Genomic DNA, 112,995 nt, shown 5'->3' with positions numbered 1-112,995 from the left:
CGCGGCCGCCAGGTCTTCGCCGAGCGCGCTGAGGGCCTCGGGCGTCATGTCGGTCTCGGCGTGGCCGAGATGGACCTTGGCGGTGATCCTGGAGAGCAGGCCGTGCAGGCCGTCGGGCCCGTCGGCGACGACGGGTGAGTGGAACCCGGCGGCGGCCGCCACCTTCCCCGGGTGAGCCGCGGCGGTGCGCACCGCCAGCAGGCCGCCGATGCAGTAGCCGGTCACGGCGACCGGTCCGCCGTCGACCTCGGGCCGGCCCGTGAGGAAATCGAGATAGGCGTCGGCGTCCCGCAGGACCCGTTCGGTGGTGTGCGCCTCGATCATGGGCATCAGCTGGGCGAAGACCGCGGGCCGCACATCTTCCCCGATGTGCGCGGGAAGTTGGATCACCGGTGCCGTGCCGTGCCGGTAGAGCAGGTTGGGGACGAGCACGTAGTACCCGTGTCCGGCCAGTTCGCGGGCCATCTCGCACAGTGTGGGCCGGATGCCGAAGCCATCCGCGTACATCAGCACCCCCGGGTGCCGCTTGCCGTGGTCGGGGTATGCGGCGAAGGCGTCGGCCCGGCCGTCCGCGGTGGGAATGTGCAGTGTCTTGGTGGGCATGAACTCTCCTGTCGTGGTGGATGTGTCGAGCCTTGGGTCAACACGACGGAGGTGGAGCCCGCGCGGCGACGCGGCATTCTCGGGGAGACGACGGGCACACACCGGCCCGTGCCGCGCTCAGAGGAGCGCCGGGTTGCCGATCCGTGTGTGGCGCAGTGCCGTCCCGGTCATCCCCGCAACGTAGTTCACCGACCGCACAGGACGCCAGCGACTTCTCCCCGGCCGGCGCGCGCCCCGCGCCGCGGGACGGCTCCGTGTCCGCAGGGACCCGGCCTGGCTCTCTTGTGGTTACTCAAGAACTGCAGGAGAGTGAAACCAGACCCGCAAGAACGCACTTCTCGTCGACTGAGGAACGTCATGGTGACCAAACAGCAGCTCAAGGGCCTGCCCGAGGACGCGGACCTGAGGCGCGCGGACTCCCTGGCGCGAGAGATCTTCTCGGACGTCGCCAACAAGTGGGCGCTCCTGATCATCGAGGCTCTCGGTGAGCGCACCCTGAGGTTCAGCGAGCTGCGCGACGAAGTGGAGGGTGTCAGCCACAAGATGCTCACCCAGAACCTGCGCATGCTGGAACGCAACGGCCTCCTGGAGCGGAAGGTGTACCCCACGGTGCCGCCGCGCGTCGAGTACACGCTCACCGAACCGGGCCGCGCCCTGCGCACCGCGGTCGACGCCATGTGCGGCTGGACCCACCGGTACCTCGGCCACATCGAGGACGCGCGCCGTCGCTTCGGCGAGTGAAGAGCGCATTCCCACGCCCCCCTCGTGGGCGCGCACAGCGACGGGGCCGCCGCCTCCGAAGAAGTGACGGCCCCCTCCCCTGCCTCCTGCCCCTTCGCTCATCGTCCGCGCGAGGTCCGTTGGAACAGGCGCGAACGCGAACTGCGGGCAACCACGGAACGGCTCACCAGGTCTTGCCGGTCTGCTCCCGGGTCGCGCGGCCGAGGTCGAGGACGACTTCTCGGCCACCTCACGGGCATCGGTACCGGCGTCGCGGTCCGTGCCGGTCGGGGACTGACCGGGCGAACGGTCTTCTTCCCCGGGACGGTTGCCGGAACCACTCGACGCGGGCCGTTCGCTCCGTGGCTCATGGCGCGGAGGAGACGAGGACACGAAAGGACGACCCGAGGGAGCCGCGATGACGTACGGCGGCTCCTCCGGGTTGTCGAACCGGTCGAGCGGGAGTGCCGCGCCCAGCGCTCGACCCGCGGTCGCTGCCACCGCCGGCGGAACTCGGTCGGTTGCCGCGGGTCGACGCCGGGGCTCCGCATGGTCCGAGCCTAGGATCGGCGGCGTGGACATCCCCCAGGATCTGGTCAGCCTCGAGCGGGCGGCGGACGAACAGCGTGCCCGGCTCGCCGGACTCGAGGGCGAGGAGTTCGAAGTGCAGCAACGGGCCTGGGAGGAGGCCACCCGAGCCGTCCGGGCGGCGATCGCCGATCACGCCGCGGTCAGTGGCCGGTCGGCGGATGCCGTCGAGAGGGCGGTCAAGCGCGCGGTCCGGCAGGCGGAAGAGGACCCCGCCGCATAGTCCGCCTCCGCAACGCGCGGGCGGGCTCTCGGCCTCGGTCGGAGCAGGGACCCGCCCGAGCGGGATCAGGCGGGAGCGACGCCGTCACACGGGCCGGAGGACGGGCGGGACGGGACCGCCGACGGCCGCGCCCGCGGAGTCGACGTCCCGGTCCGGATCGTAGGCGCAGGGTACGCCGCTGCCGCCGGTGAAGTACTCGCTGTCCGGATCCCAGGTGAAGGACATCCGCTCGTCCCCGTGGTCCCGCTCCGCGGACAAGCGCCATTCCTCGGCCTTCCCGCCCTCGCGATGGGTGTTGATCTTCCAGCCCTCGTCCTCCAGGTGCTGCCGCAGCCGGCGAAGGCCGGGGACGGCCCGGCTCGAAGGCACATGATCCACCGCCCAGCTGTGGTGCATCCGGTAGGCGCCGTCGACCACCTTGTCCTGCAGGCCCAGCAAGCCGACGTCGTAGCAGGCACCGGAGCCGAAGGTGTTCTCCGTGCCGACGCCGCGATCCTCGACCCCCGGTTCCACGGCACGCTCGAACCCCAGAACCCCGTACGCCTGCCGGGAGTTCTGCAAGGCACGGCTCGCCATGTCCTCGCGCCCGACGCGGGGGAAGTCGCTGGCGTCACGGTTCTGCCACATGAGCGGGACCACGACGGCGAGTACGGCTGCGGCGACGAGCGCGACGCAGCCACATCCGAGGGCCCCGGCCAGGGAAGGGGTCCGGGACGGAGCCGGGGTCGCGTGGATCGGTGCGGGTTCTTCGGGCGTGGGAGGACGGTTGGTCCGCTGGGTGGCGCGCCGGATGTGCGCGGCTACCCAGTCGGGCCAGGTTCGCGTACTCAATCCGTTGATCCTGTGCAGCTTTCCGGGCGGCGTCATGGAACACGGACGAGGCCGCACATCTTGCCGGGCCCGGCCCTCCAACCCCGTGGTAACAACCAAGTGTTCCAACTCGAAAGGCACGTCTCATGGGTATCTTCAGCCGCCGCCAGACCGCCGTCGTCGAGCCGTCACCGACCGTGGGCTCAGGTCGGTCCGGCGGGCAGGGCGCGGCGGCCGACGCCACGCTCGACCCGGCGCTTCGCGCACTGACGGGGCACTGGACCATCGACCGCCCGCACAGCCGGATCGGCTTCTCCGTGCGGCACGCCATGGTCACGACCGTCCGCGGGGCGTTCGCCGACTACGACAGCGTGCTCTACTTCGACGGCGCCCGGCCCGCCGAGTCCCGGGCCGAGATCGTCATCCGGGTCGCCAGCGTCGACACGGGCGTGGAGCAGCGGGACGCCCATCTCGTCGGCAAGGACTTCTTCGACGTACGCCGGTATCCGCAGATGACGTTCCGCAGCACCTCGACCGTCCACGAGGCCGGGGAAAGCTTCCGCATGACGGGTGACCTCACGATTCGCGACACGACCCGGCCCGTCGACCTCCAGCTGGACTACCTCGGCTCGGTCAGGGACCCGTTCGGCTACGAGCGGGCGGGGTTCGACGGCACGACGACCATCGACCGCCGCGACTGGGGGCTGGTCTACAACCAGCGACTCGAGGCGGGTGGCAGCATGGTCAGCGAGAAGGTGCGGCTCCAGTTCGACATCTCAGCGATCCGGGCCCCCTCTCAGCCCCTTTGAGCGACATCCACGCCGACGTGCACGGCATCCCGGCACGCCGAGCCGAAGCCTCCGGTGCCGCGGGTCCGGGGGCGGCGATGTGTCGGCGGCCGGTCTCGGCGTGTACGCGGATACGTCCCCTACCGGCGCCTGGAGGCGGTGTACCGGGACGTACGCGCCCATACCGACGCCCTCGACCGCCGCACACACGACGTCTTCATGGCTGAGATGCCTCGGGCGAGGAGGCGGTCGGGCCGCGGCCGGTCGAACGGGCGGAGCACTCACGGCCGGTATCCGGCATAGAGTTCCCTCGGCACTGACACGGCGTGTGGGGGAGCACATGATGGCTGCGGCGGTCCCGAGGTGGGCGTCGACACTGGACTCGGTGGTGGTGTACGCGCAGGGCGCCCTCTGCCGCCGGCTCGCCCGCGGCAGCGTGCCCCGGGACGGGCGGGTGCGGGTGACCGGACTGCCCCGTTCGATGGACCCGGGTTCCCTGCGGGTGCGGGTCGTCGGCGCCGGCGGCGTGCGAGTCACCGAGGCGAGGGTGGCCGTCGAGGCGGAACCGCTCGACAGCCGCCCGATCGGTGAGCTCCGGCGTGAGGTGGAACGGCTCGGCGATGCCCGAGAGGCTCTCCAGGCCCGCCGGACTCGGCAACTGGGGCTGGTCGACGAGGTGGCGGCCCTGCGCCCGGTGCCGCCGCCCCGCGGGGACGAGGCTCCGCACCGTCGCACGCCCGTCGACGCCTGGTTGGCCCTCGCCGGGTTCGTGGACGAGCGACTGACCGTGCTGCACTCTCGCCTGCGCGAGGCGGAGGAGGAACTGAGGCAGGTCGAGCACGAGTTGGGCATCGCCTCCGACAGGCTCGCCCGTGCCTCCACCGATGCCCCCGCCTCGCGGACCGGTACCACGCTGTGCGCGGTCGTCGCCCTCACGGGCAGCAGTGACACACACGTCGAAGTCGAGGTCGAGGTGGAATACGGGGTGCCCGGCGCCGTCTGGGTGCCGGCCTACCGCCTCACCCACCGCCGGGGCGGGAACGACGGGCGGCTGTTGATGCGGGCGGCGGTAGCCCAGCGCACGGGTGAGGACTGGACCGGCGTCCGCGTCTCGCTGGCCACGGCCGATCTGCGAAGGCGCACCGACGTGCCACGGCTCCGATCGATCCGGATCGGACGCGAGCAGCCCGCTCCCCCGTCGTCGGGATGGCGCGAACCCCCGCGCGGGCTGCTCGATCTCTTCGGCGGCTACGACGCGGCGGGACCGCGCCCGCGCATCGGCGGCTCCGCCGTGGCCGTCCCCGCCGCGGCGGCGCCCGAGGCTCCTGCATCCGAGTCCGTTCCGCTCCCTCCCCCGTCCGTGGCGGGGTACGGCTACGGTCCGCCTCCCGGCGCCCTGCCGCCACCCGGCGGCGTGTCGGCAGACCCCGAGGGGGCCATGCCCGGTTACTCGGCCTCCGGCCACCCTCATTCCCCTGCCCACGGGAGGAGCCGTGCCCGACGCACCGGCGCCCCGCCCGCCGCACCCCGCCCCATGGCTCCCGCGGCCCCCGGCCGGGCCGCACCACCCCCAGCAGCCGCTCCTCAGGCCGTACCCGCCCCGTCACCAACCCCGGTGACCGGACCACCTCGGCCGAGCGGTGCCGAACTCGACTACGCGGCACTGGTCCTCGAAGGCCCCGACGGGGAACCGGAGCGCCGCGGACGGCTGTTCCCCGACTCGGCCCTCGACCCGGTGGCGGCCGAACAGCGACGGCGCGCCGAGACGGTCACCGCGCTGCCCCTGCCGGGGAACGCCGTGCGACCGCGCGAGTCGGCCGGTTCCTTCGACCACCGCTACGAGGCCGCCGCACGCGCCGACATCCCCTCGGACGGTACGTGGCACACGATCACCGTCGGCGAGGTGTCGGTAGGCCTGCGGACGGAGTACCTGTGTGTCCCGTCGGTCGAACAGGCGGTCTACACGACGCTGGTGCTCTCCAACACCACTGGCCAGGCGCTGTTGGCCGGTCCGTTGGAGGTCACGGCGGACGGTCACTTCCTGCTGACCACCTCGCTGCCCACGCTCGCGCCCGGCGGCGTGCGCCGCGTGGGGCTGGGCACCGACGAGGCCATCGGGGTCACGCGCCGTACGAGCCTGCGCGAGTCGACCGCGGGGCTGCGCAACAACGTGACCGTCCTCGCCCACGGGGTCCACGTGGAACTGGCCAACCGGCTCCCGGTTCCCGTCACCGTCGAGGTGCGCGAGCGGGTGCCGGTCACCTCCGACGCCGACGTCAGGATCGAGGAGAAGGCCGGCTGGGAGGCACCCGCCGCAGGCACCGCTCACGATCAGCACGCTCCCGGCACCCGTCTGTGGCGAGTCGAGATCCCGGCCCACGCCACCTCCGCCCTCGACGGCGGCTACGTCATCCGCATCCCGGCCGGCAAGGCCCTGACCGGCGGCAACCGCAGGAGCTGACCCCCTCGTGCCCACGAGCCCCGATCCGATCGCCCTCCCCGTCACCGCCGTCACCTGCCTGGAGGACCGGGCACACGTCGAACGAACCGCCGTGGTCGACCTGGCGGCCGGCACCCGGGTCCTGCGTCTCGGACCGGTCAGCGCCCTCGCCGTCGACCACAGCCTGCACGCCGAGCTGTCCGCCGAACACCCCGTGACCGTGCTCGACGCCCGGGTCGTACGCGAGTGGACACCGAGAGCGCCCGGACCCGCCGACGACGACTCCGCCCTGCGCCACCGCGTGAGAGGACTCGAGGAGGAACAGGAGGCGCTGGGCCGGCAGCGCGAGCGTCTGCACACCCGCCTCGACCTCTACGGCCGTCTCGCCGGCGACCTGCTGCGGGAGATCAGCGAAGGCGCGGGCCTCGGCGAGTCCGACCGGGCCCGGTGGACCCGCGAACTGGACCGGGTCGACGGGGAACGCGACACCTGCGGCGAGCGACTGCGCGCGGTCGACGCCCGGCTGACCGCGCTCGCCGCCGAACTCTCCGACGCTCGTCACGCCCTGGCGAGCGCGGAGACCGAACCCGCCGAACTGGTCGGCCACATGGAACTGACCGTCCGGGCGGCCGAGGGCGGTCCGGCCGGGCTGCGCGTGGCCCACCTCGTCCCGTGCGCCCTGTGGCGGCCCGCCTACCGCGCCGTACTCGACGGGGACTCCCTCACCCTGGACACGGACGCGATGGTCTGGCAGCGCACCGGCGAGGACTGGTCGAACGTGCGGCTGACCCTGTCGACGGCCCGCAGCGCGCTCGCCACCGAGCCTCCTCGCCTCGCGGAGGACAGGCTGACGCTCCGGGACCGCTCAGCGGCGGAGCGCCGCACCGTCCAGGTCGAGTTGCGCGAGGAGGAGATCACGGATCTCGGCCCCGCGCCCGTGCAGGGCCTGCCGGGGGTGGACGACGGCGGCGAGGCCCGGGTCCTGCACTGCGACACCCCGGTCTCGGTACCGTCCGACGGGCGGGCACACCGGGTGCCGCTCTCCTCCTTCGAGACTCCGACGAGCACGGAGTACGCCTGCTCGCCCGAGCTGTCCCCGCTCGTCGGTCGCCTGGTCCGGTTCGGCAACCGCTCCGGACACGCGCTGCTCGCCGGGCCCGTGGATCTCGTCAGCGGCAGCGGCTTCCTCGGCCGCGGCACCCTGGACTTCACCGCCCCCGGCGCCCCGGCCGTCCTCGCCTTCGGCAGCCGCGACGACCACCGGGTCGTACGGCGGACCGAGGAGACCCGTGACACCGCCGGTCTCGCCCAGCGGACCGTTCTCACCCGTACCGTCCGGCTGCACCTCTCACGTTTCTCGGAGCCGGCCGAGTGCCATGAGCACCTGGTCGTCGTCCGGGAACGCGTGCCGGTCTCCGAGACCTCGGCGGTGGAGGTGAACCTGCGCCGGGAGGCCTGCTCTCCCCCGCCCGACGACGTAGACGCGGACGGCATCGTCCGTTGGAACGTCCTCCTCCCTCCCGGAGGCCGGCGCACACTCCAACTGGTCTACGAGGTCTCGACGAGCGCCAAGGTGCACGGACTGTAGCCATCCCGATCACGACACGTCGGTGGGCGGGGAGCTCGGCGGTGGCTATCGCGGGGACGTACGCAGATCGTTCGGTCCCGCAGCGAAGGTCGTGCTCGGCCGGGAGCCGAGGTCAGGCTGAACCGCAGTCACCGGTTCCGTGAGCTCTGGGCGCTTCGGTCAGTGGGTGGCCACCAGGGCGCACACAAGACCGGGGCGCATCCGGTTGAGGTCGACATCGCCGGCGAATCCCGTGCTCAGCGCCCAGGGCACGGGCCTCCGCCTCGTGGTGGGCACCCCGCGCGACACGGAGGCCAGGGACACGTTCACGTTGCCGGCACTGCGGCGTCGAGGCGGCGACGACGCGTACTCCTCAGCGGTCCGCGTGGTTCCCGGCCCACACCGCGGGCGTCCGGTCCGACCAGGGGCTTGCCTGTTCGAGTTGGCCGGCGAGACGGAAGAGGCGGTCCTCGAGTCCGTGACCGGCGGCGAACTGCATGCCGATCGGAAGCCCCGATTCGGCGTCGGCGGCCACCGGTACGGACATCGCGGGCGTACCCGCCACGTTGAATACCGCGGTGAACGGCGAGATGTCGAAGAGGCGCCGCAACCAGCCCAGGCCGTCCAGCGTCTCCACGCCCTCGGCATGGGTGCCGAGGGGGACGGGGAGCTCCGGCAGCGTCGGGGTGAGCAGCATGTCGTGGCCGGCGAAGAAGCGTGCCAGGGATCGGGCGACCCGGTTGCGGACCGCGAGAGCGGTGACGAACTCGGCGCCGCCGACCCGCTGTCCGTAGCGGTAGCCGGCGAGTATGGGCGGCTCCAGGGTGGAGGAGTCGACGGGCCGGCCCGAGGCGGCGGCCAGCTCGTCGACGGACGCCGTGAGATTCGCCGTCCACTGGCGGGCGTTGGCCAGGAGGAAGTCCTCCCAGTCGACCCCCAGGTCGACCGTGACCTCCTCCACCCGATGGCCGAGGGACTCCAGCAGACGCGCGGTGCGGGAGACCGCGTCGGCTACCGGCGCGGTGGTGCGGTGTCCACCCCATGCCTGGGTGAGGACGCCGATCCGCAGCGTCCCCGGGTCCCGGGTGACCTCCTCCGCGTACGGCCTGGAGGGCTCCTGGGCGAAGTAGGGATCGCCCGCTTCCGGCCCGCGGACCTGGTCGAGGAGGACCGCGCTGTCGCGCACCGTGCGGCTGACGCTGCCGTGCACGGCCAGGCCGTTGAAAACCTCGTCGAAGTGCGGCCCCATGGAGACGCGGCCGCGGGTCGGCTTCAGCCCGAAGAGGCCGTTGCAGGCGGCGGGGATGCGGATGGAACCGGCGGCGTCGGTGGCGTGCGCCATCGGGACCACCCCGGCGGCGACGGCCGCGCCCGCGCCCCCGCTGGATCCACCCGCGCTCCGCTTCGGGTCCCACGGGTTGCGGGTCGCGCCGTACAGCACCGGTTCCGTCGTGTTGCTGTAGGCCATCTCCGGTGTCGCCGTGCGCCCGAACGTCACGAGGCCGGTGCGGCGAAAACGCCGCATGAGGAAGGAGTCGGAGCGGGCCACGTTGCCGGCCGCGAGACGGCTGCCCAGCTCCATTCGCCTCCCGGCCATGGCGACTCCGATGTCCTTGATCAGGAAAGGGACACCGGCCAGCGGCGTACTGCCCGGTTCCGGCACGTCGTCCGCCGGCCAGGTTTCGACCACGGCGTTGATCCGCGGATTGACCGCCCGCACGGCCTCGCGTGCGGCTGCTTCCACCTCGGCGGGGGTCACCTCACCTTTCGCCACCAGCTCCGCGAGCCCTACTCCGTCGAAGTTCACGTACTCGGCGATTCTCACTGTCACTCCAAAGCAAAAGAGGGATACCACTGGGTACCGAATGATACCTATCGGTATCGAACGGAACGGACTGGTACCGTAGCAGGTGATCAGGGGCCCCACGGCCACCCCGCGACTCGACGGAGCAGTCACATGGCATCGACCGCCGCAAGGCCGGGCAGGGTGGCGAAGCTGCCGCCCCGCGAGCGCATCCTCGACGCGGCGGAAGAGCTGTTCCAGAGCGAGGGGATCCGGCGGGTGGGCGTCCAGGCGATCGCCGAGAAGGCGGAAACCACCAAGATGGCGATCTACCGGCACTTCGAGACCAAGGACGCGCTCGTCGCGGAGTGGCTGCGCATCGTCGCCGCCGACTACCAGGCGGCCTTCGACCGGGTGGAGGCCGAGCATCCCGGCCGCCCCAGGGAACAGATCCTGGGCGTGGCCCGCTTCATCGCCGACGGGCTGCCCGGGATCTCGCACCGGGGCTGTCCGTTCATCAACTCCATCGCCGAACTGCCCGACCGCTCCCATCCCGCACGGCAGATCATCGAGGGACACAAGGCGGAACAGACCCGCAGAATGGTCGGCTTGTGCGCTGACGCCGGCCTGCCCGATCCCGAGCAGGCCGCGGCCGAGATCACCTTCGTACTCGAAGGCGCACAGGTCAGCACGCAGAACGGCAGCATCGACCGGGCGGGCGACCGACTGATGCGGATCATCGAGGGGATCGTGGACCGGCACCGCTTCCCCGCCACCTGAAAGGGCCCCCTGGGCCGCCGGGCAACTCCGCGCGGAGCACCTCGAGCACCTCGTCGGTCTGCCGCGATCGCTGCGCCTGCCGCTGCACGGATTGAGGAAGGTCTACTTCTGCCCACGCCCCGCAGGCGACGGGGAAGTCGTGCTGGTCGACCCGGTCTCGACCGCTGGCTAGAGGTTTTCCGGCGAACTCCCCGGCGACGTGCGCACAGTGATGCTCGCCCACACCCACATGCCGTTCGTACGACTCACCCACGGCAGGCTCGTCATCAACCAAGCCAGCGTCAGCATGCCCTACGGCCTAACGGGAGCCCACTGGGCGCTTTTGGACCCCGGCGCCGAACTGCGCACCACGCACTTCGACATCGACGCCGCGGTCGCCCAGGTGACCCGGGACTCGCTCTGCCCCGATATCGGGCAGTGGGCCGACCACTTCCTTCGAGCGCGGGTGACCGATGCGGACGCGCCGGCCGCTTTCGGCCCACGGAACGGACACACCGAAACACCGCATGACGGGCACCCGACGAGCAATGCAGGGGGCCGGCCCACGGGCTTTCCGCCCGGCCCGCTGCTCGGGTACGGGCCGTCGGGCCGGTCGACGTACGTGACGGAGGCAGGAAGCGGCGACCACCATGAAGCGACCGTCAGGCAGCTCGGCAGAGCCCCACGGGAACGGCCGGCGCCGAGGCGCACGGGACAGGACGGGTGGCTCGACCGGCGCCGGCGACCTGCGAACGGCCTCGCGTGAAGACGAGCAGGCGAAGCACGGCGAACCGTGCGACACCGGCGAGCGCGGAGGCGGACAGGTAGACAACCTGCTCGAGCACCGCGCCGGGGGCCGCCACGAGCTGATGCAGTGCGAGCATCGCCATGCAGGTCACCGCGTACGCGGCCGCCGCGGATCCGGCCGACTGCACGTGCTGGAGACATGTCGCCCGCCCGCCCGCGCCGAAGGTGAAGCGAGCGTGCAGCTCGGTGGCGAGCAGCGTGGAGACCACCGTGATCAGGGCGTTGGCCAGGACCCAGGGAATCCACGAGGCCAGACCCACCACGGCGACGCTCGAGGCGATCCCAACCCCGCCGCCACAGAGCACGAAGCGGACGAGGGCACCGGGCGCGACTTGCTTCCGACGCAGCACTGCGCCCACGACCCACCCCCTCGCCAACGTTTCCAACGAGGGAAACGCTACGTTGCATTTCATGGTGTGGGCAACTCATTTATTGCGGGGATCGGCCAAAGCAGCAGGCAGCAACCGCTGAACTGTTGCAATGATTACTGCTTAACGCAACAAATCTTGCCTTACGCCGTTGCAACGCAGCGCAGGAAAGCCACTCACAGGGCTCGCAAACCCCGGTCGGCGAAGGCGATCAGCCACTCGAAGCTTTCGTCGATGTCCGCGCTCCATTGGAAGCCGTTGGCCACCTGCAGCGTGGCGAAGCCGTGGCACAGACTGCGGAGCATGCGCAGCGCGTGATCCACGTCGGCCGGGTCGATCTCGTAGCCCCACAGGACCGCCATGAACGCGTCGAGGAGTCGTCGGCCGGCGACGGCCAACGGGTCCTCGGGGTCGGACGGCTCCTGTCCGATCGTGGCGGCGTACCGGCCGGGGTGCTCCAGCACGAAGGCGCGGAACGCTCGGGCCGCGGCCGCCAGGGCGTCTCGACCCGCGCATCCCTGGACGGCTCCGCCGACGGCGTCGGCGACCTCGTTCAGCGCGAGGACGGCGATGCGCCGATTGAGGTCTTCCTGGCCGCCCACGTGCTTGTACAGCGACGGGGCACGGACGCCGACCCGCTCCGCCAGCGAACCCATCGTCAGGTTGGCCAGACCCACCTCGTCGGCGAGAGCGGCACCGGCCGCGACCACGGCCGCCGGATCCAGGCCGGCCCTAGGCACGGGCGGCGTCCGCACGGAGGAAGGCGAGCACGAGGGAGACCACCCGGTCGGGGTACTGGTCGTGCGGGTAGTGCCCGGCACCCTCGATCATTTCGAGACGACCGAGGCCGGACGGCAGGGCGTCGACGATCGCCGAGCCCTCGGCGTGCGGGTCGGCCCAGTCGGGGTCGAGCGTGCCCATGACGACCAGGACCGGGCAGCGGACCTTACCGAGCTGGGCGCCGGCGTCTGTCGGGGCGCTGCGCCCCATGCTCTGCATGGCCTTCATCCGGCCCGGCTCGCGCAGCACGGACTCGATGCGGGCGAGCCGCTCGGTCCAGCCGTCCGGCTTCACACCCGGGTAGGCCACATCGAGGTACGAGCGCCAGAGCGGCAGGCTGCCGAGGACGCCCACGCCGAGCAGCCGCAGCATGCCCTGCCGGAAGCGCTTGACCTTCAAGTCACCGAGGCCGACCGACTGCTTGCGGGTGAACGGGGCCAGTTCGACGACCGCGGTGACGAGCGAGGGCTCCTGCGCCGCGGCGACGGTGGCGGCGCCGCCGGAGACCGAGTGGCCGACGAGCACGGCCGGGCCGCCCAGATGACGGATCACGGCCAGCAGGTCACCGGCGATGTCGGTGCGGCTCCAGGCCGGCCAGTCGACGCTGGACTCGCCACAGCCGCGCAGGTCGACCGAGGCCACCCGGTATCCCGCCGCCACCAGGCCCGGGACGACGGCACGGTACGCGGCACGGCTGTCGCCCATCCCGTGGGCGAGAACGATCAGGGGGCCGGAGCCCGCCACCTCGTACGCGATTTTCCCGCCGCCGACAGGAAGGTACTCGGTCATGGACGCCTCCGGAAACAGTTGGCTAACTGGATTAGCCGAAAGCTAATCTCATTAGCCTGGATTGTCAACACCCCCTCGCACCACCACCGGCGGAGACCGTCCGCTACGCCTCAGTCGCGATCTGGATCAGGTTGCCGCAGGTGTCGTCGAAGACTGCCGTGACGACCGGGCCCATCTCCAAGGGCTCCTGGGTGAAGCGGACGCCGTGACCGCGCAGACGCTCGTACTCCGCCTTGACGTCGCCGACGGCGAACCGGGCGAGGGGGATGCCGTCCGCGACGAGTGCGTCGCGGTAGGTCCGGGCGGCGGGGTGGCCGACGGGCTCCAGAAGGAGTTCCGTACCGCCCGGCTCCTCGGGCGAGACGACGGTCAGCCACCGGTCCGCCTCCCCCACGGGGACATCGTGCTTCTTCACGAAGCCGAGGATTTCGGTGTAGAAGCGCAGGGCCGCGGCCTGGTCGTCGACGAAGACGCTGGTCATGTGGATCTTCACAGGGTGCCTTCTTCCGGTTCGGACGCGCCGGCCGCGAGCCACCGCTCGCTGATCCGCCGGAGCGGGGCCGTGTTCAGGTCGTGGAACTTGTAGCGACCCTCCCGCCTGGTCTCGACGAGCCCGGCGCCTTCCAGCACCGCGAGGTGCTGGGAGACCGCCTGACGAGAGATGCCGAGACGATGCTTCACGCTCAGCCGTGAGCAGATCTCGAACAGGGTCTGCCCGGACTTCTCCGTGAGCTCGTCGAGGATGGTGCGGCGCGTGGGATCGGCCAGCGCTTTGAAAACGTCGTCGGCCACGCCTTCAGAACAGGCAAGTGTTTGCTTGCCTATCAAGTCGAACCTCCGCACCCGCTCGACCGCGGCCATTCCCGGCCGACCCGGGGGTGGGGCGTCACCTTGGCCACCTCAGGCTTCAGCGCGCGGTGCTCGGCGCACCCTTGACACGCTCATGCCGATCGCTTGTATGGTCCACTCCAAGGAACTCGCCGCTCCGCTTGCGGAGTTGAGCCCTGTCAGGACCGGCTCCGCGGTGTACGGACGGCGTGTGCGCGTCACCTTCGCGTCTCTCGCCCCCCACTCACGAGAGGCCGTCCCTGACGTGCGGTCACCCCCCACACTCGACCGCGCGCCCGGGCCGGCCCGAGGTGAAGGAGTCTCACTTCGGAACTCGTCGCCTCGGACCGCCGCTGGCGGCAGGCCGTGCGCCTGCTCCAGGCCTCCGCGTACCTCGACGGCCGTACCGCCGTCGCCGACACCGACCTGTCGGTGCTGACGCACGTGCTGTGGGAACTGGACGAACTGCACGGCCACGCCACCGACCTCCTGGCTGACGCCTTCTGGGCCGCCTACAAGGCACGCCCCCGCTTGCGGCCACGGGCGGAGATGGACCCCTCCCGGCTGGTCAACCACCAGATCATCACCTCCCTGACGGACTCACCCGAGTTCGCGGGGCTGCACCGGGAGACGGCCGGCGACCCGTACGCCGCCGCCATGGAGGACTCCACCGGCGCCCAGGAGCAGGCCGAGCCGGCGCGACGGAGTCTGCGGGGCGCGGAGGACGCCGCCGCCACCGTGGCCGACGCTCTCCGGCAGGCCGCCCACGAAACCCACGAGGACGACACCGGACCGGCACCGACCTCGGATGCCGTACGCCGGGCGGCAGAAGCCGCCGAGCACGCCGAGGACGTGGCGCACGAGGACGCCCGCAGCGCCGCCCAGGCGCTCGGGGTGGCGCAGGCCGCCCGGGGCGCGCGGAACGAGACGGCCCTGATGCGGGCGTGAGGTGTCGGACCGGAGAGCTGGAACGGATGCCCTTCGAGCAACGTGCCCGGCTCGCCGAGCGGTTGCGCACCGGACGGCTCGCGCAGAGGGCCGAGCTGATCGGCCGCTTCCGGCAGATGGCCGACGGTGAGCGCGCCCGCAGGGTGGAGAACGCCACCGGGGAACTGATCGGCGTCACGCTCGGCGACGACCTCTCCCTCGTCATCCCCTCCGAGCTGGCGGCCCTCGGGGTGCCCGAACTGCGTGCGGTGTTCGCCGCGCGTTATGCCGCCGGTGAGCTGATGCTCTACGACAGCCAGGGCGAGCAGGCCACCGGCCGGGGTGCCGTCATCGCCTGCGTGGACACTCGCACTCCATGTACGAGGCGGGGCCCGGCGGCATCACCCGGGACGCGTGGGCCAAATCCTGCGCCCTGGCGCTGCTGGACCAGGCCCGCCACGCGGGGCGCGACTTCGTGGGCATCCTGTTCGCGGCGGCCGACAAGCTCCGGGGCTTCCGCTTCCCGGCGGACCGGCCCGCCGGCGTCACCGGGGTGCTCGACTTCGCGGAGTCCTTCCTGGGGCGGCGGCACCAGCTACCAGAGGCCGCTCACGGCGGCCGCCGAACTCCTGGAAGAGGAGTTCAACGACTTAGCCCGCGCTCGCGGCGACATCGTGATGCTGACCGGCGACGACTGCGGTGTCACCGAGGAGTGGATGCGCAGCTGGAACGGCGCCAAGCACCGCCTCGGTTTCCGCGTCTTCGGCATCGCGGTAGGCGCCCCACGCGTCACCGGTGAGGATTCGGTCCTGGACGCCCTGTGCGACAACCTCCGCGCCGTCGAGGACCTCACCGACGTGCACGCCTCCGTCGACCTCTTCCGCGCCATCTGGCCGTGACGGCTTGCCCGCCCAGTCGTGGGACCTGCCGGTGGACCCCGTCGTCGCCACTCTCGCAGCCGTGCCCAGGGGGTTGCCCGCGCCGCACCGGGGTACCCCGTCGATCTTGGCAGGAGAAAGGAGAACTGTGTCTGACGACAATGTCAAGAACGTCTTCGTGGTCGGTCTCGACGAGGCCAACCTTCCGGCGCTCGAGGCCGTGCCTGGGGCCGAGTCGCTGCGCTTCCACGGCCTGTTGACGGTCGAGGAACTGCAGGGCGGGGAGGTGCGCCTGCCGGCGGTGATCAAGAAGGCGGAGGAGGTGCTGGACGCTTTCGACGGAAGCATCGACGCGATCGTCGGTTACTGGGACTTCCCGGTCAGCACCCTCGTCCCGATCCTGGGCGAGCGGTACGGCACCCGGACCACGAGCCTCGAGTCGATCGTCAAGTGCGAGCACAAGTACTGGAGCCGGCTGGAGCAGCGGGAGGTGACGGACCGGCACCCGCGCTTCGGGCGCGTGGACCTGAAGGCGGACCCGCCCCGGCCCCCGGACGGCGTGCGGTTTCCGATGTGGCTCAAGCCCGCGTTGTCCTACTCGTCCGAGCTCGCCTTCGGGGTCGGGGACGAGGAGGAGTTCCGCAAGGCCGTCGCGGAGATACGCGAGGGCATCTCCCGTATCGGCCGCCCCTTCGAGCACATCCTCGACCGCGTCGACCTTCCGCCGGAGATGGACGGCGTCGGCGGCCGGGTGTGTCTCGCCGAGGAGTCGTTGTCGGGTGTGCAGGTCGCGGTGGAGGGTTACGTGCACGACGGCGAGGTGACCGTCTACGGCACGCTCGACTCCATCGACTACCCGGACTCACCGTGCTTCCTGCGCCACCAGTACCCCTCCATGCTGCCCCCGCAGGTCGTCGCGCGACTGCACGACGTCACCGAGCGGGTGATGCGCCGGATCGGCTTCGACAACGCCACGTTCAGCGTGGAGTACTTCTACGACCCGGGCAGCCAGGACATCAGCCTGCTGGAGATCAACCCGCGCCACTCGCAGTCCCACGCCGAGCTGTTCCGGTACGTGGACGGCGTCCCCAACCACCACGCCATGCTCGCCCTCGCCCTCGGGGAGGACCCGCGCATGCCGCACCGGAAGGGCCCGTACGCGATGGCGGCTAAGTGGTACTACCGGTGGTTCACGGACGGTGTGGTGCGGCACGTGCCCTCCGCCGAGGACGTCGCCCGCATCGAACGCGAGATACCGGGCGTGCGGATCGAGGTCCTGCCCGAGCCGGGCCGGCGCCTCTCCGACCTTTCCCAGCAGGACAGTTACAGCTACGAACTCGCGCACATCTACACCGGTGGCGACGACGAGGAGGACCTGCGCAGGAAGTACGACCAGTGCGTCGCTGCCCTGGGCCTCACCTTCGACGAGCCGCCGGAAGAAGCGCGGGGTTGAGGAGCGCCGACCATGCGACACGTGACGCACCTGCCGTACACGACGAAGGAAGAGGAACACGTCGTCATCCCCATGTCGGACGGCGTCCGTCTGTCGGCGCGCGTCTGGCGGCCCACGTCGTCGGACCACGAGCCCGTCCCCGCGGTCCTGGAGTACATCCCGTACCGCAAGCGGGACCTCACCGCCGAACGCGACTCCGTCCACCACCCCTACATCGCCGGGCACGGTTACGCCTGTGTCCGCGTCGACCTGCGGGGCACCGGCGAGTCGGAGGGGGTGCTGCGCGACGAGTACCTGGAGATCGAGCAGCGGGACGCCGAGGAGGTGCTGGCCTGGCTCGCCGACCAGCCCTGGTGCGACGGCTCGACGGGGATGATGGGTCTGTCGTGGGGGGCGTTCGCGGCCCTCCAGGTCGCGGCGCGGCGGCCGCCGAGTCTGAAGGCCGTCGTCATCGCCTCCTTCACCGACGACCGGCACGCCGACGACATGCACTACATGGGCGGCGCCATGCTGTCGGACAACCTGGCCGAGGCGGGCACGATGTTCGCCTACGCCACCTGCCCCCCGGATCCGGCGGTGGTCGGCGACAGCTGGCGCGACATGTGGCACGAACGGCTCGAACACGCACGCCCATGGGTCGTGGAGTGGCTGCGCCACCAGCGCCTCGACGACTACTGGCGGCACGCCTCGGTCGCCGAGAACTACGCGGACGTACGCTGCCCGGTACTCGCCTCCAGCGGCTGGGCGGACGGCTACTCCAACGCCGTGACCAGGCTGCTCGCCCACCTGGACGTGCCCCGCAAGGGGCTCATCGGCCCCTGGTCGCACAAGTTCCCCCACCTCGGCGAACCGGGTCCCGCCATCGGCTACCTCCAGGAGGTCGTGCGCTGGTGGGACCACTGGCTCAAGGGCATCGACAACGGCGTGATGGACGGCCCGATGCTGCGGACGTGGATGCAGGACAGCGTCCCGCCGTCCACCTCCTACGAGGAGCGGCCGGGGCGCTGGGTGGCGGAACCCGAGTGGCCGTCCCCGCACGTCCGCCAGGTCACGCACCCGCTCACCGAGCGGCGGATCGGATCCTCCCGCGAGATCGAGGCGGTCGCGCCGGGCGAGGGGGACACGGGTGGCACGGAAGCCGATGAGGCGGACGTCCTGACCGTGCGGTCCCCGTTGTCCGTCGGACAGTTCGCGGGCAAGTGGGCCTCCTACAACGCACCGCCGGACCTGCCCTACGACCAGCGTGAGGAGGACGGGGGCTCACTCGTCTTCGAGACCGAACCGCTGACCGAGCGCGTGGAGATCCTCGGTTCACCGACCGTCGACCTCGATCTGACGGTCGACCAGCCGGTCGCCATGGTGGCCGCGCGCCTGTCGGACGTTCGCCCGGACGGGGCCGCCACCCGGGTCACCTACGGCCTGCTCAACCTCACCCGGCTGGAGAGCGCCGAACGGCCCGAGCCACTCGTGCCCGGCCATCGCTACCGGGCCACGGTCCACCTCAACGGGGTGGCGCAGAGCTTCCCGCCCGGCCACCGCATCCGGCTCTCCCTGTCCACCTCGTACTGGCCGCTGGCCTGGCCGCCGCCCGAGCCGGCGATGCTCGGCATCCACCAGCACTCCAGCTCGCTGACCCTCCCGGTCCGTCCCCCGGAGAAGGCCGACGCCACGCCGACGGTGCCGTTCGGCGAGCCGGAGGGCACCCCGCCCATCGCCACCACGACCATCACGCCGCCGGAGGAACGGTGGGACGTGAAGCGGGATCTGGTCGGTTACCACTCCGAGCTGGAAACGGTGAAGGACCGGGGCACGGTCCGCTTCGAGGAGATCGGCCTGGACGTCGGCCGTCGCGCGCACGAACGCTACGCCTCGGTCGCCGAGGACTTCACGTCCGTGAGCGGCGAGTCCACGTGGACCATGGACTTCCGCCGCGCCGACTGGGACGTGCGCGTGGTCACCCACACCCGTCTCACCTGCGACGAGGGCCGGTTCTTCGTCGACGCCACACTGGACGGCTACGAAGGCGGCCGACGGGTGTTCTCACGCACCTGGAACGAGACGGTGCCACGCGACCTGCTCTGAGGGCTGTCGTTCGGACCATGCCGCAGACGCGGGGTCCGGCACGCACGTCTGCCGCGTTGGCTCCGGACGGCCGCGACGGTGTGGAATGGCCGGGTGAACTCTCGCAGCCCCGGCGCCGAGCGCCCCGAACGTGCCCGCCCCGCCTCCCACAGCCTCACCGGTGTCGGCCTCGCCGTCCTCGATCCCGCGGGCCGGGTCCTGCTCGGCCTCGGCCATGACGGCCGCTGGGAACTCCCGGGTGGCAAGGTCGACGCCGGTGAGGATTTCGAGACGGCCGCCGCCCGGGAACTGTCGGAGGAGACCGGGCTCGTGGCGGCCGCTGCCGACGTACGGGTACTGGCGGTCCTCGTCGACGGCCTGGGCGGGCTGACCCGCGTGACGGCGGCGGCCGTCACCGAAGAGGCGACGGGCACGCCCCGGGTCACCGAGCCGGACAAGATCGTGCGCTGGGAGTGGTTCGCCCGCCCGGCGTTGCCCTCCGCGCTCTTCCCGCCGTCCGCCTCCGTCCTCGACTGCCTGTGGCCCGAGGTGACGCCACGAGGGTCCGCCGCGGTACGGCACTACAGACTGCTCGGCGACGCGGACACGCGGACCGGCTGACGGCCCGTCCGGCACACCGAGTCCGGCGGAGCGATCAGCCGAGCACCTCCCTCATCCGGTCGCACACGCGCCCCACCTCCCCCACGTCCGGGAAGCACCCTGCCTCCCCCATGGCCACCTGCAGCGCGGGGCCGAAGGCGTCAAACCGGGCCATGTCCGCTCTCCCGACGGGCTGCACGACGAAGTGGATGTGGCCCGGCGTTCCGCCGGCGTGCGACCACAGGCACACGTACACTGCTCCGGGCTCATCACCTCCGTGACGGCGGCGCTGACCTTCTGGAGCAGAGGTCCCAGCTCGCTGGACTCCTCCGTCGTCAGGTCCGCGACATGCACCACGTGCCGAACGGGCTTGACCACGAGGGTGCCCGGACCGAGCGGCCCGACGCAGTGTTCCACCGTCCATGCCCCGGTGCGCAGTACGGCGCCGCCCGGCAACGACGCCCTCCCCGACGTCGGATCGCACGCCTGACACCCGCCGACCGCCCCGGAATCCTCGGCCACGGCACTCCCCTCCTCGCACCGCCGGGCAGCCCGGCAACCGTTCTCCCTCCTCACGCATTGACATGAACGCGCCTTGACGAGACTCTGAGAGCGCTCTCACAGTTCGGTACGGACCAATCTCCCCCCACACCCGCACGGAGGTCGAGAGTGCTCTCCAGCCTCAAACACCGTCTGCTCGCCGTGGTCTCGGCAGCGGGCCTGGCCGGTGCCCTGCTCACGTTCGGCGCCTCGCCGCCCGCGGACGCCGCGGTTCCCGCCACCATCCCCCTGAAGATCACCAACAGCTCCAACCGCGGCGAGCCGGTCCACATCTACAACCTGGGCACCTCGCTGACGACTGGTCAGCAGGGCTGGGCCGACGCGAGCGGCACCTTCCACGCCTGGCCCGCCGGCGGCAATCCCCCCACCCCCGCACCGGACGCGTCCATCCCCGGACCGGCCGCCGGACAGACCAAGACGATCCGCATCCCGAAGCTGTCCGGGCGCATCTACTTCTCGTACGGCCAGAAGCTTGACTTCCGGCTCACCACGGGCGGCCTGGTGCAACCGGCGGTCCAGAATCCGAACGACCCCAACCGCGACATCCTGTTCAACTGGTCCGAGTACACGCTCAACGACGCCGGGCTGTGGCTGAACAGCACCCAGGTCGACATGCTCTCCGCGCCCTACACCGTCGGCGTGCAGCGCGCCGGCGGCGGTGTGAGCAGCGCCGGGCGGCTCGAGGCGGGCGGCTACAACGGCGTGTTCGCCGCGCTGCGGGCGCAGCCGGGCTGGGGCGGGCTGATCCAGACCCGGTCCGACGGCACGGTGCTGCGGGCGCTGGCGCCGCTGTACGGTGTCGAGACCGGTACTCTGCCCGCGTCGGTCATGGACGACTACATCAATCGCGTCTGGCGAAAGTACGCGACGAGCACGCTCACCGTCACCCCGTTCGCGGACCGGCCCGGCACCAAGTACTTCGGGCGCGTCTCGGAAGGCGTCATGAACTTCACCGACGGCTCGGGCGCGGTCGTCACAAGCTTCCAGAAGCCCGATGCCTCCAGCGTCTTCGGCTGCCACAAGCTCCTGGACGCCCCCAACGACCAGGTGCGCGGGCCGATCTCCCGCACTCTGTGCGCCGGGTTCAACCGCTCGACGCTGCTGAGCAACCCCGACCAGCCCGACCCCTCGGCGGCGAACTTCTACCAGGACTCCGTCACCAACCACTACGCCCGGATCATCCACGACCACATGGCCGACGGGAAGGCGTACGCCTTCGCCTTCGACGACGTCGGCCACCACGAGTCGCTGGTGCACGACGGCAACCCGGTAGAGGCGCGGCTCACGCTCGACCCGCTCGACTGACCCGTCACAGAGGGGGCCCGCCCCCGGCCCGCGTCTCGGCGCGGGCCGGGGGCGGGTCCCGGTGCGGCAGCGCGCGGGGCGGTTGCCGTCTGCCGCACCGGTCCGGTCAGGCGCTGGGCAGGACGCCGGTGCGGGCGACCTCCGAGTACCAGCGGGCGCTCGCCTTGGGGATGCGGGTGCCGGTCGGGTAGTCCACGTAGACGGCACCGAAGCGCTTGCCGTAGCCGTGGGCCCACTCGAAGTTGTCCAGCAGCGACCACAGGAAGTAGCCGCGCACGTCCGCGCCGTCCACGATGGCCCGGTGGACGGCGGCCAGGTGGTCGCGCACGTAGGCGATCCGGGCGGGATCGTTGACCTGGCCCTCGGGGTCGGCGTAGTCGTCGAAGGCCGCGCCGTTCTCGGTGATGACCAGCGGCATCCCCGGGAAGTCCGCCGCCAGCCGGCGCAGCAGGTCGTACAGGCCGGTGGGGTCGACGGCCCAGCCCATGGCGGTGGTGTCGCCGGGCGGCTGGTGGAAGGCGACCCTGTCGGCGCCGGGCCAGGGGCTGTGGGAGCTGTTGCCGTGCCCGTCGGAGGCGTGCGCGCCGCTGCCGTCCGCATCGGAGACGACGGTGGGTGTGTAGTAGTTGACGCCGAGGAAGTCCAGCGGCTGCTGGATGTGCCGCGGGTCGCCGTCGCGCACGAAGGACCAGTCGGTCAGCGGGGCGGTGTCCTTGAGCAGGTCCTCGGGATAAGCGCCCTGGAGCATCGGGCCGGTGAAGACCCGGTTGGCGAGCGCGTCGATCCGGCGGACGGCGTCGGCGTCGGCGTCGCTGCCGGTGAGCGGCCGGACGTGGTGGATGTTGAGCGTGACCGAGACCTGGGCGTCGGCGCTGAGGCGGTCGCGCAGCGTCTGGACCGCCAGTCCGTGGGCGAGGTTGAGGTGGTGGGCGGCGCGCAGGGCCGCGACCGGGTCGGTGCGTCCGGGGGCGTGCACGCCGGAGCCGTAGCCGAGGAAGGCGCTGCACCAGGGCTCGTTGAGGGTGGTCCAGGTCTTCACCCGGTCACCGAGGGCGTCCGCGGCGAGGGCCGCGTACTCGGCGAACCGCTCGGCGGTGGCACGCTCGGGCCAGCCGCCGGCGTCCTCCAGCTCCTGCGGCAGATCCCAGTGGTAGAGGGTGGCGACGGGCTGGATGCCCTTGTCGAGCAGTTCGTCGACGAGACGGCGGTAGAAGTCCAGGCCCTTCTGCACGGCGGGGCCGCGGCCGGTGGGCTGGATGCGGGGCCAGGCGAGGGAGAAGCGGTAGGCGCCGAGGCCGAGTTCGGCCATGAGGGCGACGTCCTCGCGCCAGCGGTGGTAGTGGTCGGTCGCGGTGTCCCCGGTGTCGCCGTTGCGGACCCGGCCGGGGGTGCGGGCGTAGGTGTCCCAGATGGACGGGGTGCGGCCGTCCTCGGTGGCGGCCCCCTCGATCTGGTAGGAGGCGGTCGCCGAGCCCCAGAGGAAGCCCTCGGGGAAGGTCCTGGCGGCGGCGTCCGGGGCGGACGCGGTCTGCTGTGCTGCGGTGACCACGTAAGTCCTTTCGGGTGCGGGAGGCGCAGGCTCGTGCCTGGCGGGGAGTTGGTGGGAACGGAGGGACGGCCGGTCAGCCCTTGACGGCGCCCGCCATGATGCCGCTGACGATCTGCCGACCGAAGACGACGAACATCACCAGCAGGGGCAGCGTGCCGAGCAGCGCGCCCGCCATGATCAGCGACTGGTCGCGGACATAGCCCGCGCTGAGCTGGGTGAGGGCGACGGGGACCGTCGGGTTGGTCATGTCGAGGACCACGAACGGCCAGAAGAAGTCGTTCCAGGCGTGCACGAACGTGATCATGAACAGAACCGCCATCGCCGGCCGCGCGACGGGCAGCACGATGCTCCAGAAGATGCGCAGTGAGTGCGCGCCGTCCACGCGACCGGCCTCGACGAGTTCGTCCGGCAGTGCCTCCGACAGGTACTGGCGCATGAAGAAGACGCCGACCGCGCTGACGAGGGTGGGGAAGATGACGGCGGGCAGCTGCTGCGACCACCCCAGCTCGGACATCATCATGAACAGCGGTACGACGCCGAGCTGCGGCGGCACCATCATGGTGCCGATCACCAGCATCAGCAGGGCGTTGCGGCCCTTGAACCGCAGCTTGGCGAAGGCGAACCCGGCCAGCGTCGCGAACATGACCGTGGACAGGGCGATCACGCCGGCCACGATCAGACTGTTGACCATGGCCTTGCCCATCGCGGCCTCGTCCCAGGCCCGGGCGAGGTTGCTGAACAGGTTCGGTCCGGGCAGGAACGGCGGCGGGGTCTGGCTGACCCTGGTGTTGTCGGTGGAGGCGGCCACCATCGTCCAGTAGAGCGGGAAGATGGACAGCACCGCCATGATGACGAGCAGCACGTAGGCGAGCGGGCCCGCGTGGTGCTGGCGTCCGGCGCGCTGTCGCAGCAGCCGGCGGCCGCCACGGCCGGGCGACTTCTCGGTGGGGGTGCGGGCCGGCGCGTCTGTCCGGGCCGGGAGGCTTTGAGTGGTCACGGCGACTCCAGGTCAGGACGTGCGCGAGCGCAGGCGCTTGATCAGACGCTGCGCGACGAAGGCGAGGACGAGCAGCATGAACATCGCCCAGGCGACGGTCGCCGAGCGGCCCATCTGGTAGTTCTTCCAGCCCTCCTCGTACAGGAGCAGGCCCAGCGTCTGGTACTGGTTGTCCGCGCCGCCGGTGATGCCGTTGGGGCCCTGGCCGAAGATCAGCGGCTCGCCGAACAGCTGGGTGGCGCCGATGGTGGAGAGCACGATGGTGAACACGATGGTGGAGCGGATCCCGGGGACGGTGACGTGGGTGAACTGCTGCCACCGGGAGGCGCCGTCGAGGGAGGCGGCCTCGTAGCGGTCTGCGGGGATGGCCTGCATGGCGGCCAGGTAGAGCAGTGCGTTGTAGCCGGTCCATCGCCAGATGACGATGGTGGAGATCGCGACCTGGGCGGGCCACTTGTCGGCCTCCCAGTTCACCGCGTCGATCCCGACGGTTCCGAGCGCCCAGTTGATCATGCCGAAGTCGCGCTCGAAGATCATGGTGAACACGAGGGCGGCTGCTGCGACCGAGGTGGCGTAGGGGACGAGCGAGGCGACGCGGAAGAACAGCGAGGCGCGCATCCGGTAGTTGAGCAGGTGCGCCAGACCCAGGGCCATCATCAGCTGAGGCACCGTGGAGATGACTCCGATGGTGATGGTGTTCCGCAGCGCGTTCCAGAACCGCGAGTCGCCCCAGAGCTCGACGTAGTTGTCGAACGCCACCCACTCCATGACGTCGAGGGTGGCCAGTTCCACGTCGTGCAGGGAGATCCACGAGGTGTAGACGAGCGGGTAGAAGCTGAACGCGGCGAAGACGACGAAGAACGGAGCGACGAAGACGTACGGGGCGCCCTTGATGTCGAGCCGGTGCAGCAGGGCGCCGCGCCGCCGGGGGGTGCCCTCGGCGCCCGTCCTGCCGGGCGGCTCCTCGCCGGCCAGGGCCTTGGTGGTGGAGGTGGCCACCGGACTTCCTTCCTGAGAGCGAAAAGCGGATGTTCGGGCCGGGCCCCGGGCCCCCGGCGAACCACGGGGGCCCGGACGGCCTCGGTCAGCGAGCGGTCTACGGGTCAGCCGACCGCCTTCTCGATGCGTTCCGTGGTGGTCTTCCACGCCTCTTCGCGCGGCGTGCCCTGCTGCTCGATGAGGGACAGGCCCTGGGAGAAGGTGTCCTTGATCGTGCCGTCCTTGCGGCCGAGGACCTGCTTGTCCGGTATCTCCTGGGCGGCGGCGCCGAAGATCTGGCCGACCGGGGCGTTGCTGAAGTACTCCGAGGTGGCGTTCTCGACGTCGGCGGACTGCAGCGCCTGCTCCGAGGAGGGGATGTTGCCGATCTCCTTGAAGATGTGGGCCTGCTGCTCGGGCGCGGTCAGCCAGGCGACCAGCTTCTTGGCCTCCTCCTTGACCGGGCTCTGCTCCACCACACCGAGGAAGGAACCGCCCCAGTTGGCGCCCTTCGGGGCCCGGGCGACGTCCCACTTGCCCTTGTTCGCCTCACCGGCCTTCTCGCTGATGTGGCTGAGCATCCACGCCGGGCACACCGCCGTGGCGAACGTGCCGTTGGCCAGCCCCGGGTCCCAACCCGGCTGGAACTGGCGGAGCTTGGCGGTGAGTCCGTCCTCGCCGGCGTCGGCGGCGAGGTTCCAAGCCTCCTTGACGGCCGGGTTCGACTCGTGGATCAGGTCGCCCTGCTCGTTGTAGTACTGCTCGGGGTAGCCGTAGACCATGGCGTTGAACAGGCCGCTGGCCGCGTCCATGTAGGCCACGTCGTCACCCTTGAAGTCCTTCTTGAAGGTACGGCCGGTCTCGACGTACTTCTTCCAGTCGCCCGCCCACAGCTCGGCGACCTTCTCGCGGTCGGTGGGCAGGCCCGCCTGCCCGAAGTAGTCCTTGCGGTAGCAGACGGCCATCGGGCCGATGTCGGTGCCGAGACCCAGGACTTTGCCGTCCTGGGTGCTGATCTGCGACTCCTTCCAGGGCAGGAAGTGGTCGGTGCCCGACATCTCGGAGAAGTCGGCGAACTTGTCCGCCTGCGTCTCGGTGATCTCCTTGGCCCGGCCGATCTCGATGCCCTGGATGTCCTTCAGGCCCTTGCCGGCGGCGAGCCTGGTCTGCAGCGCGGTGTAGTACGTCTGCTCGTCACCGGCGATCTCGGCCTGGATGTCGACGTCCGGGTTCTCCTTCTCGTACTTCTCGAGAAGACCCGTCTCCTTGATGCCCATCACCCCGTACAGACCCATGGTGATGACGGTCTTGCCGTCCTTCTTGCCGCCGCCGGTGACCGAGTCGTCACTGCTGCTGCAGCCGACGACGAGTGACAGCGCGCCGACGGCCGCGACCGCCGCCACCGCCCTCGCGCGCAACGAACCGAGACTGCCCATGGATCTCCTCCTAGCGACGGCGCTCACACACCGGAGTGACTGGTTTGAGGGATGACTGCAAACGCTCTGAAGCATGGGGTGGAAACGTGCCCAACTCAGTGGGCACGTTCCCACCAGTGCATGGAAGACTCGTGGGAGCGCGCCCATCTGTCAATGACTTGAACGCAAGTCGGCGGTGAGCCCGAGGTCCCGCGTTCCTTTCCCGGGCCGTGGGGGATGCACCGCCGACGGCAACGTCTGCAAGAATTGCCGCAGGTCACCTCCGCGGTAGGCAGCGCCACCGCGGCCGCCGAGGGGGAAGTTCATGACCGGAAACCGTCGTCCCACGATCAAAACGGTCGCCGCCCGTGCCGGCGTGGGCCGCACCACGGTCTCCCGGGTCGTCAACGGCTCGGATCTCGTCAGTGCCGACGCCCGGGCCCGGGTCCTTGCGGCGATCAAGGAACTCAACTACGTTCCCAACTCGGTCGCGCGCGGCCTGGTGACCAACCGCACCAACGCCGTGGCCCTGGTGATCCCGGAATCGGAGAGCAGGCTCGGTTCGGAACCGTTCTTCGCCGCGCTGATCCGGGGCGTGAGCGGTGCCCTCGCCGAGAGCCGGACCCAGTTGCAGCTGATGCTCGTCCGGGACCAGGCGGAGCGGGACCAGTTGACCGAGTCGGTGGCGACCCGCCGGGTGGACGGGGTCCTCCTGGTTTCCGTGCGCTCCGAGGACCGGCTGCCGGGCATGCTGCAGGAGATGGGCCTGCCCACCGTGCTGGCCGGCCGCCGGGACGCGGGCGAGCGGCTGAGCTACGTCAACTCCGACAACGCCGGCGGTGCCACCGCGGCGGTCCGGCACCTGCTCGGCGGCGGGCGCAGGAGGATCGCCACGGTCAGCGGACCGCTGGACATGGACGTCGGCCGCAGCCGGCTCGCGGGCTGGCGGACCGCACACGAGGAGGCGGGGGTACCCGCTGAGGAACTCCTGCTGGAGGCGGGCGACTTCACCGAGGAGGGCGGTCGGCGTGCCATGCGTTTGCTTCTTGAACGCGCGCCCGATCTGGACGCGGTCTTCGCCGCCTCCGACCTCATGGCGGTCGGCGCACTGGCCGAACTCCGTCGGCAGGGAAGGCAGGTGCCCGGGGACGTCGCCGTCGTCGGATTCGAGGACTCCGTCCTCGCCCGCCACACCGACCCGCCGCTGACGACGGTGCGTCAGCCGGTGGAGGAACTGGGCCGGACCATGGCCCGCATCCTGACCGACATCACGCAGCACGGCGCACCCCGGCAGCAGTTGACGCTTCCGACGGAGCTGGTGGTCCGCGAATCGACCTGACGCGGGCTCGCACACGGACCGGCACACCGATCGGCCGACCGCGCGGACCGTCCCGTCCCGGCGCACGCTCGGGCCGACGGTTGTCGCTACGTCTCACCACTTCAGCGTCGCGGCCACTGCCCTGCCGTTCCTGCGAACCCGTTCCTGCCAACCCGTCCCCCCGGCCCGATCGAGCCGGTCGGCCAGGTCCGCCAAGCCGTCGGCGTGCAGGTCGAACCGGTCCGAGGAGGTGGGCGGGTCGCCGACGGGTCGGGCGACATAGGCGGTGCGCAGGCCGAGAGCCTGCGCACCGCGCAGGTCCCAGGCGTGGGCGGCGACCATGAGGAGCCGGTCCGGCGGCCGACCGGACACGGTCACGGCCAACTGGTACACCGCCGGATCCGGTTTGCAGGTGCGGGCGTCCTCCGCGGACAGCGCCTGGTGCCAACGCAGTCCCGCGTGGGCGTTGAGCTGGAGCAGTGCCGACCGACCGGCGTTGGAGAGACCGATCAGCGGGAACCGCTGGGCCAGCCGGTCGAGTCCCGGCACGGTGTCGGGCCACGGCGGGAGCCTGCGACCTGACCGGGCCAGCTGCGCGACAGCGGCCGGATCGTGGACTCCGACGGCGTCGGCGACGAGTCGGGCGGCCTCCAGGTCGAGGACGTCGCTGGTGAGGTAGGGCCGGGCACCGTCGAGGACGCGGCGCTGCTCCCGTTCGACGTGCCGCTGCCACAGTGTGAGCAGTTCCTCGACCCCGGCTCCGTCCGCGGACGAAACCAGCGCACGGATTCCGGCGCGGATGCCGGCGGGTTCGTCGACGAGCGTGCCGAGCACGTCGATGACGAGGGCGTCGATCTCCAGTGATGTCATCGCAGAGGTCTCCCGGAGCGAAGCGGGCATGCGGACGTGGCAATGGTCCGAACACCGCCGGGAGCCCGCCGGATTCCCGTGCGTCGGCCGAAAGCGCGGACCGTCGCGTTCCCCCGGGCGGCTTCGACCACGACCCGGTCGCGCAACAGCCCGTACTCCGCCCGCAGCCCCACTACCCGCCGAGGCCGTAGGGCGGTTCACCCCGCGTCGGGCAACGCTCCCAAACAGTCGCTCCCCTGCGCCTGACGTGTGGCGCGGCGCGCGTTCTCCTGACGCACGGCGTCCAGCCAGCGCCACGGTTCGAGTCCGTTCAAAGTAAGGCCTGGGCAGGCGAGTTGGTGAGGGACACGGCAGGTGGAGCCCGGCGGTGACTCCTCCAGACCTCCGTTCCAGGCGTTCCCGCCCGAGTCGATGTGCCATCGGTGCCCTGCGGGGACCAGGTGGGCGGGAATGGGGAGCAGAGGTTCGAGCAGCACGTGCTGACCGGTGTAGGTGGGGCGGCGATCACCGACCAGGCCGCAGCGCGGGCAGACGGGCCGGGCGGGAGGTTCCGGCCCGGTGGCTCCGTCATGTGCGGCTTGCCTCCGGTCTGCGATCTCCCAGGGACGCGGAGCGTCGGCGGGTGGCTGGCGGCTGCTGTCGGGACCGGGTAACGCGACGAGACGCGATTCGTGTGTATCGGCCATGAAGGCGAGAGTGCGACGAAGGCCCTGAGGCAGGGTAGGGCGCAAAGCGGGCGCAACGGCAGCATGGGGGTGGGCCGGACGGGTCTCACACCTCCCCCGAATGCCCGAATATCCTGCGTTTCACGTGAAACCAGGCGCTATCCCCCGTGAGCCACGAAGGAACAGTGGCGACGCGCCGCCGGGTGCCGCGACTTCCGCGATCCGGAATGCGCCCAGATCGTGGTGTAGCAACGGTCCAGCGTCTCCTGACGCAAGGAGTCCCTGGCAGACTGGCGGACGTGACAGTGCACGAGACGGCATCCGCGCCCGCGTTCGCACAGTTGCTGCGCGCCCAGGACGCCACCGAGACCGTACGGCGGGACCTCGGGGAATGCTGGGCGGCGGTCATCAACGCCGGGGGCGCGGTCGTGCCCATGGGCTGCCCGCTGCCACCGGTCTCCCCGCCGCAGGTGGAACCGGCGGTGGAAGCGATCGCCCAAGGGCTCGCTCCGCAGCGCAGCCGGCTGCTCCTGGCCTCGGTCGGGGACGCTCTCGCGGGCTGGGTGCTGCTGCGCCGCGAGCCGCACGCCCTGGAGGCGCACTGCGGAACGGTGAACCACCTCCAGACCCACGTCCGTTTCCGTGGCACGGGCGTCGGCGCAGCCCTGATGCGCCGGCTCCCCGCGATCGCCCGCGAGGAGATGGGCCTGGAGAGGCTGCGGCTCACGGTGCGGGCCGGTCTGGGTCTCGAGAACTTCTACCGCGGGGTCGGCTGGACCGAGGTCGGCCGGTGGCCGGGCGCGCTGCGCGTGGCGCCCGGTGACGACCGTGACGAAATCCTGATGAGTCTCGCGCTCTGACCCGGCGCTCAGGGTGCGGATCAGTCGCCCATGACCGCCACCAGCACCGCGCTGTCGCCGAACCTCCAGACCGGCGCGACATGACGGAAGCCGGCCGCGACCAGCAACTCGGCGTGCCGCTCGAGTGCGAGGTCCTCGCCGGGCCCGTTCCCGCCGGAGGCCTCGTGGCGCCGCGCACGCTCGGCGTACAGGTCGGTCAGCTCGGGGTCCCGCGCGGCCGCGCCCCACCACGCGTGCCAGTCCTCGTGGGCGTGCCCGCCGGTCCGCTCGGCACGGCGCCGCCCCACGTGCGCCGTGATGCCCGCGCAGGAGGCGTCGCCGGGCGGGAAGTGGTCGCCGTTGACGAGCACCCCGCCCGGGCGCAGCAGGGTGGCGAGCCGTCGGTAGGTGTCCAGCAGGACCGGTTCGGGGAGGTAGTGCAGGGCCGTGGTCGAGACGGCGGCGTCCAGCGGGCGGTCCAGCCCGAGGTCGTCGGTCCAGCCGTCGGCGCCGATCACGGTGTCCACGTAGCGGGCCGCGTCCGGGTGGTGGGTCCGCCCCAGCTCCAGCAGCAGGGGGTCCATGTCGGCGGCGACGATCTCCGCGTCGGGCAGGCGGTCGACGAGCCTGGCGGCCAGGGAGCCCGGGCCGCATCCGAGGTCGAGCAGGAGCGGACGGGGGCGGCCGGCGGTGACGTACTCGACGACATCCGTGATCACCGTGAAGCGCTCCTCACGGTCCACGGCGTAGCGCTGCTGCTGCCGCTCCCAGCGCTCCACCCACGTCCCGGCCACCGCCATGCTGATGCCCATCTGGTCGCGCCACCTCTTCCGATTCGCACCCGTCGCGGTCGGGACCGAATCTACAGGTGGAAACGGTTATCAGTTGCCTCGTCGGGCGCCGGTTCACGCCAACGAGGCGAGCACGCCGTGCAGGCGGTCGATCTCCTGCCCCGTGTTGTACGCGTGCACGCTCACCCGTACCGACCCCTTCCCGTCCTCCGCGCCCGCCTGGCAGAGGCTGTCGGCGCGCACCATGAAGCCGTGGCTGTAGAGGATGAAGCCGAGGTCGTCGGAGGGGATGTCCCGGTGCCGGAAGGTGACGATGCCGTGGCGCCGCTGGGTCGCGGGAAGCACGGAGTCGGCGGCCAGGCTCGTGGGGCAGCCGAGCATTTCGTACGCGTCGAGGTGCCGCAGCCGGTCGGTGAGCCGGGTCGTGAGGCCGGCCGTCCAGCGGGCGATCCGGTCCACTCCGGCCTGGTCGAGCCAGTCGAGCGCGGCCCCCAGCGACACGATGCCCACCGTGTTGGGCGTACCCTGCCAGCCGCCCGGCCGGAACACGGGCCCCCGCGTATTACGCGCCCACACCGCCCCCGTACCGGGCAGGGCCATCGCCTTGTGCCCCGAGAAGACCACGAAGTCGACGTCCAGCGAGGAGTCAGCCAGGTCGACAGGCAGATGGCCGATGCTCTGGGCCGCGTCCAGGCAGATCGGGACGTCCGGGCCGACCGCCGCGCGGATGCGGTGCACGTTCATGTCACCGCCGTAGACATGATGGACGTGGGTCGCGGCCACGAAGCGGGTTCGGGGACCGACGAGGTCGCCGAGGGCACGGTGGTCGTAGTCGCCCGACACCGCCTGGTACGGGAGGGCGCGGACGTGCACCTCCACGCCGCGTTCGGCCAGCAACTGCCGGACTTCGAACCACGGGTCCAGGTTGGCGCGGTGGTCGGCGAACGGCACGAGGATCTCGTCGCCGTCGGAGAGGCAGGGCACGAGCCAGTCGCGGGCGATGGTGCGCAGTCCCTCGGTGGTGCCGCTGGTGAAGTGGACGGTGGAGCGGTCCGGTTCCGGATCGCGAAGGAACGCCTTGACCCGCTCCCTGGTGTCCTCCACGAGCCGGGTGGTCTCGTTGGCCCAAGGGTACGTGCCACGGCCGGCGTTGGCGTTCGACGTCGTGAGATAGGTCTGGGCGGCCTCCAGTACGGCCCGCGGCTTCTGGGCGGTCGCCGCGCTGTCCAGGTAGGCCGACTCCGGGTGGGCGGTGACGATGGGAAATTGCTCCCTCAGCTCCCGCTGCCACAGCTCGTCCTGTGCCTCCTCGGCGTACCTGCCGGCCGGGAGCGGTCCGCCGGCGCTCACTCGCGCACCAGCGGCGCGCCCGCGTCCCGCCAGGCGACGATCCCGCCGGCCAGGCTCCGCACGTCGGGGTGGCCCATACGGGTCAGCAGCGCCGCGTGGCGAAGCGACTTCTCACCGACCGGGCAGGCCAGCAGCACCGGCGTTCGTTTGCTGAAGGGAAGCCCGCCGCGGACGAGTTCCTCGAACAGTTCGTCGACGATGTTGACCGAGCCCTCGATGTGCAGGGCCGCGTAGGCGTGTGGACTGCGCATGTCGACGACGAGCGGTCGGGGATCGCCTTCCGCGATCCAGCGGCGGGCGTCGTCCACGCCCACGGACCGGGCGTCCGTCCGTACGTCGTCCTCGGTGAGCGTGGCGAGGGTGGGCACCCTGCTCGTCCTGCCCAGCAGTTCGGGTCGTCGTGCGCGCACGTAGCTGAGGTAGCTCTCGGCCCGGTCGCACACGATGAACACCGCGGTCTCCCGGCGTCCCGCCCCCTCCAGTGCCTCGTCGGCGTCCCGCAGGTGCCGCACGGCGCCCTGGTAGGCGGCGCCCCCGGTCGGCCCCGACAGCAGTCCGCAGCGGCGGATCAGGGTGAGCATCCCGTCGATGGCCTCGCCGGAGGTGACGGACTCGATGGTGTCGTACGTAGCGGGGTCGAACAGGCCGACCTGGTGGACCTCGTCGATGGTGCGGATGCCGGGGATGAAGTCGGACTTGTGGGCGACCAGGCCGAGGACCCGAACGTCAGGGTCGTGCTCGCGCAGCACCCTGGCGACGCCGGTCGAGGAACCGGCCGTGCCGACACAGGCGACGAACCAGTCAGGAGCCCGCCCGTCCAGGTCCTTGACGATCTCCGGTCCGGTGCCGGCGGCGTGGGCCTCCACGTTGCGCGGGTTGAAGTACTGGTCGGTGTGCAGATACGTGCTGCCCGGCTCGGTGAGGACCTGGTGGAAGTGGGTCAGCGGATCGTCCGTGTCGGTCGGGTCCAGGCATTCGCTGCGCCCGGGCAGCTCCTCGATCTCGGCGCCCAGGAGCAGGAGCAGTTCCTTGATCTCCGGTACGCGCATGCGGTTGGTGACGCTCTTGAACTTCAGGCCGTGCATGCCGGCCAGCAGGGCCAGCGCCTTGGCGGTGTTGCCGCTGGAGAGCTCGACGACCGTCCCCTCACCGTCGCCCGCTCCCTCCAGATGGGGGCGGGCCATGTGCCAGGCGGGACGGTCCTTGACTGAGCCGAACGGGTTGAGCATCTCCAGCTTCGCGTACAGGTCGATGTTGCGCAGCCCGTGCACGGCGGGGTCGATGCGGACCAGCGGTGTGTTGCCGATGGCGTCCGTGATGCTGTCGTACCTCATGCGGGCGTTCCCCCCGGGTGTGTGATCGGCCAGTAGTCCTCGTCCGGGCACCAGCGCCAGGAGTCGCCCTCCCGCTCCACGGCCACCGTCCGCGCCGACGGCTGCCGCTGGGCGTGGTGGGCGTGGAAGTCCATCGCGTAACCCGCGGTGTTGACGAAGGCCAGCACGTCACCGGGGCGCGGCAGTCTCGGGAGGAACACGAGCCGACGGGTGATCAGGTCGGCCTCCAGGCACAGGTTGCCGACGAGGTGGACGCCGACCGGGCGCTCCGCCTCCGGGTCGCCGTCCCGGCCGTCCCCTGACGGGTCACCGCGGGACAGCAGCACGGGGTCCATCAGGACTCCGTGCTCCTCCAGGCTCACGTCTCCCGCGTTCATGCCGAGACGCACCAGATACGGGTCCGGGTCCGCGCCGGTGCCCCGGACGTCCAGCACCCGTGCCAGCGACAGTCCGCACTGGTCGACGAGGGAACGGCCGGGTTCGATGTGGAGGTCGTGCAGGTGCTCCAGCAGGAGCGTGCCCGGTTCCCGGCCCAGGACCGGGGCCGGGAGCGAGAGGAGTCCGTCGAGGTAGCCGGGGCCGGCGTCGGGCCGGTGGCCGGGGTACAGGGCGACGGACCCGCGCACCGTGCCGCCCTCGTTGCGCAGCCCGTAGCCGTGGCCGCGCCAGGTCAGAGGCGGGCGGCCGCCGAGTACCGCCTCGCTGAGCGCGGTGGTCCAGCGCTGCCACTCCCCCGCGTCGGCGACGTAGCCGACGCCGAAGCCACCGCCGATGTCGACGGCACGCGGGGCGAGGCCCCGCTCGCGGCAGGCGTCCATGAGCAGCACGCACTGCTCCAGGGCACGGACCTTCTCCTCAAGGCCGGTGGTGTCCAAGTGGTAGGCGAGCCCGATAAGTTCGACGGCATCCGAATGCCGTTCCAGGGCCGACCAGAGCGTCTCCGCGTCCCGCACGGGTGTGCCGAAGCGGCTGCGCCGGGACAGCACGCGGGTGCCCGCTCCGCTCTGACCGGCGGTCGACTCGAAGCCGGACAGGCGCGCCAGCACACGGACCCGGCCGAGCCCGTGGCCACGTACGAGAGCGGCCAGTTGCTCCAGCTCACGCGGCGAGTCCAGGTTCACCGTGGCGCCGACCCGGGCCGCCAGCCACAGGAACTCCGGGTCCTTGGGACCGGTGGCCATGACGCGGTCCCCGGTGATTCCGCAGCTCAAGGCGTGCCGCAGCTCTTCGAGTGACGCGACGTCGATTCCCACGGCCGCCGGGTCCTCGGCCGCCAGCCTGCGCACCAGGGCGCTTGAGCGGTTCGCCTTGTGCGCGAAGTAGAGGCGGCCGGTGAGACGGTGGCGGCGGTAGACGGCCCGGAAGCGCGCCGCGTTCTCGGCGATGGTCTCGGGCAGCAGTACGTTGAGCGGAGATCCGAGGGCGTCGACGAGTGAGTGCAGGAACGGTGCGGCGCCCAGCAGTGAGGCGAGCGGCGGTTCGATCCGCGGCCTCAGATATAAGGGCACGTCCACGTAAGACCCCTCCCCTGTCGGCCGACCGTCGTTGCGACGACCGTTCGGGAGTAGTCGTTTCCCGGTACACGCTCCGCTAAGCCTCGACGTTCGTCGGTGAGCAGGCCTCGGCGATCGAAAGGCTGTTCTCGTAGAGGTGGTGCCGGGTGATCCTGCCGTCCTCGACGGTGAGGCGCAGCGCGAACGGGCCCTCGAAGGTCTTCCCTGTGGCACGTACCCTTCCGCAGACGTGTCCCGTGAGAACGGCGTCGGCGCCGTCGACGAGGAAGGCGTCGACACTGACGCGCGCCTCCCCGGGCACCGTGTGTTCCATCAACTCCGTGAACTGGGCGGCGCATTCGGCGGCTGTGGACCGTGGACGGATCCAGGGAACGGTCGGGTTGTCGGCCAGCAGCCAGTCGACCTCGTCGGCGAAGAGGCCGACGAGCCGCGCGGTGTCGCCGGCGACACGAGCGGCGAGGAAGGCGTCCACGACGGCGCGGGTCGCCTCAGCGGTCGAACGCGTCAGAGTTCCGGTGGACTCGGTGGGCATCGGCATCGTCCTGACCTCCAGGCTGCTACGGCTCCCCGCGGCGGGTTCTTCCGCCGGGGTGGTGCTGATGCCCTGATCCTGCCCGTGACCGGGCGGAGGGTCGATTACCCCTGGGGTAAGGGCGCGGACGTTGAGGTGGCAGGCCGGAGCCCGTACCCGTGGGCGGTCCCGTCGTTGTCCCGTGTCCGGACCTGCGCGGGCGGGCCCCTCATTCCCGATCGGTCTGCCCCGGGCTCTGACCAGACCCCTCGGCGGCCACCCACCGATCAGCCGCACGAACAGCGCTTCCACTCAGTTCAGTACGACTAGGCGCTCCTGGGTCCGCGGGCCGTCTTCTTCTTCGCCGCCGGCTTCTTCCCCGTCGGCTTCTTCGCCGCGCTCCCGGCGGCGGGTGCCTTCTTCTCGGCGGCCTTCTTTCTCCGGCCGGGCAGTTCCCGCACCTCCGCGTGGTCGTCCTCGCCCCGGGACTCCTTCGCCTTGGACACGGACTCCTGCAGCGCGGCCATCAGGTCCAGCACCTGCCCCGGCCGTTCCTCCCGCTCAGGCACCACCGTTGGCTCCCTGTGCTCGCGCTTCGCCTCGATGAGTTCCGCGACGGCCTCCGTGTAGGTGTCGCGAAACTCGTCGCCCTCGAGGTCCTCGCGGGTCATCGAGTCCATCAGCGCGAGCGCTCCGTCGATCTCCTCCTCGGAGACCTCGACGGGGGGCGGTGTGAGGGAGGACGGGTCGCGGATCTCGTCCGGCCAACGCATGGCGTGCAGCACGATCGCCTCCCCGCGCACCCGCAGCAGTCCGAGGCGTTCCCGGCCGGACCAGGCGTACCTCGCCACGGCCACCTTCGACGACCGGGCGAGCGCCTGCCGCAGCAGCTTGTACGGCTTCGCCGCCACCTGCCCGTCCGGCTGCAGGTAGTAGCCGTCGCCGATCCTGATGGGGTCCACGGACGCGAGCGGCACGAACGCCACGATCTCGATGGCCTTGGCCGTCGGCAGCGGCAGCTCCCGCAGGTCCTCGTCGGTGATGGGCACGATCTGGGTGCTGGTGAGCTCGTACCCCTTGCCGATCTCGTCGGAACGGACCTCCCGGTCCTCGAGCTCGCAGACCTTCCGGGTCCGGATCCTGCCCTGATCCGCCAGGTGATAGCGGTGGAACCGGATGCTGTGGTCCTCGGTCGCGCCGACCACATGGATCGGCACGGTCACCAGGCCGAACGTGATGGCGCCGCTCCAGATCGACCGGGGCATGGACAGGCCTCTCCACGTGCTGTCCCCGAGCGGCACCAGCCTACGAGCGGCACGCCTCCCCCGCACGCGCACCCAACCCGCACGCCCACCGCCCGGGCACGCGCTCCGCGCCGCCCCGGCATGCGCACCACCGGTGCCGGCCCCACGCTGGTGCCATGACGAGCGCGCCTGCAGTGACCGTGTACCCGCCCGACGAGGAGGGCGGACGCCGGGTACGCGTGGACGGGAAGGTCCTGGGGCGGGCCTACGGCGTGCAGGACGTCGCCCGCTTCCTGCAGGAGGCCGGCCTGCAGGACTGGGACGAGTTGGACGTGGTCCGGTCGGCACTCGTGGAGTGGCGCGGAGGCGGCCCGGACGTGTGGGACCACTGACGGAGTACTGACGGTCACGCCCTCGCATGCCGTCGTGGGCAAGCGGGCGTAGTGTCCTCATATGGGTGATGTTCGGTGTGGCCGGTGTCGGGCGGTCCTGCCGGATCCCGCGGGACTCGGCCGCCGGCGAGCGGGCATCTGATGCACACCACGATGGACACCGCGATGGACACCGCGATGACCGCCGTGGTGCGGGACAGCGGTGCGTACGGGGGGCTCTTGTACGTGCTGCCGCCGCGTGACGACGCCTTGTGGCTGGTCGTGACGGCGGGGGTACCCCTGGACATCGCCCTTCCGTGGCGGCGTGTCGCGCCGACCGATCCGATGCCCGTGGCGGACGCCGTGCGCGAGGGGCGCCTGGTCTGGGTGGGCGGCCGGGAGGAGATGGCGCGCCAGTACCCCCGGCCGGCACTCGTGCTGCCGTACGACTTCGCGCTGGGAGCGGCACCGGTCGTCTCGGACGGCACCGTACGGGGCGGGCTGGTCCTGCTGTGGTCCGGCACCCATTCAACGCGGCTCAGCCGCGAGGAACGGGACGTCGTCGAGACGGGTTGCCGCCGCCTGGGCGAGGTGCTGCGGCAGGCGGAGGACAGCGGCGCCCCGTTGATGCCCGGGGACCGGCCCCGCTCCCTGCGGGCCCCGGCCGGGCGCGCTCCCTCACCTGCCGAAGCCACCGCGCTCTCGGCGTTCGTCGAGCGCCTGCCGGGCGGATCGTGCGGTCTGGACATGAACGGCCGCATCACCTTCATCACTCCGGCCGCCGCCGACCTGGTGGGGGCCGACCAGGCCGTCCTGGTGGGTGCGCTGCCGTGGGAGGCGCTGCCCTGGATGGACGTCCCGCAGGTCGAGGACCGCTACCGGGCCGCGCTGGTCAGCCGCCTGCCGCAGGCCTTCACCGTGCTGCGCCCGCCGCGGACCTGGCTGGCCTTCGAGCTGTATCCGGACGCCACCGGCATGAGCGTCCGCATCACTCGCGGCGACCCTGCCGACAGCACTCCCGCGGCGCGGGCGATGCCGACCGCCGGGCCCAGCCGCGCCACCGTGCTGTACCACCTGATGCACCTGGCCTCGACCCTGGCCGAGGCCATCGGTGTGCAGGAGGTGGTCGAGCAGACCGCCGACCAGCTGCTGCCGGCACTGGGCGCGCAGGCCATGGTGCTGATGACCGCCGAGGACGGCCGCCTGCGGATCGTGGGCCACCGCGGCTACCGAACCGAGCTGATAGACCGTTTCGACGGCGTTCCGCTGAGTTCCGAGCTGCCCGGTGCCGATGTCATGGCCACGGGCGTTCCTAAGTTCTTCGCGACCTTCGCCGAGATGGCGGACGCCTATCCGGCCACCGTGCACGAGGACGGGATGGCCGCGTGGGCGGTGCTGCCGCTGATCGCCTCCGGCCGACCCATCGGCTCCCTCCTCCTCTCCTACGAGCGGCCCCACGCCTTCCCGCCGGGCGAGCGCGCGGCGCTGACCTCTCTGGCCGGTCTGGTCGGCCAGGCCCTGGACCGGGCCCGTCTCTACGACGCCAAGCACCACCTCGCCCACCGACTGCAGTCCGCCCTGCTGCCGCACACCCTTCCCCACGTGCCCGGACTGCGGGTCGCCGCCCGATACCTGCCGGCGGCCCATGGCCTGGGCGTCGGCGGCGACTTCTACGACCTCATCCGCCTCGACGAGCACACCCTCGGTGCCACCATCGGCGACGTTCAGGGCCACAATGTGGACGCAGCCGCGCTCATGGGACAGGTCCGCACCGCCGTCCACGCCCACGCCACCGTGGGCGCCTCCCCCGACGACGTCCTGGCCCGCACCAACCGCCTGCTCACCGATCTGGACCCCGGCCTCTTCACGAGCTGTGTCTATGTGCACCTCGACCTCGCGACGCGCCGCGCCTGCCTGGCCAGCGCCGGACACCCGCCGCCCCTGCTGCGCCACGCCGACGGCCACACCGAACTCGTCCACGTGCCGCCCGGTCTCCTGCTCGGCATCGAGCCGGACGTCCGTTACCCGGCGCGTGAGTTCTCCCTGCCTTCCGACAGTGTCCTCGCCCTCTACACCGACGGGCTCGTAGAGGCGCCCGGCGTCGACCTCGACGACGCCACCGCGGCGCTCGCCGGTCTTCTGGAGCACGCGGACCCCGGTGACCTCGACGCCATGGCCGACGCGCTGATCCGGCACGCGCCCACCCCCGGTGACGACATCGCCCTGCTGCTCATCAGCCCGAGTGCGTGAGGCGTGGGGGCACTCACCGGGCCGATGGACCGTTTCACATGACAAGAAGGACGAACGCCGGCCCACCGCGGCCGGCAGCGGAGGAGAGACCCTCGATGAAGCACCTCAAGGTGAGCGATCTGATGAGCGACGCCGTGGTCCGGGCGCAGCCCGGAACACCGTTCAAGGAGATCGCCCACCTGCTGCAGGAGTACGACATCACCGCGGTGCCCGTCGTCGACGGGGAGGACCGGCCGGTGGGGGTCGTGTCGGAGGCGGACCTCCTGCAGAAGATGTGGGGCGGAGAGCCGGACGGCCCTCCCGGTGACGGGAAACGGCCTCGGCCGGCCGACGCCAAGGCGTCCGCCACGGACGCGGCGGGGCTGATGACCTCGCCCGCCGTGTGCGCGCGCGAGGACTGGAGCGTCGTCGACGCCGCCCGCGCGATGGCACGCCACGGCATCAAGCGGCTCCTCGTGGTCGACGAGGCGGGGCGCCTGGTCGGGGTCGTCAGCAGGAGCGACCTGCTGCGGGTCTTCCTTCGAACGGACCGGGCGATCCGGACCGAGATCATCGAGGAGGCGATGGTCAAGTCGCTCGGTCTGGCTCCGTCGTCGATGCAGGTGGACGTGGCCCACGGCCACGTCGTCCTCAGCGGCCGGCTGCCCGGCGACGTGTCCGTATCCGTGCTCGAGGAGCTCTGCCGGCGCGTCGACGGCGTGGTCGCGGTGGAGTTCAGAGCCGCGGGGGAGGTCGACGCGGAGGACCCGGCCTCCGTGGGCCACTGACCGGGCGGCTTCCTCAGTACCTGGGCGGCCGGGGCCGGGCGCTCGGGGTGGTCGCGCAGCGCCGCCATGACCGCGTTCCCGCCGTGGGCAACACCGTGCTGGACGTCCTGGTCAGCGAGTCACCCCGGACCATGCTGTGGTCACGACCGGCACGCGGAACGGGAGGAGCACCCGCCGGTGCCGTGATCCGGGCGGGAATCCGACGGTGGATGTCCTCACGCACGATGCGGTCGCAGGCGCACCCCCAGGGCGGTCCACGGGTGCCCCTCGCGAGCTCAGCCCGCCGGTGCGCCCCAACGTCGCCGTCGTCGTGCCGCGCGGCACCACGCGGCGCGCCGCGGTGGGATGGGCGGCATGGCGCGCTCCCCACTTCCCACGTCGAGACGGCCGGGACGATTGCCTTGCTGCCTGCCCTGGCCGACCGTCTCGACGAACGCGCGCGGGTGCTCGGCACGGCACTGCGCGACCGGCTCGACAAGCTCGCCGCACGCCGCGAGGTGGTGGGTGACGTCCGCGGGCGCGGCCTGCTGCTGGACATGGAACTGGTCGGCGACGACGGCGGACCGGCCGACGCACGACCCGGCGGGGCGCGGGAAGCCCCGCCCGGCCTGGCGGTCCAGGTAGGGCGGGGCTGTGCGTGCGGGTGTCAGACTCCGGCCGTCTCGGGTTCGCGGGTGGGCTGGGCGGGCCCGGAGGTGTCGCCGAGTTCCTTGTGGAGCTTCTCGCCCTCGACGTCGACGTTCGGCAGGACGCGGTCCAGCCACTTGGGCAGCCACCACGCCTTGGTGCCGAGCAGGGCGAGCACGGCGGGCACGATGGCCATGCGGACGACGAAGGCGTCGAAGAGGACCGCGATGGCGAGGCCGAAACCCATCATCTTGATCATGTCGTCGTTCTCCATGATGAAGCCGGAGAAGACACTGATCATGATGATCGCTGCGGCCGCGACGACCCGGCCGCCGTGGGTGAATCCGGTGACGACGGACTCGGCGGCGGACGATCCGTGGACGTAGGCCTCGCGCATGCGGGTCACGAGGAAGACCTCGTAGTCCATCGCCAGACCGAAGACCACGCCGATCATGAAGATGGGCATCATCGACATGATCGGACCCGGCTGGTCCACGCCGAACACGTCGGCGAGCCAGCCCCACTGGAAGACCGCGACCACCGCGCCGAGCGCCGCCGCCACCGAGAGCAGGAAGCCCAGGGCCGCCTTCAGCGGGACGAGGACCGAGCGGAACACCAGCATCAGGAGCAGGAAGGCGAGACCGACGACCAGGGCCAGGTACGGGACGAGCGCGTCGTCCAGCGTCTGCGAGAAGTCGATCGTCATCGCGGTCATGCCCGTGACCAGCATGGTCGCGCCCGTGTCGGACTTGATGTCGCCGGTCAGCGAGCGGATGTCCTTGACCAGTTCCTCGGTGGCCGCGTCGCTCGGACCGGTCTTGGGCACCACCGTGAGGAGGGCGGTGTCGCCCTGCTCGTTGAAGTTGGCCGGGGTCACGGCCGCGGCCTCGCCCAGGCCGGTGATCTCCTTGCCCACGGTCTCGACGGCGGCCTTCGCGTCGTCCGCGCCCCGCGTGTCGACGGTGACCATCAGCGGGCCGTTGAACCCGGCGCCGAAGGACTCGGACAGCATGTCGTAGGCCTTGCGCTGCGTGGTGTCGGGTGCTGAGCTGCCCTCGTCGGGCAGGCCGAGTTCCATGCTCGCGGCCGGTACGGCGACGGCGCCGAGGCCGATCACCGCGGTGAGCAGTACGGTCACCGGACGACGCAGGACGAAGCGGGCCCAGCGGGTGCCGAGCTTCGGCTTGTCGGAGACCGCGCGCTGTCCGGCGGCCGCCTTGCGGTCCTTGCGGCTGAGCGCCTTCCTGCCGGCGAAGCCGAGCAGGGCCGGGGTCATGGTGAGCGCGATCAGCACGGCGATGGCGACCGTGGCGGCGGCGGCCAGGCCCATCTTGGTCAGGATCGGGATGTTGACCACCGCGAGGCCCGCCAGGGCCACGATGACGGTGAGTCCGGCGAAGACCACGGCGGAGCCGGCGGTGCCGACGGCCCGTCCCGCGGCCTCCTCGGGGGTGCGGCCCTCGGCGATCTCGGCGCGGTAACGCGAGACGATGAACAGGGCGTAGTCGATGGCGACCGCGAGGCCGATCATCATGGCGAGCGTAGAGGTGGTGGCGGAGAGTTCGAGGGTGCTGCCGAGGGCTCCGATGGCGGAGATGCCGATGCCGACCCCGATGATCGCCGAGAGCAGCGGCATGCCGGCCGCGACCAGTGAGCCGAAGGTCAGAAGGAGCACGACGGCTGCGACGCCGATACCGATCAGCTCGGCGGTGCCACCCATCTCCTGCTCGGCCATGACCGCGTCGCCGCCGGTCTCGACGGTGAAGCCGTCGCTGCGCGCGTCGTCGGTGGCGGCGGTGAGCGACTCGCGGGCCTGGTCGGTCAACTCCATGGAGTTGACCTTGTAGGTGACCGATGCGTACGCGGTCGTGCCGTCCTGGCTCACGGCGTTCGCCTCGAACGGGTCGTCCACCGAGGCGACCTGCGGACCGTTCCCGAGGGCGGTGACCAGTTCCTCGACCTTGGCCTTGCCGGCCGGGTCGGAGATCTTGTCGCCCTCGGGGGCGCGGATCACGACCCGGGCCGTGGCGCCTTCGGCGCTGGCTGCCGGGAAGCGCTCGTCGAGCAGGTCGAACGCCTTCTGGGACTCGGTGCCGGGCATGGAGAAGGAGTCTTCGGGCGGGGCGGGCGCGGTGGACGCGGCGACGCCGGCGCCCACGAGTATGGCCACCCAGAGCAGGGCGACGAGGCCGCGACGCCGGAACGCGCGTCGACCGAGTCGATAAAGGAACGTAGCCACCTGGGACCAATCCGTCGGATACGGGCAGGACGAGACCCGGCAGATGGGAACGCAGGCGTTCTCTCCGGGATACTCACCCATGCTCGCCCGGCTTCTGTTTCATTTGATCCGCCCCTGGGGCTGGACCGGCGTACTGCACAGGGTGTAGTGCTTACCCGCTCCCCTCTCCTCGGGGCGTAGATCGCGAGGATGGGTGTACGCCGCATTTGTTCCATCGCGGAACCAGTGCGCGTCAGCCGGTCATGACGGCTCGTCAGCCTTCGGGGGACGCGGCGACTCGTACCCGGTCGCTGTCCTGGTCCGAGAGGAAGGACGCCAGTGCCCGGCCCTCCTCGGTGACGGCCCTACGGTCGGCCCGTGAGAGGCGGCGCAGCGGCGTGACGGTCACCGTGCCCGCCTCGACGCTCCAGGTCGCTGCTGCCCGTCCGTCGACGAGGACCACCCGGGCGCCGGTGACCGACAGACCACGGTGGGCGTCGTCGATGATCCGGCCGCGGTCGTGGTAGCCGAGGACCGCGTTGTCGAAAGCGGGCAAGAACCGTACGGGTGCCGGGGTGCCGGGATCGGGCCGCGGCGCGTCGGGCAGGTCCAGCAGTTCCCGGCCCCGCTCGTCGCGGAAGGCGACCAGTTCCTCGCGGACCGCGGCGACCGCGGCGGGCAGTCCGGCGAGGCCGCACCAGGCGCGCAGGTCCGCCGAGGCGGCGGGGCCGAACGCCGCGAGGTAGCGCCGGACCAGCGCTTGGCCGACCGGATCGGAGGCGTGCGGCGACGGCGGATCGATCTCCCGGCCCAGCCAGCGGGAGAGCGGCAGGTAGCGTACGCCCGCCTTGGTGCGCCACAGTCCGCGCGGCGGCAGTTGCGCCATCGGGATCAGGGCTGCGACCAGCATCTCCCCCAGTGGGCGCGGTCCCGGGCCCGGCAACCGTCCGGCGACCGCGCGGGCCAGCTCGCCCATCGAGCGGGGCTCGCCGTCGGCCATGACCTCCCGCCCAGCCGCGGCGAGTTGGTCGAGGTCCACATCTCGCAGCTCACTCCGGTAGGTGCCGAGGACCTTCTGGCGCAGCATGGTGTCGTGCCGGGCCCGCCAGGCGAGGACGTCGGCGGCGGTGACGAGGTGGACGGTCCGGCGCATGAGGTGGGTCCGCACCAGGTGCCGGCCCGTCAGCTGGTCGGACAGTGCCGTCGGTTCGAAGGCGCGCAGTCGCGACCAGAGCCCGACGAACGGTTCCTGCGGCTCCTGCGCCTGCATGCCGCCGAGGTGCGCGACGGCGTCTGCGACCGGGAGGTCGGCCCGGTCGAGCAGCAGTTGCCGGGCCAGCGTGGCGCGGTTGAGCGCCCGTGTGTCGAGAACGGGGGTGTGGCCGCTCACTGGTGAGTCCTGTCTTCCTGCGTCGGGGGCCTGTGGCCGGTCGGGGGGGTGTGGCCCGGGTGGCGGGTGGCCCGCCACCCGGGCTTCGGCGGAACAGCCGTTGTACTCGCTCACGACGTCCAGGACCCAGGTGACGCCGTACCGATCGCGCAGCATGCCGTACAGCGGCGCCCACTGGGCGGGACCGAGGTGCTGACGGACGGTCGCCCCTTCGGCCAGCTTCCCCCAGTACTCGGTGATCTCCGCGGCGCTGTCTCCGCGGACCGAGACGAAGAAGGCGTTCTCGCCCCGGTCCCAGGGGAGGTTCGAGGGCACGTCGTAGGCCATGAGGCGCAGACCGCTGTCGGCGGACACCTGACCCCACATCACCTGATCGGCCTCGGACGGGTCCTGGACGTTTCCGGCGTCCTTGTACGTCACCACGTTCACGTCCCCGCCGAAGACGATCGGTAGAAGGTGAGCGCCGCGCGGGCGTCGCCGCGGAAGTTCAGGTGGGTCACAGCATTCACGGACACAAAGGGCTCCTTGCCTCGGGACATGACCGGACCGCCCACGGCGGGTCCGTCGCGGGGCCGCTCGGCTCCGCGGTTCCCCACGTTGGCAGGGGTAGCGGTCAGGTCGTGACCGCTACTGACGGCAACATGGAAGTCATGCGGAAGACCTCAGCACGACTGCTGTCCCTGCTTTCGCTGCTCCAGGCGCGCCGGGACTGGCCGGGAGCGCTGCTGGCCGAGCGGCTGGGCATCAGCGCGCGCACCCTGCGCCGGGACGTCGACCGGCTCCGCGAGCTCGGCTACCCGGTCGTGACCGACAAGGGCCCCAAGGGTGGTTACCGGCTCGGCGCCGGCACCCGGCTGCCGCCTCTGCTCTTCGACGACGAACAGGCGGTCGCGCTGACCGTCGCACTCCGCACCGTCGCCACCTCGGGCACCGATGTAGAGGACGGCGCGGCGCGAGCGCCGGCCACCCTCCGGCAGGTGATGCCCGCCCGGCTCCGCCACCGTATCGACGCCCTCGAGGTCACCGCGGTCAGGCGGTCCCCGTCGCCGTCGCGGGACCGGGCGGACGGTGGCACCCCCATGGCGCTCGGCGCCGCCGTCCAGGCTCACGAGGAACTGCGCTTCGATTACACCCCGGCGTATCCGGCCGGCACCGGCGACGACCGCGTGCGGCCACCTCGCCGGGTGCAGTCCCACCATCTCGTCACCCACGGCGGGCGCTGGTACCTCGTCGCCTGGGACCTCGACCGCGACGATTGGCGGGTATTCCGCGCCGACCGCATCACCCCGCGCGTCCCCACCGGACCCCGGTTCACCCCCAGGGACCTGCCCGGCAACGACGTCGCCGCCTTCGTGACCGGCAGGTTCCGCGGCTCCGACCACTCAGCCGAGTGGCTCTGCCGCGGCGAGGTCGTGCTCCACCGGCCCGCCGCCGTGGCGCCCCACGTCCCCGCGGGGACCGTCGAGGAACTCGGCCCAGACCGCTGCCGGCTCACCCTCGGCTCCTGATCCTGGCCCCCCTCGCCGCGGCCTTCGGCGCTTTCGAAACCGACGTCGAGGTCGTCGGTCCGCCCGCGCTCAGGGAGGCGTTCGCCCGCCTGGCCCGGCGTTTCACCGACGCCGCGCGGAGCGCTCCCGCCTCAACGGCGGGACAGCCTTCCGACGGCTCAGCGCCGACCAGCGGGCGGCCGTCGGTGCCGGTTCCGCGTACGCCGGGTCAGCCCTCGGCTCAGTCGCCGGCGAGCCGGGGCATCTCCTGCGCCAGCGCCCGGAAGACTTCTTCGGGCTCCCGGCCTTCCAGCAGGCCGTCCAGGTTGTGGGAGAGCAGGAGCGTCGCGAAGCCGTGGGCCATCGACCAGGCCGCCATGAAGCCGAGAGCCGGATCGTCGCCGTGGTCCGCCACGGCCCTGCGCAGCAGGTCCCCGGTCCGCTCGCGCGCCGCGAGGAGTCCGGAGTCGTCCATACGCAGCAGTTCGGGCCGGAACATGACCTGGAAGTGTGCCGGGTGCTCCCTCGCGAAGCGCACGTACCGGACACCGAGGTCACGCAGGTCCTCCGACTCGCCGAGCGCGTCGGACAGGAGGGCGTGTCCCTCGGCGGCGACCGCGGTGAGCAGGCCGGCGCGGTCCCCGAAGTGGTGTGCGGGCGCGGCGTGGGAGACGCCCGCGCGGCGGGCGAGGTCACGCAGGGACAGGGCGGCCGGCCCTTCGGCGGCGATCACGTCGAGGGCCGCGGTGAGCACGGCCCGCCGCAGGTCTCCGTGGTGGTAGGCGCGTTCGGCGGTCATGGATGCAGGTTAGCGCAATCTAGGCATTGACAAGATACTAGCGCCGGACGCAATCTAGTCAGCGTCAAGATGTGTGGTCACGGGGAGAGGGACACCATGGGCATCGACAACGGACGCGTGCGGCAGATGTGGCACCTGCTGGAGCCCCTGCACGCCGTCGTCTACTACGCGCCGCAGGTCTTCGAGGAGCTGGGATCACTCGGCTACGAGACCGAGGAGCGCTGGCCGAGCTACTTCGCCCTGCGCGCCGCGCCGCTCGGGGCCCCCGGATGCCACCGAGTGACCTCCGCGTTCTACAGCTTCAGCCCGCGCATGGTCGCGGAGCACGTCCCCGTGGCCTGGGACGTCGCCGCGCCCGCCACGGTGATCGCGGCCCGGACGCGGGGCGTGGACCGGGCGTACCGTGCGTTCGCCGGAGCCCTGACGAACGGTCCCGGTCTCGCCGAGGCGGCCGCACTCGCCCGTCGGGCGGCGGAGGCGGCGCCCACCGGGGCCCGCCCACTCGCCGCCGCCAACGCCGAGCTGCCCTGGCCCGAGGAGCCGCACCTCGTGCTGTGGCAGGCTGCCACGGTCCTGCGAGAGCACCGCGGGGACGGTCACCTGGCCGCTCTGCTGACCGCGGGTCTCGATCCCGTGGAGGCGCTGGTGTCCTTCGCCGCGATCGGCGCGGCGCCGGTCGAACTGTTCGCGAGCCGCGGCTGGAGCGAGGACGACTGGGCGGCCGCCCGCGAACGACTCGCCGCGCGGGGCCTGCTGGAGGCGGACGGCACCGCGACCGAAGCGGGCCGCGCCCTGCGGGCCGAGGTCGAGCACCGTACCGACGAACTGGCCGCCGCCCCTTGGGAGTCGCTCGGCGCCGAGAACACCGCACGCCTCGCCGACCTGCTCGGTCCGCTCTGGCTGGAGGTACTGGGCACGGGACTGCTGCCAGCCGTGAACGCACTGGGCATCGGCAAGGTCTGACACCACGTAGGCGAGTCGCGTGGCCGGCAGGCATGAGATCGGGGTGGGGCCGACGGGTGCCGAGCCGGAAAAGGGGCGGGGCGGCCGGATTCGAACCGGCGTCCTCCGAGATGCCGTCGCGGCGCACTACCTCTGTGCTACGACCCCGCCTTGTGGATGATCGTATGTGGCGCCTCCGCGCTCGGGTGCCCCTCAGACCCGTTGACTCGACTCCACCGGCGCCGGCTCGGCGGCCATGGTGCCCATCACGATGCGCGAGCGGCTGTGCAAGCGCAGCGAGACGGCGACGAAGACCATCGCGGCCAGGGTCATCGCGGCTCCCGCCCAGGCGGTGGCGGCGTAGCCGAGGCCCGCGTCGATCACCGTGCCGCCGAGCCAGGGACCGCCGGTGTTGCCCAGGTTGAACGCCGCGGTGGTCGTCGCGCCCGCCAGGGTGGGCGCGGCGCCCGCGACGTTGAACATCCGGGCGTTGAGCGCCGGCGCCGTGTAGAAGGCGGAGACTCCGAGCAGCAGCGACAGGGCGATCACGACGGCGGGGCTCGATGCGAACAGCGCAAGCGCTGCCAGGAACACGGTGGACGCGGCGATACCGGAGAGCAGCACGCCGAACAGGTGGGCGTCAGCGACCCGGCCGCCGATCGTCGTACCGATCAGCGCGCCGAGGCCGAACAGCGCCAGCACGGTCGGCACCCAGCCGTCGGCCAGGTCGGCCACGTCGGTGAGCAGCGGCGCGAGGTAGGAGAAGGCGCAGAACACGCCGCCGGCCGCGAGCGCGGTCAAGGCGACGGACAGCCACACCTGACGGTCGCGGTAGATCGCCAACTCGCCCTTCAGCTGGGCCCGCTGCTCCGGCAGCGGGATGCGCGGGATCAGGGTCACCACACCGACGAGCGCGACGGCGGACGCCGCGCCCACCGCCCAGAACGCGGACCGCCATCCGAGGTGCTCACCGAGGAAGGCGCCCGCCGGAACGCCGAGGACGTTGGCGATCGACAGGCCGCCGATCATCACGGCCATCGCGCGGGCCCGCGCGGTCTTCGGCACCATCGCGATGGCGACGGCGGCCCCCACCGCCCAGAAGCCGGCACACGCCAGGGCGCTCACGACCCTCGAGACGAACAGCACCTCGTACGACGTCGCCAGGGCTCCCGCCACCTGGCCGAGACCGAACACCGAGATCAGCGCGACCAGCGTGGTCTTGCGCGGCAGCCGCAGCGTCGCGACCGCGAGCAGCGGCGCGCCGACCACCATGCCGATGGCGAACGCGGATATCAGCAACCCGGCTTGCGGGATGGACACGTCCATGTCGTCGGCGATGGGCGGCAACAGACCGGAGAGCATGAACTCGCTGGTGCCGAGCGCGAATACGGACAGGCCGAGGATGTAGACGGCGAGCGGCATACGGGACGCCGCGGGCCGTGCGGAAGAAGCGGGCATGACTGGTGTCAACGAGGCTCCGCTTCCGGCCATTCCCGGCCCGGGGCCCGTCTCATGATGCGGCCGGGTGCGGTGCCAAGTCCGTGCGCCGGAGGGACGCTGACGGGCGCCGGGCAGCGCCGGTCACTGGATGTACGTTCGTACGCTTCCGGTTGTAGGCTCCGGCGCATGACTGTTGACGTCCTGCGCCGGCCCGCCCTGGCCGAGCGGCGGGCCCGCGTGGCCGTCGCCGTGCTGTTCTTCACCAACGGTGCCCTGTTCGCCAACCTCCTGCCGAGATACCCGCAGATCAAGGCGGACCTCGGCATCGGCAACGCCGCCTACGGGCTGGCCGTGGCGGCGTTCCCGGCGGGTGCCATAGCGGCCGGGCTCGCGGCCGGGGTCCTCGTCCGCCGGTTCGGATCGGCGCGGGTGGCGGTCGGCGGCACGCTGGTGACCGGCGCGGGGATCCTCTCCGCCGGCCTGGGCGGATCGGTGGCGCTGTTCGCGGCTGCGCTGTTCCTGGCCGGAGCGGCGGACGCGGTCACCGACGTGGGGCAGAACGTCCACGGTCTGCGGGTGCAGCGCCGTTACGGACGCTCCATCATCAACTCGTTCCACGCCATCTGGTCCATCGGCGCCGTCACGGGCGGGTCCATGGCCGCGGGTGCGATCGCGCTCGGCGTCTCCCGGGGCCCACACCTGCTGTTCTCCGCCGTGCTGTTCGCGGTCGCGGCCTGTGTCGCCCTGCGCTTCTGCCTGCCCGGCGGCGACAACCCACCGGGCGAGGAGAACGCGGGCGGGGAAGACGCGGCCGAGGACCACGCCCGGCGGCCGGCCCGGCACACGGCGCCGGTACCGGGCGCGCGTACGAGTTACGTACTCGCCGCGCTCGTGCTGATCGCCACGGCAGGAACGCTCGTCGAGGACGCGGGCAGCTCGTGGGCGACGCTCTACCTCTCCGCTTCGCTGCACGCGTCGGTGGCACTGGCCGCTTCCGGCTATGTCGCCCTGGTCGGGGCCCAGTTCGCGGGCCGGCTCCTGGGTGACCGGCTCGTGGACCGGTTCGGCCAGCGTGCGGTGGCCCGCTCCGGCGCCCTCATCGCCGCCGTGGGCATGGGCCTGGCCCTGGCGGTGCCCACGGTCCCCGGGACGATCCTCGGTTTCGCCGCCGCCGGGTTCGGCGTGGCGACCCTGGTTCCGGCGGCGATGCACGAGGCGGACGAGTTGCCCGGCCTGAAGCCCGGGTCGGGGCTGACCATCGTCTCGTGGCTGATGCGGCTGGGCTTCCTGCTCTCCCCTCCGGTCGTGGGCCTGGTCGCCGACGCGACGAGCCTTCGGGCGGGGCTGCTGGTGGTGCCGCTCGCCGGGGTGATCGTGCTGCTCCTCGCCGGTGTGCTGCGACCCCGCCGGGACTGAGCGCGCGACACAGCGACACAGCACAAGGAGTGTACGTTCGTACGCCCGAAGGGTACGATCGTGCGCATGCCGACGGACCACTTCGCGGACGACCCCCGCTCGAACCTCGAACGCATGCAGGCGGGCGACCTCTACATCGCCGACGACCCCGAGATCGCCCGCAGGCAGCAACAGGCCGTGCGGCTGGCCGCCCGCTACCGGGCCGCGTACACCGAGGACGCCGAGGCCGCACGGCCGATCCTGGCGGAACTGCTCGGCTCCCTGGGTGCCGAGGCCCATGTGCGGCCGCCGCTGTACGTCGACTACGGCAGCAACATCACGATCGGTGCGCGCACCTTCGTCAACTACAACCTGACGGCTCTGGACGTCGCCGCCGTCACCATCGGCGAGGACTGCCAGATCGGACCGAACGTCCAGCTCCTCACCCCCACGCACCCCCTGGAGCCCGGACCGCGGCGCGACAAGCTGGAGGCGGCCCTGCCCATCACCATCGGCGACAACGTCTGGCTCGGCGGCGGCGCCATCGTCCTGCCCGGAGTGACCATCGGCGACAACTCCGTCATCGGCGCCGGTGCGGTCGTCACGAAGGACGTCCCCGCAGGCGTCGTCGCCGTCGGCAACCCCGCCCGGCCCGTGCGGAAGGTGTGAGCCTGCTCCCATGGCAACCGGACACACGGACCCGCAGCGGCGTGAACGCATCCTCGACGCCACGCTCGACCTGATCGCGGAGGAAGGCATCGCGCGCGTCTCCCACCGGAGGATCGCCACGCGCGCCGGCGTCCCCCTGGGCTCGATGACCTACCACTTCAGCGGCATGCACCAGCTGCTGCGGGAGGCGTTCGGCCGATTCACCGACCACATCGTCGCCGTGTTCGACGCCCGCCTGGGCGCCGCCGCCGACCGCGACCAGGCCCGGGCGGCGGTGGCCGACCTCGTGCACTCCCTGTCCGAGGAGAGCCGGCGGGACCTGGTGCTCACCCAGGAGCTGTACACCCTGGCCGCGCGGCAGCCGGCCTACCGAAGGCTCACCCACGAGTGGATGCGCCGCAGCCGCGTCCACCTGGAGAAGCACTTCGACCCGGAGACGGCCCGCCAGCTCGACGCCCTCATCGAGGGCCTGACGCTGCACCGCGCGCTGGCCCAGGAGCCCCACGGGCGGGATCTCACCGTGGAGGCCATTGCCCGGATCACCACCACGGGCCGGGGCTCCCCGGGCACCCCCTAGCCGCCCGTACGGCACAGGCCTGACCCCTGCCGCACGGGCATCCGACTCAGCAGACGCCGTCGCCCGGCTTCGGGTTGCCCAGGCCGAACAGCGGGCGCAGCTTGAGGCCCACCCAGGTGCCGGCCAGCGCGAAGGCTCCCCACAGCCAGCCGCTGAGGCTGCCCGAGGCGATGCCCGCCAGGTAGGCACCGATGTTGCAGCCGCCGGCCAGCCGGGCACCGATGCCCATCAGGACACCGCCGAGCACCGCCGCGACCGCCGTGCGCCAGGCGATGCCCCGGTGCAGCGCCCAGGTACCGCCGAGCGCCGCGGCGACAGCCGCGCCGATCATGATGCCGATGTCGGTGAGGCTGGTCTTGTCGGCGAGGACCGGGCCCGCCAGCATCTCGGCGTTGCCGGGCCGCTGCCACCACGTCCAGTTCTCCGGGTGACCGCCGAGCACGCCCACCAGCTCCGAGCCCCACAGGCTGAAGGCGCTGGTGACGCCCCAGGCGCCGCCGGACACCAGTAGGACGCCCGCGCCGAGCAGGGCCAGCACCAGGGCGCCGGCGGCCAGCGGCCAGGACCCGCGCAGGGCGCGGACGGCCGCACCGCGGGCCGAGGGCACCGCACCGAGGGGCGGCGGGTTGCGGCGGGCCTGGACACGCCGCGTGACGAGAACCACCAGCACCAACGCGGCGATGGTCGCGGCCCACGAGCCGAACCAGCCGATGTGGTCGGACAGGACGACCGGCTCCCAGGCCGGAAGGTCCTTCCACAGGTCGAACTGCCATGCCGCGAGGGTGGCGCCGGCGATGAACCCGCCGAGGGTCAGCACGATCGAGGTCTGCCCCGAACCGACGGCGAAGAGCGTGCCCGAGGCGCAGGCGCCGCCGAGCTGCATGCCGATCGCGAAGAGCGCCGAACCTGCGAACAGGCCCACGCCGATCGGCCCGGCGGACGGCGCCGGCTCGGCGCCGAACAACCCGGTCTCCGTGCCGATGAGCAGCGCGAACAAGGTGGCCGTGGTGCCGAGCAGCAGCGCGTGGGCCCGCATCCCGGTGCCGTTGCCGACGGCGACCAGTTGCCGCCACGCGGAGGTGAAGCCGAACCGGGAGTGGAAGAGGGCGACGCCCAGGCCGAGGCCGAGCAGAAGGAGTACGCCCGGTTTCGCGCCGTGTGCGGACCACACGTAGGCGGTCAGCGCGGCGGCGAGCAGTCCGGACGCCACGAGGGGTGTCCGCCGCACCGGGGGCAGGGGCGGGGCCTCGGGCCGTGCCGAGGAGGTGGGAGAGGGAGCGAACAGGGATGTGGACGCGCGCGGCGGCGCGGCCGGGGTCGACCCGGCCGGGGGTGCGGTGGTCACGGAAGATCTCCGGTGTGGTGCACGGGGACGGCTGCGGTGGGCTGGGCGGACCGGCGGCACGGGGACGCGCGGCCGGTGCGGGACTCAGCGGCGACAGAGGCCGTCGTCGACGCACCACGCCGAGTTCGCGAAGAGCGCGAGGCACAGCAGCGGAGCCGATGCATACATGGGTGTGAATATACGGAATGGAAAGCTCCGCATGCCAGGCCGTCTCGCCATGCGGATGGTGAGGTGGACGGAGGCGTGCCGCAGCGTGCGGCGCGACGCACTGGCACGACGCAGCGGTTGACGGCGGCCGCCCGTGCATCCCGGCCGAGGTCGTGCACCGTCCGACCTGCGCCGCCGATGCCACGGACGACGGCGCGCGCCGTGCGTTTCCGCAGCGGCGCGCGCCTGGTCGTGAGCCCGGACCGAGGCTCGGCCGCGGCACTCGCGGTGCACGGGCGCGGCTCCGAGGCCCGGACCCGACCGTTCTGTGGGTTCAGGACGTACGGGACGTCGACCGGTGGGCTAGAGCGTGCGCTCCAGGCGGTCCGCCACCAGCTTCACGAACCGGGCCGGCTCCTTCGGGCGGCCGCCCTCGGCGAGTACCGCCAGGGCGTGGAGCAGGTCGGCGGTCTCGGTGAGTTCCGACCGGTCCTGCTGCTGCTCGGCGTAGGCCCGGTTCAGCGACTTCACCAGCTGGTGCTCGGGATTGAGTTCGAGGATGCGCTTGGCGTGCGGGACTTCCTGGCCCATCGCGCGGTACATGTTCTCCAGGGCGGGCGTGAGCTCGTTCGCGTCGGAGACGACACAGGCCGGCGAGACCGTGAGGCGGGAGGAGAGCCGGACCTCCTTGACGTCCTCGGACAGGTGCTCCGTCATCCAGCCGAGCAGCCCCGCGTACTCCTCGTCCTGCTGCTCCTTCTCGGCGTCGGTCTTCTCCTCCCGGTCGCCGTCGAGGTCGATCTCGCCCTTGGCCACCGAGCGCAGCGGCTTGCCCTCGTACTCCCCCACCGCGTCGACCCAGACCTCGTCGACGGCATCGGTGAGCAGCAGGACCTCGACGCCCTTGGCCCGGAAGGCCTCCATGTGCGGGGAGTCCTCGATGGCCCGACGGGACTCGCCCGTCATGAAGTAGATGTCCTTCTGGCCGTCCCTCATCCGCTCCACATAACCCTGCAGCGTGGTCGGCTCGTCCGCGTCGTGCGTGGTCGCGAAGGAGGAGGCGGCGAGGATCGCGTCCCGGTTCTCGGAGTCGGTCACCAGGCCTTCCTTGAGGACCGGGCCGAACTCCCGCCAGAACGTGGCGTAGCGCTCCGGCGCGGACGTCCGCAGGTCCTTGACCGTGGCCAGGACCTTTTTGGTAAGGCGGCGCTGGATCATGCGGATGTGACGGTCCTGCTGGAGGATTTCGCGGGAGACGTTGAGCGAGAGGTCCTGGGCGTCGACGACGCCCTTGACGAAGCGCAGGTACGGCGGGAGCAGTTCCTCGCAGTCGTCCATGATGAAAACGCGCTTCACGTAGAGCTGGACTCCGCGCTGGTAGCCCTGGGTGAACAGGTCGTGCGGGGCGTGCGAGGGCACGAAGAGGAGGGCCTGGTACTCGAAGGTGCCCTCCGCCTGGAGCCGGATCGTCTCCAGCGGTTCGCGCCAGTCGTGGGCGATGTGCTTGTACAGCTCGTGGTACTCGTCGTCGGACACCTCGTCGCGCGGACGCGCCCACAGCGCCTTCATCGAGTTGAGCGTCTCGGGCTCGCCCGCCTCGGCTCCGTCCTCGCCCGGCTCGGGCAGCAGCCGGACCGGCCAGGTGATGAAGTCCGAGTACCGCTTGACGATCTCCCTGATCTTCCAGGCGGAGGTGTAGTCGTGGAGCTGGTTCTCGGAGTCCGCCGGCTTGAGGTGGAGGGTGACGGAGGTGCCCTGCGGCGCCTCCTCGACCGTCTCCAGGGTGTACGTGCCCTCGCCCCGGGACGTCCAGCGGGTGCCCTGGGTCTCGCCGGCGCGCCGGGTCACCAGGGTCACCTCGTCCGCCACCATGAAGCCGGAGTAGAAGCCGACGCCGAACTGGCCGATGAGCCCGTCGGCCCCGGCCGCGTCCTCGGCCTCCCGCAGTTCCTGCAGGAACTTGGCCGTGCCCGAGTTGGCGATGGTGCCGATGAGTCGGGTGACCTCGTCGTAGGACATCCCGATGCCGTTGTCCCGCACGGTGAGCGTACGGGCCTCCTTGTCGACCTCCAGCTCGATGTGCAGGTCGGACACGTCGACGTCGGAGAGGTCGTCCCGCAGGGCGGCGAGGCGCAGCTTGTCCAGCGCGTCGGAGGCGTTGGAGACGAGCTCGCGCAGGAATACGTCCTTGTTCGAGTAGACGGAGTGAATCATCAGCTGCAGCAGCTGACGCGCCTCTACCTGGAACTCAAACGTTTCGGTCGGCATGGCTGGTGACTACCTCACAGGTCCACAGTCGTCTGCACTGGCGGGAGCAACTCTAGAACAGCGCGGTCGGCCGCAGGTACCGGTCAGGCGGTGTCCGGTGCGGCGGCCTCCGCAAGCCAGTCCGTCAGGGCCTCGGGCGGGTTCAGCCGCAGCGCGCGTTCGTCGTTCCCCGCCTCGGAGGGCACCTCGACGTTGATGACGACGCGGTGACGGTCGGAATCCGTGCCGAAGAGTCCCTCCGCGTCGAGGCGGGCCATGGCCGTCTCCATCGCCCGCAGTCTCAGGTCGAACTCCGCGTCCGCCTCGTCGTCGGGCAGGTCGAAGAGTTCCCCGCGGGCCTCGAAGAGCGGCCGCACCGGCTCCATGTGTCGTTCGCCGTAGCAGCAGAACGGGGAATCGGCGTAGGACCACTTGATGTCCGGTGCAACGCAGCCCTGCCGGGCCGCCTCCTCGGCGAGGGCCTGTTCGGACCACGCGGAGAGCGCGGGCCCGTAGGCCTCACCGGGGGTGACCAGCACGCAGTAGTAGAAGCGGTGGCCGGGGTGCTCCCGGAACAGGTCCAGAATAGCGGCGCGGGCCGCACGGTGAACGGCGTCGGCCAGGTCGGTCTCGGTGGGGATCACGGCGTCGGCTCCGGACTTCGGGCGGAGGTGAAGGGCTCGGCGAGCGTATCGACGGGCACTGACGGCGGGCCTGAGAGTGCCTCACGGCACCGCCGTCCCCGCTCACTCAGCGACCCGGCTCCCGGCGCATGCACCAGGTCAGCGGACCGTCGTCCGGAAGCTTCACTTCCGCGGTCACCTCGAAGCCGAGGCGGGTGTAGAACCGTACGTTGCCCTCGTCCGACGTCTCCAAGAAGGCGGGGAACCCCGCACGCTCGGCCGCCTCCAGTCCGGGACGGAGCACCGCGGTGCCAAGGCCCGCGCCCTGGGCGTCCGGGTCAACACCCACCGTGGCGAGGAACCACACCGGGTCGGTGGGACGGTGCGGCGCCATCGCCTGCTCCGCGGATCCGAGCGCCGCCGCGCGGTCGCCCGCGAGGTCGCCGACCAGCGGTCCCACCTCGGCGAAGGCGGGCCCCGGGTCTCGCTCCGGGGTCGTCCAGGCGGCGACGGCACGGCAGTCGCCGGTGACCCAGGCGCGGCCGTAATCCATCGCGACCCGGGTCAGGAACAGTTCCTGGAAGCGGCGCACCCGCTCCCGGTGGTCGTCGGCCGCGACCACGTGGCGGGTGAACGGGTAGTCCGCGAAGGCGCGGGCCAGGGTCCGCACCGCGGCCGGCACGTCGTCCTGCGTCGCGGGGCGCACATGAGGAAGGGGATCGAGCATGATCAATCCTCATCACACGTCCCGGCGGCGAGCAAGGTCTTTTCCCGGTTCATCGCCGGTACCTGGCTGGTCGAAGCGGCGGCGCCGAGCGTCTCCGGTCCGCGTGCCCGGTCGAAGCCCCCCGCCGCGCCGGACCGGGAGCGGGACGCGGTGCCCGGCCGAGCCGGCGTCGCGGCGCCCAGCGCGCCGACGACGTCCACGCCGTCGCCCGGAGAAGGTATCCCGGCCACGGCGAGATCGGCGGTTCGCCGACCGCCAGCAGTGTCGCCACGGCCGAGGACCCGATGACGACTCGACCCAGTGGAAGACCCGGGCGGTGAAGACGACGTCACGCTCGACCATGCCGAGCAGCATCCACACGGCGACGAGCGCGAACTGGACGCAGGCGACGCAGACCGCCAAGGATCGCCGCGACTGTGCCGACGCGAGCAGGAGGATGCAGACACGGTGCCATATCGACATTCAATCGGAATCGACCGAAAATCATTCGACTCCGAAAGAATCACCGCAAGAGCCCTGTCAGCAACGTTGACTGCAAGTCAGGACGCCCGCACATTACTTAAAAGTAGAACCGCCCGGTAACCCCACGACACCACTCCCCACGGGAAGCGAGAGCCCATGCCCAAGCATGCCCTCCGTCGTGTCATGGCCGCGACAATTGCCGCAGTCGGCACGCTGGCCCTCGGACTCACCGACGCCACCGCCCACGCCACTCCCTCCATGGACTACGTGGCCCTCGGAGACAGCTACAGCGCCGGCTCCGGTGTCCTGCCCGTCGACCCCACCGACCTCCTGTGCCTGCGCTCCACGGCGAACTACCCCCATGTCATCGCCGCCACGACGGGCGCCCACCTCAAGGACGTCACCTGCGGCGCCGCCCGGACCAGCCACTTCACGCGGTCCCAGTACCCGGGCGTCGCCCCTCAAGTGGATGCGCTGAGCGCCGGGACGGACCTGGTCACCCTGACCATCGGCGGCAACGACAACGGCACGTTCATCAACGCCATCACGGCCTGCGGCACCGCGGGAGTGCTCAGCGGCGGCAAGGGCAGTCCATGCAAGGACCGGCACGGCACGTCCTTCGACGACGAGATGGAGGCCGACACGTACCCCGCGCTCAAGGCCGCGCTGCGCAGTGTCCGAGCCGAGGCGCCGAACGCCCGGGTGGCGGCTCTGGGCTACCCCTGGATCATGCCGGCCGCCGCCGACCCGTCCTGCTTCCTGAAACTGCCGATCGCCGCCGGCGACGTGCCCTACCTGCGGGGCATCCAGGCGCATCTCAACGAGGTCGTCGAACGCGCCGCCGCGGAGACCGGCGTGACCTTCGTGGACTTTTCCGAAGTCTCCGAGGGCCACGACGCCTGCGAGGCCGTCGGCACCCGGTGGATCGAACCGCTCCTGTTCGGTCACAGCCTCGTCCCCGTCCACCCCAACGCCCTCGGCGAGCGGCGCATGGCCGAGCACACCATGAAGGTTCTCGGACTGAACTGACGCCCCGTCTCCGCGTACGCTCCTCCCGTGCCGTCCTCACGCCTGCGCCGTGTCGCCGTCCTCGTGCTCGAGGGTGCCAAGCCCCTCGACGTCGGTATTCCGGCGCAGGTCTTCACGACGCGCGCGAGCATGCCGTACGAGGTGCGGGTGTGCGGGGCGGCGACCGGCCTGGTGACCGGCGGCGACGGGCTCTCCTACCACGTCGCCCACGGCCTCGACGCGCTGGCGTGGGCCGACGTGGTCTTCCTACCCGGTTACCGGTCGCCGGACGTCGAGGACCCGCCGCGGGCCGTCGTCGACGCGCTGACCTCCGCCCACGACCGGGGGGCGCGGCTCGCCGCGATCTCCACGGGTGCCTTCGCGCTCGCCGCCACCGGGCTGCTCGACGGCAGGCGGGCCACCACGCACTGGCACTACACGCGGGCGCTCGCGCGCAAGCACCCCCGCGTCCAGGTCGACGAGAACGTGCTGTTCGTGGACGAGGGCAGCGTGCTGACCTCCGCCGGCGCCGCCTCCGGCATCGACTTGTGCCTGCACATCCTGCGCGGCGACCTCGGCGTGGCCGCCTCCAACCACGCGGCCCGGCGTCTGGTCGCCGCGCCCTACCGCAGCGGCGGTCAGGCGCAGTACGTGCCGCGCAGCGTGCCGGAGCCGCTGGGTGAGCGGTTCGCCGCCACCCGGGAGTGGGCCCTGCGCCGGCTCGGCGAACCGCTCACCCTGGAGGCGCTGGCCCGGCACGCGGCGGTGTCGGCGCGGACCCTCTCCCGGCGCTTCGTCGAGGACACGGGCTACACCCCGATGCAGTGGGTCATGCGCGCCCGCATCGACATGGCCCGCGAACTGCTCGAACGCTCGGAGCGCGGCGTCGAGCAGATCGCCGCCGACGTCGGCCTGGGCACCGGCGCGAATCTGCGGCTGCACTTCCAGCGCATCCTGGGCACCACCCCGAGCGAGTACCGGCGCACCTTCACCCAGGGGGAGTAGCCGCCTCCTCGCTTGGCGTGATCCTTGCGAACAGTGGCTATCACGCCTCTGCCACCGGTAGGGGCCGCGCGTGAAGCTGGAGTCGCACCGCACGGCGAACCGGAAGGGCATTTCCATGACTCGCATCGGCATCAACGGCTTCGGACGCATCGGACGCAACGTGCTGCGCGCGCTGCTCGAGCGCGACACCAAGCTCGAGGTCGTCGCCGTCAACGACCTCACCGAACCCGCCACCCTCGCCCGTCTCCTCGCCTTCGACACCACCGCCGGCCGGCTGGGCCGCCCGGTGACCGTCGACGGGGACACCCTCGTCGTCGACGGACGCCGCATCCGGGTGCTCGCCGAGCGCGAGCCGGCCCGGCTGCCGTGGGCCGAGCTCGGCGTGGACCTGGTACTGGAGGCGACCGGCCGCTTCACCTCGGCCGAGGCCGCCCGCGCCCACCTCACCGCCGGCGCCAGGAAGGTCCTGGTCAGCGCGCCGTCGGCGGGTGCCGACGTGACCCTCGCCTACGGCGTGAACACCGACGCCTACGACCCGGCCGCGCACATGATCGTCTCGAACGCCTCGTGCACCACCAACGCACTCGCGCCGCTGGCCGCGGTGCTCGACGAACTCGCCGGCATCGAGCACGGCTTCATGACGACGGTGCACGCCTACACCCAGGAGCAGAACCTCCAGGACGGCCCGCACCGCGACCCGCGCCGCGCCCGTGCCGCCGGGGTCAACATCGTGCCCACCACGACGGGCGCCGCCAAGGCGATCGGCCTGGTGCTGCCGAACCTCGACGGCAAGCTGTCGGGCGACTCGATCCGGGTGCCGGTGCCGGTGGGCTCCATCGTCGAGCTCAACACGACCGTCGCCCGCGACGTGACCCGCGAGGACGTGCTGGCCGCCTACCGGGCCGCCGCCGAGGGGCCGCTCGCCGGCGTACTGGAGTACTCGGAGGACCCGCTGGTCTCCTCGGACATCACCGGTAACCCGGCCTCGTCGATCTTCGACTCCGCTCTGACCCGCGTCGACGGCCGGCACGTCAAGGTGGTCGCCTGGTACGACAACGAGTGGGGCTTCTCGAACCGCGTGATCGACTCCCTGGAACTGCTCGCCACACGCTGAAGGGGCAGCCGGTTCGGCATCGCCGGGGCCCGCAGGTCACAATGGGGGGATGAGCAATTCCAAGGTTTACTTCGACATCGACATCGACGGCCAGGATGCGGGCCGCATCGTCTTCGAGCTCTTCGAGGACGTCACCCCCAAGACCGCCAAGAATTTCATCGAGCTGGCCACCGGCGAGCACGGCTTCGGCTACGCGGGGTCCCCGTTCCACCGCGTGATCCCGCAGTTCATGCTCCAGGGCGGTGACTTCACCAACGGCAACGGCACCGGCGGCAAGAGCATCTACGGCGAGAAGTTCGCGGACGAGAACTTCCAGCTGAAGCACACCGGCCCGTACCTGCTCTCGATGGCGAACGCGGGGCCGAACACCAACGGCTCGCAGTTCTTCATCACCACGGTCCCCACCCCGTGGCTGGACGGCAAGCACGTCGTCTTCGGCAAGGTCGTCGAGGGCACGGACGTGGTCGACAAGATCGAGGGCTACGGCTCCTCGCCGTCGGGCCGCACCTCGGCGAAGATCACGGTCCGGGAGTCCGGCAAGCTCTGAGAGCCGACCGGCCGTAGGGGAACCTGATCTCCGGACGGGGCCCACCGCTCACGCCTCGGTGGGCCCCGTTCCCGTCCCGTCTGGTGGGGTGCGCCCGGTGGTGCGACGCTGGGTGGAGGAGTGTCCGAGCGAGGCGAACCGGGAGGGCCGATGGGACGGGACGTCCCGGCGCTGGTCTTCACCCGCGAGGACCGCCGCCGGTACCGGATCAAGATGCAGGAGTGCCTCGACGCCTTCGCCGAGATGCTGCGGGAGTCCCGGTTCGAGACCGAGCGGCCCCAGGTGGGCCTGGAGATCGAGCTGAACCTGGTCGACGACGAGGCCGAGCCGGCGATGCGCAACAGCGACGCGCTCGAGGCGATCGCGGACCCCGCCTGGTCCACCGAGCTGGGCCGCTTCAACCTGGAGATCAACATCCCGCCCCGCGCGCTGACGGCGGGTGGCCCCGACGCCTGGGAGACCGAGATCCGCGCGGCCCTGAACCACGCGGAGGACCGCGCCGAGTCGGTCGGCGCCCACCTGATCATGGTGGGCATCCTGCCCACCCTGCGCCAGTCCGACGTCGGCGAGGCGGCCCTGTCGGAGAACCCGCGCTACCGCCTGCTCAACGACCAGGTGTTCGCAGCCCGGGGCGAGGACCTGCACATCGAGGTGGACGGCGTCGACCGGCTGCGGACCTACGCGGACACCATCACGCCGGAGGCCGCCTGCACCAGCACGCAGTTCCACCTCCAGGTGGCCCCCGAGGAGTTCGCCGACTACTGGAACGCGGCCCAGGCCATCGCCGGAGTACAGGTCGCCCTTGCGGCCAACTCGCCCTTCCTGCTCGGCAAGGAACTGTGGCACGAGAGCCGCATCCCGCTGTTCGAGCAGGCCACCGACACCCGCCCGCAGGAGATCAAGGCGCAGGGAGTGCGGCCCCGGGTCTGGTTCGGGGAGCGGTGGATCAACAGCGTCTTCGACCTCTTCGAGGAGAACCTGCGGTACTTCCCGGCCCTGCTGCCGCTGTGCGACGAGCAGGACCCGGTGGAGACCCTGCACCGGGGGGACATCCCCGAGTTGGGCGAACTCACCCTCCACAACGGCACCATCTACCGCTGGAACCGGCCCGTCTACGCCGTCGCCCGCGACAAACCGCACGTCCGGGTGGAGAACCGCGTGCTGCCCGCCGGCCCGACCGTCGCCGACACCCTCGCCAACGGCGCCTTCTACTACGGCCTCACCCGCGCCCTGGTGGAGGAGGAACGGCCGGTGTGGTCGCGGATGTCCTTCTCGGTCGCCGAGGACAACCTGCACACCGCGGCCCGGCACGGCATGGAGGCCCGGCTGTACTGGCCGGGCGTGGGCGAGGTGACGGTGCCCGAACTGGTGCTGCGGCGGCTGCTGCCGCTGGCGCACCGGGGTCTGGAACTCTCCGGCATGGACTCGGCCTGGCGGGAACCGCTGCTCGGCATCATCGAGCAGCGGTGCGTCACCGGCCGCAACGGCGCGGTCTGGCAGAAGGAGATGTTCCACCACATCGACGCGACCGCCCGTCCCGGCCGCCACGAGGCGCTGCGCCGGATGACCCAGCAGTACATGGACTACATGCATCTCAACGCCCCGGTCCACACCTGGCCGGTCGACTGAACGTGCGGCGCCCCGCGCGCGGGCGCCGGGACCAGGGAGGCGGCAGACGATGTGCCGATGGCTCGCCTACTCGGGTACGCCCGTGCTGCTCGAAACCCTCCTCTACCAGCCCGAGCACTCGCTGATCGACCAGAGTCTGCACGCCCGCATGGGCGTCGAGACGACGAACGGGGACGGGTTCGGCGTCGGCTGGTTCGGGCCGGAGATGACCACGCCCGCGATCGTGCGGGAGGTCGGGCCGGCGTGGAGCAACCGCAATCTGCGGGAGATCGCGAGCCATGTCCGCTCGCCCCTGTTCTTCGCGCACATCCGGGCCTCGACGGGCAGCGCAGTGCAGCAGACCAACTGCCATCCGTTCCGCCACGGCCGCTGGATGTGGATGCACAACGGCGCGATCGCCGAGTTCCACCGGCTGCGCCGGGACCTCGCCCTGGCCGTCGATCCGCAGCTCTTCCTGGACATCGAGGGCTCCACGGACTCGGAAATGATGTTCTATCTGGCGCTCACGCTGGGCTTGGAGGAGGATCCTCCGGCGGCCGTGGCCCGGATGGCGGGGCTGGTGGAGGAGATCGGTCACGAGCACGGAGTGGAGTTTCCGCTGCAGATGACCGTGGCCGTGACCGACGGGCTGCGCTTGTGGGCCTTCCGCTACTCCAGCCAGGCCGAGACGCGGTCCCTGTACTACAGCAGTCGCGTGGAGAGCCTGCGCGCACTGCACCCCGGGATGCCGTTCCTGAAGGAGGCGTCGGACCACGCCCGGCTGATCGTCTCCGAGCCCCTGGGTGACCTGCCCGGCGTCTGGAACGAGGTGCCCGAAGGCAGTTACGGCGTCGTCCAGCCCGAGGGGGACGTCATGCGGCCCTTCACTCCGCTGGCGGTCTGACACGGCGGAGCCGGTCCGTGTGGTGGGTGACGTCGTCGATGCGGGCGGCGAGCTCCGACTGGTCGTCCGCGAGGTGGTCGCGGGCACCGGTGAGCGGGCCGATGAGACCGGCCGCGTCGTCCTGGCCCAGCGCCTGCACGAGGGGCGCGCGGGCTTCGGCCGGGAGGCCGTCGACCGCGGTGATCTGGCCGGCGAGCTGGCGGAGGTCGGCGGCGTTGCCGCGGGCCCACGTGGTGACGGCGCGGTCGCCGGCCCGCCGGTCACGGGTGGCCTGGACACGTTGTTCGCCGGTGGTGCCGGGCGCTCCCGGGCGCAGGCGCAGATAGCGGCGCTCGGCGGCCTGCCTGCTGGCGACGCCGAGGGGGTGGGCCAGGTCGGCCCAGCTGGCGCCCGCCGCACGGGCGGTCTCGATCAAGTCCGTCTCCCAGCCGGCGAGCTGGTCGCGCACCTCGCGCAGCACCAGCAGCGCGGCGAGTGCCTGGTCGGGGCTGACGTCGGAGCCGGTCCGCGGTGAGGACTGCGGAGCCTGTGCGTCCCGCACGGCCTGCTCGATCGCCGCCAGCGCCGCCTCGGCGGCGAGGAAGGACGCGGGCCGGGAAGCGGGCTCCCGCTGGTCTGCGGTCATGAGTCACCTCCACTCGGTCACGTCACCCGGAGGGCGACACCTTACTTGTCATCGTTTCGATGACATGCTACAAGAAGTACAGGAAGCAGCGCATGAGCGGTTCTGCTCGAAGTGGAGGTGTTTCCCGATGCTGATGCGCACCGATCCTTTCCGTGAGTTCGACCGGCTCACCCAGCAGCTGTTCGGCAACGCGTCCGGCACCTGGTCGCGTCCCACGGCGATGCCCATGGACGCCTACCGCGAGGGTGACGCGTACGTCATCGCACTCGACCTTCCCGGAGTCGATCCGGACGCGATCGACATCGACGTAGAGCGGAACATGCTGACGGTCCGGGCCGAACGCCGCCCCGTCAGCAAGGGCGAAGACGTGCAGATGGAGCTGTCGGAGCGCCCGCTGGGCGTCTTCTCCCGCCAGGTGATGCTGGCGGACACCCTCGACACCGAGCACATCAGTGCCGACTACGAGGCGGGGGTGCTCACCCTGCGCATCCCGATCGCCGAGCGGGCCAAGCCGCGCAAGATCACCGTCTCGGGCGGCGCGGACCGCAAGGAGATCTCCGGCTGACACGCGGCCGCGCACCCCGGCGGCGGAGGGCGGACGGCCTCCCCCGCGGCCCCCGCTCTCCGCCCGCCGCCACGCACCGCCGGCGAAAGGAGGACCCCGATGGCCATGCACTGGGACGTGTTCCTCGACCGGGTGCAGGAACGCGGCGAGTACCCGAGCCGCGCGGAAGCGGACCGCGCCGCACGCACCGTCCTCGCCCTCCTGGGCGCCCACCTGGTCGGCGAGGTGCGCGCCGAGCTCGCCGCCCGGCTCCCGGAGACCTTCGCCCTGATCCTCCTCAATCCGCTCCAGGCCGCCGAGCCCCTCTCCGCGGAGAGGTTCGTGCGGGCCACCGCGGCGTGGATCGAGGGGGCCACCGAGCGGACCGCGGCTTGGGACGTCGGCGCCGTGCTCAGCGTGGCCGCCGACGCCGCGGGCGAGGAACTGACCCGCCAGGTCCTGCTCCAGCTCCCGCCCGGATACGACCTGCTCTTCGGCCGGCCCCAGGACACCGACCCCGGACACAGCCCCTGACCCCGGTGACCGACACCGTGCCCGAAACAGTCACCGTCCCGACCTGTCTGACCAACTCACCACAGAGAAAGGCCTCATTCACCGATGCAGTCCAAGACGGCCCCGGAGACGATCACCACCCTCCCGGCCGTGTCGTACGTTCAGATGCTGGAGCAGGTCCGCTACAACGGCGCCTACCCCACACGTGAGCGGGCCGAGCAGGTCGTCTCCGCCGTCCTGGCGGCCCTCGGCCGCCGCATCACCGGCGAGGAACGCGTCGAACTCGCCGCCCGCCTCCCCCGCGAGGCGGCCCGGGTCTTCGCCGCCGAGATCCCGGGGACGGACGAACTGACCGGATGGGCCTTCGTCAGGGACCTCGCGTCCCGTACCGGCGGCACCCTGGCCACCACCCGCTGGGACGTCGGCTCCGTCCTCGGCGTCGTCGCTCGCATCGCCGGCCCCGCCCTGCTGGACCGCGTCCTCGCGCAACTCCCCTCCGGTTACGCCATCCTCTTCGGGCGGGCGGAGCTGACCCAGGCGGCCTGACCTCGCGCACCCGGCCCACGGTGCCCCCTCCCCCACCGGCCGGGTGCGCACAAGGCGGCAGGCCGAGCGGGCGCACGTGCCCATTGACAGCAACCGATGAAGATCACACAATCGGTGCCATGACCACATACCGGTTCGGCACCACGGCGGAGTGTCTTCGCGTGCCCGAGCGGACCGGATGTGAGCGCTCCGGTCGATAACGGCCGTCTCCGGGCCGACGGCTCGGCGCGCATCATGCGCAGCGCGTAGAGCGCATCGGTTCCCATTCTCCGGCGAACGAGCCGGAGCGCCTTCATTTTTCCTGGCCACCGCGCCGCGTCGTGGTGCCGCCGCGGCCTGACACCCGTACCGCCACACAAGGGGAGAAGCTCCCATGACCGTCATGTCTGCCGGACCTGCCGTCGAGTTGCGCGAAGCGCGTATCCCGGGCGACGGCCTGTACGAGGGGCGGCGCGTCCTGCGCCGGTTGCCCGAGGGGTGGGAGGAACGGCCCTACGAACTCTTCGAGGTCGTTCCGCAGGCCCGCACGATCGGTGCCGAGATCAGGGGGGTCGATCTGTCGCTTCCCCTCGGACCCGCGCTGCGCGAGGAGCTGAACCGCGCCCTGCTGGAGTGGAAGGTGCTGTTCTTCCGGTCCCAGCACCTCACCTCCGAGCAGCAGCGCGCCTTCGCCGGCCACTGGGGCGAGCTGGAGACCAATCCGCTGCTCGCGGCGGGTTCCAGCGACGACATCGTGCGGTTCGACAAGAGGTCTGGGACCACTCCGACCTACGAGAACGTCTGGCACACCGACGTCACCTTCCGCGAACGGCCGGCGCTCGGCGCGGTCCTGCAGCTGCGCGAGGTACCGCCGTTCGGCGGCGACACGATGTGGGCGGACATGGCGGCGGCCTACGACAACCTCCCCCAGGAGGTGAAGGACCGGATCGACGGAGCGCGTGCCGTGCACGACTTCATCCCCGGCTTCGCAAGGTTCTACGAGCCCGAGCGGCTGATCCCGCACCAGGAGCTCTTCCCGCCCGTGGAGCACCCGGTCGTGCGCACCCATCCGGAGACCGGGCGGCGCATGCTGTTCGTCAACACGTCCTTCACCACGCACATCACCGGCATGGACCGGGACGAGAGTGACCGACTGCTGCGCTTCCTGTTCCAGCAGGCGCATGTGCCCGAGTACCAGGTACGTTTCCGCTGGCAGCCCGGCGACGTCACCTTCTGGGACAACCGCGCCACGCAGCACTACGCGGTGGGCGACTACGGCACCGACCGCCGGGTCGCCGAGCGGGTCGCCATCGAAGGCGACCGCCCCTTCTGACCCCGGCCCCCGCCCGCGTGGTCCGGAGGCGGCCGTCCGCCTCCGGACCGGGCGGCACGCTACGCGGGGTCCTGCTCCTCGATCGCGGCCGGTCGCAGTTGTGCGGCCCGGATGCGCTCGACGTCGAGCTTGACTCCGCGGTCGAAGCGGTAGATGCCGTTCTGTTCCTGGAAGACATCGGTCAGTTGCGTGTAGCAGTAGCCGAACATGTCGCGGTCCGACAGGAGCACTTCGGTGAGGCCGGCGAACCGCTCGTGGAACTCCTGCTCGTTGCGGACGCGTTCGCCGTAACCCCAGGAGACGGTGCGGTCCTCGCCGGACCGGTCGGCGGCCGCCTCGGGGTCCCACCAGATGCCGCCGAACTCGCTGACGAAGTAGGGCTGGCCGCGGTAGGGCTGGGAGTAGGGGTCGCCGCTCTCGTAGGCGTTGACGAAGGGGGCGTCCTCGGCGAGGCCGGACATCAGCTGCCGGAAGGCGGCCGGGTCCTGCTCGTAGTTGTGGGCGTCGTAGATGTCGGTCTCGGGAACCCGGTGGGCGTAGCCGGAGGCGTCGACGACCGGCCGGGTGGTGTCCATGGCTTTGGTGGCGAGGAACATCGCTCGGGTCACGTCATCGAGCGTCGTGATGCGGTCGTGGAGCTTCTGGTAGGTCTCGTTGAGCGGGCACCAGCCGATGATCGAGGGGTGTGAGTAGTCGCGTTCGAGGGCCTCCAGCCACTGGGCGACGTAGGAGGCGTCGGGCCGCTGGTTGTCGCCCGAGGAGCCACCCGTCTCGCAGCCCCAGTCGCCGAACTCACCCCAGACCAGGTAGCCGAGGCGGTCGGCGTGGTAGAGGAAGCGCTCCTCGAAGACCTTCTGATGCAGCCGGGCCCCGTTGAAGCCGGCCGCCATGGCGAGTTCGATGTCCCGCACCAGCGCCTCGTCCGTCGGGGCGGTCATCAGCCCGTCCGGGTACCAGCCCTGGTCGAGGACTAGGCGCTGGAAGACCGGGCGCCCGTTGAGGAGGACGGCCTTGCCGCGCAGGCCGACGGCGCGCAGACCGGCGTAGCTCTCGGCGCTGTCCACCACCTGCCCGGCGGCGTCGACCAGTTCGAGGCGCAGATCGTACAGGTGCGGGTCCTCGGGGCTCCACTCGCGGCGCCGGTCGTCCGGCACCGGCAGGTGCAGGCGCGGGGCGAGGTCCAGGTCGGCGCGTGCCTCGGCGCGGCTCACCTCGCCGCCGGCGTCGCTCAGTACGGCACGTACCCGGTGCCAGGGGCGGTTGCCGGACAGGGGCAGCTCCAGGTGGAAGGCGGAGCCGGCCAGGTCGGGGGTGATGCGGGGGCGCCGCAGGTGCAGGTCGGGGACGGGCTCCAGCCAGACGGTCTGCCAGATGCCGGTGACCCGGGTGTAGTTGCAGTCGTGGTTGGCGTATTGGACGGCCTGCTTGCCGCGGGCCTGCGGGCCGGACTTGGGATCGCGGGCACGGACGGTGATGACGACCTCCTCCCCCGCCCCGGCGATGTCGCCGAGGTCGGCGGTGAAGGGGGTGAAGCCGCCGCGGTGCCGGGCGACTTCCTTGCCGTCGGCCCACACGGTGGTGTCGTGGTCGACGGCGCCGAAGTGCAGCAGCACCCGGCGCCCGGCCCACGCGGCCGGCAGGGAGAGGGCGCGCCGGTACCAGACGGCCTCCATGAAGTCGGTGTCCCCGACGCCGGACAGCTCGGACTCGGGAGGGAAGGGCACGAGGATCTCACCGGTCAGTTCGCGCTCCAGCAGGCCGCGTTCGAGCCCGCTGTCGCCTCGGTCGGTCTCGAACTGCCAGGCGCCGTTCAGGTTGAGCCAGTCGCGGCGCACGAACTGCGGTCGCGGGTACTCCGGGCGCGGTGCGGAGTGAGTGGGCACACATGCTCCAGTCGATCGGTGGGCCGGCGCGGCGACGCCGGGCCCGTGGGTACAGCCGGGTGGGGGTCAGGAGCCGCCGAGGCCGGTGGTGGCCACGGAGTTGACGATGCGGCGCTGGAAGAGGAGGAAGACCACGATCAGCGGCAGCGCCGCGAGCAGGGCGGAGGCCATGGACTGCGCGTACTGGATGCCGTAGGCGTCCTTGACGGTGGCCAGGCCCACCGGGAGGGTCATCAGGTCGGGGTCATTCGTGACGATGAAGGGCCACATGAAGTTGTTCCACGCCCCGATGAAGACGAAGATCGCCACGGCCGCCACGATCGGCCGCGACAGCGGCAGCACGATCGACCGGAAGACCCGGAATTCCGAGGCTCCGTCGATCCGGGCCGCCTCCTCCAGCTCCTTGGGGATGCCGTCGAAGAACCGCTTGAGGATGAACACCATCATCGGCGCGACGACCTGGGGGAGGATGACCGCCGCGTAGGTGTCGACCATGTTGAACAGGGTCATCTGGTCGAACAGCGGCACGACGAGCAGTTGCGGCGGGACCATGATGGCGGCGACGGTGACGCCGAGCAGCGCCCGGCGGCCGCGGAAGGTGCCGCGGGAGAAGCCGTACGCGGCCAGGGTGGAGACCGCGACGGTGATCACGGTGACCAGGCCGGCGATCAGGAAGCTGTTGAAGGCCCAGACGGTGACGTTCCCGCGTTCCAGTATCTGCTGGTAGGCGTCCAGGGTGAAGGCGCCCTTGAACGGGGACAGCCCGGTGGTGTTGATGTCCTCCTCGCTCTGCACCGAGGTGACGACCGCCCAGAGGAACGGCAGCAGCCAGACGACGGCGAGGACGACGAGCGCGGTTCCGGCCAGGACGCGGGGCAGCCGGCCGTGGCCGAGGAGCAGCGGGGAGCCGGTCGTTTCGCGGGGTGGACGGCGCCGGGTGCGGAAGGTGGTGGCGGTTGCGGACACGGTCAGTCCTCCCGGCGGAAGAGGCGGAGCTGCACGAGCGAGACGACGACGATCAGGGCGAAGAAGAGGTACGAGATTGCGGAGGCGTAACCGAGGCGGTAGCCGGTGAAGCCGACGTCGTAGACGTACTCGAGGACGGGACGGGTGGAGCCGTTGGGACCGCCCTTGGTGAGGATGTAGATCTGGTCGAACACCTTGAGGGAGGCCAGAATCTGCAGCATGGCCACCAGGCCGGTGGTCCTGCGCAGTTGCGGCAGGGTGATGGACCACAGGCGGCGCCAGGCACCGGCCCCGTCGAGCGCCGCCGCCTCGTCGAAAGTCGTCGGCAGGGACTGGAGCGCCGCGAGGTAGAGCAGGAAGTTGAAACCGACCGTCCACCAGACGGTGAGGGCGGCGACGGACCACATGGCGACGGAATCGTCGGACAGCCAGCCGACCGGTGCCATGCCGAGGGCGTCCAGGAGCTGGTTGCCCAGGCCCAGTTCCGGCTGGTAGAGCCAGGCCCAGATCATGGTCACGACGGTCACGGGCAGCAGGTAGGGGGCGAAGAACGACAGGCGCCACGCCCACTGCCCGGCGAGCCCGCTGTGCACCAGCAGGGCCATCGCGAGCGCTACCAGCACCAGCGGGACGCTGGAGACGACGGTGAAGAAGACGGTGTTGCCGAGGCTGCTCCAGACGTCCGGATCGCCGAACGCCTCCGCGTAGTTGCCGAAGCCGACGAAGTCCGTGTCGCGCAGGGCGAGCGAGCTGTCGGTGAAGCTCATCCAGAGTCCCTGGACGATCGGCCAGACCATGAAGAGGCCGAACACCAGCAGGAACGGCAGGACGAACACGAGCCCGTTGCCGGAGCGTACGCGACGCAGGGCGGGGCGGCGTCCACCCGCGGCAACAGCGGGCGATGCGGTCCGATCCTCCGCGCCGAGGGATGTGGTGGTGGTCACGTCGGTCACTCCTTCTGCTGGTCAGGCCACCGGGTTGGGCTGCCGCAGCAGCGTGTCCGCCTCGCGGATCATCTGCCGCACCGCCTTCTCGGCGGTCGTGTCGCCCAGCAGCGCCGACTGGAGCGGCTGGCACATGCGGTTCTGGAAGTTCGAACCTGCGCCGGCGAACCAGTTGGGCGGATCGAGGACGGCCACCTCGGCCGCGTTGGCGTACGAGGACTGCGGCTGGAGGCCTGCGTACTCCGGCTCCGCGAGGACGGGCTGGTACGCGGGGATGTGTCCGGCGGCGGCCCAGGTGAGGCTCTGCCTGAGGACCTGCGCGACGTACCGGTGGGCCTCGCGGCGCCGGGCCGGGTCGGGGTCGTCCTGGTGCGGGAGCACGAAGCTGTGGCTGTCGGTGTAGACGGCCGGCCGGTCGAAGACCTGCGGGAAGGGGGCGGCGCCCAGGTCGAGGCCGGACTTCTGCAGCGTCGGCAGCTCCCACTCGCCGAGCATCGCCATGCCGCCGCGACCGTCGGTGAAGGCGGCCAGTGCGCCGTTGTAGTCCAGATTGTTGGGATTGGTCTTCCCGTCGAAGAGCCGTGTCATGAGGGTGACGACGCGTACGGCGGAGTCGACGTCGATCGCCGGAGGACCGCCGTCCGGCAGGCCGAACTCGGCGCCGGTCTGTGCGTAGAGCCCCGCGAACAGGCGCCAGTTCTGTGCCGTGTCGGTGACGTGGCCGAACAGGATGCCCGCCTCTCCGGTCGCCTCGGCGAGGGCCTTGCCCGCCTCCAGCAGGGCCTCGGGAGAACCCATGGGGGCCAGCTCCCCCGAGGGGGCCAGGAGCCCGGCCCTCTCCGCCGCCTTCTTGTCGTAGAACACGATGAACGGGTGGACGTCCAGCGGGATCGCGTAGACGTTCCCCGCGTGCTGGGTGCGCGACCACACGGCCGGCGTGAAGTCCTCGGCCGTGACGCCGAACTCGGCGAGCAACCCCAGGTCGAAGGGGTCCACCAGGCCGCCGGGCGCATAGCCCGCCAGCCGGGACAGGTGCATGGCGGCCACGTCGGAGGCCCGGCCGCCGGCCGCGGACATGGCGAGCTTGGTGTAATACGACGGTCCCCAGTCGAGGATCGTGCGGTCCACCTCGAAGCCCTCGGCACCCAGAGCACCCTTGGACACTGCCTCGATCATCTCGTCCATGAGCATGCCGTCACCGCCCTGGAACAGATCCCAGACGCTCAGTGAGGAGGCGCCGGAGGCGGAGGCCGGTGAGGCGCAGCCGGACAGCGGGCCGGCGGCGAGCAGCGCTCCCGCCGTGGCCATGGTGTGACGCAGCAGCCGACGGCGGCTGAGGCCGCGTACGGGATCGGACGCGGCCGGCCCCTGGGCAGGCAAACGGGAACTCATCACGGACCTTTCGACGGCCGGACGCTCATGCGGTGGCTCGGTTTTACATCGATGTACATCGGCTGTAAAGAGCCTGCGCCCGAGTTGGGGGTGATCGACTGCCGGGACATAGACTCGGGCAGCGCATAGAGGCAGGGAGGTCCCCGTGGCACGGCCCAGGATCAAGGACGTCGCACGTCACGCGGGCGTGTCGGAGAAGACGGTGTCCAATGTCATCAACGACTACGCCCATGTCTCCGACCGGACCCGGCGCGTGGTGCGGGAGGCCATAGAACAGCTCGGCTACCGGGTGAACCTGGCCGGCCGTCACCTGCGCAAGGGCCGTACCGGCATCATCGCCCTGGTCGTGCCCGAACTGGACATCCCGTACTTCGCGGAGCTGGCCCGGCACGTCATCCGCGAGGCCGAGCAGTGCTCCCTGACCGTGCTGATCCACCAGTCCGGCGCGGACCGCGCCCATGAGCTGGCGGCGCTGGCCGGTTTCGGGTCCACGTTCGTGGACGGGATCATCCTGAGTCCGCTCGCGCTGACCGCCGACGACTTGCGGGACCGCGCGGGCGCCCCGCCCACCGTGCTGCTCGGGGAACTGCTGGAGGAGGGCGCCGACCACGTGGCGATCGACAACGAGCGGGCCGCGCGCGAGGCCACCGGGCACCTGATCGGGTTGGGCCGCCGCACCGTCCTCGCGGTGGGCGGGCGGGACGACGCGGGCCTCGGGACGGCGGAGGCCCGCACACGCGGCTACCGCGCCGCACTGGCGGACGCCGGCATCCCCTACGATCCGGCCGCCCTGCTTCCGGTCGGTTCGTTCAGGATGCCCGACGGCGCCGAGGCGGTGGCGCGGGCGCTCGGGGAGGGTCGGCGGCCGGACGCGCTGCTCTGCCTCAACGACCAGCTGGCGCTGGGTGCGTTGCGCGCCCTGCACGAGCACGGGGTCAGGGTGCCCGAGGACGTCGCGGTCATCGGCTTCGACGACGTGGAGGGCGGTCGGTTCTCCGTGCCGACGCTGAGTACGGTGGCCCCCGACAAGGCGGCGGTGGCCAGGGTCGCCGTGCAACTGCTCCAACGCCGCATCGAAGAGGCCACCGGACCGGCCGGCACGAGCGACGGCGCGGAATCCGGCGTGCTGTCGCCGCAGGACCGCATCGTGGCCCACCGGCTCGTCCTGCGGGAGAGCACGGAGGGCCACGAACGACGCTGACGTCCCTTCACCGGATGCGTCAGTTCACGTGGCACTCGGCGCGGTCGACGCTCACGAAGAACGTCCCGGACTGGCAGTTGCGCTCCCCGGTCACCCGGACGCGCAGGGTGTGTTCGCCGTCCGGAGCCGCGGGCTGACGTACTGCACCGCCTCGCCGACCTGGGATCGGCCGTGGAAGTCCAGTCGCTGCTCCGGGGCCGCCGTCCACACTGATGGCGGCGTAGCCGTTGCCGGTGTCCTTGACGGAGAGCGAGGCGACGCGGGTGCCGGTGAAGGTGGAGGGCGCCGTGGCGCCCGGCCGGTCGCTCCGCTGGGCGTCGCTCCAGAAGCACTGCTGGCGCAGCCCGTTGCCCGAGTTCCAGGCACCGGTGCACGTGACGCCGCCGGGACCGCCGGCGCGGCCGTCGCTATTGATCCGGTATCGCCGGACCCGGGGTCGCCGGAGGGCGGTCCTGGGTGGCGCCCATGGCGAGCGGGCGGCCGAGGTCGGGGCTACCGTCGGCCCGCCGGGTGCACTTCTGCGCCCGTGTCGTGCGATTGCTTTACGTGTTCGCCGAAGTGGTCCTCGCGTGGTGGATGATCCAGCCCTCCGTGCCGTCCGGTGACCGGAAGAAGGCGTGGTGGCCCGGGCCGAACCCGCCCCGGTCGTCGGGAGAACACCGACCCCGGGCGCTGGTGCCAGTCGCCGGGGACGAGCGGGTTCGCGATCCGCGGCATCGACAGCGGCTCCACCCCCTGTCAACAGGACCGGAAATGGTATTCCATTTACCGCAAGCCTCTTGACGGTGCCGTTCGGCGAAAACTACGTTCTGTTCACCGGAACGCCGCTTCCGCTTTGTGGAACCCTCCAACTCCCCCTTCCTGAGCCCAGGAGTCCCGTATGACTGCCCTGGAAGACCGCCGCTCGGCCACCGAGACCGACGCCACCGCCACCAGCTCCGGCCTCTACACCTACGACCTGGCCCCGACGAAACGGGAAGGACGACGCTGGGGCGCCTACAACGTCTTCACCCTCTGGGCCAACGACGTGCACAGCCTGGGCAATTACGCGTTCGCCATCGGACTGTTCGCCCTCGGGCTGAACGTGTGGGGCATCCTCGCCGCCTTCACGCTCGCCTCGGTCTTGCTCTTCCTGCTGCTGACACTGTCCGGGTTCATGGGCCACAAGACGGGCGTCCCGTTCCCCGTCATGAGCCGTATCGCGTTCGGCATCAAGGGCGCGAAGATACCGGCCGCCGTCCGGGGCGCCGTAGCCATCGCCTGGTTTGGTATCCAGACTTACCTCGCCTCCGCGGTGCTGAGCACGCTCCTGGTGGCGATGTTCCCGGGCCTGGCGCGTCTGGACACGAACTCCCTGCTCGGGCAGTCGACGCTCGGCTGGATCACCTTCCTGGTCCTGTGGGCCGTGCAGGTCGTCATCGTGAGCTACGGGATGCAGATGATCCGCCGGTACATGGCGTTCGCGGCGCCCACCACACTGCTCACCATGTGCGCCCTTGCGGTGTGGATGTTCGTCCGCGCGGACGGCTCGATCTCCCTGTCCATCGACGCCCCGCTCACCGGCGGCGCGATGTGGCTCCAGGTGCTGCAGGCCGCCGCCCTGTGGGTGGTGATCTACGGGACGTTCGTGCTGAACTTCTGCGACTTCACCCGCTCCGCGAGGAGCCGCGGCTCCATCGTCCGCGGGAACGTCATAGGCATCCCGGTCAACATGCTCTTCTTCGCCGTCATCGTGGCGGTCCTCAGCGGTGCCCAGTTCAGTCTGGACGGGCACGTCATCACCAGCCCGACGGACATCGTCCGCACCGTGCCCAACATGTTCCTGCTCGCCGTCGCCTCAATGGCCCTCATCGCGCTGACGGTGGCGGTGAACCTGCTGGCCAACTTCGTCGCCCCGATCTACGCCCTGGTCAACCTCTTCCCCCGCCGGCTCGACTTCCGCCGCGCCGGCCTGGTGAGCGCGGTGCTGGGCCTGGTCATCACGCCCTGGAACCTCTACAACAGCCCGGTCGTCGTGAACTACTTCCTCGGCGGGCTCGGCGCGCTGCTCGGCCCCCTCTTCGGCGTGATCATGGCGGACTACTGGCTGCTGCGGAAGTCCCGTGTGAACGTGCCAGCCCTCTACACCGAGGACGCGGGGGCGGAGTACCACTACCGCCGTGGCTACAACCCGAGGGCCGTCGCCGCCTTCGTCCCGAGCGCCGCGATCGCCGTCGTCGTCGCCCTGGTGCCCTGGTTCCACGCCGCGGCCGGCTTCTCCTGGTTCATCGGCGCGATCCTCGCCGCCGCGCTGTACGCGGTCGTCGCCGACCGCTCCTCCCCCATCCGCGACGTGGACGGCGAGGCCATCGCCGTGGCGGCCGAATAGTCCCGGCGCCGTCGCACCGTACCCCTCCCCGAGCAGAAGGCCCCCTCCATGCGCATCCTCGTGGTCAACGTCAACACCACGCAGTCCATCACCGACGCGATCGGCAGGCAGGCGGCCGGGGCGGCCTCGCCCGGCACCGAGATCGTCCCGTTGACCCCCGCCTTCGGCGCCGAGTCCGTCGAGGGCAACTACGAGAGCTACCTCGCCGCGGTCGCCGTCATGGAGACCGTCCGGGCCCACCCGGAGCCCTTCGACGCGGTGATCCAGGCCGGATACGGCGAACACGGCCGGGAAGGACTGCAGGAGCTGCTCGACGTCCCCGTGGTCGACATCACCGAGGCCGCGGCGAGCACCGCGCAGTTCCTGGGGCGCCGGTACTCCGTCGTCACCACCCTGGACCGTACGGTCCCGCTGATCGAGGAGCGGCTGGAGGTGGCGGGCCTCAGCGCGAGGTGCGCCTCGGTGCGTGCCAGCGGGCTGGCGGTGCTCGAACTGGAGCGGGACGAACAGGCCGCCGTGGAGGCCATCACCGAGCAGGCCGCCCGCGCGGTCACCGACGACCGGGCCGAGGTGATCTGCCTCGGCTGCGGCGGCATGGCCGGCCTCGCCGAGCGCGTGGTGGAGCGGACCGGTGTCCCCGTGGTCGACGGGGTCGCCGCCGCCGTGACGATCGCCGAGTCACTGGTCCGGCTCGGCCTGTCCACGTCCAAGGTGCGCACCTACGCCCGGCCGCGCCCAAAGCAGATCGTCAACTGGCCCCCGAAGGCGGGCTGATCCGTCCCGCCCCCGTCCCTCGCCCACGGGCCGCGCCCGACCCCGGGGTATCCTGACGGGCCGCCCGACCGACGCTCCGCACCGCGCGGTCGGCGTGGCTCGGAACGGGAAGAAGGACGAAGGACGGCTATGACTGCGTCAGAGGGCTTCAGGCCCGAGTCCGAGCGGGTCACGCGGCGGCTGCGCGACGAGATCATCGACGGGACGCGGCGCCCGGGGAGCCGCCTGGTCGAGCGCGAGCTGGCCGAGGCACTGGGGGTGAGCCGGCTGCCCGTGCGAGAAGCCCTCAAGACCCTGGTGTCCGAGGGGCTGGTGACGCCGAGGCCGCGGACCTGGGCCGTGGTGCGGGAGTTCACCACGAGCGACATCGCTGACCTCGACGAAGTGCGCTCGGGCTTGGAGACCCTGGGTTTCCGGCTCGCCGCGCAACGGCACACGCGCGACGGTCTGGAACGGCTCCGCGCGACGGTGGACGTCGAACTGGAGGCGGCCCGCGCGGGTGACGCGGTGCGGGCCCGCCGGGCGGCGGCCGACTTCCACGAGACCGTCATCTCCCTGGCCGCCAACGAACTGCTCAACGAACTCGAGCGCGTGCTGCGCAGCCGGCTGCGGTGGCTCATGGGCCAGCACGACGACCTGCTGGCCGTGGCGCTGGAGCACGAGGCCCTGTACCAGGCCATCGCCGAGCGCGACGTCGAGCGCGTCCAGACGCTGGTCCTGCACCACCTGGCGACCAGCCGCAGCGCGGCCCTCGGCCACCACGCCCAGGAGCGGGCCGCGAGCCGCGAGCAGGACGAGGACAGGGACGCGTCCCGTCGTTCGGGGCATACCGCAGACGCGGGTTTCGGCGTTGGTCAGCCACGTCCCTTCCCTGCCACCTGATCATCCGAACGGCAGCCTCTGGCGCAGCCCTCGACGGCTCACTGTGAAGGGCGACGGCGGTGCGCCGAACGCCCGGGTACAGGCGGCGGTGAACGCGGCGGGAGAGGCGTAACCGAGCCGGCCCGAAACCTCGCTCACCGACACCGTGCGCAGCAGCGGGACGGCCGCGAGCAGCCGTGCGGGGCCCGCCACACGGCGGGGCTGTCGCCGGCCTGCGCGCGGAAGCGGCGGGTGAAGGCCCGTTCGCTCATCGCCGTCCGCGCGGCCCAGTCGGCGTTGGTGACACCGGTGTGCGGAGCGGCCAGGTAGGCGCGGCGGAACTCCGCCAGGTCCGCGGAGACCGGGATGCGGACGTCGAACGGGAGCGGGGCCCGGGCCGCGATCTCGTGCAGGACGCCCTCACCGTCGTCGACCTGCTGCTGTGCCCCGGCTTCCTGCGCCCGTCCGCTCCTTCCGGGCCGGCCCACGACGCACCGCGTCCCCTGCCGGCCGCCGTCGGCGCACCCGTCGGCGCGGTGGCCGCCTTCCTCGGTGTGGGCGGCAGCGTCATGACGGTCCCCGCGATACGCAGGGCCGGGCACCCGATGCGCGCGGCCACCGCACCCGCCGATCCCCTGACCCTCGCCATCGCGCTCCCGGCGGCGCTGATCTTCCTGGGCGGCGCCGAGGGCCCCGCGGCGGCGCACGGGAACGCGCGCCTGGTGGGTGTCGTCGACTCGCGGCGGCCACTGCACTGCTCCTCGGGGCCGTCACAGTGGCGATGGTGCTCTGAGCACCACTGCCGGTGCCGGACCTCAGGCGAGCACGGCCTCCCAGGTGTCGACCGCGTAGTGGACCGACATGCCGTTGCGGCCGTAGAGCCGCGGGGCGCCCGTGGCGTTGGCGGTGTCGACGCCGAGGCCCACCGTGTCCCGGCCCCGCGCCGCGAAGTGGGCGAAGGCGTGCCGCAGCAGGAGTCCGCCCAGGCCGCGGCCGCGGGCCTCGCCGAGGACGCCGATGGCGCGGATCCAGCCCATGGCCTCGCGGTCGTCACGGGCCAGCAGGAACCCGGCGTCGCCGAGGTCGTCGGTCTCGGCGATCCACACGAGGGACCAGTCCAGGCGCTCCGCGTCGATGTCGCTGAGCCAGAGCGCGTATCCGCGCGGCTGGTAGTCGAAGTGGTCGGCGAACGCCCGCTGGTACAGCTCGTGCACCCGCAAGCGGTCCGCCTCCGTGGCGCAGGCCCGCACCCGCACGCCCGCCGGGGCCTCGGGCGGGAGGTCGCTCGCCGGATCGACGGGGCGGCGCAGCACGTGGTACCGCCGGACGACGCTCCAGCCCCGGGCCGTGAGGAGACCGGTGTCGGTCGTGGGCCGGGTGTTCAGGTGCAGGTGGACCACGGCCCGCGCGGCTCCGTTGGCCCGTGCCTTGTCCATGGCGCGGGCCTCCATGGCCGCGAGGACCCGCAGCCCGGTCGTTTGATGGTCGGGCAGCACGTAGTGGTCGATGTCGACGCGCTCGCCGCCCGACTCGTCCCACAGCAGCCCGTAGGCGACGAGCCGGCCGTCGTCGAAGGCCAGCCACGAGTCCCGGGCCAGGTCGGTCTCCGGGTGTTCGAGGTCGGCCTCGACGGTGTGCTGGTCGGTCTCGGGCCGGCCGATCTCGATCCGGTCGATCTCGTTGAGGAGGTCGGTGATGGCGGGGGCGTCGGCGAGGGTGGCCGGCCGCACGGCAGCAGGGGACATGAGTGCAGGGTTGGGGTTGACGGTCGGTCACCGCAACGGGTTTACCGCTCCCGAGCCGAGAGGGCGCGGTAGGTCGCGCCAGGGGCACGTGGAGCGGCGAACAGGGGGCATACGGAGGTCCCGAGCTCCTTGACCGCCGACCGACGGGAGTTCCCGTGACACCGAGCATGCGCACCGCCCGTGCGTGTCGTGCCGCCGCCGTGTTGCTTCTCGCCGCCGCCGGACACGCGGCCGGCCATCACCCTTGGCTCGCCCTGCCGGGTCTGTACGCCGCCGCCGTGTTCGCGTGGTGCGCCGCGCGCGCCCGGACGGAGCACCGGCTGTGGCGGGCACGGGCGCAGCGTGCCGAGCGGTTGTCCCGTCCCCGCCCGCGGCAGCCGCTCGTGCCCGTACCGTGCTGCGCGTTCTGGCAGCACTCCGACGGCGCCGTGCACGCCCCGGAGTGCACCCGCCCGGCGGCCGCCCGCGTCGTGATCGGCGAGGGCTGCTGCGAACCGTGGTGGACCTCGCTGGGCACCCGGCACGACGCGGGCTGCCGCCGCCACAGCGGAAGCTCGGAACGACACCGGAACCGCACCAGCCCGTGAGGCGCCTGCCGGACGTCGCTGCGGGACGGTTCCATCTCCTCCGGCTGGGCGGACGCGTCCCATGGCGCGGGCGACCTTCCGGTCTCTGATGGTTACTCGGAAACCGTAAGGGAGTGGATGGCCTATGACATGGAAGAACGCACTTCGGTGACCGAGGAACCATTCCGTCACCAAGCGGGGCGAAAGGGGTCAGCCGCGGCGGACACGGGGGCGACGGAAGACCGCCAGCCGCAGGACGACGAAGCGCACCACCGTGACCGCGACCGATGTCGCGGCGAGGACCGCCGTCTCGGCGGCCGGAGATGCGGTGGGCTCCGCGTGCCTGAACCACAGCACCGCGCAGGACGTCGCCGAGTAGCCGAGCAGGAAGAGTCCGCCGGCCCCGAGATGGGCGCGGACCGGGTCGGCGGCGACGTGCCGGAACGTCAGGCGACGGTTCGCTTCGGTGTTCAGCACCGTGAGGACCAGCAGGGAGACCAGGTTGGCGGCGGCCGGGGGCCACCAGAGGCGCAACACCCAGTAGAGCAGGGCCTGTCCTACGGTGGACACGACACCGATGGCGCCGAACCAGCCGACCTCCCTCAGCCGACCCACACCGCACGCCCCCAGTCGGCCGAACCGGCCGTCGAACTCCTGATCCCGCAGCCTACTACGCCGTCACCGTGAGACACTTTGCCCTGCCTTTGCCTTTCGGGAACCACATGGCTCCCGGGCGCGTTCAAGCTGGTGACCGCGAGAAGTTCGCGGGCACGGTGCAAGAGTTCCAAGCCGGAAGACACAGCAACAGAAGCCGAGGTGGCACGAGTGGCGATGTGGGACAAGATCAAGGACCAGGCCAAGACCTTCCAGCAGTCCCAGGGCACTCGAGGAGCAAGCGGTCACGGACCCGGGCAGCAGGGGTACGGGCAGCAGGGTCACGGTGGCGGGTCGGCTTCGCCCACGGGCGGCTCCAAGGCCCAGCTGATCGGGTTGTTCAAGTCCCAGCTGGCGTCGGTCAAGACCGAGCTCAAGAGCGGTGCCTACCGGGACGCCAGCATGGCCATGTGCGCGCTGGTCGCCGCGGCCGACGGCCAGGTGGAGCCGGCGGAGCGGCAGCGTGTGGAGGAGCTGATCGTCTCCAACGAGGTGCTGCAGAACTTCCCGGCGGACCAGCTCCGCCAGCGCTTCAACCAGCATGTGGACAAGCTCGTCGCCAACTTCGAGCTGGGCAGGAGCGAGACCCTGCAGGTGATCGCCAAGGCCGCGAAGAAGCCCGCGGAGGCCCGGGCGGTCATCCAGACCGGCATGGTCATCGCCGGGGCCGACGGGGTCTTCGAGCCGTCCGAGCAGTACGCGATCCGCGAGGCCTGCACGGCCCTCGGCGTGCCGCCCTCGGAGTTCGGCGTCTGATCCGCCGGCCTCGGGTGCGCTCGCCGGCGGCCGGGAAATCGTTTGACGGCGTCGGCGTCGAGGGGTCGGATGACGTCCATGAGTTCTGGGCAGACACATCCGGGCCGGTACCCCCTCGATGCCCGTCTCGTACGCCGGTTGGTCGCCGGGCAGTTCCCTCGATGGAGGGGGCTGCCGGTCGAGCGCTTCCCGTCCGGCGGCACGGTCAACGCGATGTACCGGCTGGGTGACGACATGGTCGTACGGCTGCCGCTGGTCGAAGGCGGGGCCGGGGACGTGAGGGCGGAGCGGGAGTGGCTGCCCCGCCTCGCACCCCTGCTCCCCACCGCCGTTCCCGAGGTGCTCGGCGCCGGTGAGCCGACCGAGGGCTATCCGTGGCCGTGGTCGGTGTACCGGTGGCTGCCCGGTGAGATCCCGGAGGCCGGGGCGCTGGCCGAACCGGAGATACTGGCCCGGGACCTGGCCGGCTTCGTCGCGGCGATGCGCGACGTCGCCCTGCCGGACGCGCCGGGCGCCTATCGCGGCGGCCCGCTCGCCACACTCGACGGGCAGACGCGGGCCGCCCTCGACGAGCTGAGCGCCCTTCCCGAGGAGGGCGTCGACTGCTCCGCCCTGGCCGCCGTGTGGGAGGACGCACTGCGGGCGCCGGACTGGGACGGGCCGTCTGTCTGGCTGCACGCCGACCTTATGCCGGGGAACCTGCTGGTGGGCGGGGGCAGACTGACCGCGGTGATCGACTTCGGGTGCATGGGGGTGGGCGACCCGGCCTGCGATCTCTTCCCGGCGTGGAATCTGCTGCCGGCCACCGCCCGGAAGGCCTTCCGCGAGGCACTGGGCGTGGACGACGCGACCTGGAGGCGCGGCCGGGGGCGGACACTCTCCCAGGCGCTGATCGCGCTGCCGTACCACCGGAGGACCAACCCCGCGATGGCCGGCAACGCCCGCCATGTCATCCGGGCGGTGCTGGCGGAGGCCGACTGAGCAACCGCCCGGGCCGATCCGCTACGGCGCGATGCCGACACCGTCGATCCGGCTCCACGCCCGCTCCTGGGCGGCGGTCATGGCGGGCCAGTTAAGGCCACCGGGCCGGGGCAGCACCCGGGAGGCGTACGACGCCGGGTGGTACCCGGGTTCGTAGTGGCAGCCGCTGCCGTACTTCGCGTCGAAGGTGGCGCAGGAGGCCGCGACCGAGCGCGGGGTCGGCTTGCGGCCTGAGCGCACCCAGTCGTCCAGCGCCGCGATGGAGTTGGCGTACTCGGAGTCGCTCAGCGAGCTGTGCTCGTGCTCGTCGGTGAACGTCTGCACCAGGTTCCCGCTCCGCCCGGCGCCCCGGAGGGTGGCACGGTAGGCCGCCTCGTGCTCCACGAAGGCCGTGGGGTCGTCGATCGCGTGCAGGGTGAGGACGGGCAGGGACACCTTGCCGGTGAGGTCGCTGTCGTAGGAGAGGTCGCGGCGGGCCGCGGGGTCGGCCGAGAAGCGTTCGACGCCCGCGTTGAGAGCCTTGTCGTCGTGCGAACCCGAGTACCGCACACCCCGGTTGGAGAACGGGTTGCGGCCGCCGAGCCGGTCGGTGACGACGTCCCGGAACGTGAAGGTCGCGAAGCGCAGGTGGGATTCCAGCGTGCGCTCCGGTACGCCGGTCACCGCGAGGATGTCGTCGAGATTGCGCTGCTGCAGGGCGGTGCGGTCCGCCGGGTCGGATGCGTAGCCGGTGCACTCCTGGAGCCGGGCGCGCAATCCGGCGGTGGTCATGGTGGAGCCCGCGCGCAGCCCCTGCCACAGCGGGTACCGCGGCTCGTTCGGACGCGGGTGGTTGTGGCAGTAGTACTGGTAGACGACCCGCAGGTCCACCCGGTAGTCGTAGCCGCGCGAACCACCGCCGAGAACGCCGTTGGTCAGCAGCAGCCCGTCCCAGGCGCCGGGTCGCCTGCCGTACGTCTCGGCGACCTTGGCGGCGACGTTGCCGCCCCAGGACTGTCCGTGCAGGTACGTCCGCTCCGGCCGGCCGAAGTGCTCGGTGAACAGCCGGCGCACGTTCTCGGTGTCGGCGGCCGCCATCCTGGCCCCGTAGCCGCCGCGACGATAGGCGGAGCCGGCCCACGCGTAGCCCTCCTCGACCATGACCGCCCAGCGTTCCAGGTCGTCGGTGCTGCGGGCCGGGTCGGAGGCGTCGCCGAGGCCGGGGCCGCCGTGGGCGTGCACGACGAGGGATCCGTTCCAGCGGGTCGGCACGGCCATCGCGTAGTGGGCGCCGTTGGCGTCCCGGCCGGTGTAGCACCGCGCCTTGCCGGCCAGTTCCGCCGGGCAGTCGGCGGCGGCCGCAGGCGTGGCCGGCCGGGCGGCCGGCGCGGGGGCGGCGGACACGTTGCCGAGCGTGCCGAGGAACACGGCGGTGAGTACGGCGGCCAGCACCGCCGGACGGCGCCGGCGGTGCGAGGCCCAGGGGACACGGGTGGGCGCGTGCGGTGTGGTCACGGGCGGCTCCTGTACGTGCTGTGCGCGAAGTTGCGCTGCGAGCCGGGATGTTAGGAACCCCCGGGAGCCGGAACCACCCCTTCGATCATTGCGTTCATAGTGTTCCCCCGGCCGCCGGACCCGCCGGTGAGTGTTCTCCGCGTGAGGACCGCGAGGTCGTCGGCAGCGGCGCGATGCCGGGCCGGGTCAGTCAGCTGTCGTAATCCACGGTCAGCCGTTCGGAGACCGGGTACGACTGGCAGGTCAGTACGTATCCGGCGTCGACCTCGGCCTCCTCCAGGGCGAAGTTGCGGCGCATGTCCGCCCGGCCGTGGGTGACCAGGGCGCGGCAGGTGCCGCAGACGCCGCCCTTGCAGGCGAAGGGCAGGTCGGGGCGGGTCTGCTGGGCGCCGTCGAGGATGGTCCGCTCCCGGGACAGGGAGGAGGTCGTGGAGCGGCCGTCCAGGGTGACGACGACCTCGCTGACGGGTCCCTGCGGGCCGGTGTCCTCGTGCCGGACCTCCCGCACGGGCTCGTCCTCGGCGAAGAACAGCTCCCGGTGCACGCGGTTCGCCGGGACACCGAGGCCGGCCAGGACCCGCTGTGCGTCGGCGACCATGCCCTGCGGGCCGCAGAGCCACCAGTGGTCCGCCGTCTCCGCGTCCACGAGGGCACCGACGAGCGCCGAGAGCCGCTCGGCGTCCAGGCGGCCGGAGAGCACCTCGGCCTCCCTGGGCTCGCGGGAGAGCACGTGGGCCAGCTGGAAACGCGTGGGGTACAGGTCCTTCAGGTCGGCCAGTTCGTCGGCGAACATCACCGTGTCGGTACGGCGGTTGCCGTAGAAGAGGGTGACGGTCGAGCGGTCGTCGGCGGCCAGCACCGACTCGGCGATGGACATCATGGGCGTGACGCCCGAGCCGGCCGCGATCAGCACGTGGTGGCCGGGGGTGGTCAGGTCGGGCGTGAAGATGCCCGTGGGCGCCATCACCTCGACGGTGTCGCCCGGCCGCACTTCGTCCACCAGCCATGACGAGAAGAGGCCGCCCGGCACGACCCGGACCCCGATGCGGGGGACGGAGCCGGCCGGGGAGCAGATCGAGTACGAGCGGCGCTCGTCGCGGCCGTCGACCTCGCGCCGGACGGTGAGCGACTGGCCGGGCGCGAAGGCGAACTCCTCGGCCAGTTCGGCCGGGACCTCGAAGCTCACGGCCGCCGCGTCCGCGCACAGCCGCTCGACGGCGGCGACGCGCAGGCGGTGGAAGGCGGGGCGGCGGCGAGCGCGCGCCGGCACCGCCGGTGCGGCGGACGCCGAGGCGGGGGCGGTCGGGGCCATCAGATCTCCTTGACGTACTCGAACGGCTCGCGGCAGTCACGGCAGCGCCACAGCGCCTTGCAGGACGTGGCGGCGAAGCGGGAGGTCTCCTCGGTGTCCCGCGAGCCGCAGCGAGGACAGGGCACCGCCGGCCGGGCGGGCGACAGGACGAGGGGGACTGGACCGCGGGGGGCCGCGCCGGGCGGGGCGATGCCGTGCTCGGCGAGCTTGCGGCGGCCGGACTCGGTGATCCAGTCGGTGGTCCACGGTGGGTCGAGGACGGTACGGATCTCCACGCTCGCGTACCCCGCCTCGTGCAGCCGGGCGGCGACGTCCGCCCGCATCTCGGCCATCGCCGGGCAGCCGGAGTACGTGGGGGTGAGTCGTGCGACGACGGTGCCGTCCCCGGTCAACTCGACGTCCCGCAGCACTCCGAGGTCGGCGAGGGTCAGCATGGGCAGCTCGGGGTCGGGCACCTGCTCGGCGATGTGCCGGGCGCGGCGGGCGTCGAGGCGTGCGGTCACCATGTCGCCTCCGGGTGGGCGCGGGCGACACCCTGCAGCTCGGTGAGGAGCGGCGCCAGGTGTTCGGTGTGCTCACCGGCGCGGCCGGAGTCGGGCAGCGGACGGTACACCGGCAGGGGCAGCCCCGCCGCCTCGGTGACCTGGCGCAGCACGTCGGCGAGCTCGTCGCGCGCGTCGTGGGCCGTGTGCAGCTCGCCGAGGTACGGGGCGACCCGCTCCAGCGCCGCGCGCATCCGGCGGTGCGACTCGTCCGTACCGTCGCCCAGGCGCACGGCCCACTCGGCGGCGTACTGGCGGTGGTACGTCAGTTCCTTGACGCCCTTGGCGGCGACCGCCGCCAGGACCGGGTCGGGGTGGGTGACCAGCCGCCGGAAGTGGGCGAGGCGCCAGCTGGAGAGCACCAGCAGCCGCACGATCGCGAAGGCGAAGTCACCGCCGGGCAGTTCGGCCAGGGTCACGTTGCGGAAGTCACCGGCGTCCCGGAAGTAGGCGTAGGCGTCCTCGTCCCGGCCGGTGCCGTCGACCTGGCCGGCGCGGGAGTAGAGCAGGCGGGCCTGGCCGAGGAGGTCGAGGCCGATGTTGGCCAGCGCCACCTCCTCCTCCAGCTCCGGTGCCCGGGTGACCCACTCGGCGAGCCGCTGCGCCGACACCAGTGCGTCGTCGGCGAGCGCCACGCACTCGGCGGCCAGCTCACCCGCGTCGACACCATCGGGCACGGTGGTGTCGACACCGTGCAGCGGGTCCTCGAAGCCGGTGCCGTAGGCCCAGCGGGTGTCGTCCTCGTGTCCCTCTGCCAGGGTCAGGTAGACGTGGTCGTCACTCATGCCCTGCTCCTAGATGTGCGGGACGTCGTCGGGGATGTCGTAGAACGTCGGGTGGCGGTAGACCTTGTCGGCACTGGGGGCGAAGAACGGGTCCTTCTCGTCCCGGGTGGAGGCCGCGATGTACTCGGAGCGCACGACCCAGATGCTAACGCCCTCGTTGCGCCGCGTGTAGAGGTCGCGGGCGTGGGTGAGGGCCATCGCGTCGTCGGCGGCGTGCAGCGATCCGACGTGGACGTGGTTGAGGCCGCGCTTGCCGCGCACGAACACCTCGTACAGCGGCCAGCCCTGCTTGTCGGAGGTCATGCCGCCGCTCCCTTCTTCCCGCGGGCGGCCTGCTTGGCTGCGTGGGCGGTGGCCGCCTCGCGCACCCAGGCGCCTGCCTCGTGTGCGGCCCGCCGGCGCTGGATCCGCTGTGCGTTGCAGGGGCCGTCGCCCTTGATGACGCGCATCAGCTCGTCCCAGTCGGGGGTGCCGAAGTCGTGGTGTCCGCGCTCCTCGTTCCAGCGCAGCTCGGGGTCGGGAAGCGTGACGCCGAGCTTCGCGGCCTGGGGGACGGTCATGTCGACGAAGCGCTGCCGCAGTTCGTCGTTGCTGTGCCGCTTGATCTTCCAGGCCATCGACCGCGCCGAGTTCGGCGAGGCGTCGTCGGGCGGGCCGAACATCATCAGGGACGGCCACCACCAGCGGTCCACCGCGTCCTGGACCATCTCCCGCTGGGCGGCGGAGCCGCGCATCATCGTCATCAGCAGCTCGTAGCCCTGCCGCTGGTGGAAGGACTCCTCCTTGCAGATGCGCACCATCGCGCGCGCGTACGGCCCGTAGGAGCTGCGGCACAGCGGCACCTGGTTGCAGATCGCGGCGCCGTCCACGAACCAGCCGATCACGCCCACGTCCGCGAAGCTCGGCGTCGGGTAGTTGAAGATCGACGAGTACTTCTGGCGTCCGTCGATCAGCCGCTCGGTGAGGTCCGCGCGGTCCGCGCCGAGCGTCTCGGCGGCCGAGTACAGGTAGAGGCCGTGGCCGGCCTCGTCCTGCACCTTGGCGAACAGGATCGCCTTGCGGCGCAGCGAGGGCGCGCGGGTGATCCACTCACCCTCCGGCTGCATGCCGATGATCTCCGAGTGCGCGTGCTGGGCGATCTGCCGGACCAGCGTCTTGCGGTACCCGTCCGGCATCCAGTCGCGCGGCTCGATGCGCTGGTCGCGTGCGATCGTCGCGTCGAAGTGCTCCTGCAAGCGCTCCGGGGGCGGTGCCTCGGCGGCGTCTGTCGTGGTCATCGTCACCAGCTTCCCAACCGACCATTCGTTCGGTATCAGTGTGACGCCTTTTCCGGCGCCGGGCAAGACCCGGGAGCCCCGCCGGCAACACTCTTGACAGGGCGACCCCACGGCTGGATTACTGGGCCCTGCCGCGCGCTAACCGAATGGTCGGTCGGGAGACAAGGTGGTGGGAGAGGTGTCGCAGGCCACTGAGCCGACGCCCACGGAGGTGATGTTCTCGGCGGACGAGGCGTCCCGGCGGCTGGGCATCGAGCTGGTCGAGCACGGCGAGGGCTCCGCGGTCCTCCGCATGGCCGTGACCGCGGCGATGGTGAACGGACACCGCATCGCCCACGGCGGCTACCTGTTCCTGCTCGCCGACACGGCCTTCGCCTGCGCCTGCAACAGCCACGGTCCCGTGACCGTCGCGGCGGGCGCAGACATCGTGTTCGTGGCGCCGGCCCGCGAGGGCGACGTGCTGGTGGCGCGCGCCGAGGAACGCGCCCGGTTCGGCCGCAGCGGTGTCTACGACGTGACCGTGCGGCGCGGTACGGAGGTGATCGCCGAGTTCCGTGGACGCAGCCGCAGCGTGCGGGACACCACGGCGCGCGAGACGCCGGGTACGACGACGAAGGAGTCGCGATGAGCAGCGAGCCGACGACCGGGACGACCCCGGCGCCCCGCCGGGGAGACCCCCTCCCCCACGACCTCCTGGACTACGCCGAGCGGCTGTCCGGGGAGCAGCTCGCGGAACTCCAGCTCGACCGGCTGCGCGCGACCCTGCGGCACGCCTACGACAACGTCGAGCTGTACCGGAAGAAGTTCGACGCCGCCGGGGTCACGCCCGACGACTGCCGCAGCCTCGCGGACCTGTCCCGGTTCCCCTTCACCACCAAGGCCGACCTGCGGGACACCTACCCCTTCGGCACGTTCGCCGTCCCGATGTCCCAGGTGCGGCGCGTGCACGCCTCCAGCGGCACCACCGGCCGGGCCACCGTCGTCGGTTACACGGACGACGACCTGTCCATGTGGGCGGACGTCGTCGCCCGTTCGATCCGGGCGGCGGGCGGCCGGTCGGGCCACAAGGTGCACATCTCCTACGGCTACGGCCTGTTCACCGGAGGCCTCGGCGCCCACTACGGCGCCGAACGCGCCGGGTGCACGGTGATCCCGGCCTCCGGGGGCATGACGGCCCGGCAGGTGCAGATCATCCAGGACTTCCGGCCCGAGATCATCATGGTCACCCCGTCCTACATGCTCACCCTCCTCGACGAGTTCGAGCGCCAGGGCGTCGACCCGCGCACCACGTCCCTCCAGGTCGGCATCTTCGGTGCCGAGCCGTGGACCGAGGAGATGCGCCGCGAGATCGAGGAGCGGATGGACATCCACGCGGTCGACATCTACGGCCTGTCCGAGGTGATCGGCCCCGGCGTGGCCCAGGAGTGCGTCGAGACCAAGGACGGGCTGCACGTGTGGGAGGACCACTTCTACCCGGAGGTGGTGGACCCGCTCACGGACGCCGTACTGGCCGAGGGCGAGGAGGGCGAGATCGTCTTCACCTCACTCACCAAGGAGGCGCTCCCGGTCATCCGCTACCGCACGCGGGACCTGTCCCGGCTGTTGCCGGGCACCGCCCGGCCCGCCTTTCGCCGGATGCAGAAGGTCACCGGCCGCTGCGACGACATGATCATCCTGCGCGGGGTGAACGTCTTCCCCACCCAGATCGAGGAGATCGTGCTGCGCACGCCCGGCGTGGCACCGCACTTCCAGATCCGGCTCACCGAGCGCGGCCGGATGGACCACATGACCGTGCGGGTCGAGGCCCGCCCCGACGCCGGCCCCGAGCAGCGCGAGGACGCGGCCAGGACGATCGGGCAGGGCGTCAAGGACGGCGTGGGCGTCACCGTGGACGTGGAGATCGTCGAGCCGGAGACACTGGAGCGCTCGCTCGGCAAGATCCGCCGGGTGAGCGATCTGCGCGGCACTTGAGCGCCGACGGGCGAGAACGTGAGGACGGACACGTCCGCTCCACTCCCGAACCGGTGTGCACGGAGGTGCGGATGGGCAGTGAGTGCATGATCGGGGGAGAACGAGTCCGTCCTGAGGGGAAATCCCGTGCGCGTGTGTGTGATCGGTGCAGGTCTGTCGGGGCTGGCGGTGGCCCGTGCCCTGAGGGAACACGGCATCGACTTCGTCTGCCTGGAGAAGGCGGACGACGTCGGCGGCATCTGGCGCCAGCCGGAGGCCGGCGAGCGGGGCCCGGGTTACGAGTCCCTGCACCTCAACACCGCCAAGCACCTGACCGGTTACGCGGACTTCCCGATGCCGGAGTCGTACCCGCTCTACCCCCGGCACAGCCAGTTCGCCGCGTACCTGCGCTCCTTCGCCGAGTGGTCCGGGGTGCGGCAGCACGTCGCGCTGCGCACCGAGGTGACGTCCGTGCGCCAGGAGGCGGACGGATTGTGGACCGTGGTGAGCCGGGACGCGGGGGGCGCGGTGACGTCGCGCCGCTTCGAGCAGGTGGTCGTCGCCTCGGGCCATCACACGGACCCCGCCCTGCCCGATCCTCTCCCAAAGGGGGCCGAGTCCTTCGCCGGAACGATTCTGCACTCCCTCGACTACCGCACCGGTGCCGATTTCGCCGGACGGCGCGTCGTCGTGGTGGGTCTGGGCGCGTCCGCGGTCGACATCGCGGCGGACCTCTCGCGTCACGCCGCCGAGACCTTCCTCGCGGTGCGCCGGGGACTGCACATCGTGCCCAAGCAGCTCTACGGCATGTCGGTCGACGTGATCGCCGAGGCGCCCTGGTGGAACGAGATGTCCTTCGCCGAGCGGATCCAGTGGGTGGAACAGGCCCTGCTGGTCGCGCGCGGCAAGCTGTCAGACTACGGCCTGCCCGAGCCCGACCACCCCGTCTTCTCCTCCGCTGTGACCCTCTCGGACGAGATCCTCAGCCGCATCCGGCACGGCGCGGTCACGCCCAGGCCCGCGATCGACTCCTTCGACGGCGACCGGGTCGTCTTCACCGACGGCACCTCCACGGCGGCGGACGCGGTCGTCTACTGCACCGGCTTCCACATGACCTGGCCCTTCCTGCCCGCCGGCTGTCCGGTGGCGGCGGACGGCTCGGTCGAGCTGTACAGACGGGTCGTGCCGGCCGACCGGCCGGGGCTGTACTTCGTGGGGTTGGTCCGGCCCGTGGGTGCCATCACCCGCTTGGTGGAGGCCCAGGCCCAGTGGGTGGCCCGGATCATCGACGGGGAGACCTCGCTGCCCCCCGCTGAGGAGATGCGCGAGGAGATCGACGCCTACCTCACCTCCATCGTGCAGCGGTACGGCCGGACTAAGGGCGCCTCGATCCAGGTCGACGTGGGTCCGTACCTGGCGGGGTTCCGGGAGTCGGCGACCGTCTGACCCACCGGCCACCCCGTCCTGCGACGCGTCCTCGCCCAGGACTCCCGGTGCGTTCCACCGGGAGCCCCGCGGCGTGCCGGACCGGCGGACGGCTCAGCCGACCGCCAGCGGCTCGGGCACCGCCTCCACGGCCGGCGGCCGGACCGCGTACGCCTCCGACGAGAGGTAGGCCGTCACCCGTGGCGAGCGGTCCTGCTGATGGGCGAGCGCGAGGTAGGCGATGAGGCCCGCCCCGTCCTCGGGCCGCCGCTCGGTGAGGGCGGCCAGGGCGCGGACCAGTACGGAGTCGTCCATGCCGTGGTGGCGCAGCACCCTCGACGCCCGCGCCAGCGCCTCCCCGTCGTGCCGGACGTAGTCCCTCACCGGAATGTGGAGGGTGAACCCGCTCGGCCGCTCGGAGGCGGTGTCCGTGAAGGCGTGGCAGGACAGGCCGGGCCGCCGGCCGAGCCCCGTGGTGTCCGGGCCGAGGCCCGCGACCGTGCGGAAGAACCCCTCGACGGCCGCGGAGCCCGGGCCCTGCGCCATGCGGGACAACCGCCCGGCCTGACCGGCCGTGAGGCTCTCGTGGCGGACGTAGACCTTCACCCGGGGTTCTTCCCAGTCGCCCAGGTCGAGGGCGAGGAAGGGGTAACCGCTGCCCTCGGGCAGGCTCGTGAAGGCCCGCCGGTGGCCCAGCCGGTCCAGCGCCTCGCGCACCGTCGCGGCGGAACGTTTCGCCCCACGTGCGGCCGGGTTCAGGTAGACCTTGACCTTCGGGACGCCCCCGGGCTCCAGCTCCAGGGCGACCCACAGGGCCAGGGGCCCGTGCGGGGACGGCGGCAGGAACAGGTCCCGGAGGCCGTCGAGCGCTGCGGTGGAGAAGTTCCAGCGTCGCGCCATCGCCCGGACCGCCTCCAGGCCGGCGCGGCCTTCCCGAGCCAGGCTGTCTGCGCCGCAGCCCGGCTCCAGGAGCACCCGCAGCGCGGGAGCGGCGTCCGGCTGGAACGAGAGGGAGAACTCCACGGGGGTGTGGTCGTCGGACAGGAAGGTGCGGTTGGGCGGTGACAGACTCAGCGGGCGTTCGGCCACCGGACCCAGGGAGTCGGTCAGGACGCCGGCGTAGGTCTCCGTGTCGGCCGCGGTCAGACCCGCGACCGCGCCGAGTCTCCGTAGCTGGCCGGCGGTGAGCGAACCGAGCGTCGGAGCGCCGCCCGGACCCGCGGGGCTCACCGGCTCCTCCCCCGCCGGAGCCGCACAGAGAGATACCCGCCTGGTGAGGCGGGTATCGGGTGGTACGGCGGCGGGAAAGCGGCGTTCGTGGATATGTGCTCCACGAAACCTCCTTTTGATCGTGAGCAACTTGAAAGCCGCGTTGCTCACTACCCGTGCCGTTGAACCTTCATGCGGAAGTGGCTGGTTGGACGGGTGTTGCGCAGGTCACCGTGTGAGCCAGTTGAGGAACTGGCTCCACATGCCTCCGCGTTCGGCCGGGCGGGCGGGGCTCGCAGCCGTCTCCCGCTCGGCGGTCACGGTGCCCGGCTGCGGGTCGCCACGCCGCCCGGAGCGCACCGGGGTGAAGCGGGCCGGGAGTGTGGCGAGGGCGCGGTTGAACGGTCCCGGACGCCACGTCAGGCTGTCCTCCGGGACGGCGAGTTCGACGTCGGGCAGCTCGTTGAACAGGTGCTCGATGGCGGTCACGGTGATGTGACGGGCCGGTTCCTTCGACGGGCAGGCGTGCGGGCCCGCGCTCCAGGCCAGGTGGGCGCGGTTGCTGCCGGCCTGGCGCGAGGCCCTGAGGGCGGGGCCGGTGTTGGCCGCCGCGAAGCTGACCAGGACCAGGTCCCCTGCCTGAAGGTGGTGCCCGGCGAGCTCCGTGTCGGCGGCCGGGTAGTGCGGCGCGTAGTTCGACATGGGCGGGTTCTCCCACAGCGTGTCGTCGAGGGCCTCGTCGATCAGGCCGCCCTCGCGCGCGTACCGCTCGTGGGTGAGGAGCCGGTGCAGGGTGTTGCCGATGAGGTTGCGCAGCGGTTCGGCGCCCGCGCCGAGCAACAGCGCGAGCTGGTGGACCATCTCCTCGTCGCTGAGCCGCGCCTCGTGCCGCATCAGCCAGGAGGTGACGTCCTCGCCGGGCTTGTCCCGCTTGAGCGCGACCAGTTCGCCCACCGCCTGGAACAGCACCGCGGTGGCCTTCTCGGCGTTGACGCCGTCGAACATCCCGGAGATACCGAACAGCACCCGGTCACCGATGTCGGCGGGGCAGCCGAAGAGTTCGTTGAACACGAACAGCGGAAGCTGCTTGGCGTAGTCGCCGAGCAGGTCGGCGGAGCCGCGGAAGCCGAACTGCGAGATGAGGTAGCCGGAGATCTGCTCGGTGCTGCGGCTCAGTCGGCGGGTGTCGACGCGCGCCATGCTGTCCGTGACCGCCTGCCGCAGCCTGATGTGGTCGGCGCCGTCGGCGAACATGCAGTTGGGCCGGTAGGCGAGCAGCGGAGCCACCGGGCTGTCCGGGCCGACCTTGCCCTCGTTGAAGGCCCGCCAGCGCCGCGCGTCCTTGCGGAAGGAGCCGGAGTCCTGCAGCAGCTGGAGCGCCGCCGCATAGTCGGTGACCAGCGTCGCCTCGACCCCCGGGGCCAGTTCGACGGGCGCTGCGGCCCCGTAGTGGCGCAGGTACTCGTAATAGGCCTGCGGGTCGGCCGCGAACTCCGGTCCGTGCAGGGGGACTCTGGCGCCGGAGCCGTGGGCCGGGCACCCGGGCGGTGGCACCGGAGCGGTGTCGTGGGCGTTCATGTCTGCTCCCAGCTCCTAGCGGGTGCGGTCCAGCAAGTAGCGGACGAGTGTGGTCAGTGCGGCGGCCGAGGACTTCTCGTCGCGGGCGTCGCAGGTGACGACGGGGGTGTCGTCGAGCAGGTCCAGTGCCTCGCGCAGCGCCCGCTCGTCGCGCAGGGGCACGCCGTCGAAGTGGTTGACGGCGATGGCGTAGTCGAGGCCGTAGTGCTCGATGAGGTCGATGACCGGGAAGGAGTCGGCCAGCCGCTCGGGGTCGACGAGCACCAGGGCGCCGAGCGCGCCGCGCGCCATGTCCTCCCACATCTGCACGAAGCGCTGCTGCCCGGGGGTGCCGAACAGGTAGAGCACGACGCGGTCGCTGATGGTCAGGCGCCCGAAGTCCATGGCTACCGTGGTCGTGGTCTTGCCCTGGACCCCCTTGAGGTCGTCGACCGACTCGGCGGCCTGCGTCATCGTCTCCTCGGTGGACAGCGGCTCGATCTCTGAGATGGAGCCGATGAGGGTGGTCTTGCCCACCGCGAAGTGGCCGACGACGAGGATCTTCACCGCGGTCTGGGTCGCCCCGCCGCGTACGTAGTCCCGCTCACCCAAACTTGGCGCGGAGCCCATTGAGCACCTCCTCCAGGATCTCCTTGTCGGCCAGGCGGGCACGGGCCACCGGCGGACGGGTCATGAGGTGGCCGCCCTCCATGAGGGAGGCCAGCAGGATGCGTACCACGCCCAGCGGGAAGTGGGTGTGCCCGGCGATCTCGGCGACCGACAGGTAGCCGGCGGAGCACAGGTCCAGCAGGCTCTGCTCCTCGGGGGAGAGCCTCCGGGGCCGCTGAGGGTCCCCCTCGGCGGCCGTGACGAGGGTGATGAGGGAGAGGTGCTCCTCGTCGGGCAGGCCGCGGCCCTTGGTGATGACGTACGGCCGCACTAATTCGGGGGCTTCGGGCTCCCAGCCGTCGTGGCCGGTCATGAGCGGGAACCGAGGTTCTCGCGCGGCGGTGTCGTCAACCGCTTGCCCAGCTGGGCGACGAGTTGCTGCATCCGGAAGGTGATGTCGGCCATGTCGACGTCCGGGGATGCGGAGACGCCGAGGTAGGCGCCCTCGCCGGCGGAGATCAGGAACACCCAGCCGCCGTCGAACTCGACCAGGGTCTGCCGCCAGGCCTGGCTGGGGTCCTCACAGAAGAAGGCGAGCGTCCGGCTGAGCGACTGCACGCCGCTCATCGCGGCGGCCACCCGGTCGGCGTCGTCCTTGTCGAAGTCCTGCGTACGGGCCATAAGCAGGCCGTCGGCCGATATCAGGACCGCGTGCAGGGCCCCGGGAATCTCCAGGGCGCTGTCGAGCATCCATGACAGGTCGTCGTTCACGAGTCCTCATGTCCTTCTCTGCTTGCACCGGGTGTTCTGCGGGTCCGGTCGGCGTCTCCGGGCCGGGTGACGCGGCCGGTCTGCGTGCCCCGTTGGAAGGCGGCCATGACCTGCGCCTGCTCGGCGTCGGAGCGGCCGGCGGGGCGCGGGGTGGAACCACTGCCGGGCACGATGGCCATCGGGCGCTTGCGGCGCCGCCGGGGCAGTCCGTCGCTGGTCTCGGAGGGGGCGAGCGCGGCCTCCGGTCCGCCTTCGAGACCCGGGCGGGCGGTGCTCCGGCCGGCGGCGGGGGCGGGCGCCTTCTTCTCCGGCATGGCGGTGAGCAGGTCGTGCGGGAGCAGGACCACTGCCCGTACACCTCCGTAGGGAGAGGAGGAGTCCACCGACACCTCGAAGCCGAAGCGCTCGCACAGCAGGCCGATGACCGCGAAGCCGAACTGCGGCGGGTTCCCGAGCCCGGCCACGCCCGAGGCGCGCTCGGTGGCGAGGAGCTTGTCGGCGCGGGCGCGCTCCTCGTCGCTCATGCCGACACCGGCGTCGTCGACGACGACGCAGATGCCCTTGGGCACCGTCCGGATGTTGATCTCGACGACGGTGTCCGGGCTGGAGTAGCTGGTGGCGTTGTCGAGCAGCTCGGCGAGGGCCAGGGCGACGGGTTCGACGGCCCGGCTGGTGATGCCGAAGTCGACCTGGGAGAGGATCTCCACCCGGCGGAAGTGCCGGACCCGGCCCTGGGCGCTGCGCACCACGTCGTACACCGAGGCGGTGTCGCGACGACCGCCCAGCCAGCCGTCGCACAGCACCGCGATGGACTGGGCGCGCCGGCCGAACTGCGAGTTGGTGTGGTCGATCTCCAGCAGGTCTTGGAGCAGGGCCGAGTCGCCGTACTTGCTCTGCAGCCGGGAGAGGACCAGCTGCTGCTCGGCGGCGAGGCCCTGGAGGGTCCGCATGGCCGACTTGAGCACGGTCTTGGTCTCGTCCTCGGCCCGCTCCTGGGCCGCCCGCACGGACCTGCCGTAGTCGTTCTCCAGCTCCGTGTAGTGCTGCTTGAGCCCTTGGACCTCCTGCCGCAGAGCTCGTGCCGCCCCGCGCTGCCGGCCGATGAGCACGGCGGCGACGACGAGGGCGACGAGAAGGGCCCAGAGCAATGGGTTCCCTGTGTATTCCGTCATAAGACTCTCTTCAGGCGACTGAAGGCCGGTTCGCTGAGTTCCCGTCCACGCGGGCGGTCCGGTGGACCGCCCGGCACCGGGGGTGCTGCCCGGGCTGTCCCTGAGGTCGGGGATGCCGTCTTTCACCCATCCGCCCGCTCCGCAAACGCGGTGATCGTATCACCGCGTGATCAGGTGAATTTACGTCAAGAAGTGTTCATCCAGGACCGGTTGGAACCGGCACTTCCCGTCACTTCGGCGGTGGGTACAGTCGGCCCCGTGAAAGATGCCCAAGACACCTTCCGGCCGCGCGCGGAGCCGGCACGGGACGGCACGGCGTGACACCGGAGGCCATGGCCGCGGTGTTCGCGGCGGGGGTGGGAGCAGGCGCCATCAACAGCGTCGTCGGCTCCGGGACCCTCATCACCTTCCCCGTGCTGCTGGCCACGGGACTGTCCCCCGTCACCGCGACGGTGTCCAACGCCCTCGGCCTCATCCCCGGCTCCATCAGCGGGGCCATCGGCTACCGCGAGGAGTTGAGCGGCCAGCGCCGGCGCGTGCTGAAACTGAGCGCCGGCGCGCTGCTCGGCGGCCTGGCCGGCGCCACGCTGCTGCTCGCGCTGCCGGCGGACGCGTTCGAGACGATCGTGCCGGTGCTGGTGAGCCTCGCCCTGGTGCTGGTGGCACTCCAGCCGCAGATCGGCAGGTGGGTGCAGCGCCGCCGCGAACGCACCGGCGCCTCGCCGCGCCGGGACGGCGGCCCCCTCCTGCTCACCGGCCTGACGCTGGCGAGCGTTTACGGCGGCTACTTCACGGCCGCGCAGGGGATCATCTACCTGTCCCTGATGGGCATGCTGCTCGACGAGCCCCTGCAGCGCCTCAACGGCGTCAAGAACGTCCTCTCCGCCGTCGTCAACACCGTCGCCGCGCTCTTCTTCCTCTTCGCCGCGGACTTCGACTGGACGGCGGTCGGACTCCTCGCGACGGGCTCGGGCCTCGGTGGATACGCCGGGGCGAAGGTGGGCCGCCGCTTCAGCCCCCTGGTCCTGCGGATACTCGTCGTGACGGTCGGCACCGTGGCCCTCGTGCAGTTGTTGCTGCGCTGAGCCGCCGTCCGGCCTGGCCCTCCCGCCCATAACGGCGCGTTATGGAAAACCGGGATTGGCGGCCCGCGATCCGCGCCCGAGATGCTGAGCGCCCCCACCCACCACACGCGGCCCCACGCGTGTCGTCGGAATCGAGGAGCCTTGCGCATCACCAGACTCGTCCCCGCCCTGCTGGCCGCGCTCATGGCCGCGCTGCTGTCCGCCGTCGTACTCGTCCCGAACGCCTCCGCGGCCGAACCCAAGCCCGGTGACGGCGGCCCCCAGCCGATCATCGGCGGCGGCTACGCGCAGAACGCCCCCTGGGCGGCCCGGTTGTTCTCCAACGGCGCCCAAACCTGCAGCTCGACCATCATCTCCCCCACCTGGATACTCACCGCCAAGCACTGTGTGAGCGGCGGAGGGCTCTCCTTCCGCATCGGCAGCCTCGACCAGAGCTCCGGCGGCACCGTGGCGAACGGCGTCCAGACCGTCACCCACTCCTCGGCGGACCTCGCGCTGGTACGCCTCGACCGCTCCGTCTCCGCCACCTACGCGCGGCTCGGGCAGCCCGGCACGGTGCGGGTCGGCCAGGCCGTGCAGGTCTACGGCTGGGGCGCCACGTCCCGGTGCGGCTCCGAGATCAACTGCCAGTCCCGCTACCTGAAGATCGCCAACCTGACGGTGACCCGAGGGTGCTACGACGCCTACTACGGACAGGCCATCTGCGCCCGCCCCGGCGACGGCATCACCGCGGGCGGCGACTCCGGCGGCCCGATGACGGCCGGCGGCGTCCAGGTCGGAGTCGCCTCCACCAGCGACCGCCAGACCACCACGGCGTACACGAACGTAACGGCCTACCGCTCGTGGGTGCAGTCGGTGGCGGGCGTCTGACCGTCTGCCGAGGACCGGGGCCGGGCCGTCCAGCAGCCGGACGGCCCGGCAGGCGCATGGCGGATGCATCTATCGTTCGGCGTGAACGATCGGCGTGCCGCGCGAAGGAGCTCCGCTATGGCCGGGCAGACAGCCAACTCCCTGGTGGGCAAGCAGGAGGCCGCCGTCCTGCGGCTCGAGGACGTGGGCGTCCGCCGCCACACCACGGACCAGCTCATCCTCGACGCGGTCGACTGGACGGTCCATCCGGGAGAGCACTGGGCCCTGCTGGGAGCCAACGGTGCGGGCAAGACCACCCTGTTGCGGCTGCTCGGCGCGCTGATGCACCCGACGACCGGGACCGTGGAGGTCCTCGGCAGCCGGCTCGGCCGGGTGGACGTCCGTGAGTTGCGGGCCCGCATCGGTCATGTCAACTCCGCCCAGCGGGTGCCGCAGGACCTCACCGCCCACGCGGTCGTCCTCACCGGGCACAGCGGCACCGTGCAGCCCCTGTGGCGGACGTACGACGACGATGTCCGCCAGCGTGCCCGCGACCTGCTCACCGAGTGCGGGGTCAAGGAACTGGCCGACCGTCCGTACGGCGTGTGCTCGGGCGGACAGCGGGCGCGCGTCCTCATCGCCAGGGCGCTGATGGCCGACCCGGCGCTGCTGCTCCTGGACGAGCCCTTCAACGCACTGGACCTGCCCTCCCGCGAGGATCTGGTCGAGGCCATGCACCAGTTGGCCGAGGGGCGCCCGCAGCTGGCCACCGTGACGGTGACCCACCATCTCGAGGAGCTGTTCCCCGCCGTCAGTCACGCGCTGCTCCTGCGTGAGGGCCGGATCCTGTCGCGCGGGCCCGTGGACGGCGTCCTCACCGACTCCCTGCTGACCGCGTGCTTCGGCCGGGACATCACCGTGGCCAGGCGGGACGGCCGCTGGTCCGCCTATTCGGGGCGTCGTTCCTGAGTAGCGAGGGCGGCCCCGGAGGTATCGGCGTACGGAACGTCCGGGACCGCCCCTCGGCTCCCCCGCCAGGGGACTGCCCACCGGGCGCCCGGAGGAAACGGGAGACGGAGACGACCGGAGCAAGTGCACGCCCACGGGTTACCCGGTCAACACAGGTCCCCGCTCACGGTCCGGCACGGTGAGGCCGCCCTCTGTCGGCACACCGCCACCCGATCGGCCCGGCCGGCCGTCCGGTCGGTGCTGTCCGGCTCGTTCACGGGGCATATGCGTGGGTGGAGGCCCGCGCCTCCGACCGTTGCGAGCCGAGGAGCAGCCACACCGTGGGAACCGCCGTTCACGTCCCGCAGACCCGGGACATGCTGGGAGAAGAACTCTCCGGCGACGAAGCCCTGACCGCCCTGCGCCACTACGGAGGCCTGCGGCTGCTGACCGACTCCTTCGCCCGTTTCCGTTACGCGGACGGCTTCACCAACGCTCGGGCCCTCGCCTTCCAGGTGGTGCTCGGGCTCGTCCCGTTCACCGTCGTGCTCGTCGGCCTCGCCACGTCGGTCCGCACCGAGGGTGTCGGCCGGGTCGTCGAGCTCACTCTCGGCCGGATCGTGCCGGGGGCCAGTGCCGATGTCGTGGAGAAGGCGTTCGAGGGCACCCGGCGCAGCGCCGGGAGCGACGCCTGGGGCACGCTGGCGCTGTGGCTGGGGCTGGCGTTCGCCCTGCTGAACCTCGCCTCGGCCATGGGCCAGATCGAGCGGGGCGCCAACCGCATCTACGGCATCGAGCGCGACCGCCCCTTCCCCCGCAAGTACGGCAGGGCGCTGGTGCTCGCGCTCTCCGCGGGCCTGCCGATGGTACTGGGATTCCTGGTGCTCGTCGCGGGTGAGGCCGTGGGCGACGCCGTGGCCCGCTCCACCGGCGACCGCGCCGGCGCCCCCTGGTGGTGGACCGCGCTGGAGGTGCCGGCGGGGCTGCTGCTGGCCTGGGTCGCCTCGGCGGTGATCCTGCGCTGGTCGCCCCGCCGTGACCAGCCCGGCTACACCTGGCTGGCCTTCGGTTCCGCGGTCCACCTGGTGCTGTGGGTGTCGGCGACCTGGCTGCTCGCGCTGTACGTCGGTCACAGCGGCGCGTTCGGTGCCGTGTACGGGCCGCTCACCGCGTTCATCGCACTGCTGCTGTGGGCGAACCTCACGGCGGTGGCGCTCTTCCTCGGCATCGCCTTCGCGGCCCAGCTGGAGGCGGCCCGGGCCGGCATCCGAACGCCGGTCCGGCCGGACCCGGGGCCGGGTGACTGACGGTTCGGCCCCGCTCGTCAGGCGCAGCCCCAGGCCGACATGCCCTGGATTCGGGCGAGGCGCTCGGCGACGGCGATCTGTTCCCCGCGGGTGGCGAGGTCCGCGCGCGGCGCGTATTCGAGGCCACCGGCGGCGACCCAGCTCGACGCGGCGAACTGCAGGCCGCCGTAGTAGCCGTTGCCGGTGTTCGCCTTCCAGTTGCCGCCGGACTCACAGGCGGCGATGGCGTCCCAGTCGGTGCGCAGGGGAACCGACGCCGAGGCCGCCGCCTGGCTGGTCGCCCCCAGTGCGACCACGGCGAAGAAGGCCACCGCCGCCGTCCGGACCGTACGGCCGCGCGAGCCGCGCACGCCACTTCGATGAACATCTCGTCTACAGATCATACCGAGACTGTTACACCGGGTGACGGCACGGCGCCTCGCCGATCACCGTCGCGTTCGGCCGGTCGGAGCACGCGGACCACCCGTCGGCACCCGCCGCGCCCTCATTTCGCCGACCGTACGCGGGCCGTGTCGTCCGTGGCCGCCTCGGCGGCCAGGTAGTCCGGTACGGCCTGCGGGTCCACGAGCCGGTTGAGCCGGCTCGGCACGTCGAAGCCGATCAGCACGATCACGACGAGGGTCAGGGAGAACGTCAGGACCGCGAGCGACTGCCCCAGCGACATCGTCGACGCCAGCTCGGCCCCCAGCACCGGGGCGACCGCGCCGCCCAGCGCTCCGACGTTGTAGGTGAAGCCCAGCGACGCGGCCCGGGTCTCGGTCGGGAAATGCCCGGCGATGAACTTGGGCAGCAGTCCCGAGATGCCCTGCATGCAGGCCAGCATCAGGAAGAGCAGGACGCCCAGTCCGATCCGGCTGTCCCGGATCGCGAAGACCGGGAAGACGAAGGCGATGCCGATCAGCAGGGTGCAGGCGTACGCCTTGCGGGTGCCGAACCGGTCCCCCACGAAGCCGGTGACGATACAGCCGGCCATCGTGCCGAAACCCGCGTAGTAGAGCGCGTCGCTGACCTGGGTGGGCGTGAAGCCGAGCTCCGTCTTGAGGTAGGTGGGCAGCAGGGCCTGGACCGGCCAGCTGTAGAGGAAGGCGCAGAAGACGGTGACGCACAGCGCGACGAACAGCACCCACCGCCTGCGGCCGCCCAGTTGCACGGCGAACGCGGTCAGACAGGCGGCCGCCACGACGGAGAGCACCGGCACGGCCCCCTCGCCGAGCGGCGTGAAGACCGCGAAGAGCGATCCGGTGGCGACGGCGGCGAGCGCCGTGTTCACGGTCGCCCGGCGGCGGCCCGCGAACAGCGGCCGGAACGGATTCGGGCGTACGCCGGCAGCCCCCACCTTCGCCTCCCAGTCGTCGGCCTCGGGCAGCGCCCGCCGCACCCACAGCGCGACGACCACGGGGAACAGGCCGATGTAGAACAGCCAGCGCCAGCCGTGGGCCGGCACGACGTGCTCGTAAACCTCGGCCGCGAGGACGCCACCCAGGGAGAAGCCGGAGATGAGGAAGCCGGAGGCGCGGTTGCGCAGCCGGGCGGGCCAGCTCTCCAGGACGTAGGTGGCACTGGCGCTGTACTCGCCGGCCATGCCCATGCCGATCAGCAGGCGGGCGGTGAACAGGCTGGTGTAGTCCCAGGCGAAGCCGCAGGCAAAGGTGCCGACCGAGTACAGCAGGATGCTGGCCACCATGGCGCTCTTGCGGCCGAAACGGTCGCCGAGGGCACCGAGCACGGCGCCGCCGAGCCAGCGGGTGATGAAGGCGCCGGACACCAGGCTCGCGGACTCGACGGTGGACAGTGCGAAGTCGTCGGCGATCTCGGTCAGTACGAGGGTGATCAGGACGAAGTCGAAGCCGTCGAGGAGGTAGCCGATCCAGGCGGCGAAGAACGACTTCCACTTCTCCCGGGACACCTCGCGGTACCAGGACGGGGACGGCGGGGTGGTGCGCGCAGATGACATGGCGGGTCCAATGCGGGTGGAAAGACGCGTGTCAGGAACGGCGGGAGCGGCGGAACGGCGGCGGCCCCGGGCGGGGTGTCACAGAAGGCCGGCCTCGGCGAGCCGGTCGCCGATCCGGACCACGGCCGCCTCCTCGAGCGGTACCTGCGGTGCGGCGGTGGCCGCGCAGTCGATGAGGTCCAAGAGGCGGGCGGCGGCCTTGAAGGCGCCGAGCGCGGCGGAGCTGGGGCCCATCAGGGCCGGGTCGCCCTCCTCGGTGAGGGCGAACAGGGCGGCGAGGCGGTCCTGCTCGGCCTTGGCGGCGGCCCAGTCCCCGGCCCGGGCGGCCGCGTACAGCCGCACGTAACCTGCGGCGTCGACGTTGCCGAGGCCGGGCACGACGCCGTCGGCACCGGCCAGCAGGGCGCAGTCGACGGTGAGTTCGGAGCCCGTGAGAACGGAGAAGTCCGGTGTGCGACGGCGCAGTTCGATCAGCAGCCGGCGCAACGAGCCCTCGTCACCGCTGGAGTCCTTGAGCCCGGCGAGGGTGCCGTCGGCGGCGAGGTCGAGCACCACGGCGCGGGGCAGCTTGGTGTGCACGGCGGCCGGGATGTCGTAGGCGAACAGCGGCAGACCGGCAGCCGCGCGGACGCGCCGGAAGTGGTCGGCGATCTCGACGGGGTGCGTGCGGGTGTAGAAGGGCGCCGTCGCCACGAGCGCCTGTGCACCGGCCCGGACGGCGTCGGCCGCGCGGTCCAGTACCCGGGCGGTGGTGGTGTCGATGACCCCGGCCAGCACGGGGACGCGGCCCGCCGCGGTGTCCACGGCCGTTTCCAGCGCGGTCAGCCGCTGGGCGTCGGTGAGGTAGGCCGCCTCGCCGCTTGAGCCGAGCAGGAACAGGCCGTGCACACCGGCATCGATCAGGTGCTCGGTGAGCCGGCGGACCGAGGCGGTGTCCACCTCGCCGGCCGGGGTGAGGGGAGTGATGACCGGCGGGACGACGCCTCGCAGCGGCGTGGGCAAGGGCATGCGGTACTCCAGGTCGTTCTTCTCCGGCCCGTGGCGGAAGCCGGGCGGGGCCGTGCCGTCCCCCCGGAGCAGACCGGACGCAGGACGTCCCGCGTCCGGTGGGAGTGACACACGGCAGAGCCGGAGGTGTCAACGGTCGAGGGGGGACGGCACACGGAGGTGCGAGAGGCCGGCAGGACCACCGTCCCGCATCGACCGGGCCTGGCCCCGGGTGCTGCACCGGCGCGAAGGCGGCGGGCGAGTGCGTCGCGGCGCCCCCACGGTTCCGCGGTGACCTCGGCGGCCCCGACCGACACGCGTCCCCTGCGAACAGCCACCCCCGGCACGCTCGTTACCACCGTGCGCCTGCCTCCCCCGACTGCCGCATCGCTCGTGTCACGTCCACAACTCGCCGCTGTCGCACACCCGGGCGTCCATGTTCCGCTGCATCATGCGCAGCGCGGCGTCCGCGAGGTCGGCGTGGATGTGGGCGACGGCATCGCGCGGCACGATGACCTGAAGGTGCCGGATGTGGGCGTCGAGCGCCGAGTAGAGCACGCACTGCTCGGTCACCTGCCCGCACAGCACGAGCCGGTCGATGCCCTGCTCGTACAGCAGGTACGTCAACGGGGTCTCGAAGAAGATCGAGTGGCGTGCCTTGACCACGAAGAGGGAGGAGTCGTCCGGCCGCAGCGGCTCGACGAGGCCGGCGTGCGGTCCCGCGAGGGCCTGGTCGAGGATCTCGCCGTGGTGCGAGCGCCACTCGCCGAAGTTGTCGTTGACGTAGATCACGGGGACGCCCTGCCGCCGCGCCCGCTCCAGCAGACCGGTCACGGCGGGGAGTACGGATTCCACGGAGGGAATCAGCGAATCGGCGTCCTTGTGGTCATAGGTGTTGATCATGTCGATGACGATCAGCGCTGTTTTGCCCATGCGGCACAGGTTGCCACTGAACGGCGGCGAAACCGTCCCGCCCCGGCCGACGGACGGGGCGGGTGGCGGCGGAGTTCACCACAGGTCCTGGTCCAAGGGGTCGGTTCCCTCGGTCGCGCGAGGGCCGAGCGCCCAGGGCGCCGGGCCGGTACCCCCGCTCCACTCCCGCAGCCGGCGCTCGTCCACGCAGACTATTCCGCACCGCTCGGCGTACTCGGCGGCCGGCCGGGTGAAGTCGCTGGTGGTGACGACGACCGCTATGTCGGCCTCGTGGACGGTGAAGCAGGTGCCGCCGAAGCGCTGCATCTCCTCGGAGCCGACCTTGTTGCCGTCGCCGTAGTACTTGCACTGGATGACGAGGCGTCGGCCGTCGGGGGTCACCGCCTTCACGTCCGCGCCGAGGTCGCCCGCGCCGCCGACGACCTCCACCTCGCCGCAGCCGTCGCGCAGACAGAGGTCGGCCGTCGCCTGCTCGAACTCGTCGGGGCCGAACGACTCGTGGTCGTCGAACGTCGCGGTCACGGGCTCCTGGACGTGGTGCGCCTCCGGTGGACGTACGGTCGTCCGTGTCTCGTCCAGTGCGTCCAGGGCCGTCGCCGTACCCTTCTCCAGCGCGCCCGTGGTGCGCCGGGCCAGGACGGAGGCGGGGGGGACGGAGCGCCTTCGCCGGCCGGCGAGGCAGGCCAGTACTCCTCCGAGCACCAGCACGAAGGCCCAGACGGGGCGCTGCTCGGCGACGTCGAGCGCCATCCGCACGACCCACCCCGCGACGCACAGGCCGACGGCGGCGAGTCCGAAGAACAGGGCCGTCGCGCGGAGGTCGAAGCGGCGCCCGGAGCGCCTCTGACGGGGGCCTCGTGCGGGAACGGTCACGACGGTCCCTCCTTTCCGGCCGACGACATGAAGATCACTCACGTCCGTCTGCCCAAGAACCGGGCGTTCACCGTCGGTTCATGACACGCCGTCGGATGGCTCATCCGACCGGTGCGGCAATCTTTCGGGCATAACGTGCGGAATATGAAGAAATGCCATGTCGTGTACCTGGTGTGCACCGCAGCGATGATCGGAACGGGGATCGGCGCGGCCCCGGCGTCCGCCGGCCACACGACCCACGTGGTCCACCCCGGCGAATCGATCCAGAAGGCGGTCGACGCCGCCCGGTCGGGCGACACCGTCCTCCTCACCCCCGGCACCTACCACGAGAGCGTCAAGGTGAGCACCCCCGGGCTCACCCTGCGCGGCATGGGCCGCGACACCGTCATCAAGCCGAGCACGGAGAAGGCCGCCGAAGAGAACACCTGCGCCGAAGGCGGCGACGGCATCTGCGTGATCGGCACGAAGGACGAGAACGTCAAGGGTGTCACCGTCGCCAACCTGACGGTGACCGGTTTCAAGCGCACCGGCGTGTTCTCCATGGCCACCGACGGGCTGACCGTACGGAACGTGACGGCCGTGAAGAACGGGGTCTGGGGCATCGCCCAGGAGCAGTCGATCCACGGGATCTTCCGAAGCAACACCGCCCGCGACAACGGCGACGCGGGCATCTTCCTCGCCAACACCATCAAGGCCGAGGAAGGCGCCGCGGACACCCAGGGCACGGAGGTCGCGCACAACCGGCTCGAGGGCAACCGGATCGGCGTCACCGTCCGGCGGCTGCGCAATCTCGCCGTCGCGGACAACTACATCACCGGCAACTGCGCGGGCGTCTTCGTCGTCGGCGACGAGAACAAGCCCAAGGCCGGCGACCTCGTCGTGCGCGACAACTACGTCGTGAGCAACAACAAGTCCTGCCCGAAGACCGACCGGCTGGAGGCGCTCCAGGGCTCCGGCATCGTCCTGACCGGCGTCGAGAAGGTACTGGTCGCCGACAACACGGTCGAGGGCAACTCCGGCGAGTCGTCGATGTCGGGCGGCATCGTCCTGGCCAAGAGCATGGTGGGCGCCGGCAACTCGAAGAACGAGGTCAACGGCAACAGGCTGCGCGACAACTCCCCCGCCGACCTGGTCAACGCCGAGACCGCGGACACCGCCGCGAGCAACACCTTCACCGGCAACACCTGCGGCGCCTCCAAGCCCGCGGGACTGTGCTGACCGGCCGGCCGTAGTCACCCGAGGACCCAAGAAGAAGGAAGGACCGCGGCACATGACGACCGCACAGACCGTCCCGCCCCCGCCCATGCGGCTGCGGGAGCTCGTGTTCGGGGCGGCATGTGCCGCCGCCCTCCGCGCGACCGCCCGGCTCGGTGTCGCCGACGCGCTCGGCGACACCCCGATGGCCGTGGAGGACCTCGCGGCCGCGGTGAAGACCGAGCCCGGGCCGCTGCGCCGGCTTCTGCGCGCCCTGACCTGCTACGGCGTCTTCACCGAGCACAAGGACGGCACGTTCGGGCACACCGACATGTCCCTGCTGCTGCGCGAGGACGACCCGCACAGCCTGCGCTACATCACCCTGTGGTGCACCGAGCCGTGGACCTGGGACGCGTGGCCCCTGCTCGACGAGGCGGTACGCACCGGCGACAACGTCGTCGAGGGCCTGTACGGCAAGGAGTTCTTCACCTATCTCAACGAGGACGCCCCCGAGTCGGCCGAGGTCTTCAACCGCGCCATGACCACGTCCAGCCGACAGTCGGCCCAGGACGTCGCCGCGTTCCTCGACCTGTCGGGCTGTACGTCGGTCGCGGACATCGGCGGCGGGCAGGGGCACGTGGTGGCGAGCCTGCTGGAGAAGTACCCGTCGATGCACGGCACCCTTCTCGACCTGCCCCGTGTGGTGGAGAACGCCGACCCCCGCCTGCGCGAGGGCGGATCGCTCGCGGACCGGGTGCAGATCGTGCCGGGCGACTGCCGGGAGGCCATCCCGGTACAGGCCGACGTCTACGTCATCAAGAACATCCTGGAGTGGGACGACGACAGCACCGCCCGCGCACTGCGCAACGTCATGGCGACGGGCGGCCCCGGGGCGCGGGTCGTGGTCATCGAGAACCTCGTCGACGACACGCCCTCCATGCGATTCAGCACCGCGATGGACCTGCTGCTGCTCCTCAACGTCGGCGGCGCCAAGCACACCACCGACAGCATGGTCGGCCGGCTGACCGACGCGGGCCTCGTCATCGACGACATCCGCCCGGTCAACCCCTACCTGCACGCCTTCGACTGCACCGTGCCCGAGTGAGCTGACGAGAGAGCACGCCGCACGTCGGCCGCCGGACCGCGACATGCGCGGTGCGGCGGCCGACGTGTGCGGGCCGTGGGGGGGGGCGGGTCAGGCGCCGGGCGCGCGGCGATCCGTGACGAGGTCCATGCGGGCTCCCCCGAGAGCACGGGCGAGCTCGCCCTCCGCGGGCGCGGAGCCGTCCACCCCGGCGGAACCGTCCAGCAGGGTCGTCAGTTCGGCCACCCGGGCGGGATCCGCGAGACCGAGGGCGACCCCGGGGTCTCCGTCGTCGAGATCACCGCGTACGTCGACCAACCGGACCACGACGTCGTCGCGCTGGAAGATGGTGCTGCACAGGACCGGGGTGCGCGGATCGTCCGCCGCCGCCTCGTCGGCCTCGGCCAGCAGCTGGGCCAGCCGCATGCCGCAACCCGGCCGGGCGGGGTACGACAGCGCGTGCCGACGGGCGGCCGGGTCCTCCTCGCCCGCCGTCACATGGTGTACGGCGGGCAGGGCGGCCCGCGTGTAGAACACCCGGGCGGACTCCGGGTCACCGAGGTCCCGGTCCTGCTCCAGATACGGGTTGATGGCCTCCTCGACGACCCGCACCTCGGGTTGTTCCGCCACGTGCCGCAGCGCCGCGAGCAGGTCGCCGCGGACCTCGATGGCCCGCACCACACGGTTGCCGTGCAGGAAGAGCGAGGTGCGGCACAGCCGTGTGGTGTCGTCGACCCGCGGCTCGGGCGAGGCGTAGTCGGCGAGGATCTCGGCGACCGCGCCCTCACTGCCCGGCTTCACCGTGAAGGTGAGGGCGTGCCGGATCACTCCGTCCCCGATCCGCGGTGACGTCTGGAGTCGGCCGCGGGCAGCGGACTCGGCGCCCGGGACCGGGGGGTTCGTCTCGCGGACGACGTGGAAGCGGAGCGACCGGGTGTCCCGGACGCAACTGTGCAGCGGCTTCACCATCCTCACGTGCTCCTCGCTGCTCACCCAGTTCAGGAACGGCGGGGCGCTCTCCCACTCGCTGGTGATGAGCCACTGCGAGGGGTTCTCGATGGACTGGCACAGCTGCTCGCCGAGGTGCCCGGGCACGGACTCGACATGGCTGCGCAGCTGCTCGTACGTATCGAGGAACTGCTGCTGGGCTCCGTCGTAGACCTCCACCAGCAGGACGACCCGCAGTCGGGAGCCGTCGAACACGGACTGGGAGACGTGGTGCGACACCTGTCGTGTCAGTGGTTCGGATGCGGGGGTGGGCGTGGTGGTCATCCTGCGCACATCTCCTTCGCGGGTCCTTCGCGGGGGTGGCGGAACTGGGAGCCGGCCGCGGTGATACGCCGTCGGCGTGCCTCGATCCTGTGCCCGCCCCTCGGGGCGCGCGACTCGTGTGCACTGCGCGGGTGACCGGGGCAGGGACGGTGCCCGGCTCAGGTGAGGTGGGCGAAGACCACGAGGTTGTCGGTGTAGTCCTTGGCCTTGCGGTCGTAGTCGCCCGCGCAGGTGATGAGCCGTACCTCGGCCCGGTCGGCGTCGCCGTACACGCGCTCGCTGGGGAAGTCGTCCTTGTCGAAGGTCTCCAGGCTGTCGACCGTGAAGGACGCCGTGCGTCCGTCGGCCCGCTTCACGTGGAAGACGTCGCCCTCGTCGAGTTCGGCGAGGCGGGCGAAGACGGCGGCGGACGTCTTGGTGTCCACGTGCCCGGCGATGATCGAGGTGCCCGTCTCGCCGGGGGAGGCGCCGTCGGCGTGCCAGCCGACGAGGTTGGTGTCGGCGGGGGGAGGTGCTTCGAGTTGCCCGTTCTCACCGATGGCGAGGTCGGTGAAGGGAGCGTCGACGGAGATGTCCGGGATCAGCAGGCGCACCGGCTTCGACCGGGGCAGGTCCGTCCGGGTGTCGCCCGCGGCGGACGGGGCCGAGGCGGGCTGCGGGGCGCGGGGCGGGGGTGCGGAGTCGGCGGACGTGTCGTTGCCGCCGATCAGGCTCACCGCCAGGACCAGGAGGGCCACGGCGAACAGCACCGTCGTGCCCGGGCGAGACCCCTGTCCGGTGAGCGCCGGCGTGTCGTCGGTGGATGAAGTAGGGGGGACTGCCATCGAGGACCACCTCACTTGGGCGCGGCAGCACGGCAGGCGGAGGACGGACGAGGACGGACGGGCGGGAGTGGAGGCGAGCCGGGCCGCCACATGCTTCCCGGGTGGCGGCCCGACTGCTATCGCGCCCGGCACGGCTCACGCCACTCCGTCGGCCGACTTCCTGCGTCGGACGGCGTACAGGCCGGTCGCGGCGACGGCCAGGACGGCCAGCCCGCCCGCGGTCGTGGCCGGGGCGTCCAGTCCGCCGCCGCCGGTGTGCATGCCGCCGCGCGGCTTGTCGTGCTCGCCGCCGCCCCAGGACTTCTCTCCCTCGTCCTGCTTGTAGGTCTGCGAGCCCTCCTTGGAGCCGCCGCCGTCCCAGTCGCCCTCGTTCACCGCGGCCAGGGCGCCGCCGCCCGTGTGCATCCCGCCGCGCGGCTCGTCGTGCTTGCCTCCGTTGTCGTGCTCCTTGCTGTAGGAAGAGTCGTCGTGCTCCCAGTCGCCGGCGGTCGCCGCGTGGGCGCCGGGTGCGCCGAGGACGAGGACGGCCGAGGCCGCCGCAGTGGTCAGGAGCATGCGAGCAGAACGCATCTGAGGTTCCTTCCGTCGCGACCGGGCAGCTGGTGCTTCGTCAGCTGAGGTGACCCGGACCCGACGTGAATTACCGTCAGCCCGTTGTCAGCGTCTCACCACTCAAGACGCTCAGGCGGGTGAAGGCGTGGGTGAATCGGCCGGTGGATGCGCCCGCGGAACGGCCGGTGGACCGTCGGTGTACCCCGTCACTCGTCGGGGTCGGCGTGTGTCGGGTCGAGCACCTCGGGCTCCTGGCGGCGGGAGCCGGGCGCCGCCCGGTCGGGGGTGGCGTCGCTGTGCGCGGACTGGGGCGGCGGCGGTGGTGAGGTGTCGCCGGGGGCGCCGACGCCCGCGGCGGGCAGGCGCAGGGCCAGCAGGGCGACGTCGTCACCGCGGGGCTCGATCCGGGCGAGCAGTTCGTCGCAGTACTCGTCGATGGTCCACTCCTCCGGCCGGCAGGCCAGGACGCCGGCGTGGTGGCGGAGCTTGGCCATACCGAGGTCGATCGGACGGTCGCGACTCTCCACCAGGCCGTCGGTGTAGAGCAGGAGGATGCTCTCCGGCGGGAGCTCCTCGCTCACGTCGGGCCAGTCCAGGCCGAGGCGCAGGGTGGCGCTCATGCCGATGAGCGGGCCGTGCCCCGCCTCCAGGAAGCGGGTCGCGCCGTCCCGGGTGACGAGCAGGGGCGGCGGGTGGCCGGCGGTGACCCAGTGGAACTGCCAGGGGCCGCCCTCGGGGCCTTCGACGCGTGCGAAGACGAGCGTGGCCATCGGGGCGTCGCTGGTGTTGGTCACGGCCTCGTCCAGGCGCCGCATGATGACGCTGGGCGGTTCCTGGTGGTCCCAGGCGAGGGCGCGCAGCATGTTGCGGACCTCGGCCATGTGGGCGGCGGCCTGCAGGTCGTGGCCGACCACGTCCCCGATGACCAGGGCCATGACGCCGTCGGCGAGCAGGAAGGCGTCGTACCAGTCGCCGCCGACCTCCATCGCGCTCTCGGCGGGCCGGTACCGGGCCGCCATGCGCAGGTGGTCGACCTGTGGGAGGGGGGTCAGCAGCTGGCGTTGCATGGTCGCGGCGACGTTCTGCTGCTCCTGGTAGAGCCGGGCGTAGTCAAGGACCAGTCCGACGCGGCGGCCGATGTCGGCGAGCAGGGCGATCTCCGCCTCGGAGTGCGCCGGGTGGTCCCCCGCGCGCGCCACGGTCAGTGTCCCGTACGACCGCTGCCGGGTGCGGAGTGGGACGACGACGGCGGAGTGTCCGCCGAGGCGTTCGAACAGCACCCGGTGCGTGGCGGCGAGGGGGTGGTGCGGGTCGTCGAGCACCTCCTCGGCACTCAGCGGGACGGGACGGTCGCCGTTGACCAGCCGGTTCAGCGCGGCGCGGGCGGGGTACGGCAGCGGGGTGGACGGTCCTCTCAGCCTTCCCGCCCGGTGCGGGTGGGCGCTGCTGCGGACGGCGACCCGCTCCAGGACCTCCGACCCGCCCTGGTGCAGGTCGGCCGCGGCCCACTGGCCCAGTTCCGGCACCAGCAGCCGCAGGAGACGGCGGAGGGTGGCGGAGGTGCGCTCGGTGGGGACGAGGACCGTGGAGATCTCGGCCACCAGGTGCAGCTGGGTGGTGAAGGCCTCCAGGGCGGCGGTGCGCGCCTTGATCTCCTCGGTGGCGCTGCGGTGCAGGCTGAAGTCGCGGAAGACGAGCGCCAGTCCCTCCGGCCGGCCGTCCCGGACCAGTGGGGTGGTGGCCCAGATGATCGGCACGGTGGTGCCGTCCGCCCGTTGGAGGTACTCCTCGCTGCCTTCCTCGTACGACGTCCCGGACAGGGGGTTGCGCAGTGTGCACCGCTCGCGCGGTACGGGGCTGCCGTCGGCGTGCCGGTGCAGCAGGTCGTGCGCGTCGTGTCCGACCATGTCCCGCGCCGACCGCCCCAGGAGTTGCTCGGCCCACGGGTTCACCGAGGTGATCCGGCCGGTCGCGTCAAGGGTGAGGACGCCGGCACCCAGGGCCCGCAGCACGGCACGGGCGAATCCGGGCTCCACGACGCCGTCCGCGTCCTCCGGCCCTGGTCCGTCGGCCTCCCGGTGGCCCGCCCAGCGTGACGCCACGACCCTCACAGCCTTCCGATACCGTCCATCCCGCCAGGTTCCCCCACCGGCCGGGGGTGAACCGCTCCGAAGGGCCGAAGGAGGGAGGTCGGGTAAGCTCCCCGTGCCGATCTTGTACCTCGGAGGGGTGTGTGCGGACCAGGACCACGACCGCGGCGACGGCCGTGCTGAGCTGTCTGCCGGCAGGAGCTCTCACTGCGGGGTGCGGCGCCGGAGACGCAGGACGGACGAAGTCCGCCGACGAGATGCTCGAGGACGCCAACGCCACGATGCGGGCACTGGAGTCCGTGCGGATCGACTCCACCAGCACCGCCGCGAAGGGCGGTACGGTGACCAGCCGGCTGGTCACCGACCTCGACAGCCGGTGCTCCGGGAAGACCACGTTCCCCGATGGCGGCAGTCTCAAGCGGATCCGGATGGGCGAGACCGACTACGTCCGTCCCGACCGCACTTATCTGGAGAAGCGGAAGCCCGGCGGCGGCACGGGCGAGCAGCGGCTGCGGATCAGGACGCCGGCCGACTCCGCGCAGCCCGGCGACGGCCTTTCCTCCTGCACACGGCCCTTCACCTCGTTCGGTACGGCGAAGAAGGGGAAGACCGCCCGCGTCTCCGGCC

Annotated in this window: 103 protein-coding genes, 1 tRNA gene and 5 pseudogenes (2 of these 109 cut by a window edge); 48 read left to right on the top strand and 61 right to left on the bottom strand. The window is 71.6% G+C overall.

What is annotated here, in order from left to right; all coding sequences use genetic code 11:
* On the bottom strand, window positions 1–603 hold the 5' portion of the coding sequence (locus tag IE142_RS13970) for a dienelactone hydrolase family protein (protein WP_191886052.1). Its footprint begins 144 nt before the window's first position; only the first 603 of its 747 coding nucleotides appear in the window; the start codon lies at window positions 601–603; the stop codon falls past the left edge of the window.
* Between the two features lie 357 nt (window positions 604–960).
* Here IE142_RS13970 and IE142_RS13965 point away from each other — a divergent pair, with 357 nt between their 5' ends.
* Window positions 961–1,344, top strand: coding sequence for a winged helix-turn-helix transcriptional regulator (locus tag IE142_RS13965; protein WP_191886051.1), 384 nt, complete (start codon window positions 961–963; stop codon window positions 1,342–1,344).
* A gap of 553 nt (window positions 1,345–1,897) precedes the next feature.
* Window positions 1,898–2,134, top strand: a complete 237-nt coding sequence (locus IE142_RS13960; RefSeq protein WP_229830451.1) for a hypothetical protein — start codon at window positions 1,898–1,900, stop codon at window positions 2,132–2,134.
* Between the two features lie 84 nt (window positions 2,135–2,218).
* On the opposite strand, the gene IE142_RS13955 is transcribed toward IE142_RS13960, so the two are convergent.
* The gene (locus IE142_RS13955) at window positions 2,219–2,965 is read right to left on the bottom strand and encodes a hypothetical protein (protein WP_191886050.1); all 747 of its coding nucleotides are present in this window, start codon (window positions 2,963–2,965) and stop codon (window positions 2,219–2,221) included.
* Window positions 2,966–3,090: 125 nt separating this feature from the next.
* Here IE142_RS13955 and IE142_RS13950 point away from each other — a divergent pair, with 125 nt between their 5' ends.
* From IE142_RS13950 to IE142_RS13940, 3 genes are all read left to right on the top strand, one after another.
* Window positions 3,091–3,753: a YceI family protein gene (locus IE142_RS13950; RefSeq protein WP_191886049.1), complete on the top strand. Its 663-nt coding sequence runs from the start codon at window positions 3,091–3,093 to the stop codon at window positions 3,751–3,753.
* 319 nt (window positions 3,754–4,072) lie between these two features.
* Window positions 4,073–6,193: a DUF4139 domain-containing protein gene (locus IE142_RS13945; RefSeq protein WP_191886048.1), complete on the top strand. Its 2,121-nt coding sequence runs from the start codon at window positions 4,073–4,075 to the stop codon at window positions 6,191–6,193.
* A 7-nt stretch (window positions 6,194–6,200) separates the two neighbouring features.
* Window positions 6,201–7,760, top strand: coding sequence for a mucoidy inhibitor MuiA family protein (locus IE142_RS13940; protein WP_191886047.1), 1,560 nt, complete (start codon window positions 6,201–6,203; stop codon window positions 7,758–7,760).
* Window positions 7,761–8,112: 352 nt separating this feature from the next.
* Here IE142_RS13940 and IE142_RS13935 read toward each other — a convergent pair whose 3' ends face one another.
* Window positions 8,113–9,564 carry an amidase gene (locus IE142_RS13935; RefSeq protein WP_191886046.1) on the bottom strand — a complete coding sequence of 484 codons (1,452 nt, stop codon included), beginning with the start codon at window positions 9,562–9,564 and terminating at the stop codon, window positions 8,113–8,115.
* 132 nt (window positions 9,565–9,696) lie between these two features.
* Between IE142_RS13935 and IE142_RS13930 the strand changes: the two genes are divergently transcribed.
* A complete protein-coding gene (locus tag IE142_RS13930) occupies window positions 9,697–10,302 on the top strand; it encodes a TetR/AcrR family transcriptional regulator (RefSeq protein WP_191886045.1) in 606 nt (201 codons plus the stop codon).
* Window positions 10,303–10,943: 641 nt separating this feature from the next.
* Here IE142_RS13930 and IE142_RS13925 read toward each other — a convergent pair.
* From IE142_RS13925 to IE142_RS13905, 5 genes are all read right to left on the bottom strand, one after another.
* On the bottom strand, window positions 10,944–11,447 hold the full coding sequence (locus tag IE142_RS13925; protein ID WP_191886044.1) for a GtrA domain-containing protein: 504 nt from the start codon (window positions 11,445–11,447) through the stop codon (window positions 10,944–10,946).
* A gap of 185 nt (window positions 11,448–11,632) precedes the next feature.
* Window positions 11,633–12,166 carry a TetR/AcrR family transcriptional regulator gene (locus IE142_RS13920; protein WP_191886185.1) on the bottom strand — a complete coding sequence of 178 codons (534 nt, stop codon included), beginning with the start codon at window positions 12,164–12,166 and terminating at the stop codon, window positions 11,633–11,635.
* 22 nt (window positions 12,167–12,188) lie between these two features.
* Complete coding sequence (locus IE142_RS13915) at window positions 12,189–13,025, bottom strand: alpha/beta fold hydrolase (protein WP_191886043.1); 837 nt, start codon at window positions 13,023–13,025, stop codon at window positions 12,189–12,191.
* Between the two features lie 103 nt (window positions 13,026–13,128).
* Entirely contained in the window at window positions 13,129–13,518 is a 390-nt protein-coding gene (locus IE142_RS13910; RefSeq protein WP_191886042.1) for a VOC family protein, read from the bottom strand.
* Entirely contained in the window at window positions 13,515–13,817 is a 303-nt protein-coding gene (locus tag IE142_RS13905; RefSeq protein ID WP_191886041.1) for an ArsR/SmtB family transcription factor, read from the bottom strand. Before IE142_RS13905 ends, IE142_RS13910 begins: the two co-directional genes overlap by 4 nt.
* A gap of 585 nt (window positions 13,818–14,402) precedes the next feature.
* On the opposite strand from IE142_RS13905, the pseudogene IE142_RS13895 reads away from it, so the two are divergent.
* The 5 genes and pseudogenes from IE142_RS13895 (at window position 14,403) to IE142_RS13870 (ending at window position 21,638) form a co-directional block, all read left to right on the top strand.
* Window positions 14,403–15,679: pseudogene (locus tag IE142_RS13895) on the top strand (vWA domain-containing protein).
* A 127-nt stretch (window positions 15,680–15,806) separates the two neighbouring features.
* Window positions 15,807–17,111, top strand: coding sequence for an ATP-grasp domain-containing protein (locus tag IE142_RS13890; protein ID WP_191886040.1), 1,305 nt, complete (start codon window positions 15,807–15,809; stop codon window positions 17,109–17,111).
* A 12-nt stretch (window positions 17,112–17,123) separates the two neighbouring features.
* Window positions 17,124–19,193: a CocE/NonD family hydrolase gene (locus IE142_RS13885; protein WP_191886039.1), complete on the top strand. Its 2,070-nt coding sequence runs from the start codon at window positions 17,124–17,126 to the stop codon at window positions 19,191–19,193.
* Between the two features lie 93 nt (window positions 19,194–19,286).
* The gene (locus IE142_RS13880; protein WP_191886038.1) at window positions 19,287–19,793 is read left to right on the top strand and encodes a nucleotide triphosphate diphosphatase NUDT15; all 507 of its coding nucleotides are present in this window, start codon (window positions 19,287–19,289) and stop codon (window positions 19,791–19,793) included.
* A gap of 648 nt (window positions 19,794–20,441) precedes the next feature.
* Window positions 20,442–21,638 carry a glycoside hydrolase family 64 protein gene (locus IE142_RS13870; protein WP_191886037.1) on the top strand — a complete coding sequence of 399 codons (1,197 nt, stop codon included), beginning with the start codon at window positions 20,442–20,444 and terminating at the stop codon, window positions 21,636–21,638.
* Between the two features lie 106 nt (window positions 21,639–21,744).
* Here IE142_RS13870 and IE142_RS13865 read toward each other — a convergent pair whose 3' ends face one another.
* The 4 genes from IE142_RS13865 to IE142_RS13850 all read right to left on the bottom strand — a co-directional run bounded on the left by IE142_RS13865 (window position 21,745) and on the right by IE142_RS13850 (window position 26,598).
* Window positions 21,745–23,187, bottom strand: coding sequence for a GH1 family beta-glucosidase (locus IE142_RS13865; protein ID WP_191886036.1), 1,443 nt, complete (start codon window positions 23,185–23,187; stop codon window positions 21,745–21,747).
* 73 nt (window positions 23,188–23,260) lie between these two features.
* Window positions 23,261–24,184 carry a carbohydrate ABC transporter permease gene (locus IE142_RS13860; protein ID WP_191886035.1) on the bottom strand — a complete coding sequence of 308 codons (924 nt, stop codon included), beginning with the start codon at window positions 24,182–24,184 and terminating at the stop codon, window positions 23,261–23,263.
* A 12-nt stretch (window positions 24,185–24,196) separates the two neighbouring features.
* The gene (locus IE142_RS13855) at window positions 24,197–25,183 is read right to left on the bottom strand and encodes a carbohydrate ABC transporter permease (RefSeq protein WP_191886034.1); all 987 of its coding nucleotides are present in this window, start codon (window positions 25,181–25,183) and stop codon (window positions 24,197–24,199) included.
* 104 nt (window positions 25,184–25,287) lie between these two features.
* Entirely contained in the window at window positions 25,288–26,598 is a 1,311-nt protein-coding gene (locus tag IE142_RS13850) for an ABC transporter substrate-binding protein (protein WP_191886033.1), read from the bottom strand.
* Between the two features lie 304 nt (window positions 26,599–26,902).
* On the opposite strand from IE142_RS13850, the gene IE142_RS13845 reads away from it, so the two are divergent.
* Window positions 26,903–27,916: a LacI family DNA-binding transcriptional regulator gene (locus IE142_RS13845; RefSeq protein ID WP_191886032.1), complete on the top strand. Its 1,014-nt coding sequence runs from the start codon at window positions 26,903–26,905 to the stop codon at window positions 27,914–27,916.
* Window positions 27,917–28,009: 93 nt separating this feature from the next.
* On the opposite strand, the gene IE142_RS13840 is transcribed toward IE142_RS13845, so the two are convergent.
* Both IE142_RS13840 and IE142_RS36575 read right to left on the bottom strand, forming a co-directional pair.
* Complete coding sequence (locus tag IE142_RS13840) at window positions 28,010–28,765, bottom strand: haloacid dehalogenase type II (RefSeq protein ID WP_191886031.1); 756 nt, start codon at window positions 28,763–28,765, stop codon at window positions 28,010–28,012.
* 197 nt (window positions 28,766–28,962) lie between these two features.
* The gene (locus IE142_RS36575) at window positions 28,963–29,451 is read right to left on the bottom strand and encodes a DUF6083 domain-containing protein (protein WP_229830449.1); all 489 of its coding nucleotides are present in this window, start codon (window positions 29,449–29,451) and stop codon (window positions 28,963–28,965) included.
* A gap of 278 nt (window positions 29,452–29,729) precedes the next feature.
* Between IE142_RS36575 and IE142_RS13835 the strand changes: the two genes are divergently transcribed.
* Window positions 29,730–30,290, top strand: a complete 561-nt coding sequence (locus tag IE142_RS13835) for a GNAT family N-acetyltransferase (protein ID WP_191886030.1) — start codon at window positions 29,730–29,732, stop codon at window positions 30,288–30,290.
* 20 nt (window positions 30,291–30,310) lie between these two features.
* On the opposite strand, the gene IE142_RS13830 is transcribed toward IE142_RS13835, so the two are convergent.
* The 6 genes from IE142_RS13830 to ku form a co-directional block, all read right to left on the bottom strand.
* Complete coding sequence (locus IE142_RS13830; protein WP_191886029.1) at window positions 30,311–31,081, bottom strand: class I SAM-dependent methyltransferase; 771 nt, start codon at window positions 31,079–31,081, stop codon at window positions 30,311–30,313.
* Window positions 31,082–31,174: 93 nt separating this feature from the next.
* Window positions 31,175–32,410 (bottom strand): aminotransferase class V-fold PLP-dependent enzyme, encoded by a 1,236-nt coding sequence (locus IE142_RS13825; protein ID WP_191886028.1) that lies wholly within the window; start codon window positions 32,408–32,410, stop codon window positions 31,175–31,177.
* Window positions 32,407–33,744, bottom strand: a complete 1,338-nt coding sequence (locus IE142_RS13820) for a pyridoxal-phosphate dependent enzyme (protein ID WP_191886027.1) — start codon at window positions 33,742–33,744, stop codon at window positions 32,407–32,409. Before IE142_RS13820 ends, IE142_RS13825 begins: the two co-directional genes overlap by 4 nt.
* Window positions 33,741–35,258, bottom strand: coding sequence for a Y4yA family PLP-dependent enzyme (locus IE142_RS13815; RefSeq protein ID WP_229830447.1), 1,518 nt, complete (start codon window positions 35,256–35,258; stop codon window positions 33,741–33,743). The genes IE142_RS13820 and IE142_RS13815 overlap by 4 nt, the downstream gene beginning before the upstream one ends.
* 76 nt (window positions 35,259–35,334) lie before the next feature.
* Window positions 35,335–35,790, bottom strand: coding sequence for a nuclear transport factor 2 family protein (locus tag IE142_RS13810; protein ID WP_191886183.1), 456 nt, complete (start codon window positions 35,788–35,790; stop codon window positions 35,335–35,337).
* Between the two features lie 305 nt (window positions 35,791–36,095).
* Window positions 36,096–37,034 (bottom strand): non-homologous end joining protein Ku, encoded by a 939-nt coding sequence (gene ku, locus IE142_RS13805; RefSeq protein WP_191886026.1) that lies wholly within the window; start codon window positions 37,032–37,034, stop codon window positions 36,096–36,098.
* 155 nt (window positions 37,035–37,189) lie between these two features.
* Here ku and IE142_RS13800 point away from each other — a divergent pair, with 155 nt between their 5' ends.
* The 3 genes from IE142_RS13800 to IE142_RS13790 all read left to right on the top strand — a co-directional run bounded on the left by IE142_RS13800 (window position 37,190) and on the right by IE142_RS13790 (window position 40,401).
* Window positions 37,190–37,405 (top strand): hypothetical protein, encoded by a 216-nt coding sequence (locus IE142_RS13800; RefSeq protein ID WP_191886025.1) that lies wholly within the window; start codon window positions 37,190–37,192, stop codon window positions 37,403–37,405.
* Window positions 37,406–37,546: 141 nt separating this feature from the next.
* Window positions 37,547–39,634 (top strand): SpoIIE family protein phosphatase, encoded by a 2,088-nt coding sequence (locus IE142_RS13795; protein WP_229830445.1) that lies wholly within the window; start codon window positions 37,547–37,549, stop codon window positions 39,632–39,634.
* Window positions 39,635–39,729: 95 nt separating this feature from the next.
* On the top strand, window positions 39,730–40,401 hold the full coding sequence (locus tag IE142_RS13790; protein WP_191886024.1) for a CBS domain-containing protein: 672 nt from the start codon (window positions 39,730–39,732) through the stop codon (window positions 40,399–40,401).
* A gap of 646 nt (window positions 40,402–41,047) precedes the next feature.
* Here IE142_RS13790 and IE142_RS13785 read toward each other — a convergent pair.
* The 3 genes and pseudogenes from IE142_RS13785 to IE142_RS36565 all read right to left on the bottom strand — a co-directional run.
* Window positions 41,048–43,267, bottom strand: coding sequence for an MMPL family transporter (locus IE142_RS13785; protein WP_191886023.1), 2,220 nt, complete (start codon window positions 43,265–43,267; stop codon window positions 41,048–41,050).
* A 253-nt stretch (window positions 43,268–43,520) separates the two neighbouring features.
* Window positions 43,521–44,636, bottom strand: coding sequence for a winged helix DNA-binding domain-containing protein (locus IE142_RS13780; protein WP_229830496.1), 1,116 nt, complete (start codon window positions 44,634–44,636; stop codon window positions 43,521–43,523).
* 96 nt (window positions 44,637–44,732) lie between these two features.
* Window positions 44,733–45,151: pseudogene (locus IE142_RS36565) on the bottom strand (VOC family protein); the annotation flags it as partial.
* A gap of 135 nt (window positions 45,152–45,286) precedes the next feature.
* Between IE142_RS36565 and IE142_RS13775 the strand changes: the two are divergent.
* Window positions 45,287–46,278: pseudogene (locus IE142_RS13775) on the top strand (helix-turn-helix transcriptional regulator); the annotation flags it as partial.
* 86 nt (window positions 46,279–46,364) lie between these two features.
* Here IE142_RS13775 and IE142_RS13770 read toward each other — a convergent pair.
* Complete coding sequence (locus IE142_RS13770; protein WP_191886022.1) at window positions 46,365–46,922, bottom strand: TetR/AcrR family transcriptional regulator; 558 nt, start codon at window positions 46,920–46,922, stop codon at window positions 46,365–46,367.
* Between the two features lie 96 nt (window positions 46,923–47,018).
* On the opposite strand from IE142_RS13770, the gene IE142_RS13765 reads away from it, so the two are divergent.
* On the top strand, window positions 47,019–47,885 hold the full coding sequence (locus IE142_RS13765; protein WP_191886021.1) for an SCO6745 family protein: 867 nt from the start codon (window positions 47,019–47,021) through the stop codon (window positions 47,883–47,885).
* A 74-nt stretch (window positions 47,886–47,959) separates the two neighbouring features.
* Here the strand turns inward: IE142_RS13765 and IE142_RS13760 are convergent.
* Together IE142_RS13760 and IE142_RS13755 are read right to left on the bottom strand one after the other, a co-directional pair.
* A tRNA-Pro gene (locus tag IE142_RS13760) sits at window positions 47,960–48,034 on the bottom strand.
* 43 nt (window positions 48,035–48,077) lie between these two features.
* The gene (locus tag IE142_RS13755; protein WP_191886180.1) at window positions 48,078–49,286 is read right to left on the bottom strand and encodes a Cmx/CmrA family chloramphenicol efflux MFS transporter; all 1,209 of its coding nucleotides are present in this window, start codon (window positions 49,284–49,286) and stop codon (window positions 48,078–48,080) included.
* Between the two features lie 204 nt (window positions 49,287–49,490).
* On the opposite strand from IE142_RS13755, the gene IE142_RS13750 reads away from it, so the two are divergent.
* The 3 genes from IE142_RS13750 to IE142_RS13740 all read left to right on the top strand — a co-directional run bounded on the left by IE142_RS13750 (window position 49,491) and on the right by IE142_RS13740 (window position 51,945).
* A complete protein-coding gene (locus IE142_RS13750; RefSeq protein WP_191886020.1) occupies window positions 49,491–50,720 on the top strand; it encodes an MFS transporter in 1,230 nt (409 codons plus the stop codon).
* Window positions 50,721–50,786: 66 nt separating this feature from the next.
* A complete protein-coding gene (locus IE142_RS13745; RefSeq protein WP_191886019.1) occupies window positions 50,787–51,368 on the top strand; it encodes a sugar O-acetyltransferase in 582 nt (193 codons plus the stop codon).
* Window positions 51,369–51,378: 10 nt separating this feature from the next.
* Complete coding sequence (locus IE142_RS13740; RefSeq protein WP_191886018.1) at window positions 51,379–51,945, top strand: TetR/AcrR family transcriptional regulator; 567 nt, start codon at window positions 51,379–51,381, stop codon at window positions 51,943–51,945.
* A 46-nt stretch (window positions 51,946–51,991) separates the two neighbouring features.
* On the opposite strand, the gene IE142_RS13735 is transcribed toward IE142_RS13740, so the two are convergent.
* From IE142_RS13735 to IE142_RS13715, 5 genes are all read right to left on the bottom strand, one after another.
* Complete coding sequence (locus tag IE142_RS13735) at window positions 51,992–53,290, bottom strand: YeeE/YedE family protein (RefSeq protein ID WP_191886017.1); 1,299 nt, start codon at window positions 53,288–53,290, stop codon at window positions 51,992–51,994.
* A gap of 510 nt (window positions 53,291–53,800) precedes the next feature.
* On the bottom strand, window positions 53,801–55,705 hold the full coding sequence (gene htpG / locus IE142_RS13730; RefSeq protein ID WP_191886016.1) for a molecular chaperone HtpG: 1,905 nt from the start codon (window positions 55,703–55,705) through the stop codon (window positions 53,801–53,803).
* Between the two features lie 83 nt (window positions 55,706–55,788).
* Complete coding sequence (locus IE142_RS13725; RefSeq protein ID WP_191886015.1) at window positions 55,789–56,328, bottom strand: DUF4303 domain-containing protein; 540 nt, start codon at window positions 56,326–56,328, stop codon at window positions 55,789–55,791.
* A 106-nt stretch (window positions 56,329–56,434) separates the two neighbouring features.
* Window positions 56,435–57,034 carry a GNAT family N-acetyltransferase gene (locus IE142_RS13720; protein ID WP_191886014.1) on the bottom strand — a complete coding sequence of 200 codons (600 nt, stop codon included), beginning with the start codon at window positions 57,032–57,034 and terminating at the stop codon, window positions 56,435–56,437.
* Between the two features lie 2 nt (window positions 57,035–57,036).
* Window positions 57,037–57,234, bottom strand: coding sequence for a hypothetical protein (locus IE142_RS13715; RefSeq protein WP_191886013.1), 198 nt, complete (start codon window positions 57,232–57,234; stop codon window positions 57,037–57,039).
* Window positions 57,235–57,652: 418 nt separating this feature from the next.
* Between IE142_RS13715 and IE142_RS13710 the strand changes: the two genes are divergently transcribed.
* The 6 genes from IE142_RS13710 (at window position 57,653) to IE142_RS13685 (ending at window position 63,682) form a co-directional block, all read left to right on the top strand.
* Window positions 57,653–58,525, top strand: coding sequence for an SGNH/GDSL hydrolase family protein (locus tag IE142_RS13710; RefSeq protein WP_191886012.1), 873 nt, complete (start codon window positions 57,653–57,655; stop codon window positions 58,523–58,525).
* 27 nt (window positions 58,526–58,552) lie between these two features.
* The gene (locus IE142_RS13705; RefSeq protein WP_191886011.1) at window positions 58,553–59,509 is read left to right on the top strand and encodes a GlxA family transcriptional regulator; all 957 of its coding nucleotides are present in this window, start codon (window positions 58,553–58,555) and stop codon (window positions 59,507–59,509) included.
* A 115-nt stretch (window positions 59,510–59,624) separates the two neighbouring features.
* Window positions 59,625–60,623, top strand: a complete 999-nt coding sequence (gene gap, locus IE142_RS13700) for a type I glyceraldehyde-3-phosphate dehydrogenase (RefSeq protein WP_191886010.1) — start codon at window positions 59,625–59,627, stop codon at window positions 60,621–60,623.
* Between the two features lie 49 nt (window positions 60,624–60,672).
* Window positions 60,673–61,170 carry a peptidylprolyl isomerase gene (locus tag IE142_RS13695; RefSeq protein ID WP_100043984.1) on the top strand — a complete coding sequence of 166 codons (498 nt, stop codon included), beginning with the start codon at window positions 60,673–60,675 and terminating at the stop codon, window positions 61,168–61,170.
* 150 nt (window positions 61,171–61,320) lie between these two features.
* On the top strand, window positions 61,321–62,799 hold the full coding sequence (locus IE142_RS13690; protein WP_191886009.1) for a glutamate-cysteine ligase family protein: 1,479 nt from the start codon (window positions 61,321–61,323) through the stop codon (window positions 62,797–62,799).
* A gap of 49 nt (window positions 62,800–62,848) precedes the next feature.
* Entirely contained in the window at window positions 62,849–63,682 is an 834-nt protein-coding gene (locus IE142_RS13685) for a class II glutamine amidotransferase (protein ID WP_191886008.1), read from the top strand.
* Here the strand turns inward: IE142_RS13685 and IE142_RS13680 are convergent.
* Complete coding sequence (locus IE142_RS13680; protein ID WP_191886007.1) at window positions 63,663–64,307, bottom strand: type III effector protein; 645 nt, start codon at window positions 64,305–64,307, stop codon at window positions 63,663–63,665. The genes IE142_RS13685 and IE142_RS13680 overlap by 20 nt on opposite strands.
* A gap of 127 nt (window positions 64,308–64,434) precedes the next feature.
* Here IE142_RS13680 and IE142_RS13675 point away from each other — a divergent pair, with 127 nt between their 5' ends.
* The 4 genes from IE142_RS13675 to IE142_RS13660 all read left to right on the top strand — a co-directional run bounded on the left by IE142_RS13675 (window position 64,435) and on the right by IE142_RS13660 (window position 67,222).
* Window positions 64,435–64,872: an Hsp20/alpha crystallin family protein gene (locus tag IE142_RS13675; RefSeq protein ID WP_043376487.1), complete on the top strand. Its 438-nt coding sequence runs from the start codon at window positions 64,435–64,437 to the stop codon at window positions 64,870–64,872.
* Between the two features lie 99 nt (window positions 64,873–64,971).
* Window positions 64,972–65,385: a DUF2267 domain-containing protein gene (locus tag IE142_RS13670; protein ID WP_043376485.1), complete on the top strand. Its 414-nt coding sequence runs from the start codon at window positions 64,972–64,974 to the stop codon at window positions 65,383–65,385.
* 84 nt (window positions 65,386–65,469) lie between these two features.
* The gene (locus IE142_RS13665; RefSeq protein ID WP_191886006.1) at window positions 65,470–65,910 is read left to right on the top strand and encodes a DUF2267 domain-containing protein; all 441 of its coding nucleotides are present in this window, start codon (window positions 65,470–65,472) and stop codon (window positions 65,908–65,910) included.
* A 373-nt stretch (window positions 65,911–66,283) separates the two neighbouring features.
* Window positions 66,284–67,222, top strand: a complete 939-nt coding sequence (locus tag IE142_RS13660) for a TauD/TfdA dioxygenase family protein (protein WP_191886005.1) — start codon at window positions 66,284–66,286, stop codon at window positions 67,220–67,222.
* 59 nt (window positions 67,223–67,281) lie between these two features.
* On the opposite strand, the gene IE142_RS13655 is transcribed toward IE142_RS13660, so the two are convergent.
* The 4 genes from IE142_RS13655 to IE142_RS13640 form a co-directional block, all read right to left on the bottom strand.
* Entirely contained in the window at window positions 67,282–69,105 is a 1,824-nt protein-coding gene (locus IE142_RS13655; RefSeq protein WP_191886004.1) for a glycoside hydrolase family 2 protein, read from the bottom strand.
* A gap of 66 nt (window positions 69,106–69,171) precedes the next feature.
* Window positions 69,172–70,071, bottom strand: a complete 900-nt coding sequence (locus IE142_RS13650; protein WP_191886003.1) for a carbohydrate ABC transporter permease — start codon at window positions 70,069–70,071, stop codon at window positions 69,172–69,174.
* 2 nt (window positions 70,072–70,073) lie between these two features.
* A complete protein-coding gene (locus IE142_RS13645) occupies window positions 70,074–71,015 on the bottom strand; it encodes a carbohydrate ABC transporter permease (RefSeq protein WP_191886002.1) in 942 nt (313 codons plus the stop codon).
* A 21-nt stretch (window positions 71,016–71,036) separates the two neighbouring features.
* Complete coding sequence (locus IE142_RS13640; protein ID WP_191886001.1) at window positions 71,037–72,407, bottom strand: extracellular solute-binding protein; 1,371 nt, start codon at window positions 72,405–72,407, stop codon at window positions 71,037–71,039.
* Between the two features lie 145 nt (window positions 72,408–72,552).
* Here IE142_RS13640 and IE142_RS13635 point away from each other — a divergent pair, with 145 nt between their 5' ends.
* Complete coding sequence (locus IE142_RS13635; protein WP_191886000.1) at window positions 72,553–73,608, top strand: LacI family DNA-binding transcriptional regulator; 1,056 nt, start codon at window positions 72,553–72,555, stop codon at window positions 73,606–73,608.
* A 19-nt stretch (window positions 73,609–73,627) separates the two neighbouring features.
* Here IE142_RS13635 and IE142_RS36560 read toward each other — a convergent pair.
* Window positions 73,628–74,331: pseudogene (locus tag IE142_RS36560) on the bottom strand (family 43 glycosylhydrolase); the annotation flags it as partial.
* A 157-nt stretch (window positions 74,332–74,488) separates the two neighbouring features.
* On the opposite strand from IE142_RS36560, the gene IE142_RS13630 reads away from it, so the two are divergent.
* From IE142_RS13630 to IE142_RS13620, 3 genes are all read left to right on the top strand, one after another.
* On the top strand, window positions 74,489–75,976 hold the full coding sequence (locus tag IE142_RS13630; RefSeq protein WP_191885999.1) for an NCS1 family nucleobase:cation symporter-1: 1,488 nt from the start codon (window positions 74,489–74,491) through the stop codon (window positions 75,974–75,976).
* Window positions 75,977–76,024: 48 nt separating this feature from the next.
* Complete coding sequence (locus IE142_RS13625) at window positions 76,025–76,750, top strand: aspartate/glutamate racemase family protein (RefSeq protein ID WP_191885998.1); 726 nt, start codon at window positions 76,025–76,027, stop codon at window positions 76,748–76,750.
* A 129-nt stretch (window positions 76,751–76,879) separates the two neighbouring features.
* A complete protein-coding gene (locus IE142_RS13620) occupies window positions 76,880–77,632 on the top strand; it encodes a GntR family transcriptional regulator (RefSeq protein ID WP_229830441.1) in 753 nt (250 codons plus the stop codon).
* Here the strand turns inward: IE142_RS13620 and IE142_RS13615 are convergent.
* Together IE142_RS13615 and IE142_RS13610 are read right to left on the bottom strand one after the other, a co-directional pair.
* Window positions 77,633–78,027, bottom strand: a pseudogene (locus IE142_RS13615) (helix-turn-helix domain-containing protein); the annotation flags it as partial.
* Between the two features lie 399 nt (window positions 78,028–78,426).
* A complete protein-coding gene (locus IE142_RS13610; RefSeq protein WP_191885997.1) occupies window positions 78,427–79,356 on the bottom strand; it encodes a GNAT family N-acetyltransferase in 930 nt (309 codons plus the stop codon).
* Between the two features lie 155 nt (window positions 79,357–79,511).
* Here IE142_RS13610 and IE142_RS13605 point away from each other — a divergent pair, with 155 nt between their 5' ends.
* On the top strand, window positions 79,512–79,943 hold the full coding sequence (locus tag IE142_RS13605; RefSeq protein WP_191885996.1) for a hypothetical protein: 432 nt from the start codon (window positions 79,512–79,514) through the stop codon (window positions 79,941–79,943).
* A gap of 189 nt (window positions 79,944–80,132) precedes the next feature.
* Here the strand turns inward: IE142_RS13605 and IE142_RS13600 are convergent, their stop codons facing one another.
* Window positions 80,133–80,537 carry a GtrA family protein gene (locus IE142_RS13600; RefSeq protein ID WP_191885995.1) on the bottom strand — a complete coding sequence of 135 codons (405 nt, stop codon included), beginning with the start codon at window positions 80,535–80,537 and terminating at the stop codon, window positions 80,133–80,135.
* Between the two features lie 210 nt (window positions 80,538–80,747).
* On the opposite strand from IE142_RS13600, the gene IE142_RS13595 reads away from it, so the two are divergent.
* Together IE142_RS13595 and IE142_RS13590 are read left to right on the top strand one after the other, a co-directional pair.
* A complete protein-coding gene (locus IE142_RS13595) occupies window positions 80,748–81,332 on the top strand; it encodes a tellurite resistance TerB family protein (RefSeq protein ID WP_191886179.1) in 585 nt (194 codons plus the stop codon).
* A gap of 78 nt (window positions 81,333–81,410) precedes the next feature.
* Window positions 81,411–82,313, top strand: coding sequence for an aminoglycoside phosphotransferase family protein (locus tag IE142_RS13590; RefSeq protein WP_191885994.1), 903 nt, complete (start codon window positions 81,411–81,413; stop codon window positions 82,311–82,313).
* 21 nt (window positions 82,314–82,334) lie between these two features.
* On the opposite strand, the gene IE142_RS13585 is transcribed toward IE142_RS13590, so the two are convergent.
* The 6 genes from IE142_RS13585 to paaA form a co-directional block, all read right to left on the bottom strand.
* Entirely contained in the window at window positions 82,335–83,807 is a 1,473-nt protein-coding gene (locus tag IE142_RS13585; RefSeq protein WP_191885993.1) for an alpha/beta hydrolase family protein, read from the bottom strand.
* Between the two features lie 190 nt (window positions 83,808–83,997).
* On the bottom strand, window positions 83,998–85,119 hold the full coding sequence (gene paaE, locus IE142_RS13580; protein WP_191885992.1) for a 1,2-phenylacetyl-CoA epoxidase subunit PaaE: 1,122 nt from the start codon (window positions 85,117–85,119) through the stop codon (window positions 83,998–84,000).
* Window positions 85,119–85,625, bottom strand: coding sequence for a 1,2-phenylacetyl-CoA epoxidase subunit PaaD (paaD, locus tag IE142_RS13575; protein WP_191885991.1), 507 nt, complete (start codon window positions 85,623–85,625; stop codon window positions 85,119–85,121). Before paaD ends, paaE begins: the two co-directional genes overlap by 1 nt.
* Window positions 85,619–86,446: a 1,2-phenylacetyl-CoA epoxidase subunit PaaC gene (gene paaC / locus IE142_RS13570; protein ID WP_191885990.1), complete on the bottom strand. Its 828-nt coding sequence runs from the start codon at window positions 86,444–86,446 to the stop codon at window positions 85,619–85,621. Before paaC ends, paaD begins: the two co-directional genes overlap by 7 nt.
* Window positions 86,447–86,455: 9 nt before the next feature.
* Window positions 86,456–86,749, bottom strand: coding sequence for a 1,2-phenylacetyl-CoA epoxidase subunit PaaB (gene paaB, locus IE142_RS13565; protein ID WP_191885989.1), 294 nt, complete (start codon window positions 86,747–86,749; stop codon window positions 86,456–86,458).
* Window positions 86,746–87,723, bottom strand: a complete 978-nt coding sequence (gene paaA / locus IE142_RS13560) for a 1,2-phenylacetyl-CoA epoxidase subunit PaaA (RefSeq protein WP_191885988.1) — start codon at window positions 87,721–87,723, stop codon at window positions 86,746–86,748. The genes paaB and paaA overlap by 4 nt, the downstream gene beginning before the upstream one ends.
* Before the next feature lie 178 nt (window positions 87,724–87,901).
* Between paaA and paaI the strand changes: the two genes are divergently transcribed.
* From paaI to IE142_RS13545, 3 genes are all read left to right on the top strand, one after another.
* Entirely contained in the window at window positions 87,902–88,351 is a 450-nt protein-coding gene (gene paaI, locus IE142_RS13555; protein WP_229830436.1) for a hydroxyphenylacetyl-CoA thioesterase PaaI, read from the top strand.
* On the top strand, window positions 88,348–89,694 hold the full coding sequence (gene paaK / locus IE142_RS13550) for a phenylacetate--CoA ligase PaaK (RefSeq protein WP_191885987.1): 1,347 nt from the start codon (window positions 88,348–88,350) through the stop codon (window positions 89,692–89,694). The genes paaI and paaK overlap by 4 nt, the downstream gene beginning before the upstream one ends.
* Before the next feature lie 126 nt (window positions 89,695–89,820).
* Complete coding sequence (locus IE142_RS13545; RefSeq protein WP_191885986.1) at window positions 89,821–91,119, top strand: flavin-containing monooxygenase; 1,299 nt, start codon at window positions 89,821–89,823, stop codon at window positions 91,117–91,119.
* 93 nt (window positions 91,120–91,212) lie between these two features.
* Here IE142_RS13545 and IE142_RS13540 read toward each other — a convergent pair whose 3' ends face one another.
* The 6 genes from IE142_RS13540 to IE142_RS13515 all read right to left on the bottom strand — a co-directional run bounded on the left by IE142_RS13540 (window position 91,213) and on the right by IE142_RS13515 (window position 96,416).
* Window positions 91,213–92,328, bottom strand: coding sequence for a tryptophan dimethylallyltransferase family protein (locus IE142_RS13540; protein WP_191885985.1), 1,116 nt, complete (start codon window positions 92,326–92,328; stop codon window positions 91,213–91,215).
* A gap of 207 nt (window positions 92,329–92,535) precedes the next feature.
* Entirely contained in the window at window positions 92,536–93,885 is a 1,350-nt protein-coding gene (locus tag IE142_RS13535; protein WP_191885984.1) for a cytochrome P450, read from the bottom strand.
* A gap of 15 nt (window positions 93,886–93,900) precedes the next feature.
* Window positions 93,901–94,494, bottom strand: coding sequence for a GTP-binding protein (locus IE142_RS13530; protein WP_191885983.1), 594 nt, complete (start codon window positions 94,492–94,494; stop codon window positions 93,901–93,903).
* Window positions 94,469–94,846 carry a DUF742 domain-containing protein gene (locus IE142_RS13525; RefSeq protein ID WP_191885982.1) on the bottom strand — a complete coding sequence of 126 codons (378 nt, stop codon included), beginning with the start codon at window positions 94,844–94,846 and terminating at the stop codon, window positions 94,469–94,471. The genes IE142_RS13530 and IE142_RS13525 overlap by 26 nt, the downstream gene beginning before the upstream one ends.
* Window positions 94,843–95,244, bottom strand: a complete 402-nt coding sequence (locus IE142_RS13520; RefSeq protein ID WP_043376430.1) for a roadblock/LC7 domain-containing protein — start codon at window positions 95,242–95,244, stop codon at window positions 94,843–94,845. The genes IE142_RS13525 and IE142_RS13520 overlap by 4 nt, the downstream gene beginning before the upstream one ends.
* Complete coding sequence (locus tag IE142_RS13515) at window positions 95,241–96,416, bottom strand: ATP-binding protein (RefSeq protein WP_191885981.1); 1,176 nt, start codon at window positions 96,414–96,416, stop codon at window positions 95,241–95,243. Before IE142_RS13515 ends, IE142_RS13520 begins: the two co-directional genes overlap by 4 nt.
* A 332-nt stretch (window positions 96,417–96,748) precedes the next feature.
* On the opposite strand from IE142_RS13515, the gene IE142_RS13510 reads away from it, so the two are divergent.
* From IE142_RS13510 to IE142_RS13495, 4 genes are all read left to right on the top strand, one after another.
* Complete coding sequence (locus IE142_RS13510; protein ID WP_191886177.1) at window positions 96,749–97,501, top strand: sulfite exporter TauE/SafE family protein; 753 nt, start codon at window positions 96,749–96,751, stop codon at window positions 97,499–97,501.
* 141 nt (window positions 97,502–97,642) lie between these two features.
* Window positions 97,643–98,371: a S1 family peptidase gene (locus IE142_RS13505; RefSeq protein WP_191885980.1), complete on the top strand. Its 729-nt coding sequence runs from the start codon at window positions 97,643–97,645 to the stop codon at window positions 98,369–98,371.
* A 117-nt stretch (window positions 98,372–98,488) separates the two neighbouring features.
* Window positions 98,489–99,319 (top strand): ABC transporter ATP-binding protein, encoded by an 831-nt coding sequence (locus tag IE142_RS13500; protein WP_191885979.1) that lies wholly within the window; start codon window positions 98,489–98,491, stop codon window positions 99,317–99,319.
* Window positions 99,320–99,639: 320 nt separating this feature from the next.
* A complete protein-coding gene (locus IE142_RS13495; RefSeq protein WP_191885978.1) occupies window positions 99,640–100,605 on the top strand; it encodes a YihY/virulence factor BrkB family protein in 966 nt (321 codons plus the stop codon).
* 17 nt (window positions 100,606–100,622) lie between these two features.
* Here IE142_RS13495 and IE142_RS13490 read toward each other — a convergent pair whose 3' ends face one another.
* The 5 genes from IE142_RS13490 to IE142_RS13470 all read right to left on the bottom strand — a co-directional run bounded on the left by IE142_RS13490 (window position 100,623) and on the right by IE142_RS13470 (window position 105,352).
* Window positions 100,623–100,955: a transglycosylase family protein gene (locus tag IE142_RS13490; protein ID WP_306432550.1), complete on the bottom strand. Its 333-nt coding sequence runs from the start codon at window positions 100,953–100,955 to the stop codon at window positions 100,623–100,625.
* A 134-nt stretch (window positions 100,956–101,089) separates the two neighbouring features.
* Window positions 101,090–102,559 (bottom strand): sialate:H+ symport family MFS transporter, encoded by a 1,470-nt coding sequence (locus IE142_RS13485; RefSeq protein WP_191885976.1) that lies wholly within the window; start codon window positions 102,557–102,559, stop codon window positions 101,090–101,092.
* A 78-nt stretch (window positions 102,560–102,637) separates the two neighbouring features.
* A complete protein-coding gene (locus IE142_RS13480) occupies window positions 102,638–103,567 on the bottom strand; it encodes a dihydrodipicolinate synthase family protein (RefSeq protein WP_191886176.1) in 930 nt (309 codons plus the stop codon).
* 375 nt (window positions 103,568–103,942) lie between these two features.
* Entirely contained in the window at window positions 103,943–104,479 is a 537-nt protein-coding gene (locus tag IE142_RS13475; RefSeq protein WP_191885975.1) for a cysteine hydrolase family protein, read from the bottom strand.
* A 75-nt stretch (window positions 104,480–104,554) separates the two neighbouring features.
* Window positions 104,555–105,352 carry a restriction endonuclease gene (locus IE142_RS13470; protein ID WP_191885974.1) on the bottom strand — a complete coding sequence of 266 codons (798 nt, stop codon included), beginning with the start codon at window positions 105,350–105,352 and terminating at the stop codon, window positions 104,555–104,557.
* A 144-nt stretch (window positions 105,353–105,496) separates the two neighbouring features.
* On the opposite strand from IE142_RS13470, the gene IE142_RS13465 reads away from it, so the two are divergent.
* Together IE142_RS13465 and IE142_RS13460 are read left to right on the top strand one after the other, a co-directional pair.
* Window positions 105,497–106,570: a right-handed parallel beta-helix repeat-containing protein gene (locus IE142_RS13465; RefSeq protein WP_191885973.1), complete on the top strand. Its 1,074-nt coding sequence runs from the start codon at window positions 105,497–105,499 to the stop codon at window positions 106,568–106,570.
* Between the two features lie 52 nt (window positions 106,571–106,622).
* Window positions 106,623–107,651, top strand: coding sequence for a methyltransferase (locus tag IE142_RS13460; RefSeq protein WP_191885972.1), 1,029 nt, complete (start codon window positions 106,623–106,625; stop codon window positions 107,649–107,651).
* A gap of 90 nt (window positions 107,652–107,741) precedes the next feature.
* On the opposite strand, the gene IE142_RS13455 is transcribed toward IE142_RS13460, so the two are convergent.
* The 4 genes from IE142_RS13455 to IE142_RS13440 form a co-directional block, all read right to left on the bottom strand.
* Window positions 107,742–108,902: a SchA/CurD-like domain-containing protein gene (locus IE142_RS13455; RefSeq protein WP_191885971.1), complete on the bottom strand. Its 1,161-nt coding sequence runs from the start codon at window positions 108,900–108,902 to the stop codon at window positions 107,742–107,744.
* Window positions 108,903–109,060: 158 nt separating this feature from the next.
* Window positions 109,061–109,726 carry a class F sortase gene (locus IE142_RS13450; protein ID WP_191885970.1) on the bottom strand — a complete coding sequence of 222 codons (666 nt, stop codon included), beginning with the start codon at window positions 109,724–109,726 and terminating at the stop codon, window positions 109,061–109,063.
* 135 nt (window positions 109,727–109,861) lie between these two features.
* On the bottom strand, window positions 109,862–110,296 hold the full coding sequence (locus IE142_RS13445; RefSeq protein WP_191885969.1) for a hypothetical protein: 435 nt from the start codon (window positions 110,294–110,296) through the stop codon (window positions 109,862–109,864).
* Window positions 110,297–110,484: 188 nt separating this feature from the next.
* A complete protein-coding gene (locus IE142_RS13440; RefSeq protein WP_191885968.1) occupies window positions 110,485–112,380 on the bottom strand; it encodes a SpoIIE family protein phosphatase in 1,896 nt (631 codons plus the stop codon).
* Between the two features lie 131 nt (window positions 112,381–112,511).
* Between IE142_RS13440 and IE142_RS13435 the strand changes: the two genes are divergently transcribed.
* Window positions 112,512–112,995, top strand: partial view of a hypothetical protein gene (locus IE142_RS13435; RefSeq protein ID WP_191885967.1) — the 5' portion only. The gene runs 218 nt beyond the window's last position; the window shows 484 of its 702 coding nt (coding positions 1–484); it begins with the start codon at window positions 112,512–112,514; its stop codon lies off the right edge, out of view.

It is taken from the genome of Streptomyces mutabilis, assembly GCF_014649815.1.
Taxonomy (GTDB): Bacteria; Actinomycetota; Actinomycetes; order Streptomycetales; family Streptomycetaceae; genus Streptomyces; species Streptomyces mutabilis.
Note: the sequence above shows the minus strand (reverse complement) of the source record. Positions and strands in the feature narration are given on the sequence as shown.

Excerpts from the sequence above, each read along its gene's own strand:
- IE142_RS13965 (WP_191886051.1), top strand. The coding sequence starts at position 961 with ATGGTGACCAAACAGCAGCTCAAGGGCCTGCCCGAGGACGCGGACCTG.
- IE142_RS13950 (WP_191886049.1), top strand. The coding sequence starts at position 3,091 with ATGGGTATCTTCAGCCGCCGCCAGACCGCCGTCGTCGAGCCGTCACCG.
- IE142_RS13945 (WP_191886048.1), top strand. The coding sequence starts at position 4,073 with ATGATGGCTGCGGCGGTCCCGAGGTGGGCGTCGACACTGGACTCGGTG.
- IE142_RS13930 (WP_191886045.1), top strand. The coding sequence starts at position 9,697 with ATGGCATCGACCGCCGCAAGGCCGGGCAGGGTGGCGAAGCTGCCGCCC.
- IE142_RS13915 (WP_191886043.1), bottom strand. The coding sequence starts at position 13,025 with ATGACCGAGTACCTTCCTGTCGGCGGCGGGAAAATCGCGTACGAGGTG.
- IE142_RS13885 (WP_191886039.1), top strand. The coding sequence starts at position 17,124 with ATGCGACACGTGACGCACCTGCCGTACACGACGAAGGAAGAGGAACAC.
- IE142_RS13850 (WP_191886033.1), bottom strand. The coding sequence starts at position 26,598 with ATGGGCAGTCTCGGTTCGTTGCGCGCGAGGGCGGTGGCGGCGGTCGCG.
- IE142_RS13845 (WP_191886032.1), top strand. The coding sequence starts at position 26,903 with ATGACCGGAAACCGTCGTCCCACGATCAAAACGGTCGCCGCCCGTGCC.
- IE142_RS13840 (WP_191886031.1), bottom strand. The coding sequence starts at position 28,765 with ATGACATCACTGGAGATCGACGCCCTCGTCATCGACGTGCTCGGCACG.
- IE142_RS36575 (WP_229830449.1), bottom strand. The coding sequence starts at position 29,451 with ATGGCCGATACACACGAATCGCGTCTCGTCGCGTTACCCGGTCCCGAC.
- IE142_RS13830 (WP_191886029.1), bottom strand. The coding sequence starts at position 31,081 with ATGGGCATCAGCATGGCGGTGGCCGGGACGTGGGTGGAGCGCTGGGAG.
- IE142_RS13820 (WP_191886027.1), bottom strand. The coding sequence starts at position 33,744 with ATGAGGTACGACAGCATCACGGACGCCATCGGCAACACACCGCTGGTC.
- IE142_RS13810 (WP_191886183.1), bottom strand. The coding sequence starts at position 35,790 with ATGCCCACCGAGTCCACCGGAACTCTGACGCGTTCGACCGCTGAGGCG.
- ku (WP_191886026.1), bottom strand. The coding sequence starts at position 37,034 with ATGCCCCGGTCGATCTGGAGCGGCGCCATCACGTTCGGCCTGGTGACC.
- IE142_RS13800 (WP_191886025.1), top strand. The coding sequence starts at position 37,190 with ATGACGAGCGCGCCTGCAGTGACCGTGTACCCGCCCGACGAGGAGGGC.
- IE142_RS13795 (WP_229830445.1), top strand. The coding sequence starts at position 37,547 with ATGCACACCACGATGGACACCGCGATGGACACCGCGATGACCGCCGTG.
- IE142_RS13790 (WP_191886024.1), top strand. The coding sequence starts at position 39,730 with ATGAAGCACCTCAAGGTGAGCGATCTGATGAGCGACGCCGTGGTCCGG.
- IE142_RS13770 (WP_191886022.1), bottom strand. The coding sequence starts at position 46,922 with ATGACCGCCGAACGCGCCTACCACCACGGAGACCTGCGGCGGGCCGTG.
- IE142_RS13765 (WP_191886021.1), top strand. The coding sequence starts at position 47,019 with ATGGGCATCGACAACGGACGCGTGCGGCAGATGTGGCACCTGCTGGAG.
- IE142_RS13755 (WP_191886180.1), bottom strand. The coding sequence starts at position 49,286 with ATGCCGCTCGCCGTCTACATCCTCGGCCTGTCCGTATTCGCGCTCGGC.
- IE142_RS13750 (WP_191886020.1), top strand. The coding sequence starts at position 49,491 with ATGACTGTTGACGTCCTGCGCCGGCCCGCCCTGGCCGAGCGGCGGGCC.
- IE142_RS13745 (WP_191886019.1), top strand. The coding sequence starts at position 50,787 with ATGCCGACGGACCACTTCGCGGACGACCCCCGCTCGAACCTCGAACGC.
- IE142_RS13740 (WP_191886018.1), top strand. The coding sequence starts at position 51,379 with ATGGCAACCGGACACACGGACCCGCAGCGGCGTGAACGCATCCTCGAC.
- htpG (WP_191886016.1), bottom strand. The coding sequence starts at position 55,705 with ATGCCGACCGAAACGTTTGAGTTCCAGGTAGAGGCGCGTCAGCTGCTG.
- IE142_RS13720 (WP_191886014.1), bottom strand. The coding sequence starts at position 57,034 with ATGCTCGATCCCCTTCCTCATGTGCGCCCCGCGACGCAGGACGACGTG.
- IE142_RS13710 (WP_191886012.1), top strand. The coding sequence starts at position 57,653 with ATGCCCAAGCATGCCCTCCGTCGTGTCATGGCCGCGACAATTGCCGCA.
- gap (WP_191886010.1), top strand. The coding sequence starts at position 59,625 with ATGACTCGCATCGGCATCAACGGCTTCGGACGCATCGGACGCAACGTG.
- IE142_RS13695 (WP_100043984.1), top strand. The coding sequence starts at position 60,673 with ATGAGCAATTCCAAGGTTTACTTCGACATCGACATCGACGGCCAGGAT.
- IE142_RS13690 (WP_191886009.1), top strand. The coding sequence starts at position 61,321 with ATGGGACGGGACGTCCCGGCGCTGGTCTTCACCCGCGAGGACCGCCGC.
- IE142_RS13685 (WP_191886008.1), top strand. The coding sequence starts at position 62,849 with ATGTGCCGATGGCTCGCCTACTCGGGTACGCCCGTGCTGCTCGAAACC.
- IE142_RS13680 (WP_191886007.1), bottom strand. The coding sequence starts at position 64,307 with ATGACCGCAGACCAGCGGGAGCCCGCTTCCCGGCCCGCGTCCTTCCTC.
- IE142_RS13675 (WP_043376487.1), top strand. The coding sequence starts at position 64,435 with ATGCTGATGCGCACCGATCCTTTCCGTGAGTTCGACCGGCTCACCCAG.
- IE142_RS13670 (WP_043376485.1), top strand. The coding sequence starts at position 64,972 with ATGGCCATGCACTGGGACGTGTTCCTCGACCGGGTGCAGGAACGCGGC.
- IE142_RS13665 (WP_191886006.1), top strand. The coding sequence starts at position 65,470 with ATGCAGTCCAAGACGGCCCCGGAGACGATCACCACCCTCCCGGCCGTG.
- IE142_RS13660 (WP_191886005.1), top strand. The coding sequence starts at position 66,284 with ATGACCGTCATGTCTGCCGGACCTGCCGTCGAGTTGCGCGAAGCGCGT.
- IE142_RS13640 (WP_191886001.1), bottom strand. The coding sequence starts at position 72,407 with ATGAGTTCCCGTTTGCCTGCCCAGGGGCCGGCCGCGTCCGATCCCGTA.
- IE142_RS13630 (WP_191885999.1), top strand. The coding sequence starts at position 74,489 with ATGACTGCCCTGGAAGACCGCCGCTCGGCCACCGAGACCGACGCCACC.
- IE142_RS13625 (WP_191885998.1), top strand. The coding sequence starts at position 76,025 with ATGCGCATCCTCGTGGTCAACGTCAACACCACGCAGTCCATCACCGAC.
- IE142_RS13620 (WP_229830441.1), top strand. The coding sequence starts at position 76,880 with ATGACTGCGTCAGAGGGCTTCAGGCCCGAGTCCGAGCGGGTCACGCGG.
- IE142_RS13610 (WP_191885997.1), bottom strand. The coding sequence starts at position 79,356 with ATGTCCCCTGCTGCCGTGCGGCCGGCCACCCTCGCCGACGCCCCCGCC.
- IE142_RS13590 (WP_191885994.1), top strand. The coding sequence starts at position 81,411 with ATGAGTTCTGGGCAGACACATCCGGGCCGGTACCCCCTCGATGCCCGT.
- paaE (WP_191885992.1), bottom strand. The coding sequence starts at position 85,119 with ATGGCCCCGACCGCCCCCGCCTCGGCGTCCGCCGCACCGGCGGTGCCG.
- paaD (WP_191885991.1), bottom strand. The coding sequence starts at position 85,625 with ATGGTGACCGCACGCCTCGACGCCCGCCGCGCCCGGCACATCGCCGAG.
- paaC (WP_191885990.1), bottom strand. The coding sequence starts at position 86,446 with ATGAGTGACGACCACGTCTACCTGACCCTGGCAGAGGGACACGAGGAC.
- paaB (WP_191885989.1), bottom strand. The coding sequence starts at position 86,749 with ATGACCTCCGACAAGCAGGGCTGGCCGCTGTACGAGGTGTTCGTGCGC.
- paaA (WP_191885988.1), bottom strand. The coding sequence starts at position 87,723 with ATGACCACGACAGACGCCGCCGAGGCACCGCCCCCGGAGCGCTTGCAG.
- paaK (WP_191885987.1), top strand. The coding sequence starts at position 88,348 with ATGAGCAGCGAGCCGACGACCGGGACGACCCCGGCGCCCCGCCGGGGA.
- IE142_RS13535 (WP_191885984.1), bottom strand. The coding sequence starts at position 93,885 with ATGAACGCCCACGACACCGCTCCGGTGCCACCGCCCGGGTGCCCGGCC.
- IE142_RS13530 (WP_191885983.1), bottom strand. The coding sequence starts at position 94,494 with ATGGGCTCCGCGCCAAGTTTGGGTGAGCGGGACTACGTACGCGGCGGG.
- IE142_RS13525 (WP_191885982.1), bottom strand. The coding sequence starts at position 94,846 with ATGACCGGCCACGACGGCTGGGAGCCCGAAGCCCCCGAATTAGTGCGG.
- IE142_RS13515 (WP_191885981.1), bottom strand. The coding sequence starts at position 96,416 with ATGACGGAATACACAGGGAACCCATTGCTCTGGGCCCTTCTCGTCGCC.
- IE142_RS13510 (WP_191886177.1), top strand. The coding sequence starts at position 96,749 with ATGGCCGCGGTGTTCGCGGCGGGGGTGGGAGCAGGCGCCATCAACAGC.
- IE142_RS13500 (WP_191885979.1), top strand. The coding sequence starts at position 98,489 with ATGGCCGGGCAGACAGCCAACTCCCTGGTGGGCAAGCAGGAGGCCGCC.
- IE142_RS13485 (WP_191885976.1), bottom strand. The coding sequence starts at position 102,559 with ATGTCATCTGCGCGCACCACCCCGCCGTCCCCGTCCTGGTACCGCGAG.
- IE142_RS13480 (WP_191886176.1), bottom strand. The coding sequence starts at position 103,567 with ATGCCCTTGCCCACGCCGCTGCGAGGCGTCGTCCCGCCGGTCATCACT.
- IE142_RS13475 (WP_191885975.1), bottom strand. The coding sequence starts at position 104,479 with ATGGGCAAAACAGCGCTGATCGTCATCGACATGATCAACACCTATGAC.
- IE142_RS13465 (WP_191885973.1), top strand. The coding sequence starts at position 105,497 with ATGAAGAAATGCCATGTCGTGTACCTGGTGTGCACCGCAGCGATGATC.
- IE142_RS13460 (WP_191885972.1), top strand. The coding sequence starts at position 106,623 with ATGACGACCGCACAGACCGTCCCGCCCCCGCCCATGCGGCTGCGGGAG.
- IE142_RS13455 (WP_191885971.1), bottom strand. The coding sequence starts at position 108,902 with ATGACCACCACGCCCACCCCCGCATCCGAACCACTGACACGACAGGTG.
- IE142_RS13450 (WP_191885970.1), bottom strand. The coding sequence starts at position 109,726 with ATGGCAGTCCCCCCTACTTCATCCACCGACGACACGCCGGCGCTCACC.
- IE142_RS13445 (WP_191885969.1), bottom strand. The coding sequence starts at position 110,296 with ATGCGTTCTGCTCGCATGCTCCTGACCACTGCGGCGGCCTCGGCCGTC.